Origin of the sequence: Phaeobacter sp. JH20_08, from assembly GCF_048056635.1 — a bacterium.
GTDB classification, from domain to species: domain Bacteria; phylum Pseudomonadota; class Alphaproteobacteria; order Rhodobacterales; family Rhodobacteraceae; genus Phaeobacter; species Phaeobacter bryozoorum.
This window is the reverse complement of the sequence record NZ_JAYMVV010000018.1, coordinates 55877-169494: the sequence shown is the minus strand read 5'-3', so window position 1 is coordinate 169494 and position 113618 is coordinate 55877. Positions and strand designations below refer to the sequence as shown.

Below are 113618 nucleotides of genomic sequence, written 5' to 3'. Positions count from 1 at the left end.
CCTCCGTTTGTCGCCATCCTGCAAACAATGGCAGATCATCAGAGCGCACAGCCGCCCTCTGTCAGATCCATCACGCGAACCGCTGGGCGCAGGGGTTGTCCCATGGCGCGCAACAATGGGGAGAATTTTAGACAACTTGTCGCCACCACGGGCTGATTTACGATTCGCCCGGCCCCGTGACGCCGCCTGAGGCGCCGACCAGCGCTCAGATCATGTCGCTGACCCGCTGGCGAAAGGTCGCATAGGCTGCGTCAAAACCATCGCGCAGGGCAGCATCGGGGGTGACCGTGCGCGCGATCTGCGGCGCGGTCAGAACCTCGGCGGGATCCTCACCTGTCACCGCCAGCCGGGCCAGTCGCGCTGCACCAAGCGCGGCGCCGAACTCGCCCCCCTGCGGGAGATGCAGCGGCAGGTCCAGCACCGTGGCCAGCAGCTTGACCCAATAGGGTGATCTGCTGCCGCCGCCGATGACCAGACAGCTGTCCAGCTCAGCGCCGGTGCTGCGCAGCGCCGCCAGACAGTCGCGCAGCCCGTAGCAGACACCCTCCATCACCGCGCGGGCCATATCCTCGGTCGTGGTCGCGACCGACAGCCCCTGAAACCCACCGCGCAGGCTTGCCGAGTTATGCGGCGTGCGCTCCCCGGAGAGATAGGGAAGGAATGTCACCTCGCCGGGGGGGCGCAGCTGATCGCCAAGACCTGCTGTCAGATCCGCAGGGCTGCGTCCGGTGATCCGGCCCAGCCAGTTCAGGCAATCGGTGGCAGAGAGCATCACCCCCATCTGATACCAGCGCTCCGGGATCGCGTGACAGAAGGTATGCACCGCCGTTGCCGGATCCGGGTGGAACCCGTCGCGCGCGGTCAGCACCACACCGGAGGTGCCAAGCGAGACAAACCCCTGCCCCGGTGCCATCACCCCGGTGCCACAGGCCGCAGCGGCATTGTCGCCTGCGCCACCGGCCACAGTCACGTCTTTGCCAAATCCCCAGCGCGCGGCCAGTTCGGGACGCAGGATACCACCAGGCTCGCAGCCCTCGACCAGATCCGGCATTTGATCACGCCGCATGTGACCCGCGCGCAGCAGGGGCTCCGACCAGTCCCGCGCCCCCACATCCAGCCAGGAGGTGCCTGCGCTGTCGGACATGTCGGCCACATGGCGCCCGGTCAGATGCAGGTTCAGATAGGCCGCAGGCAGCAGGACCTTGGCCGTATTGGCAAAAATCTCCGGCTCGTGGCGCTGCACCCACAAAAGTTTCGGCGCGGTGAACCCCGGAAAGACGATATTGCCGCTCAGATCGCGGACCTTCGCCGTCGCGTCCAGCTCAGCCGCCTCAGCGGCGGAACGGGTGTCGTTCCACAGGATGCAGGGCCGCAGCACCTGATCGGCGCCGTCCAGCAGCACCGCACCGTGCATATGCCCTGCCACGGCAATGCCGCATATCTGACCATAGCCGGGGGTATCCCGCAGCTGGTCCATCGCGCGATCCAGCGCTGTGATCCAGTCGCCGGGATCCTGTTCCGACCAGCCGGGATGGGGGGTCTGCACGCAATACTGCGCCTCAGCCGAGGCGACGGGCCTGCCCACCGCATCGGTCATCAGCGCGCGTAGCCCCGATGTGCCAAGATCAATGCCAAGATACATATCTGTGCCCTCTCCCCATTACGCCGTGGTTCCGCCGCCTCAGACGAAACGGTTGACCAGCGCCTCCAGCTGTTCCTGACGGCCAGAGACCGGCTGCGGATCAAGCGCCCTGGCCTCGGCCTGATCGGCGATGGCCTCCAGCGTTGCGCCCTCGGCCAGATAGGCCTGCGCCTCGGCAGTGGTCCAACCGGCGTAACGGTCGCGGCGCTTGGCCTCAAGGCTATCACTTTCCAGCAAGGCAGCGGCGGCGCGTAGCCCCCGCGCGCAGACGTCCATGGCCCCCACATGGGCCGCGATCAGATCCTCGGCATCCAGCGACTGACGGCGCAGCTTGGCATCGAAATTGGTGCCGCCGCTGGTAAAGCCACCGCCGCGCAGAATTTCATAATAGGCCAGCGCCACCTCCGGCACGTTGTTGGGGAACTGATCGGTGTCCCAGCCGGACTGGTAGTCGTTGCGGTTCATGTCGATGGAGCCAAAGATCCCCAGCGCGTTGGCCATGGCGATCTCATGTTCAAAGCTGTGACCGGCGAGGATGGCGTGACCCTGTTCAATGTTCACCTTCACCTCATCCTCAAGACCAAAGCGTTTGAGGAAGCCGTAAACGGTGGCAACGTCATAGTCATATTGATGTTTGGTCGGCTCCTGCGGCTTTGGCTCGATCAGGATCGCGCCTTTGAAGCCGATCTTGTGCTTGTAGTCGACCACCATCGACAGGAAGCGGCCCATCTGCTCCAGCTCGCGCGACAGATCGGTGTTGAGCAGGGTTTCATAGCCCTCGCGTCCGCCCCAAAGGACATAGTTCTCGCCGTTCAGACGATGGGTCAGATCCATGCAGGCGCGCACGGTGGAGGCGCAATAGGCAAAGACATCCGGGTCGGGGTTGGTGCTGGCGCCGGCCATATAGCGGCGGTTGGAGAACATATTGGCCGTCCCCCACAGGAGTTTCGGGCCACCATCTGCCATTTTCTGTTCCAGCACATCGCCCATCTGGTTCAGGCGTTTGTGGCTTTCGGCGAGGCTTGCGCCTTCTGGCCGGATATCGTGGTCGTGGAAACAGTAGTACGGCACGCCGAGGATGCGAAACATGTCAAAGGCGGCCTCCGCCTTCATGCGCGCCAGATCCATGGTATCGGCGGGGAACCACGGCCGATCAAAGGTCTGCCCGCCAAAGGGGTCGTTCCCCTCCCAAACAAAGTTGTGCCAGTAGCAGACGGCAAAGCGCAGGTGGTCTTCCATCCGTTTGCCCATGATCATTTCATCGGGGTTGTAGTGGCGATAGGCCAGCCCGTCGCCATCCGGATTGTAGGTGATTGCTGCGATGTCGTCGAAATAGCCAGCCATGGTCAGGCCCTCTCTTCTGGCCCGACCGCAGGCTGCGGGGGCATGTTGTGTTTGAAATGGACGGCGGGAATGATCTGCCCAGTCAGCGGGTCGAACGGCAGCCCGTCGCTGAGCGCGACAAGGGCCGCTAGGGCGGCGGTGATTTCCTGCGCCGGTTTCTGGTCGATCACCGCATCAATAAGGCCCTGCGCCACGGCATCGCGGGTCGCGGCGCAGATTTCGTGGCTGATCACCACCGGAGGGTGCTGCCGTGCCGTCGCCGACAGGGCCGCGACCAGCCCCGGAATGCCGGCACCCAGATTGTAGACCCCGGTAATGTCGGGGTTTGCATCAAGCGCGCGGCGCAGCGCCTGTTCCAGCACATCAGGGTCGTCGCCTGTCTCCAGCGGTGGCAGCACCGGCAGACCGGGCGAGACCACATCGCAGAACCCGGCGTAGCGGTCGGCATGATCGCGGGCGCTGAGACTGCCGGTGATGGGAAGGATCCGGCCCCGCCCTTCGGAGGCCGCTCCGCGATGGGCCAGCACCATCAGGTCGCCTGCGGTGCGACCTGCGGTCCGGTTGTCGATCCCCACATAGGCATCCCGCGTGGTTTCCGGGCTGTCGGCGACCAGTGTGACCACGGCAACACCCCTGGCCCGCAGGCTGGTCAGCGCGGCCTCAACCTGCGGATCCTCCACCGCCACAAGGCAGAGACCGTCGTAATCCTCGGCGGCGCAGTTTTCGATCGCCCGCACCAGCGCCGCCGCATCGAAGGCAGGCACATGGGTGATGGTGATCTGCTGGCGCGCCTGCGCGCGGCGGGTCTGTTCGCTTTGGACATGCTCATGCAGCCGGGCAAAGAAGCCCTCCCCCGCCATCGGCAGCAGAAAGGCAAACCGGTAGCGGCGACGGCGTGACAGATTGGCGGCGGTGATATCGCGCTGATAGCCCAGCTCGGCAATGGCGGCGCGCACCCGGTCCTGCGATTTTTTCGCAACCCCGCCGCGATTGTTCAGCACCCGGTCCGCCGTGGCGTAGCTGACCCCGGCCGCGGCAGCGACATCATGTAGGGTTGGTTTTCCCATCCTTGCAGCCCATCTGTTTCCGGCAGTTTTGACAGACGTATATCATTTTCTGATAGACGTCTATCATTTTGTCGATCAAGCCGCGGTCGCCACGACCTGACAGGTGGCTGATGGATCACGGGGGGCAAGGTCTGAAACGCAAAAAGCCACCACATGCTGTGGCGGCTGTCATAAAACCATCTTGGTCTAGATGTTATGGCGGAGAGACAGGGATTCGAACCCTGGAGACGGTTCCCCGCCTACACACTTTCCAGGCGTGCGCCTTCGACCACTCGGCCACCTCTCCGTTGGGCGGACTTTTGACGGATCACGGAAGCAATTGCAAGAGCGAAAACAGCAAAAAATTCACTCTTGCAGAAACTTATTTGCAGCCCGCGCTCAAGCCCCCAGATGCAGGTAGACACGGCGGTTCTGCTTGCCCTTTTTTTCAACCTTTCCAAGGCGGATAGGACCAATTTCAGCGGTGCTGCGCACATGGGTGCCGCCGCAGGGTTGCAGGTCGATCTGCTCCTGCGTCGTGCCGATCCGCACCAGCCGAATGCGGCCATTGCCACGGGGCGGCGCCACCGACATGGTTTTCACCAGATCGGGGTTTGCATCCAGCTCCTCCTCGGTGATCCAGCGTTCGCTGACCTCCAGATCGCGGCTGATGAGGGCGTTGAGCGCATCCTCCAGCGCCTGTTTGTCCTCCGGCGCCTCGGGCATGTTGAAGTCAAGCCGCCCCTTGTCGGCGCCGATGGAGCCGCCGGAGACCGGCAGGGGAATCACCACCGAGAGGAGGTGCAGCGCGGTATGGATGCGCATATGGCCAAGGCGGCGGTCCCAGTCGAGGGTCTGCGTCACCTCCTGCCCGACGCTGGGCAGCGGCTGGTCAGGTTCCGGCAGCAGGACAATGGCGCCCGCCTCCCCCTTTACCGTATTGGTGATGGTCAGGCGGTGCGCCCCTGCCCCATCGGACCAGCTGAGATGACCGGTATCGCCCGGTTGCCCGCCCCCGGTTGCGTAAAAGACGGACTGGTTCAGCACCAGCCCGCCTTCGGTTGTGTGGTCAATGATCTGCGCCGGGGCCTGTTGTGCATAGGCATCCGTCAGGAACAATTGGTCGGTCATCGATCGCCGTCTCCGTCTTCATCGCCGCTGTCGGCTGCATCGTCCCGGTTGGAGAGGTCCTCCAGATCCGGGGTTTCGGGGCGTTTGCTGGCGGGCGCCGCTGCCGCAGCCGGTGATGGCCGGGCCGCGCTGTCCTGAACAGATCCGGGGCCAGAGTCGGGGCCAGAGTCGGGCGCAGCTTCAGGCGCCGCGGCCGCCGCCGCCGCCCCGGCCAGCGCCTCGGGGTTGCGGATCCAGATATCGCGCTGGGCGAAGGGGATCTCGATCCCGGCCTCGTCGAAGCGGCGGGCGATGTCGTAGTTCATGTCGGATTTCACCGACAGGACCCAGTTCACATCGCGCAGGATCGCGCGGATCTCAAAGTTGAGACTGTCCGCCCCAAAGCCCTGAAACACCACCGATGGCGGTGGGTTCATCAACACCATCGGATGTGCCTTGGCGACCTCGATCAGGATGGCCTCGACCTTGCGCGGGTCGGTGCCGTAGCTGACCCCGACAGGCACGATCACCCGGCCCACGGTATTGCCGCGAGTGTAATTGGTGACGGTGCCGGTGATCAGATCCGAGTTCGGAACAATCACATCGGTGCGGTCGAAGGTCTCGATCCGGGTGGAGCGCACGGAGATATCGCGCACATAGCCCATCAGGCCGCCAACCTCGATCCAGTCGCCCTTGGACACCGGGCGCTCGACCAGAAGGATGATGCCGGAGACAAAGTTCGACACGATGGTTTGCAGACCAAAGCCGATGCCCACAGAGAGCGCACCGGCGACAATGGCGAGCGAGGACAGATCCAGACCAGCCATCGAAATCGCCACCAGAGCGGCCAGGAAAATCCCGACATAGCCCATGCCGGAGACGATGGCATTCTGGCCGCCGACATCAATGCGGGTCTTGGGCAGCAGCGCGTTGCGCAGGCTGCCCTGCACCAGCCGGGTCAGACCGTAGCCGACGGCAAAGATGGTCACAAAGGTCAGAAAGGCGGTGGGCGAAATACGGGTGTCGCCAATCTGGAAGCCCTCGAGGAAGTTCGACCACAGCTCCGTCAGATCCGCAACCCGCGCGCCCCAGATCAGCGCCAGCATCGGCAGCGCCACCAGCGCCAGTGCAAAGCCGATCAGCGCCGTGAAGAGCGAGTCGCGGGCGGCGCTACCCTTGCCGGTGACAAAGCCGTAGAGATCGGCAAAGAACCGTTGCAGGACAAACAAGCCCGCCAGCATCGCCAGCGTCAGCATGGCCGGGTAGATCACCGCCTCGGCCGCGTTGAGATAGCCCACCGCAGCCAGCAGCGGCCCGGCAAAGCCGAGAAGGTAGATCGCCCGGCGCACCACCGCGATGATGCGATTGGCCCCGGCGGCGATGGCGCCTTCCTCGGGCTCCTCCTCGCTCTGTGCCTGACGCTGCTTGGCCCCGATGCGGTGCAGACGCAGCAGGATCAGCGCAGCACAGCTGATCAGCGGAAAGGCATAGACCGCGGAACTGCTGTCCGGGATGTTCTGGATCCGCTCGATGGTGGCAAAAACATCCTGCAGCACCAGGATCACCGCCATCATGTCGATCAGAAAGCGGGTCTCGGCCTGATTGCCCTCCTGTACGGGCAGCAGATCATTCTCGATCTGATTGGTATAGAGCTGCTCGCCCAGCCAGTGGAACGACAGCATGATAAAGGCCCAGGCCGGCACGGATTCGAGGAAGATGCTGCCGCGCACCCCAAGAATGCCCGAAAGATCGACCGCTGCGACCAGAAAGATGACACCGATCAGCGGCAGCAGCACCTGTAGCAGCGAGACGACAAAGGTCCAGACGCCGGTGCCCCGCGCGCCGTAGCGCCGCAGGTAATCACCCGCCAGATGCGCCCATGGGCGCCCGCGCAGGATCAGCAGCATACCGATCAGCACCAGCACAAGAATGCCCACCAGATCGCCGCTGATGCGTTCGCTGGTGGTGTCATTGCGCAGCTGCGACAGGGTTTCATTGCCCACGGCGCGGCTGGCGTGGACCAGATCCCGCAGCGCGCCGGGCCAATGTTCGGGGTTGAGCGGCGAGGTGCCGCGTTCAAACAGTCGTTTGGTCAGCCGTTCGCGGACGATCTTGTCGATCTCGTTGATCAGGCCGTCGGCGCGGCTGTAGGCCTCTTCGGCGACGATACGCGGCACCCGCAGCTCATTGAGCTGCTGGGTCAGCGCGTCGCGCAGCTGGGCGATGTCTTCGGGCTCTTCCTCGCCCTCGCCCGGTGGGGCGCCAAGCGCGTCCAGCTGGCCCTGAAGGGTCTGGATACGCTCGCCGTTTTCCCCACGCTTGGTCTGGAAGGTCTGCCGGAATTCGGCCAGCTCGCTGCGCAGCTGTTCCAAGGCGATATTGGAGGCGCGGCTGGCATCAATGACGTTTTCGGCCCGGTTCGCGGTGCGCAGCCAATCCTCGTAATAGGATTTCGAACGCGCATCGAGCTGGGCCAGAGCGGGAAAGGCCAGGCTGATCAGAAGAACCAGCCCGGCCAGACATTTCACAAAACCACGCATGAGGGCGATCATACGTCCTCGAACACGCCGGGGATAGAGGCCGGGGTGTGAGTCATCCAATCCGGCACCGGCAGGTTCTTTTCACGCAGGAAGTCGGGGTTGAACAGTTTCGACTGGTAGCGCGTCCCATAGTCACAGAGCACGGTGACGATGGTCTTGCCCGGTCCCATGTCCTTGGCCATGCGCACGGCACCGGCGATATTGATCGCCGAGGAACCGCCCAGCACCAGACCCTCTTCGTGCAGGAGGTCGAAGACATAGGGCAGCGCGTCGCGATCCTCGATCTGGTAGCAGAAATCCGGTTTGAACCCTTCAAGATTCTTGGTGATGCGCACCTGGCCGATGCCTTCTGCGATGGAGCCGCCTTCGGTCACGATTTCACCGGTGGTGTAGTAGGAATAAAGCGCCGCGCCCATCGGATCGGCAAGGCCGATTTTCACGCCCTTGGGCTGGAGCACATCGGCCACACCTGCCAGCGTGCCGCCAGAACCGACCGCGCAGACAAAGCCGTCCACCTTGCCGTCGGTCTGCTCCCAGATCTCGGGTGCGGTGGTTTCGATATGGGCCTGCCGGTTGGCGACATTGTCGAACTGATTGGCCCAGATCGCGCCATTGGGTTCGGTCTTGGCCAGTTCCTTGGCCAGACGTTCCGAATAGCGGACAAAGTTGTTGGGATTGCGATAAGGCGCTGCGGGGACCTGCACCAGCTGGGCGCCGGCCAATCGCAACATGTCCTTTTTCTCTTCGGACTGGGTTTCGGGGATCACGATCACCGTTTTGAAGCCCATCGACGCGCCAACCAGCGCCAGGCCGATCCCGGTGTTACCGGCAGTGCCCTCGACGATGGTCCCGCCCGGCTTCAGATCACCGCGCGCGATGGCGTCCTTGATGATATAGAGTGCGGCGCGGTCCTTGACCGACTGGCCGGGGTTCATGAACTCGGCCTTTCCCAGAATCTCACATCCGGTTTCATCGCTGACGCGGTTCAGGCGGATCAGAGGCGTGTGGCCGATCGCGTCGGCCAGATCATGTGCAATGCGCATGGTATCCCTTTCGATCATTCCAGTTGAGGTGTAGCCAAGGCATTGGACAACCACAAGCCGAGATAGCGGCGCGCCGCGCGGTTGGCGGGGTCAGCCCTGCCGCAAGCGCTCACGATGGCGTGACAGCCAGAGGGCGGCGGTGACCAGTGGCATGTCCTGATAGGTCTGGTCATCTACGCCCTGTATCAGCGCCTCATAGGGCAGGATCTGGCTGCGGATATCTTCGCCCTCGCTCTCCAGTCCGCCGCCGCCGGCGATCTCGTCAAAGTCGCAGAGACCCACAAAAATATGCAGAAATTCGCCTGAGGCGCCGCTGGAGGGGTAGACCTGGGCGACGGTTTCCAGCTGGTCGATCTTCAGCCCCGCCTCCTCCATCGCCTCGCGGCGGGCGGCCTGTTCGGGGGTTTCGCCGGGGTCGATCAGCCCGGCCACCGGCTCCCACATCCAGGGGCGCTGGTTGCCAGCGATATAGGTGGCGGCGCGGAACTGTTCGATCAGCAAAACGGCGTCGCGGCGGCGATCATAGGGCAGCACCACCGCCGCCTGCCCCACCAGCGCGACGCCCCGGTTGATCACCGGGCTGAGGCTGCCGTCATAGCGGCGGAACTGCAGGTCCATCTCCTCCATCGCGAAGAAGTTGAGATAGGCGCGTTTGTGCTGGTGGACGACGACATCGCGGGTCAGATCGTGATCGGGATCGCCGGGGCGGTTCTGCGCCGCGAGCCAGGCGGCGGCGCGGATGCGGATCGGGCGGAACCGCTCGGCCACCTCGGCGGCGGTCAGGCGACCGCGATAGGCCATGACCTCCTCTGCCGCGCGCAGCGACAAGGCGCCCCATTTCTGCTGCCAGTCGCCCAGATCCCAGGCCGCCCCGGTCTGCCACAGGCCCGGCTCTGGGAAATAGACCTCCGCCGGGGCGCTGCCGCCTGCGTCCAGCGCGACCGTGACAGGGCGCAGCGTATAGTCGAACCCGCCTTCGTAGAAATTCAGCGCCGCCATATCGTCCGGGGTGAGACCGCGCAGCAGCAGCCCCGGTGCGCGGTGGCCGACGCGGGCCTCTATCGCCGGGAAAGGCTGATCCACCACCGCAAAGGCACCGTGATCGGGCAGATGTGCAGGGGTGACATCCAGCGCGGCACCGGACCGCCCCAACACCAGTTCAAGCAGCGGCATATGGCGCAGCGTGCCATAGATAAAAAGATCAACCACGGTCTGTATCCTGTTGGAATTTTGTTATCTCAGCGCCAGCGTCTTGCGGCATTCTCGGTCACCAGACCGCTGAAGATGCCGCCGATCACCAGCGCCAGCAACACATGTGGCACCGCCATCACGAAAAAGAAATCCAAACCGATGACAAAAATCGCCGAAAGCGCCTCAAACGGGCCGTCATAGCGGTTGCGCATGGCGAGGCGAAACATTTCCCAGGCGCCTTGCAGGAACAGCCCCCAGAGCACCAGCAGGGCCACACCGGTGACGCCGTTGTTGATCGCATTGACCACGCCGCGGCCGACATGGCGGCCGACCCAGACCCAGCCGATCAGCGCGCCAAGCGCGGCGTTGAGCGGCACGAAATAGCCGAAATCGGTGCCCTCGGGCATCAGTGGCATGATCAGGAAAGAGGCGGCAATCGCGACAAGCGCCATGCTGACGGCGGCGATAAGACGGGCGGCTGTGGGCATGATCCGGGCTTTCGTTCAGCGGTGGGCCAGCGTGATCTGGGTCACGTCGCAGGTTTCCGCCTTGAACGCGGCGGCGCAGGAGGTGAGGTAGAAATTCCACATCTTTTTGAACCGATCATCAAATCCCATGGCCGCAATCTCGTCCCAGCGACTGTTAAAGGTGGTGTGCCAACGCCGCAGCGTCTGATCGTAGCTATCACCGAATTCGAGCGATTTCATGACCTTTAGCCCGGCATTTTCAACCTGCTGGCGCAAGATCCCCGGCGCAGGGAGCATCCCGCCGGGAAAGATATGTTTCTGGATGAAATCAACGCCGCGTTTGTAGACCGTCCAGCGCCGGTCGGCGACGGTGATGATCTGCAAGGTGGCCTGACCGCCGGGGCGCAGCCGGTCGTGGATCATCCTGAAATAGGCGGGCCAGTATTTTTCGCCCACCGCCTCGAACATCTCGATAGAGGCAATGCCATCGAAGGTGCCTTCGCAGTCGCGGTAATCCTGCATCCTGAGTTCGACCCTGTCGGAAAGCCCCGCCTTTTCAATGCGCTCGCGGGCGTATTTCAACTGTTCTTCGCTGATGGTCAGGCCCGTGACCCGCAGGCCGCGTTCGCGGGCTGCATATTCGGCAAACCCGCCCCAGCCGCAGCCGACCTCCAGCACGTGATCGCCGGGCTGCACGCCCATCTGGTCGACCATGGAGGCATATTTGGCGGTCTGCGCCGCCTCCAGGCTTTCCTGCCCGGTTTTGAACAGGGCGCTGGAATAGGTCATCGTGTCATCAAGCCACAGCCCGTAGAAGGCGTTGCCGAGGTCATAGTGATAGGAGATATTCGCCTTGGCCTGCGCGCGGTGATTGCGTTGCAGCCAGAAGCGGAACTGTTCATAGGCGCGGATCAGCCCGCGTCCCGGAAAGCCATCATAGACGGTTTCAGACCCCAGATGCACCAGATCCATGAAGGCCTGAAGATCGGATGTGCTCCACCAGCCATCAAGATAGGCATCGGAGAACCCCAGATCCCCCTCGCGGATCAGCCGGGCGAAACAATCGGGGTTGTGAATGCGCAGATCGGCCACCGGACCGGGGCGGTCGCCAGTGACACGGAACACCCGACCGTCCGGCAGATGGATGTCCAGCTGCCCCACCTCCAGCGCCTGCAACTGGTCAAAGATCGCCGCGAAATAGCGCGGCAGATTGGCCTGTCCTTCGGTCTGTGTGAGCGCCATTCTCTCCTCCCCTAGACGGGTCCGGTGGGTTCACGGCCCCTGTCCAGAGAAAAGGCTAGGCCAAATCAGGCGCTTCTGGCAAGGGATCTGTCAGTCCTCGGGCAGCTCGCGCTGGCCATAGACCTCAAGCGCGCGGGCGCGACCCTCTTTCAGATCAACGAAGGGGCTGGCGCGTCTGTCCTGCGGCGACAGCTCCCAGGACAGGGGTGTCGCGCGGTAGAAATCCAGCGCCGTCTGCGGCGGGCTGTCCTGACCTTCGGCGATCCACGCGGATTGGTAGCTGCCCTTGGGGTCGAATTTCTCCAGCTGGCCGTCAGGGTTGAATATCCGAAAAAACGGCGAGGCATCGGGGCCGGAGCCGGCCACCCACTGCCAGCCCATGGCGTTGGAGGCCGGATCCCAGTCCACCAGACACTCCTCGAACCATTTCTGACCGATGCGCCAGTGGGTGAGCATATGTTTGGTCAGGAAACTGGCCACGATCATCCGGGCGCGATTGTGCATCTTGCCGGTCACATAGAGTTCGCGCATGGCGGCATCGACGAAATTGTAACCGGTCTGACCACGCCGCCAGGCCTCGACCCGGTCGTCGTCCTGCTCGGACCAGCGGAAGCTTTCCCATTCGGGGCGCCAGTTGCGGGTCAGGATATGCGGAGTGTGGAACATCAGGTGGTAGGCGAACTCGCGCCAGACGATTTCCTTGAGAAAATGCTCAGCGCCAGATTTGCCTGCGCGACGTGCCTCCAGCCCGTGATGCCACATGCGGCGTGGGCTGATTTCTCCCCAGGCGAGGTTTTCAGACAGGCCGGACGTGGCATCCAACGCGGGAAAGTCTCGGTCCTGTTTGTAGTCGGCCACGCGGGAGTCGAGGAATTCCGCCAGCCGCTCCTGCGCGGCATCTTCCCCGACCCGGCAATATTGCGCCACGATGTCAGCGCCGCGGCGCATATCAGCGGCGAGTTTCCAGCTGTCCAGATCATCAGAGGCGGGCCATTGCTCCGGCGCGGGTATTCGGGATGGGGCGGCGATCAGATCCGCGACATCGCGGTCGCGCACGGATTTCCAGTAGGGCGAATAGACCCGGTACATGCCGCCGGTCTTGGTCTCGACGGTCCAGGGTTCAAACAGCAGATGACCACCAAAAGACTGCGCCGCAACGCCCTGCCCATTCAGCTGTTCCTTGATGGTGGTGTCGCGGGCGATGGCGTCGGGATCATAGGCGCGGCTCCAATGCACCGCCCCTGCCCCGGTCTCCGCGATCACCTGCGCCAGCACCTCGGCTGCCGGACCACGCCGCAGGATCAGGCGGCTGCCGCGCTGCTCCAGCACCTTGGCCAGATGGGCAAGCCCCAGCCCCAGCCGGAACTTTGGCGCAGCGCCCAGGTGTTCATCCAGCGTGTCAAAGACAAAGAGCGGGATCACCGGGGTGCCCCGGGCGACGGCCGCCTCAAGGGCGGGGTTGTCGGCGAGCCGCAGGTCTCGGCGCAGCCACCAGATCACCGGCGCCTGTGGCGGGGTATGGTCAGTCATGAAAGATCAAGGTCCCTGTATCGCTGCGGTTTTCACAACACGCGATCTAGGGCCTCGATCAACTGTGTCATCTCTTTTTTCGAGGTGTAATGCGTAAAACTGAGCCGCAGCACGCCGTCACCGGTAGAGACACCCATCGCGTTCAGGGCACGCAGGGCGTAGAAATCACCGCCCCCCGCCATGATGCCATGTTCGGCCAGTTCACCGGCTACGGCTTCGGCGGGGCGATCCAGCGCCAGTGCCACGGTGGGCGCGCGTCTGCTGGCATCAGAGGGGCCGATCAGGCGCAGATCGTTGCGGTCCTTCACCATATCGAGCAGCGGTTGCAGCAGCTCCACCTCATGGGCGCGCATCAGATCGTGGACAAAGGCCCCCTGTGCCGCGCCTTCGGTCAGCGGGCCGCCGTGATGATGGGCCAGCGCGGCGATGTAGTCGGCCATGCCCGCGCAGGCGGCGACCTGAGCGTGATCCGGCCCCGCCGGAGTGAAGCGTTTGTAGAGCGTGTCACCGTTGAAGAAATGTCCCTGATTGGGCAGCAGCTCCCCCAGGGCGCGGCGGATCACCATCAGCCCCTGATGCGGCCCGTAGGTCTTATAGGCGGAGAACAGATAGATATCCGGCCCCAGCTCGCCGACATTGGGCAGGCCATGGGGCGCGTAAGAGACACCATCGACACAGACAAAGGCGCCGGCCGCATGGGCCAGAGCGGTGATTTCGGTGACCGGGTTCAGCTCCCCGACCACGTTGGAACAATGCGGAAAACAGACCAGCCGGACGTTTTCGTCCAGAAGATTTTCCAGATCTGCGGGGTTCAGATGGCCGGTTTGCGGGTCGATCTGCCATTCGCGCACCTCGATCCCGGCATCCGCAAGGCGCCGCCACGGGCCGCTGTTGGCCTCGTGATCCTGATTGGTGACGATGATCGCCTCCCCCGAAGACAGGAACTGGCGAAAGGCCTGCGCCAGCACATAGGTATTCTGGGTGGTCGAGGGGCCAAAGCTCAGCTCATCCCGTGCCACCCCGAGGATGCCGGAAAGCCGGTGCCGCGCCTCGTCCATCTCGTCGCCCGCCAGCGTCGAGGCCTCATAGGGGGCATAGGGCTGCACTTTGCGTTCGGTATAAAAACGGGTGAGCCGGTTGATCACCTGCTGACAGGTATAAGAGCCACCGGCGTTCTCGAAAAAGGCCTGACCTTGCAGGTTGGGCGCTGCAAAGGCCGGAAACTGGCTGCGGACAAAGTCGATATCAAGGGCCATGGTCTCTCCTCTTTCTGTCTCAGAAGAAGTGACGGCGATGATGCGCAAGGTCAAGCGCGGAGAGACTGCGGCCACCGCTGACCTGATGTCATTTTCTGTCAACAGTGGCGGGTAGCTAGGGGATACATCAACACGAAAGGATGCAGATGATGGCCTATACGCCCAAGGATTTTCTGGTCTGGGGAGAAATCCCCGTCACCGACATGGACGGCGCGCGCAAGTTCTACGAGCATGTGACCGGCGCCGCGCTGGAACTGGTCAGCGATGGCCCCAACCCGATGCTGCTGTTTCGCCCCAAGGACCCGGCAACCGGGGTCGCGCTGAGCATCTATCCCGGCACCCCGGCCCCGGATGGTGTTGGCCCGACCCTGCATCTGGCCGCCGAAGGTGCGCTGGCCGATGTGATGACGCGGGTGACCGACGCCGGTGGGCAGGTGGTGTCAGAGGCGGTGCCGCTGCCCGACGGGCAGTTCTTCTACGCCAAAGACCCCGACGGCAATTCGGTCGGCTTCTATGAGGCCAAGAGCTGAACGGCAAACGCCCCGGAGTTCTCCGGGGCGTTTCTGGGCGTTGCTGGTCCGGGATCAGCGCGCCTCGGTCTGCAATCCGCGCAGGATCGCCCAGCACATCAGCAGCAGCACGATGGTGAACGGCAAGCCGGTGGAGATCACCATCGCCTGCAAGGCCACAAGACCACCGCCGAGCAGCAGCACGATCGCAACCGCACCTTCGAACACGCACCAGAAGACCCGTTGCGGCAGCGGCGCGTCGACCTTGCCGCCTGCGGTGATGGTGTCGATCACCAGCGAGCCGGAATCCGAGGAGGTGACGAAGAACACGATCACCAGAAGGATGCCGACAAAGGAGGTGATCGAGGCCAGCGGCAGCTGATCCAGCATCTTGAACAGCTTCAGCTCAAGTGCGGCATCCTGCGCGCCGGTATAGCCATCAGCCACCACCTGATGAATGGCGGTGCCGCCAAAGACGCTCATCCACAGGACGCAGACCAGGCTGGGGATCAGCAAAACGCAGATGATGAACTCGCGCACGGTGCGGCCCCGGCTGACGCGGGCGATGAACATGCCGACAAACGGCGACCAGCTGATCCACCACGCCCAGTAAAAGGCGGTCCAGCCCTGGCTGTAGTTGGCATCCTCGCGGCCGAAGGGCATGGAGAGCGCCGGCAGATACTGCACATAGGCCACCAGACTGTCGAAGAAGCCGGTGATGATCAGCAGCGTTGGCCCGACCAGAAGCACGAAGATCAACAGCAGGAAGGCCAGCCCCATGTTGATTTCGCTCAGCACTTTCACACCGCCATCAAGACCGCGCACAACCGAGATCAGGGCAACCGCGGTGATGGCGGAGATCAGCAGCACCTCGGTGGTTGAGCCAACCGGCACACCGAACAGCTCGTTCAGGCCCGCATTGGCCTGTGTCGCGCCAAAGCCCAGCGAGGTTGCAAGGCCAAAGAGCGTGGCGAAAACCGCCAGAATGTCGATGATATGGCCGGTCCAGCCCCAGACCCGCTCGCCAAAGATCGGGTAGAAGGCCGAGCGGATGGTGAGTGGCAGCCCCTTGTTGAAGGAGAACAGCGCCAGCGACAGGGCAACAATCGCGTAGATCGCCCATGGGTGCAGGCCCCAGTGATAGATCGTCGCCGCCATGCCCAGACGCACGGCTTCGGTGCTGTCCCCGGCTGCGCCGCCCAGCGGCGCCCAATCGGTGCGGGCGCCATTTTCACCCATGCTCACGCCATCAAAGGCGGTGGAGTAATGGCTCATCGGTTCGCTGACGCCGTAGAACATCAGGCCGATGCCCATGCCGGCCGCAAACAGCATCGCAAACCAGCCGATGTAGGTATAATCGGGTGCCGCGTCGGCCCCGCCAAGGCGCACCTTGCCCCAGGGCGAGACGATCAGGAAGAAACAGAACAGCACGAAGATATTGCCCGCGCTGAGGAAGAACCAGTCGAACGAGCTGGTCACGGCGGGGCGCAGCCAGCCAAAGAAGGTTGCCGCCTGTTCCGGCAGAACCAGCGCGTAGAACACAAACAGCATGATGCTGATGCCGGAGACCATGAAAACCGGGTTATGGATGTCAAATCCAATCGGTCCCACGGATCCTTCCAGATTATCCTGTCCGATTTCATATTCAGTGTCGATGACGGCGGCCTCACCGTCGGGGGCGGGTATGCCCTGATTGGCCGTTTCGTCTGTCATGGGTGTCCCTGTTCTGTCTTATGTGAACGTCCAGTGTCTCAACCGTCGCGCGCTGCGCAGGTTCCCGCCGATCGCGAAAAAAATGCAGCCCCCCGCACGGGTGCCTCTCCATGACCGGCGCCCGTTGAGCAGGCGGTCGGGGGCGATCATCACAGCGCTCATGCCGACAACGATCGCCGATAGATCCGCGTTAGCCCAGTCACGCGCTGCGGTCAGGCAGCGGCTGGCGTGGCCATGGACAGATCACCAGCCTAGCAGAAAACCATGCAAATGTCGCGCCTTGTGGGGCGATCTGCGTGACAGTGGTGCAATCGCTGCGCGATATGCGCCCGGTTGCCGGGTCTATGACGCGGGGATTGACCAGCTGGCCCCGCGGACGCGCAAAGAACGCGCAGGCTGGCTGCGCGTTCTGACAGGTTTCCCTGTGATCATCGCCCGATCTATCTCTGATCTGTCGACCTTCAGGCGGGTTGCCCCATCAGCAGAGGCCGTGTCAGCCGTTCACATCAACGACAACGCGGCCCTTCACCTGCCCTTTCAGGATATCGGCGCCCAGCTGTGGCAGGTCGGACAGGGTGGCCGGCTGCACCATCGCCTCCAGCTTGTCCATCGGCAGATCGGTGGCGATGCGCTGCCAGGCCCGCAGGCGGTTGTCATAAGGCTGCATCACGCTGTCGATGCCCAGAAGGTTGACGCCGCGCAACAGAAACGGGATCACCGTGGCGGGCAGACCGGCCCCGCCTGCAAGGCCAACCGCCGCCACCGAGGCCCCATATTTCATCTGGCCCAGAACCCGCGCCAGCATCGCACCACCGACCGCATCAATGCAGCCCGCCCAGTTCTCGCTTTCGAGAGGGCGCTTTACCGTCTCGTTCAGCTCTTCGCGCGGCACGATCTGGGTGGCGCCAAGGGCGGTGAGATAGTCGGATGTCTCAGGGCGCCCGGTGACCGCCGCAACCTCATAGCCGAGGTTGGCGAGGATCGCGGTTGCCACCGACCCCACGCCACCCGCAGCGCCGGTCACCAGCACCGGGCCGTGGCCGGGTGTCAGCCCGTGATCCTCTAGCGCCATGACGGCCAGCATTGCGGTAAAACCCGCTGTGCCAACAGCCATGGCCTGGCGCGTGTCGATCCCATCCGGCAAGGGCACCAGCCAATCGGCGCGCACGCGGGCCTTTTGCGCATAACCGCCCCAATGGGCTTCGCCGACGCGCCAGCCGGTCAGCACAACCTTGTCGCCGGGTTTGTAACGCTCATCGCTGGAGGTCTCGACCGTGCCTGCAAAATCAATGCCCGGCACATGCGGATATTTGCGCACCAGTCCGCCGCCCGGACCAAGACAGAGGCCATCCTTGTAGTTCACGGTTGAGTAGTCCACTGCCACGGTCACCTCTGCATCCGGCAGCTGCTCGAGGCTGAGCGTTTGCACGGCGGCGGATGTCTCGCCGCTGTCTTCGTCCTTGGTCACAACCAATGCGTTGAACATGATGGGTCCTCCTCTGAATTCAACCTGACGCGCCAGGAGCGCGGACCCGCCGTGCAGCCGAAACGGCGATGGCGGGCGACTCAACTCTTGCCAATCAAATGTCAGACTTTTAAATGTCTGACAAATGATTTCTGCCGAGACGCGCGCCACGCCACAGGTCATCACAGAGATCATCACACAGGCCAAGACACTGGCCACCACACAGGGCACCACACAGGGCACCGACATGAAGCTGAACCCCCGTAGCGCCGCCGATCTGTCGGCGCAGATTGCCGAAGCCATCCGCGATGCGATCATCAGCGGCGCCCTGCCTGTGGACCAGCGCCTGCCCTCGGAGGCCGAACTGGCCGAGCAGTTTCAGGTGTCCCGGCCAACAGTCCGCGAAGCCCTGAAGCGGCTGGCCGCGCAGGCGCTGATCCGCACCCAGCGCGGCGCCACCGGCGGCGCCTTTGTCAACCGGCTGAGTTTTGAGGATGCCTACGCCCAGCAGGTGACCACATCGACGCTACTGCTGAGCATGAATGCTGTTAGTTTCGACACCGCCTGCGAGGCGCGCTATGCGCTGGAACGGGCCTGCGCGCCGCTGGCGGCGGCACGTCGGACGGCGGATCAGCTGGCGACCATGCGCGCCGAGATCTTTCGTCAGGGCCAGCCCGGGCTGACGGATGAGGCGTTCTGCGCCTCGGATGTGGCCTTTCACCGGGCGCTGGTCGATGCGGCGGGCAATCCGGTGTTGTCCTACCAGCTGGCCGGAGCGGTCGAGGCGATGCAGCCGCTGATGAACATGATCACCTTTACCGCGCGCGACCGCGCCCGGATGGTGGCGCTGCATGGCGCCATTGCCGATGCGCTGGAGGGGCGCGACGAGGCCGCCGCCACTGCCGGGCTGACCGCATTGGAGGACGAGACCCGCACGCTGGCCGCCGCGGTCTTTGCCCGGCGGGCTGGCGAAGCGACCAGGGGCGACCATCGCTAAACCACCGCCCCGGCGTCGTGGTGCAGCCGCTCCCGCCGGGACGTATTTTATGTGTCATTTCCCCTTTAACTCCGTATCGGCACGGCCTATACTCAGGGTGTTCCTTCGGGAACTATGGACATAAACGCGCTCGTAATAAGCGGATCGGACCCGGGGGCGGTACCCGGCGACTCCACCAAACATCCTTCATTTGGGGATCATGGGGTCGAAACAGGATCGACGAACGTCTAAAGGGGTTAGCTTTGTCTCGGCTGTCTGCCACCGTTATCGGCGAAACTTGTACAATTGCAAATGACAATCGTGCTCCGGCAATGGCAGTAGCAGCGTAAGCTGTTAATGTCGCCGAAACTAAGTCCTTGCGCCTAGCCGCGTAAGGCGGGGTTCGCAGGTACCTGGCAACAGAAACCTGCACTTCCTCCTCGCCTACTCCAGACTTCGATCTTGGCCTCGGCCCTACCGCAATATCTGTTTCTCACAATGCAGGCATCTCGGTACCACAGGCGCCCCCTGACGCCACATCCGGGGCCACGCCGAAGGTCGATACACCAGCGCAGATGCGGGAGGCACCAGAGGCGATCAAACTCGACTGCGGGCAGCGCCAACCGGAGCGAATGCCCATTGAATTGTTGTTAACACTTGTGCTTCAGTCTCATGTCTGACGACGGTCCAGTCCCGCGTCAGGCGTTGTTTCGACCAATGCTGCAACCCTGAATAAGGCTGCCTGCGCAACCCCGATGCTTCAACCGGTGTCAGTTTCTGACCCTTAGGGAATAAATGAAAAACAGTGAACGGCTCTTTCGATGGTTTCACGATGTCTGGGTCGGTCTGGACCTCGACCAGATTGAGCCGATGTTTCATCCTGAGCTTGAGGTAAACGGCCCTCTGCATGGCGCAATCGCAATTGCTGCGGACTACCGCGAAATTGTCGGCACGCTGCACAATCTCATGGAGGATCTTGACCTGACCCTGACCCATGCGCTGGATGACGGCGACTATTGCGCGATCCGGGTCCACGTGCGGTGCTATGGCCGCAGTTCGGATGACAAACTGGACTACTACGGCCAGCTGATTGTGCGGATGCAGGATGGTCAGATCCGGGAATTCCTGTCCAACTTCGACTATATGACCATGTTCGAGCAGCTCGGCCAGCTGCCACAGGACTGTCTGCCGATCTGCATGACCGGTGAGCGGCTGACCTGGATGGATGACACCTGACCAGGCAGCCGCAGGCGGCACTGTGAAGTTTCTGTAACCTCTTCGGTTTTCGGCCTCTCCACGGTCCGCGGCCACTGGCACTGGTCGCGCAGAATGCTACAAGGTCAGCGTCCAGCCAATGGTGCGCCTATGACCGACATGTCCGCAGACCCCGAGATCAGCCCAATCCCCCCCCAGATCGCGATGGCGGATCTGATCCGGGTGTTTGGCCGCATTGGGCTGCTGTCCTTTGGCGGGCCTGCGGCGCAGATTGCATTGATGCACAAGGAGCTGGTCGAGGATCGCCCCTGGCTGAGCGAGGCCGGATTTCTGCGTGCGCTGTCGTTCTGCATGATGTTGCCGGGACCGGAAGCGATGCAGCTGGCCACCTACGCCGGCTGGCGGCTGCGTGGTGGCATCGGCGGGCTGATTGCAGGGCTGTTGTTTGTCCTGCCGGGCGCGCTGGTGATCGCCGCCCTGGTCTTTCTATACGTGAACTTTGGCACCCAACCTGTTGTTCAGGCGGCTTTCCTCGGCATTAAGGCAGCGGTGGTCGCGATTGTCCTTCAGGCGCTGCAACGGCTGGGAAAGAAGGCGCTGCATGGTGTCACCGATTATGGGCTGGCGGCTTTTGGCTTTGTTGCGCTGTTCCTGTTCGGGCTGCCGTTTCCGCTGGTGGTTCTGGCGGCTGCGCTGATCGGCGCGCTGGGGGCCCGGTCGGCGCCCCCCTCTCCTGCCGGGCCGATCGGTCACGGGCCCGAGGCCGCAACGCCGTTCTGGTCGACACTGCTGATCTGGGGCGGGCTCTGGCTGCTGCCGCTGGCTGCTTTGAGCCTGTTCGGCCCGCAGCTGCTGGCGGATATCGGCTGGTTCTTTGCCAAGCTGGCGGTTGTCACCTTTGGCGGAGCCTATGCGGTTCTGGCCTATATGTCGCAGACGGTGGTCGGGCAGTACCAGTGGATCGATACCGGCCAGATGATTGATGCGCTGGGGCTGGCGGAAACCACACCGGGGCCGCTGATTCTGGTGACGCAATTTGTGGCGATGCTGGCCGGTGCGCTGGCCTCCGGGGCATGGATGGCGATTGCGGCCGGGCTGGTCGCGCTTTGGGCGACCTTTCTGCCCTGTTTCCTGTGGATCTTTCTCGCGGCTCCACATGTGGAGCGGATTGCCAGCCATCCCCGGCTGGGCGCTGCGCTGCGCGCAATCACCGCGGCCGTGGTCGGCGTCATCCTGAACCTGTCGGTCTGGTTTCTGCTGCATGTGCTGTTTCGCGAAATTGCGGTTCTGGAACTGCCCGCGCTCACCCTGATGATGCCAGTCATGGCCAGCCTGAATGTCAGCGCTGCGCTTTTGGTGCTGGCCGCACCGGTGGTGGCGCTGGCCTGCGGTGGACGACTGGCGCTGATACTGCCGGTGATGGGCGGACTTGGCATCCTTCTGGCGCAGGTCATCTGAGCAACGCAATCCCAGCGCAAATGTCGGGCATTCCCCTGCTAGTGTCAGAAATTATTTACGAATCCCTAACGAGCGGGCCTTTAGTTTCCGGTAGAAATCCGTATTCTGAAACCAATAGAGACTTAAGGGTATCGGAATGTCCCGCGAAATTGACTATGGAAATCTGATGCATTCGGCCATGCGTGGTCTGATCCGATCTGTACTGGATGGGGTGGCTGAACACGGGCTGCCCGGAAATCATCATTTTTTCATCACCTTCGACACCTCGCACCCCGATGCGGAGCTGGCAGATTGGCTGTCGGATCGCTACCCAGGCGAGATGACCGTGGTCATGCAGCACTGGTTCGACAATCTGGAGGTCGGCGAGGACGGCTTTGCCATCACGCTGAATTTCGGCGATGCGCCGGAGCCTCTCTATATCCCCTATGACGCCATCAAGACCTTTGTCGATCCCTCGGTTGAGTTCGGCCTGCGGTTTGAGACGCCAGAGGATGACGACGACGCCGAAGAGATGATTGCCGAACTGGACGACGGCATCGAGATCGAGGTCGACGAAGACCCGGACGCGAAGAAGGCCGCCGACGTGGTATCGTTGGACAGTTTCCGCAAGTAACACGCGGTTCCACGCGCCCATTCATTCACATCTGACCGCTAAGGTTCGTGAACCGGTGCTTGCATCGGTGCGCTCCTGTGGGGCCACTGAATGGGCCGCGATAGACTGCGTCCCGTGCGGTGCAGCCCTGACATGCCCGGTAGCCGCGCCTGTTTGACGCCGCCCGTGACGCCTTAGCTTTGCGCCGCAAGAGACTGTTAATAAAATATTTCCCCGGATCTGTCGCGGCGGTCAGTGACGTTCGAGGAAAGTTTTCAGCTCCTTGCGCGGCAACCCGTTGCGATGGGAGGAATAGACCAGATCCAGCCCGCCCTCTGCCAATGTCCGGTCATATTGCTGCATCTCGTAGTCGCCATTGGGGCCGATGAACATCGAGAAAACCGTCAGCGTATCGCCCACGATGCGGCCCCAGACATAGGGTTCGCCCTTCATCGGATCGAGCTGCACGGTATGGCCAAACACATTGCGTTTCATCGCGGCGGCAAAGATATCGTCCCGCTCAGTCGGCTGGAACTCGACACTATAGGACTTGGTCTTGCGTCGCCCATCCTTCTTCAGCGAGGTGGTTGTCCATTGCACATAGAAGCCTTCATCGCTTTTGGCGATCGGGCCGATCTGCACGGTGGCATCACGGTGTTCCTCGCTGCCGTCAGCGTTGGGCACCACCAGAGAGCCCTGATAGCGGCCAAAGAATGGCCGCACATCAGCGGCCAGCGCCTGCCCGGCAAAAATCACGATCAGCGCAAGTGTCAGAAACCCGGCCTGAAGACGCATCTGCAGCCGTGATACACACCGCGTCGCCGCCTCGGGCGTGCAGTGGCGCCTGCCCTGTGAGATGGCCAAAGATGGCTGCAATGGTCGGTGTCTAAGCACAGGCGGATCCTTCGGTTTGGGCTGACGTCGGATTGTCTGAGCCTAATCTAGCGGTCTTCTGCCCCGGTGCAATGGCTCATCCCGCATTGGCCTCTATACCTCGGGTGCGGAATGGCTATGCTGCGCGAAACTGCGCAATTGCCTCGTGGTCCGGCACGGGGTAGACGGCATACCAACGCATACATTTAGTCATCATCAGACGGAGAGAGACTTATGTCCGATACCCGCACCGAAACCGACAGCTTCGGTCCGCTTGAGGTCCCTGCAGACAAGTACTGGGGCGCTCAGACCCAGCGCTCGATCATGAACTTCCCTATTGGCTGGGAAAAACAGCCCGTCGCCATCGTGCGCGCGCTGGGGGTGATCAAACAGGCCTGCGCCATGGCCAACAAGGCATCGGGCGCGCTGGATGCGACGCTGGCGGATGCCATCATCCAGGCTGCGGGCGAAGTGATCGAGGGCAAGTTCGATGACAACTTCCCGCTGGTGGTCTGGCAGACCGGGTCCGGCACCCAGTCCAACATGAACTCCAACGAGGTGATCGCCAACCGCGCCATCGAGATCCTCGGCGGCACCATCGGCTCCAAGGATCCGGTGCATCCGAATGATCACTGCAACATGGGCCAGTCCTCAAACGACACCTTCCCCACCGCGATGCATATCGCCACCGCGATGATGGTGCGCGACGTGCTGGTGCCGGGGCTGACGAAACTGGCCGAAGGGCTGGAAGCCAAATCCGAGGCCTTCAAGGATATCATCAAGATTGGCCGCACCCATACGCAGGATGCCACCCCGCTGACGCTGGGCCAGGAATTCGGCGGCTACGCCCATCAGATCCGTCAGGGTCTGGCCCGGGTCGAGGCGGCGATGCCCGGCATCTACGAGCTGGCACAGGGCGGCACCGCCGTTGGCACCGGACTGAACACGCAAAAAGGCTGGGGCGAGACGGTCGCTGCCAACATGGCCGAGATCACCGGCCTGCCGTTTGTCACCGCGCCGAACAAGTTCGAGGCACTGGCCGCCCATGACGCCATGGTGTTCCTGTCCGGCGCGCTCGCGACCATTGCGGGCAGCTGCTACAAGATCGCCAATGACATCCGCTTCCTCGGCTCCGGCCCGCGCTCTGGTCTGGGCGAGCTGATCCTGCCGGAGAATGAGCCGGGATCGTCGATCATGCCGGGTAAGGTGAACCCGACCCAAGCAGAGGCGTTGACCCAGGTTGCCGCCCACGTGATGGGCAATGATGCCGCGATCAAATTCGCAGGCTCGCAGGGCCATTTCGAGCTGAACGTCTACAACCCGATGATGTCCTATAACCTCCTGCAGTCGATCCAGCTCCTGGGCGATGCGGCGGACAGCTTCACCGAGCGGATGCTGAACGGCATCGAGGCCAATGAGCCGCGCATCGACAAGCTGATGAAGGAATCGCTGATGCTGGTCACCGCGCTGGCGCCGACGATTGGCTATGACAATGCCACCAAGGTTGCCAAGACCGCCCACAAGAACGGCACCACGCTGAAGGAAGAGGCCATTGCGCTTGGCTTCGTGGATGAGGCGACATTTGACGCGGTGGTGCGGCCTGAGCAGATGATCGGTCCCAAGGGCTGATGGTGAAACCGGTCAATCTGAACCGGTATCGCAAAGACAAGGCGCGGGCCGAGAAAAAGGCCCGCGCTGACCGAAACGCCGTGACCTATGGCCGGACCAAAGCCGAGAAGGATCTCGACAAGGCGCGCAATGCGCAGGAGATCGACCGGCTGGATAAGCACCGGCGCGACGATGACTAACCGGCCCAGAAAACACTCTCTGACGCTGCGGGGCCACCGCACCTCGGTCTCGCTGGAAGATGAATTCTGGCAGGCCTTCCGCGAGATTGCAGCCGAAGACGGGCGCGCCATCAATGATCTGGCTGCCGAGATCGACGAAACGCGCGGCGTGGATTGCGGTCTGGCCTCGGCCATCCGCCTGCATGTCTTGCGACGCTTAAGGTCACGTTAATCAGGGCTTGGGATCGTATCGCCATACCGATGCCCGCCCCGCCTACCACCGACAGCCGCCAGAATCGCGACATCGAACGGCTGCTGGGTTGGGAGCGTTTTCGGCGCGAGCTGAAACGCAGGGGCTTTCACGCCGTTGGAAACGTAAGTCAGGTGATCCTCTTTTGCCATCAGGACGCATTGCGCATCACTCAGTGACGCAAATATCCTAGACGAAATGTGCCAATAAAATTCGAATTTTCTTGGCTAGCGCGGTGTCAGCTGCAGCCAGATCCCGTTCTTTGACCGAACCGTCAGATGGGCCACCGGGATCGGCTCTTTGCCTGATACCGGCGCCACGCGAAACCTTCGCAGGATCATCGACAGGATCAGCGGCCCCTCGACCATTGCAAACCCCGCGCCGGTACAGACGCGTGGTCCGGCCGAAAAGGGGATATAAGCCTCGCGCTGACAGGTCTTGCCATTCTCAGTCTGCCATCGCCCCGGATCAAACCCGTCCGGGTTCTCCCAGAGCCGCGTATGGCGGTGCAGGTGCCAGGGGCTGAGCACGACCTGAGCGCCCTTTGGCAGGGTGCGGCCACGAAATTGCTGCGGACAGGTCGTCTCGCGCACCATCATCGGCACCGGCGGGTAAAGCCGCAGCGCCTCGCGGAATACATCACGGCTGACCCTGAGCTTGCCCACTTCCGCGAAACTGTCGAGTGACAGATCCTGAGCCTCCGCCGCGATCCTGTCCTGCCAGTCGGGCGCAAGGGCCACCAGATAGAGTGCCCAGGCCAGGGCCGAGGCACTGGTTTCATGCCCGGCCAGAAAGAAAATCGCGACCTGATCGACCATCTCCTGGGTTGAGAACAGATCTCCGGTTTCGGGGTCCGCCGTGGTCATGATCTTGGTGGCCAGATCATCCGGGGCGCCGCCTGCCGCGATGGTCGCCATCCGCTGTTGGGTGAGATCGGTGATCAGAGCCCGGATCCGCGTGGCGTTGCGGCGTGTGGCAAGGCGGTGAAACCGCGGCATCCAGCGCGGCAGCGGCACCAAGGCGGCAATATTGAGGATCGGCTGCGCCTGCTGATAGGCCCGAAAGCGATGAAAGACCTCCTGCGCCATATGATGCTCTATCGGGATCGAAAACAGCGTGCGAAAGATCACATCGGCCGCCGCGTGAGAGGTCACGGATTCGATTTCGACCGGGTGGCCGGGGGTTTCGCGCTGTTGATCGGCGAGCCGCGCCACTGCGGCCTCGGCGGCGTCATGGATAGCCGGATAGATCTGGCGCAGGCGGCCACCTTCAAAGGCCGGGTCAATGATCCGGCGCTGGCGCTTCCAGACCTCGCCATTGGTCAGAAACACCGAATTCCCGAGCAGCGGGCGCAGCCCCTCGCTGATGCGGCTGGATTTCGGGAAGCTCTCCGGGCGCTGTTTCAGTACCGTATCAACCAGATCCGGCTGATTGACCAGATAAGAGCGAAAGAAAGGTGTGCGAAACTCTGCCATCCAGGCGCGGTAGAGTTTGGCGGGCTGTGCCGATAGAAGATCGGCGCGAAACAGCCGCAGATAGCGCCAGAGCGAGACCTTGTCGGCGCGCGCGGGCGGCTTGGGCGGGGTTACCGTTGATCCTGCGGAACCGGGCGCAGAGCCTGGTATGGCTGTGGTTGGATCTGACGTTTTGCCTTTGCCCGCCATCAGTCCCCCAACGAGGTATATTTGGACGCGGTGACATCAATCCGGGACCGCGAGGGGTTGCGGTTGCGATAGCGGCTTTCGAGCGTCCTTGGCCCTGCCGTGATCTGAAAATAATCGTAATCCCCCGGCTGGTCGAAGGCGCAGAGATATTGAAAATGCAGCCGGAAAAACCGCCACCGCAGCGCGGCCCATCGTTCCGGGCTGAGGGTCTGGGTAAAGGCCGCCGAGATCACCAGCGGCCAGCGTTTTGTCGCGGGAGCAACGCCGCTCACGGCAACGGGATCACAAAGCGCAAAGGCACAGCCATCTCCCGGCGCGGTGACATCCACCCAGCACAGATCCCCGCGCCCGGACAGGTCGTGCAGATCACGGCGCAGCCGATATGCCTCGGGCAGGAAGGAGACCATCGGGACCACCTGGCCGAGGCTCAGAAAGCCGAGGGTGGCATGACGTCCGGCCAGCCCGCTGCGCTGCACATCGGCCAGTACGCTGACCCCGATATAGGCGCCGGAGGAATGACCGACGACCAGCACCTCGTCATAGCTGGGGTCACTCAGGGCGACGGCAACCTCCCCGGCGAATTGTGCAATACGCTGTCCCAGTTCGGGCGCATAGGCGCCGCGCAGCGCGGCGGAATGGGCGTAATCATGCATCAGGTAATAGGCAAACAGCCGACCGTCCTGACGCCGGAACCAGCGCATCAGCGCCGCCGCCGCAATCAGCCCCAGCGCCCAGAACACCACCGCTGCCGCCGCCGCAGCCCAGCCCACGGAGAGACCAAGCCAGGCAACAGCGCCCTGCCCGAGCCGGGCGATGGTCACGGCAAGCAGACAGGCAAGCACCAGCTGGAGCAGCAGCATACCCACAGGATAAAGCGCCGCGATCACCGGACCTTTGCGCAGCCACATGAGCCGCCGCAGGGTGCCGGTGGAGATATAGATCCAGGCAGTGCGCAGCATCTGCCAATAGGTCTGCGTAATCGACGGCGCCATGCTGCCCTGAACAATGTCCGACCAGATCAGCACATCAACATCGGTGTGGACCTCGCAGCCCTCGATCTGTGCGGTGACCTGCCAGCCGAACCCGGGTGTTGCGGCAGCTGCCCGCGGTCTCTCGGATCGGGGCGAGAGCGACAACTGGTAGCCGGAAATCTCCGCCTGCCGGGCGCCCTCCGTCCGGTAGAGCTCGCGGTAGCGGCGCGGTGGCATCGGATCATAGCCCGGGATGTAGAACAGCTTGCGGCGGCGCACGGGCGGATCCTGCCCGTCGCACGGGGAGGCGCCACTCGTTTGCGCACCGGGCTTGCCAACGGCGGATGTCTTGGTTGTTTGCTCTTGCACGGACTGCGCGACCCGATTTGCCTGTTTGTCGTCGCGCCAGCTTAGCGGTGCCTTGCAAAAAGAGTAAGCCCCGCCGGACCTCTGTCAGACGGGGCGATCTCGGGCGGGGATATCGTGGCAACGGCGCAAAGCGACCGCCAGCCCGGACGGCAGGTCAGCCGAGGGTGGCCAGCGCCGGGAAGGTCTCAAGCAGCCAGAAAGAGAACTCAGAGAACAGGCCGGTGACCAGCATGAACCCGACAACAATCAGCAGCAGGCCCATGAACTTCTCGATCACCCCCATGTAGGGTTTGATCCGGTTCATCAGAACCATCGACCGGGTCAGGAAGATCGCCGCCAGCAGGAACGGCACGCCAAGACCAAGCGCGTAGATCCCGAGCAGCAGCGTACCGCGCGCCACCGATGCCTCGGTCGCCGCCAGCGAAAGAATGGCTCCGAGCTGCGGGCCGATACAGGGCGTCCAGCCAAAGGCAAAGGCGAGCCCGAGAATATAGGCCCCCACGGCCGAGCCGCCGGATTGATCGGTTTCCATCCGCGCCTCGCGGTCAAGGATCGGAATGCGGAAAACCGACAGGAAATGCAGGCCGAAAATGATTACGACAACGCCTGAGATCTGCGCAAAGAGTTCCTGATTCTGCAGCACAAAGGCACCAAAAGCCGAGGCCGTGAACCCAAGCAGCAGAAACACCGTCGACAGCCCCATGACAAAGAACAGCGCCGCGACGATGGCCTTGCGCCGGGCTTGGGTCGTGCCCTGAATCTCGCCAATGGAAACGCCGCTCATATAGGCCAGATAGGGCGGCACGATGGGCAGCACACAGGGCGACAGAAAGCTGATCAATCCAGCCGTCAGCGCCACCAGCATGGCAGGGATCAGCCCTGCGTCGATGATTTCAATACCAAACATGCCCAATCCTTAGACCAGCCTTTTGCAAAGGTCACGGGGGGCGCCGGTCACAACCTTGTGGACAGGATGAAACAACCGGATTATCTGCAAGGTATGACCGACACCAAAGAGACTCTGGACGCAATCGGGCTGCTGTGCCCCCTGCCCGTACTGAAGGCGCGCAAACGCCTGAAACCATTGGCCTCTGGCATGGTTCTGGAGGTTCATGCCGACGATCCGGCAGCGGTGGTGGATATCCCGCATTTCTGTCATGAGGCGGGCCATGAGCTGCTGGAAATCCGCGACAATCCGAAGCATCAGACCTATCTGATCCGCAAAGGCGGCTGAGCCTATCAGCCGGTGCAACCCTCTGTTCGGGGTACGGACATGGACAGGCTGCGCGCCTGGGCAGGCTGGTGATCGCCAGCGCCTAGGGGAGCGGGTTTTCCGCCCCCTCTGGCAGGGCCTCGGTGTCCTGGCTGAAGATATTGATCCAGACCGCATCGACGCGCTGCCAGATTGAACTGACATACATTGCGGCGGCCTCTGCATCCCCGCCGGTCTGGTCCGGGCGGGCATAGGTGGCACGATAGGCGAGCAACGCGCAATCGGGTGCCAACGACAGGACGCGCGCCTGCTCAAGTCTGAACCATGCCACTGTGGGTCCGTTGGCCAGCTGTTCGCAATGATCGTCGCGCCCGGCAAAGCCGCTGGGGTAGACGCCCAGAAACTGCGGATGCAGCGCGGCGCGGTCCGCGGCAACATCACCCCGCTGCAACGCCGTCCAAACGGCGGTTTCCGCCGCCAGCAGCTGCTCCAATAGCGGATCCATCACGGGGGGCTCGCTCTGCATGGAGGTGCTCCTGATGTCTTGATACCTGACATGAAAAAGGCGGGCTAAACGCCCGCCTTTCTTTGGTTTTGCTGATCAGCTACCAACCGACCACCAACCGCGCCGCTTGGGCTTGGGCGGGCTAACCGGCTCCGCCTCTGCGCCTGCCAGGGCAGGTTCGGCCTGGTCCTCAGGCGCCGCTTCGCTAGGCGCTTCGGCAGCGGTCTCCGTCGGCGCCTCGACGTGATCTGCCACCACATCCTGCGCGGTCGCTTCATCGGTCTCGATCGGGTCGGCCGTTGCCGGTTCGGCTGGAACCTCCTGCGCGGCGGTCGGCTCAACCTCCGCTGCGTCTGGCTGTTCGGGTGTGGAGACGGTGTCTGCCGCTTGGGTTTCTTCCACCGGAGCCGCCCCGTTGAGAGCTGCTGCTGGTGTGGGTGCCACCTCCTCCTCGGTCGGGGCCTCCACAGACGCCTCCTCTGCCGTCGCCTGCTCATCCGAAGGCTCCGGGGCGGGATCCGCCTCCTCTGCCCCGGCTTCGGCCGGTGTCTCACCATCGGCTGCCACGGTCTCATCGGTCTTCTTCTTGCGGCTGCGCGAACGGGTGCGAGTGCGGGTGCGTTTCTTCACCTCGCCCTCACCCTCCTCGGGTGCGGCGTCCTTGCCTTCGGCGGCATCAGCTTTGTCGTCGCTGTCGTCTGCGTCGCCATCTGCCGAGTCTGCGGACTTCTGGTCATCAGATTTCGCATCCGCCTGAGCGTCGCCGTTGGTCTCATCGCCCTCGCCGCCGGAGGACTTCCGCCGCCGCCGACGACGACGCTTGCGCTTGGGTTTGTTGTCCCCATCGCCCTCGTCGCCAGAGGCTTGGGTCTCTGCGACATCCGCGTCATTGGTATCGGTCTCGACCTCATCATCGGCCTCCTCGGCCGCCTCGTCGGCGTCGACCTGATCCATGATCGAGGTATCAACGGATACCACCGGCGTCGTAACAACAGGAACCACACGCGAGGCGGTCTTGAACTTCTCGAGCGAGAAATCCGGGCTTACCAGATGCGGGTCACCCTCGATCCGCACGGACAGGCCATAACGGGTTTCGATCTGGGCGATATGCTCGCGTTTCTGGTTCATCAGATAGTTGGCAATGCTGACCGGGCAGCGCACCAGCACCTCGCGGGAGCGACGGCGGGTGCCCTCTTCCTCGATCTGGCGCAGAATCGACAGCGCCAGCGAGTCATCCGACCGGATCAGACCGGTGCCGTGACAATGCGGGCACGGCGCGGTGGTCGCCTCGATCATGCCGGGACGCAGACGCTGACGCGACATTTCCATCAGGCCAAAGCCGGAGATCCGGCCCACCTGAATACGGGCGCGGTCGGTCTTCAGCTTGTCCTTCATGCGCTTTTCGACGGCGGCGTTGTTCTTGCGCTCGTCCATGTCGATGAAGTCGATGACGATCAGACCGGCAAGGTCACGCAGACGCAGCTGGCGCGCCACCTCTTCGGCGGCCTCCAGGTTGGTCTTGAGCGCGGTTTCCTCGATCGAGCCTTCCTTGGTGGCGCGACCGGAGTTCACGTCGATTGCCACCAGCGCCTCGGTCACGCCGATCACGATGTAACCGCCGGATTTCAGCTGAACCGTCGGATTGAACATCGCGCCGAGGTAGCTTTCGACCTGGAACCGGGCAAAGAGCGGCAGCTGATCCTGATAGTTTTTCACGTTCTTGGCGTGGGACGGCATGATCATTTTCATGAAGTCCTTGGCGATGCGGTAGCCGCGTTCGCCCTCAACCAGAACCTCGTCGATCTCGCGGCTGTAGAGGTCGCGGATCGAGCGTTTGATCAGATCGCCCTCTTCGTAGATCTTGGCCGGTGCGATGGATTTCAGCGTCAGTTCGCGGATCTGCTCCCACAGGCGCTGCAGGTATTCATAGTCACGCTTGATCTCGGATTTCGTGCGTTTGGCACCGGCGGTGCGCACGATCAGCCCCGCGCCGCTCGGCACGTCCAGTTCAACCGCGATATCTTTCAGCTTTTTGCGGTCGGCGGCATTGGTGATCTTGCGCGAGATACCACCACCGCGCGCGGTGTTGGGCATCAGCACGCAGTAGCGGCCAGCCAGCGACAGATAGGTGGTGAGTGCTGCGCCTTTGTTGCCGCGCTCTTCTTTCACGACCTGAACCAGCAGGACCTGACGGACCTTGATGACTTCCTGGATCTTGTAGCGACGCGGGCGCGGTTTGCGCACCGGACGAATGTCTTCGCTGTCGTCTTCCTCGGCAACGGATTCGATATTCTCATCCTTGGCCGTCGCATCGGCAGCGGTCTCGGCATCGTCGCCGTCGTCATCGGCAGCCGCATCAGAAGCGTCTTCTGCCTCTGCCGCGAGATCGTCAGCGGAGCTGTCGTCCTGTGCTTCCGGCTCTGGCGAAGCTTCCTTCACCGCTTCTTCGACAACCACCTCTGCGGCGGCGGTCTCATTGCCGTCTGTGGCCTCGGGCACATCCGCCAGCTTGGTGTCGGCGGCGGCCATGTCATCGGTCAGATCGATGGTTTCCATACCCGCGATGTCGGCGCCGCCTTCGCTGGCCTCCGGGCTGACATCCTTCGTCTCGACGACATCGGCGGATTTCACCTCGGCAGCCCGAGTGCGACCACGACGCGACCGCGACTGGCGCTTGGCAGGCCTTGCCTCTTCCTCGTCATCACGGGCGCGCTGTGCCTCGGCATAGGCGCGCTCTTCCTCCATCAGGGCCTCACGGTCGGCGACGGGGATCTGGTAATAGTCGGGATGAATTTCCGAAAAAGCGAGGAAGCCATGGCGGTTGCCGCCATAGTCCACAAAAGCTGCCTGCAACGAAGGTTCGACGCGGGTTACTTTTGCGAGGTAGATATTGCCAGCGAGCTGACGTTTGTTTTCGGATTCAAAGTCAAATTCCTCAACCTTGTTTCCATCGACCACCACAACGCGGGTCTCTTCCGCGTGGGTGGCATCAATAAGCATCTTCTTTGCCATGAGTCCTTGGTGCACCTGCCGCGCACGCGCGCATCTGGCCCGTTTCCGGGCGGACGTGAACGATTGGGGTGGTGTCTTGTCTGGGCGATGTCTTGAGGCGCGCGATTGGCCCATGCAGTACAGCGGTTAGCCCCGGAACATCTGTCCGGCCCTCCTGCCTGTCTGCTGTTCTCTCTCGCGCGCGTCATCGCGTTTCTTCTCCGACAGGTGGGAATATCCGCGCCCTGCCCTGATTATATCCCTGCTGGGAAACCCCAGTCAGGTGCTAAACTGCCCCGAAATACTGCGGGGCCAATCGGTCTGACTTTGCTTTCTCGGATCTTGCCGGACAAAAACAAAGGCAGCGAATCTCATCAAGAGGGGCAGGATCACTCTAGTCCCGTCCCCATTTAGGCAGCATAAGACCTGTGGATAGGTAATGACAATGGTCATTCGTCACACCTGCAATCTAAATGCTATCCTCTTGGTTCCTAGGCTGAAAATCATGAATATTCCGTTACCGGAACGACAAGGACCGCCCCCAGGAGGGAGGCGGCCCAATCTTGGTTAACGCGCGGTTTGGCGGTCAGGACAGATAGTCGGAGCGTTGCAGCCCGTATTTGGCCATCTTTTCGTTGAGCGTCCGGCGCGGCAGGCACAGCTCATCCATGACGCTGGCGATGGACCCTTTGTGGCGCCGCATGGTGTTGTCGATCAGCATCCGTTCGAAGGCTTCGACATATTCCTTCAGCGGCTTGCCTTCGGTGGTCATCACCGGTTGCATATCCTCGTGGTCCGACATCAACAGCGATGCAATGGTCCCCGAGCCACGGCGCGACTGAAGCACCGCGCGTTCGGCGATATTGATCAGCTGGCGCACATTGCCCGGCCAGGGCGCCTGCAACAGCTGCGCGGCCTCCTGGGCGCTCACCTGAGGTGCGTCACAGCCGTATTCTTCGGAAAACTGTTCGGACAGGCGGGTGAACAGCGTCAGGATATCCTCGCCGCGCTGGCGCAGTGGCGGCACGGTGATCCGAAGCGCGGCAAGCCGGTAGAACAGATCCGGGCGCAGCGCGTCTTCGCAGGTCTTGCCGGCTTCCTGCAGGTTGGAGATCGCCACGATGCGTGTCTCCCCCGGAATGCCCTGCTCATTGATGACGCTAAGCAGCTTGGCCTGGAGCGTTTCGCTCAGGGCTTCGACATCTTCCAGCACCAGGGTGCCGCCACGGGCCTCCTCAATGGCGGGGAGCGAGCTGTCTTCGGGCTGCATCGGACCGAACAGGCGTTTGGACAGCGCCTCCTCTTCCAGCGCGGCGCAGGAGACCAGCACGAATTTCTTGCCCGCCCGGCTGCCGACCGCGTGCAGCGCGTGGGCCACCAGCGTCTTGCCGGTGCCGGTTTCGCCGTCGATCAGCACATGGCCATCCGCCTGCCCCAGATCCAGGATATCCTCGCGCAGGCGCTCCATCACCGGGCTGGAGCCGATGAGTTTCTTCATGATGGTGCTGCCGTCGGAGAGCTCGCGCCGCAGCACCCGGTTGTCGAGCGTCAGGCGCCGGGCCCCGGTGGCGCGCTTGGCCAGTTCCGACATGCGATCCGGGTTAAAGGGTTTTTCGAGAAAGTCGAATGCGCCAACCCGCATCGCCTCAACCGCCATTGGCACATCACCGTGACCGGTGATCATGATGACCGGCAAGGCAGAGTCGCTGCCCATCAGTTTCTTCAGGAACTGCATCCCGTCCATGCCCGGCATCTTGATATCCGAGATGACAATCCCGGGATAATCCGGCCCCAGCACCTTTAGCGCGTCCTCGGCGCTGGCAAAGGTCTCGGTGTCATAGCCAGACAGCGCCAGCCATTGGCTGATCGACTGTCGCATATCCTGTTCATCATCGACGATCGCGATTTTCATGGCCTGTGCCATTCGCGTGCCCTCCATCCAGTGATACCGCGCTATTCCGCGGCCTCGATACCGTCCACAAGGATCGGCAGTTGCATTTCAAATACGGCGCCACCGCTCTGCCCGTTGCGGGCGGTCAGCCGACCGCCTAGGTCGTTCACGATACCCGAGGAGATGGCAAGCCCCAACCCAACCCCGTCCCCCGGCTGCTTGGTGGTGTAGAAGGGTTCAAACAGGCTGCCGAAATCCTTGATCCCCATCCCGTTGTCGCGCACCGACAGAGTGGCTGTCTCGCCCGCCGCCAGCAGGATTTCGACCTCCGGGTCTTCGACTGACTTTGTAGCATCTAGTGCGTTTCGCAACAGGTTCACCATCACCTGCTCAATCCGCATCCGATCGCCCATCACATAGACCGGTTCCTCGGGCAGGATACGGGCGATCTTGACGTGCCGCTGACGCAGCTGCGGCTCCATCATCGACAGCGAGGAGGCAAGCGCATCGCCCATATTTACGGGGCTGAACGTATCACCGCCCTTGCGCGCGTAGGACTTCAGCTGGCGGGTGATCGCGCCCATCCGTTCAATCAGATCGTCGATCCTGCCAAAGGAGGCCAGCGCCTCCTCGGGGCGGTTGCGATTGAGCAGCAGCCGCGCCCCCGCCAGATAGGTTTTCATCGCCGCCAGCGGCTGGTTCAGCTCGTGGCTGACGGCCGCCGACATCTCACCCAGAGCGGCCAGTTTCGAGCTCTGCGCGAGGCTCTGTTCGGCGACTGCGAGGGTCTCCTGCATGCGTTCGCGTTCGGCAATTTCCCGCTGTAGCCGTGCGTTCAATACGCGAAGCTCTGCCGACTCGCGCTGGAACAGCGCCATGCGCAGCGCGGTGCGACGGCTCAGCGCATAGAAAGCCAGCGCCAGCAGAATGGCGAATCCCATGATCTCAAGCGCCAAAACCGTGTTCACCCGCTCGCGGATCGACGCGTAGGTGGTGAAAGAGGTCAGCCGCCAGCCCTGAAACGGGATCCGGGATTCCAGCCGCATCACCGCTTCGCCCTGGAGATAGGCATCGGCGGGCAGCGCGGTCCAATCCGTTGTGGCCCGGATCGCGCGCTGAATGGCCCCCTCAGGGGTCTGCAATTGCAGCGCATCCGCCTCCGACAGGCCGCGCCAGCGCGACTCCGTTGCCAGAATGATGGTGCCGGTGCTGTCGGACACCATCACCGCATCCGAAATCCCTGCCCAAGCGCGCTCGAACTTCTGCAGATCGACCTCCACCACGATCACCCCGAGGATGCCGGAGGTGTCGACGATGCGGCGCGAATAGGTGAAACGATAGCTGCCGACCTCGCTGCGGATCGCCGAGAACACGGTGGTTTTGGAGCGCAGCGCGTCGACGAAATAACCCGCATTACGGTGAGTTTGGCCCAACCGGTTGCGATCGGTGGCGGCCACGGTGCGCCCGTCCTGCGCCATCAGCATGATGGAGGCGGCGCCGATTTCCTCGACAAAGGAGATCAGCCGCTGGGTCGAGAGCGAAAAATCATTCGATTGCAGCGCCGAGATCAGTGCCTGATCCCGCGCCAGCAGCTGCGGCACGATGGCGTGGCGCCCCAGCTCGCTCACCAGGTTGCCGGAGTAGAGCGCAAGACGCAGTTCAGCCCGGTTGCGGGTGCTTTCGGTGAAGCGATCGGTCAGCGCCCGATTGGTGACCCAGACGGTCACCGCAGCGACGGCCATAAGCAAGAGCAAAGCAAGACGCACCCGCCACGAGGTCGTGCGGGAGCGCGGTTTTCCAGAGGATAGGGTTGCGTCACGCGCGGCAGTCATAGGCAAAACCTAACGCAAGCCGCCGCGCATTCACAAGTCACGCCGCAGTGACTAGCCCAGCCAATGCGCGGAACACTGCCGCCCCGTCGGTGCCCCCATGGCCTGCATCCGCAGCCCGCTCCGGGTGAGGCATCATTCCCAGAACCCGGCGGTTTTCCGACAGGATACCGGCGATATCGGCAACCGAGCCATTGGGATTGTCGACGTAGCGGAAGGCGACGCGGTCCTGATCCTGAAGGGCGGCGATGGTGTCGGCATCGGCATAGTAGTTGCCGTCGTGATGCGCGATCGGCACGCCGATCACATCACCTGCCGCATAGCCTTCGGTAAAGACGCTGTCGGCTGTCGCCACCTGCAGATCGACGGTGCGGCAGATGTATTTCAGACCGGCATTGCGCAACAGCGCGCCCGGCAGCACGCCGGTTTCGGTCAGAATCTGGAAGCCGTTGCACACGCCGATGGCATAGCCACCGCGATTGGCATGATCGACAACCGCTTGGCAGATCGGTGACTGGGCGGCAATTGCGCCGCAGCGCAGATAGTCGCCATAGGAAAACCCGCCCGGCACGCCAACGATATCGACACCCTCGGGCAGCGCGCTGTCCTTGTGCCAGACCATGGAGACGTCACAGCCCGCCTGTTCAAACGCCACCGCCAGATCGCGGTCGCAGTTGGACCCGGGGAAGACAACAACAGCCGCCTTCATCCCTGCATCTCGATGCTGTAGGATTCGATCACGGTGTTGGCCAGCAGCTTTTCGCACATCGCGGTCACATCCGCCTCGGTGGCATCATCCGCCAGATCAAGGTCGATCACCTTGCCCTGACGCACGCCGCCCACCTTGTCAAAGCCCATGGCGCCAAGCGCGTGGCGCACGGCCTCGCCCTGCGGATCCAGAACCCCGTTTTTCAGCATTACATGCACGCGTGCCTTCATCGCATTTTCCCTCAGGTTTCGATGGCAAAGCCCGGATTAGGGGCCTCTAAGTTAGATAGTCAAAATCCCGCCCTTTGGTCAGGGCGGGATCCATGGATCAGGTCAGTTTACCAGCGTCGGCTTGCCGGTCGCCGGCGGGTTGTTCGGCATCACGCCCAGACGCCGGGCCACCTCGGTATAGGCGTCGGTCAGATTGCCAAGGTCGCGGCGGAACACATCCTTGTCCAGCTTCTGACCGGTTTTCATGTCCCACAGACGGCAGCTGTCGGGGCTGATTTCATCGGCGACGACCAGACGCTGGAAATCGCCGTCATAGATCCGGCCGATTTCGATCTTGAAATCCACCAGCTTGATCCCGACCGCCAGCATGACACCGGACAGGAAGTCGTTCACCCGAAGCGCGAGGCTGAGGATATCATCCATATCCTGCTGGCTGGCCCAGCCGAAGGCGGCGATATGCTCCTCGGTGACCAGAGGATCCCCCAGCGCGTCGTCCTTGTAGCAGTATTCCACAATCGGGCGCGGCAGCTGGGTGCCCTCGTCAATGCCGAGGCGTTTGGAGATCGACCCGGCCGCATAGTTGCGCACGATCACTTCCAGGGGAATGATCTCGCAGCTGCGCACCAGCTGTTCACGCATATTGAGCCGCTTCAGGAAATGGGTCGGCACGCCGATCTGCCCCAGACCTTGCATGAAGAACTCGCTCAACAGGTTGTTGAGCACGCCCTTGCCTTCGATGATATCCCGCTTTTCCGCGTTGAAAGCGGTGGCGTCGTCCTTGAAGTACTGAACGATGGTACCCGGTTCGGGACCTTCATAAAGTGTCTTCGCCTTGCCTTCGTAGATCTTCTTGCGACGTGCCATGCGGAGCCTTTCGGGAAAAAAGCGGGAATCTCATGCCCGGGAACTGTCGCCCTCATACGGCAAGGGGGGCCGTGCCGCAAGCTTGGTCCCTGCCCGCCCGCAATCACGATTGGGGAGACGGGCTTTTCGTCCCTGCGGGCCTGCTGTGCTATGATGGCCCGGCGTGGTCGGGGAGCCACGCGGATTCTGGGATCAATTGCCCCGCCCGCCTCTTGTTGGCGCCGCGCGCCATCCACATATCACAATGATCTACGACACTTATCGCCCTGAGGGAGGATCCATGACCACTTTCGACGACCGCGAACACGCCTTTGAAGCGAAATACGCCCATGACGAGGAAATGCAGTTCAAGGCGCAGGCCCGCTGCAACAAGATGCTCGGGCTGTGGGCCGCTGGGCTGCTGGGCAAAACCGGCGCTGATGCCGAGGCCTATGCGCATGAGGTGATCAAATCCGATTTCGAGGAACCGGGGTTTGAAGATGTGCTGCGCAAGGTCAGTGCTGACCTGGAAGGTCGGGCCACCGCGGATGAGGTACGCCAGAAGCGGGCCGCCCTGCTGCCGGAGGCCAAGGACCAGGTTCTGAACGACAGCGCATGATTTTACGCGCATTTCACGCAGGACCGGCAGCGATGGGACTGGCATTAACCGGGTGACAATCCATCAGGTGTAGCGTGTCGGATGGCGACCTGCCATTTGACACAAGGATGCTGATGCCCAGCCTACTGTCCCCTGCCGCCCGCATCTTTGCGCGGATTGCCGCACGCGGTCTGCGCCTGATGCTGCCTGTCGCCGTGATGATCGGCTGTCTGGCATTGCTGCAGGCCCATGTGGCGCTGCCCGATCTGGCGGAACTGCGCGGGATATTGCGCTCTCTTGCGCCGTGGCAATGGGGCGCTGCGCTGATGGCCACCGCGGTAAGCTTCTGGGCTCTGGGCCGCTATGACAGCGTTGCGCACAGGCACCTCGGGACCGGGCTGGATGGCCCGCAGGCGCGGCGCGCCGGTATGATAGCCATCGCGGTGTCGCAAACCCTTGGGTTTGGTCTGGTCACCGGCGCCTTTGCCCGCTGGCGCATGCTGACGGGGCTGCGCCCGATCCGTGCAGCCCAGCTGACCGGAATGGTCGCCATCACCTTCCTGATTGCACTGGCGGGTATCTGTGGCGGTGCCCTGATCCTGAGCCCGCCCCCGGTGTCCAGCCCATGGCTGGGATCGGCTATTCTCCTTGCAACTTTCGCCATGACCGCTGCCATGGTGGCGGTGCCGGTGGTGCGGATCGGCCGGATGACCCTGCGCTGGCCCTCGCTGATGGCGATTTCCGCGCTTGGGTTCTGGGCCATGATCGACGTGGTGGCAGCTGGCACAGCGCTGTGGCTGCTGCTGCCTGCCTCTGTCGAGCTGTCTCTTGCTGCAATGTTGCCCGCCTATTTTCTGGCGCTTGGCGTTGCGATCCTTTCCTCGGCGCCCGGCGGCGCCGGCGCATTCGAACTGGCGCTTTGCGCGATGTTGCCCGCAGATATCACCCCCGAAGTTATCGCGGCTATCCTCGGGTTTCGTCTGGTCTACTACCTGCTGCCGGCGATCATTGGCGGGATCTGCCTCGGGTGGCCTGCGCTGGCCGAACTGCCACGACGATTGGCAAGCAATACGCCCGACGCTGAGCTCTCTGGTCCCGAAGACATGCATGCCCTCAGCGGCAGTCGGATGCGCCCAGCCGCACAGCTGCCGCAGATCCGTCCTGTCGCCGAAACCGCCGTGATCCAGCAGAATGGCGGACATCTGCATGCTTTTGGCTTCAATCAGGTGGCGCTGCTGGACAGCCCGCAGGCCTCAATCGCGCTCTTTGGTGCGGTGAGCGGTCATCTAAGCGAACTTCTTCCCGGCCTTCACCACCATGCCAAACACCGCAATGCCGTTGCCTGCCTCTATAAGTGCACGGCACGCGAGGCGGTTGAGTGTCGCCGTGCCAGCTGGCGGGTGCTTCGGATCGCGCAGGAGGCGGTGCTTCACCCCGCGACCTTCAGAGAAACAGGCTCAAGTCGGCGGCAGCTGCGACGCAAACTCCGGCAGGCCGAAAAGGCGGGCGTCTGCGCCCTGCCCGCAGCCGCCGAGCTGCCGATTGAACAGATGAAAGCCATAGATGCCGCCTGGCAGTCCACCCATGGACAAGCCAAGGGCACGACGATGGGACGGTTTCAGGCAGAATATCTGGCACAGCAGCAGGTGTTTATCGCCTGGCATGACAAGCGCATGGTCGGCTTTGTCAGCTTTCACGCCATCGCACATGAATGGTGCCTCGATCTGGTGCGCCTGCTGCCCGATGCCCCCGATGGCACCGGCCACGCGCTGATCCGCGCGGCGCTTGCTGCGGCGGCGGAGAGCGGCGTTTCGCGCCTGTCACTCGCCGCGGTGCCCGATCATCGGTTTGCCAAGCGTCTGGATCCCGGCTTGCGCCGCTTCAAGACCAGCTTTGCCCCTACCTGGGAAGATCGCTATGTGGCCGCGCCCTCATTCCTGCACATGCTCATCGCCCTTGGCGAACTGCTGCGGCTGGTCCATCATCCTGCGCCGCTGCCCCATTGGCCCAGATCGACCGAAACCGATGGCAGCGACGACACAGCACCGCGCGATGGCGACCGTGGACCGGATGGCGAGCGGCTGAACGGCAGCGTTGCCGACACAAACGCCCGGACCGAAGAGAGCCTGTGGCGCAAATTCGAGCGCCGCGCAGCAGCTGCCCGCGCGGCCCGAAGGCAGGCCTCGGGCAGATGGTCCGACGCGGCAGATCGCGATGATCCGCCGCCCGATGGTGATCGCCTTCATAATGAAGATGAAGAAAATGAAATTGCCCTCACCCGCCGCGCATGACAGACCGGGCCATTGACACAAGCCGACCCCAGGTGCCGATAGCGGCGAGCCGCGGCCCAAACAACCGACATCACCCCACAGGAACATCCCATGACAAATACTTTCACAACCCTGCTGGAAACCAAGGACGCCCTGCTTGCCGATGGGGCCACTGGTACCAATCTGTTCAATATGGGACTGCAATCCGGTGACGCGCCTGAACTGTGGAATGTGGACGAACCCAAGAAGATCACCGCGCTTTATCAGGGATCGGTCGATGCAGGCAGCGACCTGTTTCTGACCAACACCTTTGGCGGCACCGCAGCCCGGCTGAAGCTGCACGACGCGCAGCGCCGTGTGCGGGAGCTGAACATTGCCGGCGCAGAGCTGGGTCGCAATGTCGCCGATCGCTCCGAGCGCAAGATCGCGGTGGCCGGATCCGTTGGCCCGACCGGCGAAATCATGCAGCCGGTGGGCGAATTGAGCCACGCGCTGGCCGTCGAGATGTTCCATGAACAGGCCGAGGCCCTGAAGGAAGGCGGCGTTGATGTTCTGTGGCTGGAGACGATCTCCGCGCCCGAGGAATTTCGCGCCGCGGCGGAGGCGTTCAAACTCGCCGATATGCCCTGGTGCGGCACCATGAGCTTTGACACCGCAGGGCGCACCATGATGGGCGTGACCTCATCCGACATGGCGGAGCTGGTCGAGGAGTTTGATCCGGCACCGCTGGCGTTTGGCGCCAACTGCGGCACCGGTGCCTCGGATATTCTGCGCACCGTGCTTGGCTTTGCTGCGCAGGGCACCAGCCGCCCGATCATTTCCAAGGGAAACGCGGGCATTCCCAAATATGTCGATGGTCACATCCATTATGACGGCACGCCAGCCCTGATGGGCGAATATGCCGCCATGGCGCGCGATTGCGGCGCCAAGATCATTGGCGGCTGCTGTGGCACCATGCCCGATCATCTGCGCGCCATGCGCGAGGCACTGGATACCCGCCCTCGCGGCGAGCAGCCGACGCTGGAGCAGATTGTCCAGATCCTCGGGCCGTTCAGCTCAGACAGCGATGGCACCGGCGAGGACAACGCGCCCGAACGGCGCAGCCGTCGCGGCCGCCGGCGCGGGTAACACCCGCCCGACCGGCATTGCGTTTTCAGCCCGAAGCGGTCTCAGGATGGCTTCGGGCGATCACCTTCGCAGCCCTGCGACGACTTTTAGAACAGCGCCAGCTGATCCCCGGCCTGTGCCGGTTTTGCAAAGAGATCGCAGCGCAGCTGAGGCGCGCGCTGCGCAAGGCCCAGCCGTTTGCACGCGGCATTGAACCGGTTGGCGATCACCGACGCATAAGGCCCATCGCCACGCATACGATGCCCCCAGCGCGGGTCATAGTCGCGCCCTCCGTGCATTTCGCGCAGCCGTGCCATGACTTTTTCGGCGCGCAGCGGCACATGCTCCGCCAGCCATTCCTGCCAGAGCTCCGACACGTCACGCGGCAGCCGCAGCATGATCCAGCTTGCCGCATCGGCGCCGGCATCGGCCCCGGCGGCCAGCAGCGCCTCCAGCTCATGGTCGGTCAGCCCCGGCACGATGGGCGAGGTCATGATCCGCACCGGGACACCCGCCTCAGACAGGCGCCGGATGGTCGCGAGGCGACGGGCGGGCGTCGGCGCGCGCGGCTCCATGCGGCGCGACAGCTCCGCATCCAATGTGGTGACGGAGATGCCAACCCGCACAAGGCCACGCCCGGCCATGGCCGACAGAATATCAAGATCCCGCTCAATCAGGGTCCCCTTGGTGACGATGGCGACCGGATGGGAGAACTGATCCAGCACCTCCAGACAGGCGCGGGTCAGCCCGAGATCACGCTCACACGGCTGGTAGGGATCGGTATTGGTCCCGATGGCAATCGGCGCCACCTTGTAGCGCGGCTGCGACAGTTCGCGGCGCAACACCTCGGCGGCATTGGGGCGCGCGATCAGCCGGGTTTCGAAATCCAATCCCGGCGACAGCCCCAGATAGGCATGGCTGGGACGGGCAAAGCAATAGATGCAGCCATGTTCACAGCCGCGGTAGGTGTTGATAGAGCGATCAAATGGCAGATCGGGCGATTTATTATAGGAAATCAACGAGCGCGCCACCTCATGCCGGATATCGGTTTCGATCCTCGGCGCGCCGCCATCATCGCCGTCATCACGCGAATCCTGCAGCCCTCCCCAACCGTCATCAATGACATCTCGTGCCAAATCAAACCGCCCTGCCGCATTGCTAAGGCTGGCGCGGGCTTTGCGACGTTGTGGCGGTGGTGGCAAGATCTCGGTCATTGGGGCATCTTGCCGCAAAGTTGAGAACAAATAAAGAACAAACGCAAGAAACCGAAGATTTCCATGCGAAATCTTCATTATTATTCCGCCATTTTTGCGCCTATACGTCGGTTCGGACCAAGGCAACGTCGCAAACAATGCAGTCTCTTGGGGTCAATCTGGACCAATACGAGTTAAACGAGGCCAAACCGGGGTCACCCCGCCCAGTCAAGGAATACACCCATGTCGGAAGACGCAGATGACATCATCCTGGCAGATCTCAATGACGAGGAACTCGTCCAGCAGATGTTCGATGACCTCTATGACGGCCTCAAGGAAGAGATCGAAGAGAGTGTCAATATTCTGCTCGAGCGCGGTTGGGCACCCTACCGGATCCTGACCGAGGCGCTGGTAGGTGGCATGACCATCGTGGGCGCCGACTTCCGCGACGGCATCCTGTTTGTGCCCGAGGTGCTGCTGGCGGCCAACGCGATGAAGGGCGGCATGGCCATCCTGAAGCCGCTGCTGGCGGAAACCGGCGCGCCGCGCATGGGCTCCATGGTGATCGGCACCGTGAAGGGCGACATTCACGACATCGGCAAGAACCTCGTCTCCATGATGATGGAAGGTGCCGGTTTCGAGGTGGTGGACATCGGCATCAACAACCCGGTCGAGAACTATCTGGAAGCTCTGGAAGAGCACAAGCCGGACATCCTCGGCATGTCGGCCCTGCTGACCACCACGATGCCCTATATGAAGGTCGTGATCGACACGATGATCGAACAAGGCAAACGCGACGATTACATCGTTCTGGTTGGCGGCGCGCCGCTGAACGAAGAATTCGGCAAGGCAATTGGCGCAGATGGCTATTGCCGTGACGCGGCTGTGGCCGTGGAAATGGCAAAGGACTTCGTTGCGCGCAAGCACAACCAGATGAGCGCCTGATTTGGCACGCAAAGGACGCGCCGCCCGCCTGACTGAGCGGGCGGCGTTCCAACCGCCCACCGGGCGGTCGCTTGAGGAAACCTCCCTCACCGAGCGGGGCCTGGCCGCACCTTCGAGAAAAACGGGCCGTATCCTGTTGATTGCCTGCGGTGCGCTGGCCCGGGAAATTCTGGCTATCAAAGATGCCAACGGGCTTGATCACATTGATCTCACCTGCCTGCCGGCCAAGCTGCACCTTTACCCCGAACAGATTGTTGATGCGGTGGACGGGGCCGTCGCCAAACATTCCCGCGTCTATGACAGCATCTATGTCGTCTATGCCGATTGCGGTACGGGCGGCGCGCTGGAGCGCAAATGCGCCGAGCTCGGTGTCGAGATGATTGCCGGCCCGCATTGCTATTCGTTCTTCGAAGGCAACGACCAATTTACCGCCCATGGCGAGGCCGGAGAGATCACCGCCTTTTACCTGACGGATTTTCTGGTGAAGCAATTCGACGCCTTTGTCTGGCGGCCGATGGGATTGGATAAGCACCCGGAACTGCGGGACATGGTGTTCGGCAACTACACCAAGCTGGTTTACCAGTCGCAGATCGATGATCCGGCACTGGTTGAGAAAGCCGAACTCTGCGCCAAGCGCATGGGGCTGGCGTTTGAACATCGCCACACCGGGTATGGGGATCTGAAAACCGCGGTGCTGGCCTGGAGCGATAAGATGGCGCGCGATTAGACCGCGCGCCGCAGATTTATCGGAATGGGTGGCTGCCCTGACCCGCTCAGGCGTCTTCCAGCGCGCTCAACTGCTCGGTTGTTTCGGCCTCGTAGGCCGCGATGGCCTGACCGTCCTGCGCGGCGCTGACCCGCTCCACCCAGGCCTTGATCACGGCACTGTCGGGCATCAGATGCGGCGCCCACTGAAATGGCGACGCCAACAGGATATCGGCGAGGCAGAGCGTATCGCCCAGCAGGAAGTCACCTTCGGCCAGCGCTGTTTCCAGCGCCGTGCAGACTTCAGCCAAACCGCGATACGCCCCATTGATGGCCGGATGATCCAAGCCTGAGAAGGCCGCCACCAGAACCGGATCCAGCACGCCGCCGGCGTAGGTCATCCAGCTGAGATAGCGGCCACGATCCGGCGCGCCGATCTTGGGGCTGAGCGGCTGACCGTACAGCTCATCCAGATACATCATGATGGCAGCGCTCTCACGAACACCCTGCCCCTCATCGGTGACCAGATAGGGGACTTTCCCCTCGGGATGAGGATTGCGTGGATCACGGCGACCGGTGCCATCAAAGCGCTCTACGCTGACGGGAACGACCTCGACCGCATCCAGTTTGCCGATGAGCATAAGCTGCGCAATGACACGAGAGGAGCGGCTGTTGGGGCAATGATAAAGCGTCGGCATTTCAATGACTTTCCATTTGTTATGTTGCTGATGGTAGTGATATGCGACTACCCTCCTGCCAAATTCTGTCAGGATGTTTGCGGATATATGGACCCATGCCTAAAACAGATCGCCTTTTTCGTCTGCTGCATCTGATCCGGGGGTTGCGCCCGCCGGTCACGGCGGCCCGGCTTGCCGCCGCGATGGAGGTGTCGGAGCGTACGATCTACCGTGACATCGACAGCCTGCGCGCGGCAGGGGCGCGGATCGAGGGAGAGGCGGGGCTGGGTTATACGATGACCGAAGATCCGGCGCTGCCGCCGCAGACCTTTTCCCAGATCGAGCTGGAAGCGCTGACCCTTGGGCTGTCGGATGTGAATCAGCGCGGCGACCCCGATCTGGCGAAGGCAGCGACAGATGCGCTGGTCAAGATCCTCGCCACATTGCCCGAACGCCAGCAGCGGCAGGCCATGCATGCGGTAAATCTGGTCCATCGCTATTATGCACCGGCCAAACCCACCATTGACATGACCCTCCTGCGCGAAGCGATGTGGGCGGAGGAGGCGCTGGATATAGGTTATCGCGACCTGAAAGACGCCCGGACCACGCGGCGGATCTATCCGCTGGCGCTATCCTATCACGACCGCAGCGTGATGCTGCTGGCCTGGTGCTGCAAACGCGAGGATTTCCGCAGTTTCCATGTGACCCGGATTGATGGTTACAGCAAGACCGGAGAAAGCTTTCGTCCCCGGCGTGTCACCCTGCTGCGTGCGTTCATTGACCACCTTCATTCGCGGGATCGCGGTGGCGAAGGCGCGGCCCGATGACGGGCGATAATCACCCGGGACCGGCCCGCTGGATCAGACGGCCGCCGCTGCCGTTTCGCGAATGCGCTGGACCATGGCAGTCAGCCCATTTGAACGCTGCGCCGACAGATGATCATTGAGACCCAGCCGCGCCAGTTCGGCCCGCGCGTCGACCGCCAGCACCTCCTCAAGGGAGAGGCCGTTATACAGCGCACGCAACACCGCGATCAGCCCGCGCACGATCATTGCGTCGCTTTCACCGTCGAAGTGGAACACACCGTTTTCGATGGTGGGATGCAGCCAGACCTGACTGGCGCAGCCGTCAACCTTGGTTGCGGGCACCTTCAGCGCGTCTTCCAGCGGATCCATCGCCTTGCCCTGTTCGATGACATGGCGGTAGCGATCTTCCCAATCGTCGAGAAACTCGAAATCTTCGACAATCTCTTCAAAGGCGGCACTGGCCATGGGGGTGTTCCTCGTCTGGTTTTGCGGCCCGGTGTCCTGCGCTGATCGACGCAACCACCGGCACCGCTCGACCTAAGGCGCAAACAATGGCTTTTCAACTGCTTTTCAAGTGGCTTGCAATCGGGTAACCACATGCGAGGACATATCGAACGGGTGAACCATCATGCAACGATCTCTCGCACTCCTCCTGATTGGAGCCGTGGCGCTATCTGGCTGTGGGTTTCGCGATTCGCGGGTGAACCCGTTGAACTGGTTTGGCGGCTCCGATGAGGTCGAGGTGCAGGAGACCAGCGGTGAGCCGGTCAATCCGCTGATCCCGGTGAAGACCCGCGTCAGCGTCTTTGCCCGCCCCGATGCGGTGGACAACAGCGTGCTGGTGCAAAGCGTCAGCGAGATGCGGGTGGAACGCACGCCAACCGGTGCAATCGTCTATGCTACCGGCATTGCCGCGCGGCAGGGCGCCTATGGGGTCGAGCTGCGCCTGGACGAGGCCGATCGCGACGTGCGCACCCGTGACGACACGCTGGATTTCACATTCCGCGCCACCTACCCCGAGTATCGGACGGCTGTCGGCAGCGACCGCACCCGGACCTTGCGCGCTGCTTTCAGCCTCAGCAAGCAGGAGCTTGCCAGCGTACGCAGCATCCGGGTTGTCGCCGCACAGAACGCACGCGAAAGCCGCCGCTGAGGTTCACGCCCAACATAGGCTGAATATGCAAAAGGCGCCTGCAACGGGCGCCTTTATTGTTTTATGTTCCGGTGCCCCGGCGACGTGATCGGGCAGCGATCAGAGGGTTACAACCTTCACGTATTGCCCCTTTGCAGCCAGCGCGATCTCGCCGTTGCAGAGACGCAGCGCATCGGCGCCAAACACCTCGTGACGCCAGCCATTAAGCGCGGGAACATCGCGCTGACCGGCCGCGATGGCGTCCAGATCGGAGCTGGGGGCAATCAACTTGGCCGCAACACCGGAGGCCTCGGTCTTGGCCTTCAGGAGCACCCGCAGCAGATCGGCGAGCGCCGGATTCACCTGCATTTTCTCACGGCTGCGATCCGGTTGCGGCTGTGATCCCGCCGGGCAGTTCACACCCTTGGCAACCGCCTGAAGGATGCCTTCGGCGATTGCGCCCTTGCGGGCCTCGCGCAGCAGCAACCGCGAATTGCCGAGGTCTGAGCTGTTCTTCGGCTTGGTCGAGGCCAGCTCCACCAAGGCGTCATCCTTGAACACACGGTTGCGCGGGACATTGTTGGTCTTGGCGTAGCTCTCGCGAAAAGCCGCCAGCTCGCGCACGATTGCAAGGAATTTGCCGGAGTTGGTGCGGGTTTTCACGCGCCGCCACGCCTCTTGCGGGTCGACATCATAGGTCGCCGGATCGGTGAGCACCTGCAGCTCTTCGGCCACCCAATGGGCCCGTTCGGTGCGCTGCAGCTCGGCCGCGAGATGTTCGTAGATCTGGCGCAGATGGGTCACATCCGCCAGCGCATAGGTTTTCTGCGCCTCGCTCAGCGGGCGACGCGACCAGTCGGTAAACCGCGAAGTCTTGTCGACCCCCTGTTTGGCGATCTTGCGCACCAGTGTCTCATAGCCCACCTGCTCGCCAAAGCCGCAGACCATCGCCGCGACCTGCGTGTCAAACAGCGGCTTGGGAAAGACCTGCGCGTCAACCCAGAAGATTTCCAGATCCTGCCGCGCGGCATGGAACACCTTGACCACATTCTCGTTGCGAAACAACGCATAGAGCGGTTCCAGAGAAATCCCATCAGCCAGCGGATCAACCAGAACGGCGTCAGTCTCTCCGTCACCGGAGAAGGCCAGCTGAATCAGGCAGAGCTTGGAATAATATGTCCGTTCACGCAGAAACTCGGTATCCACCGTGACATAGGCGTGCTGCGCTGCAGCTTCGCAGAAGGCCTGCAGTTCTTCGGTAGAGGTCAGAGTTTTCATCAATTACGGCTTTTTCTTTATCTGAATTATTGGGCCGTGATACGCGCTTGTCCCGGTCAATGCAAACATGTGCAGAGGGGGCCAGAGGATTTCAGCCCCGCCGTGATGTAGCAGGCGCACAGTCGCTGACAATGTTCAATTTACGTGATGACAGGGCAATCAAACATTCATTTTCGGAATACCTAACGGATGGCTAGGTTGGTCATATAGCCAAAAAGGAGCATAACCGATGACCGCCCTGACCCCCTGTGAAACCAGCCCCCTTGCCCTCGCCTGCCCCGGGTTGTCCGCCGCCAGCCTGGCAGCAGTGGCGCTTGTCCTGGTGCTTGGCCTGCCCGCCCTGATGGCCCGGTCACCACAGGGGGCGACGCCGGACTGGCATGGCAACAGCGCGACACTGCCTATGCCAGAACCGAGCAATTAGACCGGGAAGATAGTCGTCGGGGCAGATCGTCAGGGCAGATAGACTGGCGTGCGATCTCCGGCGGCATAGCGACGCAACACGGCCGGATAGAGCTGATGCTCCTGCACCAGAACTTTTGCGGCCAGGCTCTCCGGCGTGTCGTCAGCCGCGACATCGACCCGCGCCTGCCCCAGGATCGGCCCGTCGTCGAGCACGGCCGTCACCTCATGTACGGTGCAGCCATGCTGGCGGTCGCCCGCCGCGAGCGCCCGTGCATGGGTGTTGAGACCGGTGTATTTCGGCAGCAGCGAGGGGTGAATATTCAGCATCCGCCCCTGAAACTGCGATACAAAACCATCAGTCAGAACGCGCATGAACCCCGCGAGACAGACGATATCCGCGCCGGAGGCAAGGATCGGCTTGACGAGTTCCGCCTCAAATGCGGCGCGATCCTTGCCATAGGGTTTGTGGTCCACCACCGCAGTTGGAATGCCTGCGGCGGCAGCCTTCGTCAGGCCACCGGCACTGGCGATGTTGGACAAGACCAGACAGGGCCGCGCCGGATGATCGCCGGTCATGCTTTCGACCAGCGACACCATGTTGGAGCCGCCGCCCGAAATCAGGATCGCGACCTTCTTGTGGCTCACAGCAGCTTGCCCGAATAGCGCATACCGGCGCCTGCTGTGACGGTGCCCAGACGCGAGACGGTCTCGCCCTCGGTTTCCAGCACCTTCACCAGTTCATCCGCGCGGCCGGCAGAGACAGACAGGATCATGCCAATGCCGCAGTTGAAGGTCTTCAGCATCTCTGCCTCGGCAATACCGCCAGTCTCGGCCATCCATTTGAACACGGGCGGCAAGTCCCAGGCATTCAGGTCGATGTCAGCGCCCAGATCCTCGGGCAGGACACGCGGCAGGTTTTCGGTCAGACCACCGCCGGTGATATGAGCCAGCGCATGAACGCCGCCCGCCCGCACGGCAGCCAGGCATTGTTTTACATAGAGACGGGTCGGCGTCAGCAGCGCCGCACCCAGCGTGCCCTCGCCGAAGGGGCAGTCCGCGTCCCAGCCGAGGCCGGAGACGTCAACCAGCTTGCGCACCAGCGAGTAACCGTTGGAGTGCACGCCGTCAGAGGCCAGCCCCAGAAGCACGTCGCCTTCTTGCACGTCGGCAGGCAGCGCACTGCCGCGTTCCATTGCGCCCACCGCAAAGCCCGCCAGGTCGAAATCCCCTGCGGGGTACATGCCCGGCATTTCGGCCGTCTCACCGCCGATCAGCGCACAGCCAGAGCGCACGCAGCCCTCGGCGATGCCTTCGATGATGCGGGCCGCCACGTCGGTTTCCAGCTTGCCGGTTGCGAAATAGTCGAGGAAGAACAGCGGCTCAGCACCCTGGCAGACCAGATCGTTGACGCACATCGCCACCAGGTCGATGCCAACGCCATCCACCACACCGGTGTCGATGGCAATCCGCAGTTTGGTGCCGACACCATCGGTGGCGCCAACCAGAATGGGGTCGCTGTAGCCTGCGTCCTTCAGATCGAACAGCGCGCCAAAGCCCCCAAGGCCGCTCATCACGCCAGAACGGTTGGTCCGTTTCGCGGCGGGCTTGATGCGGTCCACCAAAGCGTTGCCTGCATCAATATCCACCCCCGCGTCCGCGTAGGTCAAACCGTTCTTGCCGCTGGTCATCTCAGTGCTCCTTGAAAGACGTTGGGCAGCCTTTAGCGCAAGGCGCATCAGAAGGGAACTAGGGAATCCGCTGCGCCATCCCGGACGGCGCAGCAGGCTGTTGTTCGAGACGGGACAGCTGCCTCAGATGCCAAACTGCCAAGGCGCTGCCTGATAGGCAAAGGCGTCCCCCTGCCGCAGCACCCGGCCCAGCGCCGGGAAGTCGAGATGCGCGCCAGTGACCAGCAGGTTGTCCGCCGCCGCCCGGTCCATCATCCGCCGCCGTGTCTGAGCGGTCTGGGCCGGATCGGTGTCAAAGGCGATGGTCCACTCCGGCAGCGCGAACTGCAGCGCGGCGCTGTGGATCAGGTCACCCCAGAACAGCAACCCCTCGCCGCCCGCATCCAGCATGAAGCCGGTATGGCCCGGCGTATGGCCCGGCAGTTCCAGCGCGGTGAAGCCAGGCGCGGCCTCGCCCTCGCCCTGTAGGAGGCGCAGGCGGTCCGCATAGGGGGCAACCGTGCGGCGCGCCATTTCAAAGAAACCGCGGTTGCTTTGCGGTACGCCCGCCATGATGGCATCGTCATGCCAGAAATCCCATTCCCGCTGCGCCACGACCAGCTCAGCACTGGCAAAGGCCGCAGCACCGTCGGGCGTGATCAGCCCGCCGGAATGATCCGGGTGGATATGGGTCAAGAGTACCGTATCAATACTCTCCGGCGCGACGCCCGCTGCGGCCAGTCCGGCACCCAGCGCCCCCAGCCCCGGCCCCATCAGCTGCGCGGTGCCGGTGTCGATCAACAGCTTCTTCCCGCCCCGCTCCACCAGGTAGCCGTTGACAGGGATCTGCAACGCATCGTTCTGAAGCCGGTGCAGGCCCTGTGCCAGGACGGTTTCGGCCTTGGCAGCATCGTAGTCGTTGAAGAGCTGCGTCCCCAGCGGCAAGTGGCCATCCAGCAATACCGTGATTCTGGCATCCCCAAGTGTGAATACGTGGATAACCGGGCTCGCCGTTACAGCCCCTTCTGCCGCCCAAGCCCAGCTGCCGCCCGCGAACCCGGTTGCCACTGCCGCGGGGGCCGCTACCAGCCCGCCCAGAAATGCCCTGCGATTGATTGTCATAAGAAACTCCAATATCTGTTTCAGGAAATATTCCCGTGCACCGGACTTAAGGCCGTAATTTCACGGCTTGCAGCCCGGCAGCACCGATAACTGTTATTAGCAACTCTTATAGGCCCCCGTGGACAAACTGACGCTGCTGGAAACCTTCACCATCGCCCTGGACGAAGGCAGCCTGAACCGCACTGCCCAGCGCCGCGGCATTACCCAGTCTGCAGTTAGTCAGCAGATCAAGCAACTAGAGGCGCTGATGGGCCAGCAATTGCTGCACCGCACCGCCAAGGGCATTCACGCCACCCGCGCAGGCGATCTGGTGTTCAGCCATGCGCAGGCCCTGCTGTCCGGCTACAACCGCATGACAGCCGAAGTGGACGCCCTGGAAGGCAGCGTCTCCGGCACCTTCCGCATCAGCGTGAACTCCTTTCTGGGGCGCAGTGTGATTGGGCCGATGCTTTTGGATCTGAACCGCGAACACCCGGACCTGAATATCGTGATGCGGCTGGAGGACCGGCTGGTCCATGTGGTGCGCGAAGGCTACGACCTTGCGATCCGCACCGGGAGACTCGGCGACACAGACGGTTTTGGACGCAAGATCTCCACTCTGGACACAGTGCTGTTTGCCACCCCGGACTATCTGGACCGCGAAGGTCGCCCGCAAACGCCGGAGGAGCTGAAACGACTCAAGTTCATTCAGCACCACGAGGATCAGACCCGTGGCTTCTTTCCGCTGCGCCGCGGCGGGCAGGAATACCCGGCACCGGTGCAGGTTGGTTTCACCGCCGACGACCCGGACCTGATCATGCGCGCCGTCAGCAGCGGCTCCGGCTATACCCGCGCGCCCCGTTTCATGGTGGAGGATCAGCTGGCCAGCGGGGAATACGAACAGGTTCTTCCCGGCTTTGAAGCCCCTTTGAAGGACGTGTTTGCCGTCTACCCGTCGCGCCGCACGCCAGACCGCCGCCGGGACCTGACCATCGAACACACCGTGGCACGGCTGGACGCCCTGCTGCGGCCCCAAGCTGCGGAAACACCGGCGCCCTCTGCAATCACCGCTTGACCTTGGCTGCCCCATTTCCTAACCAACCTGTGGCGGGCCTGTAGCTCAACGGTTAGAGCAGAGCGCTCATAACGCTTTGGTTGCAGGTTCGAATCCTGCCGGGCCTACCATTCCTCCGCTACAGACCAGGGTGATACCACTACCGGAGCACCCGCAAGGAATTTGACGCGCGTCAACTTGCGTGACACAGTCCACATCCTGCGCGGCGCACCGCGGCGACGGGCGCTGGCATTCAGACCGCAAGGATGCCCCCGGACGCCCCCTCTCCGTACGCCCAAGGACGACAACAAGGACCGCGACTGATGAGTGATCCCAAGATCAAGAACATGGATGAATTCGCGGCCGTTAGCGGCATCTCCCGCCCGACGCTGTCGAAGTTCTTCAACGATCCGGCCAGCGTTCGAACCTCGACGCGCAAGCGGATTGAAGATGCGCTGGAGAAATTCGACTACCGGCCCAATCTCTATGCGATGAACCAGAACCGGCGGCTGACCAAGACCATCGGCATCGTGGTTCCAAATCTCACCGATCCGTTCTTTGCCAAGATCGCCGGCCATATCGAAGATCATGTCATCGCCGCAGGCTATCGGCCGGTACTACTGGGATCAAACGGCACGCCGTCACAGGAATTGGAGAACCTGACCAATCTGCGTATGCTCAAACCCGCCGGTGCGCTGCTGGCGCCCCTTGGGCGCGGGTCCGAGGTCCCGCAGATCCGGCAGTTCTGCGAAGAGGTGCCGACCGTCCTGTTTGATGCCAATCTGGAAGAGACCGGTGCCGCCTTCATCGGCTCGAACAATCAACAGAGCATCGGCACGATCGTGGAGTATCTGTGCCGTACTGGCGATGCGCCGGCCTTTTTCGAGATGAAGACTCCGACGAACCCCAATGCGGTGAAACGGCGCAACGCCTATATTTCCGCGATGCAACAGCTGGGTCACGAACCCGAGCTGATCCAGGTCGAAGGTGACGGCTGGGACTTTGAAGAGATCGGCTTTCGCGAGGGCACCCGGGTGCTGTCTGGTCAGCGACCGCAAACCGATACCATCTTGTGCAGCAATGACCGGCTTGCCATAGGGCTGTTGTCCGCTGCCTATCAGCAGGGGTTGCGCGTCGGCCTTGGGGATGGCTGCGCCCTGCGGATCGCAGGGCATGATGACCACCCGTTTTCCCGCTACACCTGCCCGACGCTGACAACCGTTTCGCAGGATTACACCGCAATCGCCCGCACCAGTGCCGAAACACTGGTGGCCCGAATCGAAGGCAGCGCGGCGGCGGCGCCCCGCCGGGAAATTCTGTTTGACGGACAGCTGGTCATGCGCGGATCCGCATAGGCACTCCTATTCATCCAGCTCTTTCAAAATTTTACGCGCGTTAAATTTAAATTGACGCGCGATGACCTTCTCCGGTATCCTCACGTGGCAACATCCAATCATGGGAGGATAAGGATGTACCTTAAGAGCGCATTGCATGCGGCAACGGCCTTGACCGTTTTTGCCAGCACCGCCGCCTTTGCCGATACGATCACAATCGCCACCGTGAACAACGGCGACATGATCCGAATGCAGGGGCTGACAGAGGATTTTACCGCCAAGACCGGCCATGAGGTGGAATGGGTCACGCTTGAGGAAAACGTGCTGCGGCAGCGTGTCACCACCGACATCTCGGCCAAGGGCGGTCAGTTCGACATCATGACCATCGGCATGTACGAAACCCCGATCTGGGGCAAGAACGGCTGGCTGGTCCCTCTGGATGATCTGCCTGCCGAGTATGACGTGGACGATATCCTGCCCGCCATGCGGGGTGGCCTGTCCCATGACGGCACGCTTTATGCGGCGCCGTTCTACGGCGAAAGCTCCATGATCATGTATCGCACCGACCTGATGGAAAAGGCCGGTCTTGAAATGCCCAGTGCACCGACCTGGGACTTTGTCGCCGATGCGGCACGTCAGATGACCGACAGGGACAATGAAATCTATGGCATCTGTCTGCGCGGCAAAGCCGGCTGGGGTGAGAATGCGGCCTTCCTTACAGCGATGTCCAACTCCTTTGGTGCGCGCTGGTTCGATGAAAACTGGGTGCCTCAGTTCGACAGTGATGCCTGGTCGAACACGCTCAATTTCTACATCGACCTGATGAATGACGCAGGCCCTCCCGGGGCATCGGGCAACGGGTTCAACGAAAACCTTTCGCTGTTCCAGCAGGGCAAATGCGGCATGTGGATCGACGCCACAGTTGCGGCGTCTTTCGTGACCAATCCGAATGACTCCACGGTCGCGGACAAAGTCGGCTTTGCCCTCGCGCCGGATACCGGGCTCGGCAAACGCAGCAACTGGCTCTGGGCTTGGGCGCTGGCCATTCCGGCAGGAACACAGAAGGAGGCCGCCGCAAAGGAATTCATCCAATGGGCCACTTCGAAGGACTATATAGAGCTGGTCGCCGAGAAAGAAGGCTGGGCCAATGTCCCGCCGGGTGCGCGGACCTCGCTCTATGACAACCCGAACTACAAGGATATCCCCTTTGCCAAGATGACACTGGACAGCATCCTGTCGGCGGATCCGAACAATCCGACGGTTGATCCGGTGCCCTATGTTGGGATCCAGTTTGCGGCAATCCCCGAGTTCGCAGGCATTGCGACGCAGGTCGGCCAGGAGTTCTCGGCGGCCCTCGCCGGGCAACAGACCGCTGACGAGGCGCTGGCCAAGGCGCAGGCGCTGGCCGCAGACGAAATGGAAGCGGCAGGGTACTGACGCCTCCTCCCTCCCAGAGGGCGGCGCCACGATCTGGCCGCCCTCTGGCCCCCCGGAACTAACAAGCCAATATTGCTCACGACGGCCTCAGCCCCCGGCGAGAATGGAGATTTGCCATGGCGACCCAGCATTCCCGGTCGGCAGCACGCATCATGATGGCCCCCGCAGTGATCCTGCTTCTGGGCTGGATGCTGGTCCCGCTGACGATGACGCTCTACTTTTCCTTCAAGAAATATCTGCCCCTGCGTGGTGGCGATCTGGGCTGGGTGGGATTTGACAACTACGTCCGGTTCCTGTCCTCCAGCTCGTTCTGGCCAAGCGTTCAGGCGACGCTGATCATCGTTGGTGGAGTGCTCCTCATCACTGTGATCCTCGGCGTGTGCCTCGCGCTGCTGCTTAATCAGCCGATGTGGGGACAGGGCATCGTCCGCATTCTGGTGATCGCGCCGTTTTTCGTGATGCCCACGGTCTCTGCGCTGGTCTGGAAGAACATGTTCATGGATCCTGTGAACGGCCTCTTTGCTCACCTGTGGAAGGCCTTCGGAGCCGAGCCGGTGTCATGGCTGTCCGAGGCCTCGCTGCAATCCATCATCCTGATCGTCAGCTGGCAGTGGCTGCCCTTTGCCACGCTGATCCTGCTGACCGCGATCCAGTCGCTGGACAGCGAACAGCTGGAGGCTGCTGAAATGGATGGCGCCCCGCCGGTTGCACGCTTCGGTTATATCACCCTGCCCCATCTCAGCCGCGCGATTACCGTCGTGGTGCTGATCCAGACCATTTTCCTCCTGTCGATTTTCGCGGAGATCTTCGTCACCACCCAAGGCTCGTTCGGGACCAAGACGCTGACCTATCTGATCTATCAACGCGTGCTGGAAAGCCAGAACGTCGGATTGGGATCCGCCGGTGGTGTCTACGCCATCATCCTCGCCAATATCGTTGCCATCTTCCTGATGCGCATCGTTGGCAAGAACCTCGACGCATAGGAGGCCACCATGGCACGAGCCGTTACTTCTAGACGCAAAGCCATCAATACTGCGCTGGCCTGGGCAGTTGGGTTGCTGATCTTCTTTCCAATCCTCTGGACCATTCTGACCAGCTTCAAGACCGAGGCACAGGCCATCAGCGATCCACCCGTCTTCCTGTTCTTTGACTGGACGCTTGAGAACTACAGCATCGTCCAGGAGCGCTCCGACTATATGCGCTTTCTGTGGAACTCGGTGATCATTGCCGGCGGCTCCACCATATTGGGTATAGTCATCGCCGTTCCCGCCGCCTGGTCGATGGCCTTCGTACCCTCGAAACGGACCAAGGATATCCTGCTGTGGATGCTCTCGACCAAGATGCTGCCAGCGGTCGGCGTGCTGTACCCGATCTATATCCTGTTCATCAAAATGGGTCTTCTGGACAACCGCTTTGGCCTGGTTGTGGTGCTGATGCTGATCAACCTGCCGATCATCGTCTGGATGCTTTACACCTACTTCAAGGAAATCCCCGGCGAGATCCTTGAGGCGGCGCGCATGGATGGCGCCACCCTGAAGGAGGAGATCCTCTATGTGCTAACGCCCATGGCCATTCCCGGCATCGCGTCCACGCTGCTGCTGAATATTATCCTGGCCTGGAACGAAGCCTTCTGGACGCTGAACCTGACGGCGGCGCAGGCTGCCCCCCTGACCGCCTTTATCGCCAGCTATTCCAGCCCGGAAGGCCTGTTCTACGCGAAACTGTCAGCCGCCTCGACCATGGCCATCGCGCCGATCCTCATCCTTGGCTGGTTCAGCCAGAAACAACTTGTCAGCGGCCTGACCTTCGGCGCCGTGAAATAAGGAAGATACCCCATGGGACAGATCAAACTTGAACGCGTGACCAAGCGCTTTGGCTCCGTTGAGGTTATCCCGCCGCTGGACCTGACCATTGAAGATGGCGAATTCACCGTCTTTGTCGGCCCCTCCGGTTGCGGCAAGTCCACGCTGCTGCGGCTGATTGCAGGGCTTGAGGATATTACCACCGGCACCATCCGCATCGACGGGCAGGATGCCACCGACATTCCCCCGGCCAAACGCGGGCTGGCGATGGTATTTCAGTCCTATGCGCTCTACCCGCATATGACAGTGCGCAAGAACATCGCCTTTCCGATGAAGATGGCGGGCATCCCGGCGGATGAGCAGAAGCGACGCATTGAAAATGCCGCGGCGGCGCTGAACCTCACCAATTATCTGGATCGCCGTCCGGGGCAGCTGTCCGGCGGTCAGCGCCAGCGGGTCGCCATCGGTCGCGCCATCGTGCGTGAGCCCGCAGCCTTTCTGTTTGATGAACCGCTGTCCAATCTGGATGCCGCCCTGCGCGTCGGGATGCGTCTTGAAATCTCCGAACTGCATAAGCGCCTTGCCACAACCATGGTCTATGTGACCCATGATCAGGTTGAGGCGATGACCATGGCCGACAAGATCGTGGTCCTGAATGCCGGGGTCATCGAACAGGTTGGCAGCCCGCTGGAGCTCTATCGCGCACCGCGCAATGTATTTGTGGCAGGCTTCATCGGCTCGCCCAGAATGAACCTGCTGACCGGACCGGCGGCAGCGGCGCAGGATGCCGCAACGATCGGCATTCGACCCGAGCACATCGCGATTTCCGAGACCAAAGGATCGTGGGAGGGAACCATCGGCGTTTCCGAGCATCTGGGCTCCGATACGTTTTTTCATGTTCAATGTGAGGCCTTTGACGATCCGCTCACTGCTCGTGCCGGGGGCGAACTCGATCTTCGCTATGGAGCGCGCGTTTTTCTGACGCCCGATATGGCGCATCTGCATCGGTTCGGCTCTGACGGGCTGCGGATCGGATGATGCGGCTGCTTGGAAAACGCGCCCTGATCACCGGGGCCGCGCGTGGCATCGGCGCAGCCTTTGCCGAAGCATATCTGCGCGAAGGTGCACGGGTGGTCATCGCCGATATCGATCATGCGCGCGCCGAGGCTACCGCCGCGCGTCTCGGCGACGCCGCCATTGCCATCGACCTTGATGTCACCGATCAGACCAGCATTGACCATGCGCTTGCCCGCACGGTGGAGGCGCTGGGAGGCCTGGATATCCTGATCAACAATGCCGCCGTGTTCACCGCAGCGCCGCTGGTCGAGGTCACGCGGGAGGCCTATCAGCGCACCTTTGATATCAATGTCTCCGGCACGTTGTTCATGATGCAGGCCGCCGCGCGGCAGATGATCGCGCAGGGCAATGGCGGCAAGATCATCAACATGGCCAGCCAGGCCGGCCGCCGGGGAGAACCGCTGGTGTCGGTCTACTGCGCAACCAAGGCCGCAGTGATCAGCCTCACCCAATCTGCGGGACTGAACCTGATTTCGCATGGCATCAATGTGAACGCCATCGCACCCGGCGTGGTCGAGGGCGAGCATTGGGACGGTGTCGATGCTTTCTTCGCCAGATACGAAGACAAGGCACCCGGCCAGAAAAAGGCCGAAGTGGCGCAGTCCGTTCCCTATGGCCGCATGGGCACCGCAACGGATCTGACCGGAATGGCAGTCTTTCTTGCCAGCGACGAAGCCAATTATATCGTCGCCCAGACCTACAATGTCGACGGCGGTCAATGGATGAGCTGATGCGGGAACACAAGCGGGAGGCAGCGGCCATGAAACTATCGAATGACACCCTGACACAATTGCCGCAAACAATCGCGCGCCCCGGCTACGACCGGGCACAGATCACGCCCGGCATCGTCCATATCGGGCTTGGGAATTTTCACCGGGCACATCAGGCCTGGTATCTCCACGCGCTGATGCAGCGCGGTCTTGCGATGGACTGGGGCATTATCGGAGCAGGTGTGCGCGCCGCCGACGCCAGAATGCGCGACCGGCTGCTTGCGCAGGACTGCCTGACAACTTTGATCGAACTCGACCCCACCGGGCGCTCGGCCGAAGTGATCGGCCCGATGATCGACTTTCTCCCCGTGGAGGCGGGCAACACAAGCCTGATCACGACGATGGCGAGCCCCGCGATCAGGATCGTATCGCTTACGGTGACAGAAGGCGGCTATTATCTGGACCCGCAGCAGGGTGGGCTTGACCTCAAACACGAGGATATCCGTCACGACATCGCCCATCCGGGCCATCCTCGCAGCGTGTTCGGCGCCATCGTCGAAGCGCTGAGGCGGCGCAGAAGCCGCAGCCTGCCTGCCTTTACCGTGCAGAGCTGCGACAATCTGCAGGGCAATGGTCAGATCACCCGCACCGCCGTTGTCACCCTGGCACGACAAACCGATCCCGAGCTTGCGGCATGGATTGATCAGAACGCGGCCTTTCCGAACTCCATGGTCGATTGCATCGTTCCGGCCACCGGCCCGGCAGAGGTGGCACTGGCGCGCGGATACGGGCTTGAGGACAGCGCCCCGGTGACCCATGAGAATTATCGCCAATGGGTGATCGAGGATGATTTCTGCGCAGGCCGCCCCGATTGGGATCAAGTTGGTGCGATTATGACTGATGACGTGCACGGTTATGAAAGCATGAAGATCCGCGTGCTGAACGCAGGGCATCAGGTGCTGGCGAATGTCGGCGAGCTATTGTCGATCCCGACCATCGCCGATTGTATGGGTGACCCTTTGGTGGCGGCCTTCTTTCGCAAGGTCCAGCAGGAGGAAATCCTGCCCTATGTCGCGGCCGTCCCGGACATGGCGCCGAGCGATTACCTCAGCCTGATTGAGGCGCGGTTTTCCAACCCGGAGATCCGCGACACGACGCGGCGGGTGGCCTATGATGGCTCGTCTCGCCATCCCGGTTTTGTGCTGCCCATCCTGCGAGATGCGGTGCAGCAGGCCGGAGCGATTGATGGCTTGTGTCTTGTCGAGGCGCTATGGGCGCGGATGTGTACCGGCATTCGCGAAGATGGCAGTCTCATCCCGCCAAACGATCCGGACTGGGAGGTCCGTAATACCCACGCCGAACGGGCACAGCACGCCCCGGAAGCCTGGCTACAGCAGAGCGCCATCTACGCAGATCTGTCGGTTGAGGTGCCTTTCGTTCAGCGGTTTTCCCACTGGATGCAGGTCATAACGGCGCAGGGCTGTCGTTCGGCACTTCGCACCTATCTCGGCCCGGCATGAACATGTCCTATTGCGGAATGCTGGACCGGTCAGCGATTGGTCCCATCAACGGGCAGGCCGCTTGGAACGGATGCGGGTACTGATGACGTTTCGGCGCGGGCCTCTGCCCCGGTGAGTGCTGTGAGGAAAGCGATCAGCGCTGCGATGTCCTGATCGCTGAGGTCCCGGCGTAGATAGATATCCCGCGCGCGCGCCTGTCGCGCCATCTCGAACCGGTCCTGCTGTACCACAAAATCCGTGGCGGCCAGCCAGGGCACATCTGGCAATTGCAGATCGTCAGGCGTCCACGCCGTACGGCTTGCGACTGGATCGAGGTGATGCCGGATCATCCGGTCAAGCGTCGGAAAAGCGCCATTATGGCCATAAGGCGCGGTCAGCTCCACATTGCGCAGCATCGGCGTGCGAAAGCGGTAGGCATCTGACAGATCATCGCTTTCTCCCATTCGACCGACGTCCCGGGCGTAGGGGTCAAAGCGGCGCGCGCGACCGGGGCCAAAGGCCGGCAGACTAAGGGCGTAGAAGTTCTGATCCGACAACAGCGGCCCAGCATGGCAGCCGCTGCATCCGGCGCTGCCAAAAAACAGATCGGCACCGGCTTTTTGCTGCGCGGTCAGCGCCGTCGCATCCCCGGCCAGATAGGCATCAAACGGGCTGTCGAACGAGGTGAAATCCTGCACCATGAACTGGGCCAGAGCCTCCGCGATATCGGTTATCTGCACATCCTCAGGCGCCATGATGTGATCAAAGGCGGCGACAAACCCCGCCGCATATGTCGGCAGGCCGCGGACGCGTTTGGCAATGATCGGCCAGGCCAGATCAATCCGGTCGCGGCTGGCACCGATGATTTCATTCTCGCCGACATTCCCGGCCATTTCCACGCTGGACGTCATCGGAAACAGCGCCTGCGCCGCCAGCAGGGATTGCAGCCCGTCAGGCAGCCATTCCTCTGCTGGGGTGTTGACGCCATTGCCATAGACCGGATCCGCGCTGATCCGCCCGTCGTGCATCAGAACCCGGATGGATTTTGCCCCGAGGTTCCAGAGCGCGGGCGCATTGCGGGGGATGCGTTTTTGCACCCGGTTGCTGCTCCTGGTGGAAACCCGCGCCCGGCCCAGCCCCTCGCCGCCTTCTCCAAGGCCTAAGGATAGCCCGTCAGAGGTGCCATGGCGCGGATGATGGCAGGTTCCGCAGCTGATATTTCTGTTCCCGGACAGGATCTTGTCGTAAAATAGCAGCCGACCCAACTCGGCCTTTGCGGGGTCTACGGGTAGAAAATCGCTTGCCCCCAGCGGCGGCGGAAACCGCGGATCAGTCGCAGCCGCCGACCCCGCAAAAAGGCCAAACGCCAGCACAACACAGGAGAGCACATGCGCAAGAGATGGAAACCGGTTCTGGCCGCGATGGCGCTGTCCACGAGCAGCCTGACGCTGCTGGTCCCGCTGCCCGCCCGGGCCGAAATCGAGCAGGCGCGCGACCTGATGGAGGCCGGCGAATTTGCGGCTGCGCGCGAGGCGCTCTGGCCAGCGGCGCGCTCCGGCAACGCAGACGCTGAAGAGCTGATCGGGGTGATGTATGCCATGGGGCTGGGTGTTGACCGTGACGACCAGCGGGCCTTTGAATGGTATCTGCGCAGCGCCATGAAAGGGCACCCCGGCGCGCAATCGGGTATCGGTTGGTACTATGAAATCGGCCGTGGGCTGCCCGCCCCCGACTTGGTACGCGCCTATATGTGGTACACGCTGTCGGCCATTGGCGGTGATCCCGATGCGGCGATCAGCCTTGAAGAGGTGGTCAAGAAAATGACCCCTGCGGAGATCGAGAAAGCGCATGTTCTGGTCGCGGACTATAAGGTCTGGATGTATCCGTTTCGCTAGCCAACGGGGCAGCGGCGCGGCTAGATCCCGCACCGCCGGTTGGTGTTGCAGCCTACTGATCAGTTCAGATCGGCGGCACGGGCCGCGTTGACGTCGGCTTCGGCCTTGGCGACTGCATCGGTCAGCGCGGTAAAGATCTCATCGCCGCGCGTCACGTTGGATTTGAACCAGTCATAGACCGGCTCGGCTGCGGATTTGAACGCCGCCTTCTGTTCCGGCGTCGGAACATAGAGATCGCCGCCACCGGCAACAAAATCCTCATAGGCCTGGATCGACTTGCGCTTGGGCGAGGCAAATGTGGCCTGTTGCAGCGCGTAGAAGCCATCGACCACGACCTGCCGCATGTCTTCCGGCATACTGGTGAAGGTTTGGTTCGACATCCACCACAGCGCCCCCATATAGGCGTGTCCGTCCAGCGTCACATATTGCAGGCCAGCGTCGGGGAATTTCATGCCCATGATATCGGTGATGCCGTTCTTGGAGCCTTCGACCACGCCGGTCTGGAACGAGGTAAACAGCTCCGGCCAGGGAATCGGTGTCGGAGAGGCCCCGAGCGCCTTCACCAGCTCCTGCGGCAGGTCGGCGACGACCGTTCGGATTTTCAGACCTTCCATGTCGGCAGGTTCCGCGACCCGGCGTTTGGTATTGGCGAAGTTACGCCAGCCGCCGGTGTTGCCAATGGTCATCAGGCGGATCGCATCGCCGGAATCCTCCAGTGCCATCCGGCGCATGGTGCGGGTGAAATCGCCCGACAGCACATGTTCGGCAATCCGGTCATCCGCCATCAGATAGGGCAGATCCAGCACCTGGACGTAAGGGAACAACCCCGACGCGCCGCCGGAGGTGGAAATATAGATGTCGATTGAACCATCCGCGACGCCTTGCAGGCATTCTGCCCCGTTGGAGCAAAGCTGGGTGCCGATGAACAATTCAACCTCGATTGCGCCATTGGAGGCCGCTTCGACGTAGTTCTTGAACACGACCAGACCGTCGTAATCCTCGTCATTCTCGTTGGAATTGGCGGTCGCGCGGATCTTGTAGTCTGCGGCGTAGGCCGACAGCGCGGTGCCTGCCATCAGGGCCGACAGGGCCAGTGTCTTCACCATTTTGCTGAGCATTCGTGTCTCCTCCTGTTGCTCTCTTATTCTGGGTATCGGGTAGTCCTTAGTTCAGAAATCCGGTCAACCGCGGAATGGTCAGCGAAATGGCCGGCACAAAGGTGATCAGAAAGATCACCGCAATTTCAATCGCAAGAAAGGGCAGGATCGCCCGGGCAATTGTTGTCACCCGCTCTTGCGAAACGGCGGCTGCCACAAACAGCACCAGCCCCATCGGCGGTGTCGCCAGACCAACCGTCAGGTTCACACACATGATGATGGCAAAATGGACCGAGTCGACGCCAAGATCGGTGAACACCGGTCCGAGGATCGGGCCAAGGATGATGATCGCAGGGCCCGCATCCAGGAACATGCCCACGACAAACAGCAAGAGATTGATCAGGAACAGCAGGATCAGCGGATTTTCCGAGAGGGTGAGGATGAAATCCGCCAGCTGTTCCGGCGCGTGACTGAGGCTAACGACAGTCTTGAACGACATCGCGGCGCCCACCAGCAGCAGCACCACGGCGGAGGTGATCCCCGCCCTCGTGAACACCTGCGGCAGGTCCGCCAGCCGCATCGCCCCCAGCACCAGAAAGCTGATCAGCAGCGCATAGGCCACCGCCACGGCAGCTGCCTCGGTCGGGGTGAAGACGCCGGCAAGAATACCACCAAGGATCAGGACAGGCGTCTGCAACGGCACCACCGCTCGTTTGCAAATGGTGCGAAACGCCGGGCTGACCATCCGGCGCAGCCCTAGCATCAGCCCATGGGCAAACAGAACCGCGCCAAGGAACACCAGCCATTTGATCTGCGCTCCGGCCCCCTCGCCCAGCGGGACAAACTGTGCCAGCAACAGGCCAAGGTTGAGCCGCACCAGCCCAAAAGAGAACCAGCGCTCCATCGCGCCGATCTCAACGCTGTCGAACACCACCCGCCGTGCGGCCGGCAGCTCATACCGGTCGGCCATGGCGCGGACCATGATCATCAGGCCGACGCCGACCAGAACACCCGGAACGATGCCTGCGAGGAACAGCGCGGCAACGCTTTCGCCCATGACATAAGCATAGATGATCATGATGCCCGATGGCGGAATGATTGGCCCGATCACCGAACTGGCGGCAGTGACGGCCGCAGCGAATTTGCGACTGTAGCCTTCGCGCTCCATCGCCGGGATCAACATGGACCCAAGGGCAGAGGTATCGGCCACGGCAGAGCCCGAGAGGCCGGCAAACAGGATCGACGACAGGATGTTCACCTGCGCCAGACCGCCGCGCAGATGACCCATCAGCGCCTGCGAGAATTCGACCAGCCGCACGGTGATACCGCCTCGGTTCATCAACTCCCCTGCAAGCATGAAAAACGGGATCGCCATCAGCGGAAAGCTGTCCATCCCGTTATAGAGATTGCGATACAACAGGGTGAGATCGCGTTCTTGGCCATTCAGCCACAGCAGGGCACCCGGGGCTGCCAGAAGACAGAAAAAGACCGGCAGACCGATCAGCAGAAGAAACAGGAACAGCGGCAGGAACCAGATCAGCATCACTCGGCCCCTCCGATGGTCATGCCCGGACGGTCCGGCAGGCGATCACCCTGACCGAACAGTCGCACGATGCGTTCCAGGATCAGCTCGATATTGACCAGGATCAGCAGGCCCAGGCCCACCACAAGCGACAGCATCATCCAGCTGCGGGGCACCCGGTGCCAGCTGTCAAACCCGAGAGAGGTCGGAACATAGAGCGAGGCAGTGGCAAACCGCCCGCCAAGACCGGTGACCTCCCTATATCCGATCTGAATACCAACGATCAGCACGGTCAGGCCAATCGCCAATAGCAGCAGCTGCAGCAGGTGGAACAGCCGCCCATGCAGCAGGGAGTCGATAACATCAATGGCCACAAAACCACCGTTGCGCAGTGCGGTCGGCGCCATCAGGCCGGTCATCCACAACATGCAGAACCGCGCGGCCTCATCCGGCCAGGGCAAGGCACTGCCCAGCACATAGCGAAAGAAGACCTGAATCAGGATCGCCAGAACCATCAGGCCAATGGCAAAAACGCCCACCCATCGGCCGAGCGCAAGCAGGCCGGTGTTGAGCGGGCGCAGTATGTTCAGGACCGACAGAACTGCCGTCATCGCGTCTCTCTCCTCCCCCCAATGTGCCCGCACCAACCTCCCTTGGTGCAGGCAGCCGGTCGCTAGCGTGACACGGCGATCTGGCCCATCTGGCCCTTGTAGAATGTCAATGCGTCCCCTTCTTCGCGCATGGTGGCGCGGTCAACGTGACCCAGAACGATGGCGTGGTCTCCCCCGTCATGGATGGCTGAACGGGTGCATTCAAACCGCGCAAGACAGTTTTCCAAGAGCGGCACCCCGTTTTCGTTGCGCTCCAGCTGCAAATGGTTCAGCCCAAAAGCATCTTTTGCGACCTGCCAACACAGATCATCCTGATCCGCCGCCAGAACGTGGATGGCGTAGTGGCGGGCTCTCTCGAAATGTGGAAAGCGGCGCGAGTTGCGGTCGGGCGACCACAGCACCAGCGGCGGCGTCAGCGAGACCGAGGAAAAACTGTTGGCGGTGATCGCCACAACCCCCTGATCGGAGGCTGCGGTCACGATGGTGACCCCAGTTGCGAACCGGCCAAAGGCGTCACGCAGCAGCCGCGTGTTGTCCGGTGCCGGAACAAAGCTGTGTTTGCCCTGCCCTGCATGTGCCGACATCATGCGACCTCCCGGCCCAATGCCGCCTCGTACAGGGTGAACCAGGTCGGGCGGTCCAGCTCGACCTTCAGCGCGTCAGAGGCCTGTTTGATCCGCTCCAGATTATTGGTGCCCAGCACCGGCAGGATCTGAGCCGGGTGCCGCAGCAGGAAGGCTATGGCGACGGCGGCGCGGTCAACGCCTTGCGCGGCAGCGATCACATCCAGCCGATCGGCCAATTGGCCGCTCCCGGTCATCAGACCCCCACCGCCAAGCGGTGACCACGCCATCAGCGGATGCCCCTGCCGCTGATGAAAGGCCAGATCGCCGTTGGTGAAGGGGCTGATCTCGGACAAAGAGAGTTCGATCTGATTGGTGGCCAGCGGCGTCTTCATCGCCGATTGCAGCAGCTCCCAATCCCAGGGACGGAAGTTCGACACGCCGACGGCGCGCAATTTGCCTGCGGCGACCAGCGCGTCCAGCGCAGCCCCTGTCTCGACATGATCCATCAGTGGATCCGGCCGATGGATCAGCAAGAGGTCGATATGGTCGATGCCCATTTCCCTCAGCGACGTCTCAACCGAACGGGTGATATGGGCGGCGGAGGTATCGTAATGTTTGACCGTCGCGTCCGCATAGCGCCCGACCGGAGCCACGATATCGCATTTGGTGACGATCTCCATCTGCTCACGCAGGCCTGGATTCGCCTTCAGCGCCCGCCCCAGGATCCCTTCGGCTGTATAGCCGCCATAGATATCGGCCTGATCAAAGGTGGTGATCCCCTGCGCCAGACAGGCCTCGATCTTGGCCTCGACATGGGCGGTCGAGGTATCGCTGTCATCGCCAAGACGCCACATGCCATAGACCAGACGGCTGAACTCCAGCCCTTCTGCGATCTTGATCCGTTCCATCAACGACGTTCTCCGTTCCCTAGGGGTGTCGCCGGGGTCGATTGCGGCACCCGGCCATATTCATGCGGCAGTGAGCAGGTTTTCAGATGTGGCATCACCCGCGCCCCGAAATGCCGCGCTTCCTCCAGATGCGGGTAGCCCGACAGCACAAAGGCACGGATGCCCATCTTCTGGTAGGCTTCCAGCTTTGACATGACCTGATCGGTGGATCCGACCAGCGCCGCCCCGCAACCAGAGCGTGCCCGCCCTATCCCTGTCCAGAGGTTCGGTTCGATAAACCCAAATTCATCAGCAATATCGCGGTTCTTGGCCTGATGCGCTACGCCCAGCGAGGTGGCATCCAGCGCCCGCTCCCGAATGGCCTTGCCCTGCGCATCATCCAGTTTCGATACTAGGTGATCGGCGTATTCATAGGCTTCTGCCTTGGTGTCGCGGACAATCACATGCACCCGCAGACCATAATCAAGCGTACGCCCATAAGTTTCCGCGACGCTATGAACCGCCTGCATCCGACCGGCCAGATCTTCCATCTTTTCCGGCCACATCAGATAGACGTCGCAATGTTCACCGCAGAGCTCCAGCGCCGCCGGGGAATAGCCCCCAAAGTACAGCAGCGGCCCGCCGGTCTGATAGGGTTTCGCCGGATCGGTGGTCAGCCCTTCGAATTGGTAAACCTCGCCCTTGTGGTTGATCTCATCCCGGGTCCAGGCCTGTTTCAGGATCTCGACCACTTCGCGCGAGCGCTGATAGCGAAAGCCGCTGTCGGCGGTCTCCCCCGGAAAATCGGAGGAGATAATATTGACCGTCAGCCGCCCCTTCAGCATGTGATCCAAGGTGGCCAGGGTACGCGCCAGCATGATCGGCTGCATCTCGCCGCAGCGCACCGCTGCCAGCATGTTGATCCTGTCAGTGATCGGCGCACAGCCCGCCACAAAGCTGAGCGTATCCTGACCCACCTGATAGGACGACGGGCAGAGGATATTGCGAAACCCCTGCGCCTCTGCCTCTTTCACGATGTCAGAGCAATGCGCCCAAGAGGACCGTAGGTCACCATCCGGTACACCAAGAAACTGGTAATCGTCCGAGCAGAGCGCCGCAAACCAGGACACTTCGACCGCATCAAGATCCGCGGATGTTACCGGAACAACGCTCATCGGTCTCTCCCTCGCAGTTGGCAACTTAACTCTTGCATAGCCTGCGCCTTGATGTAGATCAATGGTGTATCAATTTTTCTCACATGGTGACGATTGGCCCCATGCCCACCGCCCGCTCCACTGCCAGCGCGCTGCCGCTTTACCTTCAGATCAGCGAGTCCCTGACCCGTGAGATCGCGGCTGGGAGGTTGGCCGACGGGGAGCGACTGCCGCCCGAGCGTCAGCTGGCGCAGCAGTATGGAACCACCGTAAGAACCCTGCGCAAATCCCTGTCGGAGCTAGAAAAACAGGGGATGCTCGAACGGATTCAGGGATCGGGAAACTACATCCGCACCACCCAGTCAGTGCAAAGCGTCTATTCGATGTTTCGGCTGGAGCTGCCCGGCGGTGGTGGCTTGCCCACGGCAGATGTTCTGTCGGTGACCGCGCTCGCCAAGCCCGAAACACTGCCCGAATTTGGCAGGTCAGGCAGTGGCACCCGGATCAGGCGGTTGCGGTATCTCGATGATGTGGTGATTGCCGTTGAAGAGATCTGGCTGGATGGTGGCGCGGGACAGGTCGATGCCGGACAGCTGTCCGATTCCCTCTATAGATATTATCGGCTGCATCTGGGCTTCTGGATCAGCCGAGCCGAGGATCGGGTATCGCTTGGTCGGGTGCCCGACTGGGCGCCGACACGGTTTGGCAAGCCCCCGGGCGCGACGGTTGGGTATATCGAACGGCTAAGCTGGGCACAGGATGAGGCCGCCGTGGAGTTCTCACGCACTTGGTTTGACCCGGACAGGGCGCTTTATGTGCAGCGCCTGACGTAGGAGGAAACATGTCACACCCCACCACCTATGGAATCATCGGCTGCGGCATGATGGGCCAGGAACATCTGCGCAATATCGCCCTGCTGGACAACACGCGGGTCGGTGCGATCTATGAACCCAATGCGGCCATGCGCGAGACTGCCGCCACACTCGCCCCTGATGCAGCGTTCGTGGACAGTATCGAGGCCCTGCTGGCTGTAGCTGAGCTTGACTGCCTGTTGATCGCCAGTCCCAATTTCCGCCATCTGGAGCAGCTGGAGACCCTGTCCCGCCTGCGCCCGTTACCGGTGCTGGTCGAAAAACCGCTGTTCACCAGTCTTGCCGATCTGGCACGACTGGACGGTTTTGCAGCAGATTATCCGGCCCCCGTTTGGGTGGCGATGGAATATCGCTATATGCCCCCCATTGCGGCTTTCCTGAAGCAGGCCCAGACAGCGACCGGCGGCATCAAGATGCTGAGCATCCGTGAGCATCGGTTTCCATTTCTTGCAAAAGTCGATGACTGGAACCGGTTTGACGCCAAATCCGGAGGCACCTTTGTTGAGAAATGCTGTCACTTCTTCGATCTGATGCGGCTGACGCTCGGTTCTGAACCGCTACGGGTTATGGCCAGCGGCGGTCAGGATGTGAACCATCTCGATGAACGCTACAGCGATGGTGTGCCTGACATCCTCGACAATGGCTACGTGATCGTCGACTTCCGCTGCGGCGCGCGCGCCATGCTGGACCTGTGCATGTTTGCCGAAGGCGCTGAATATCAGGAAGAGGTCGCCGCCGTCGGCCCCACAGGCAAGATCGAAGCCTTTGTGCCCGGACCGGGGCGGTTCTGGCCCACCCATCTGGGCGCGCCGCCGCTGCCGAAGCTGGTGACCTCGCCACGCTCCCCCAGAGGCCCTGTAACACAAGAGATTCCTGTTGATCCCGAACTTCTTGAGGCGGGTGATCACAACGGATCCACCTTTTATCAGCACCAGAAGTTCCTCGAACTGGTCCGCGGCGAACGCGCAACACCTGAGGTGACCCTTCATGATGGGCGGATGGCAGTGCTCATGGGGATGGCGGCGCAGATCTCCATTGCCGAGCGGCGCAGCGTAGAGATCTCAGAGCTGATCTGAGCGCGCCCCGGTGACGGGGATATTACAAGCCGATCACGATATCGGCCTGTAGCCCACCCAGCTCGGCGCTGATGCCCAGCCGGAGCGTCCCACCATGCGCGCGCGCAATATCGGTGACAATCGCCAGCCCCAGACCAACCCCGCTGCCAAGATCCTGATTGCGGGCAGGATCAAGCCGGGTAAAGGGCCGGGTCGCCTCGGTCCGGTCCGCCTCTGCAATGCCAGGACCGTCATCCTCGACCCTTATGCGCAGGAATTTCTCGGTCATGGCAACGGACACCCGTGCGCGGGTGCCATAACGCACTGCGTTTGAGATCAGATTCTGCACGGCCCGACGCATCGCTGCGCCGCGCAGCATCACCTTGCCTTCGCCGCTCATCTCGCCGAGCATCACATCCTTGCCCTGCCGCCGCCAGCCATCGACCAGCAGCGTGATCATCACATGCGGATCCACTTCTTCCGGCTCGCTGGTGGAAACACCGCGCGAGAAGTCGAGAAAGGCATCCAGAAGCGCCTGCATCTCGTCGACATCCTGACGCAGCGGCTCGGCCTCTTCGTCATCCAGCATCGACAGGCCCAGCTTCATGCGCGTCAGCGGCGTGCGCAGATCGTGGCTGACACCGGAGAGCATCAGCGTGCGCTGCTCCATCTGACGTTCGATCCGCGCTCGCATGTCCAGAAAGGCGCTGCCGGCGGCGCGCACCTCATTGGCCCCACGCGGCGAATAAGGCTCTGTTCGTCCCCGCCCAAAGGCCTGTGCCGCTTCCGCGAGCTGCTTGATCGGGCGCAGCTGGTTACGCATGTAGACGAATGCGATGACCGTCATCAGGAAACCAAAGACGATCATGGTGACAATCAGCTGATGCGGCGCCGCTGCCGTCAGTCGCCGCCTGTCAAACACCAGCGCCAGTGGCCCGTGTTCGCTATCCAGCACCAACTGCACCCGGCGCGTGTTGGGGAACTGGGCAGAGATGAACCGTGGCGCCGTCGCCTGCAAGGTGTCCCGCACCACCCGGCCCGAAAACTCCAGTAGCCCCATCTGATCCAGCGGTACCGGCTCCTCCGGCTCGAGAAAGCGCAGCTGCATCTGGAGCGGTCGCAGCAGCGGATCGGCCAGTTGCAGGGCCTCCTCGCGACTGCCAGCCGGTGCCATCACCTGCTCCAGCAGGCGCAGCTCGCGCAGCATTGTGAGCGTCATCTGGACCGTCAGATCCTCGAGGTCACGCTTGATGAACACAACCGAAATCACCAGTTGCAGCGTTACGATCGGCACCAGCAGGATAAGCGCCGCCCGCCCGTAAAGGCTGCGCGGCATATAGTGTTTGAGCCATTGAAAGAACATGCGCTACACCTACCGCGCGACCCCGCCGCTGAAAAGCAAAACGCGCATCTTCCGCGCCCCGTTTATCACCAAGGATCAGAGCAGATGCAGGCACCCGACGATTTCAATCCCCCCGCAGGCATCGCGGAGAATGTCGAACCGGGTCTGCGCCGTATCCTCGCACCGAACCCCTCTGCGATGACATATCGCGGCACCAATACCTATCTGCTGGGCCACAGCGATATTGCCATCATCGACCCCGGCCCAATGAGTGACGCCCATCTGCGGGCGATCCTTGACGCCGTGGAACCGGATCAGCGCATCAGCCACATTCTGGTCAGCCACAGCCATCTGGACCATTCCCCCCTCGCCCGGCCGCTTGCCAAGGCCACCGGCGCGCCGGTCTACGCCTTCGGCGATGCAACAACAGGGCGAAGCGCTGTGATGACGGAGCTGGCCGCCGCCGGCCTCGCCGGTGGGGGTGAGGGCATCGATGTGGATTTCACGCCAGACATCAGGCTGCGCGACGGTGATATCGTGGCCGGCCCGGACTGGCAGCTGGAAGTGATCCACACGCCCGGACATCTTGGCAATCATATCGCTTTTGCCTGGAAAGACACCTGTTTTACCGCCGATCACGTGATGGGCTGGGCCAGTTCGCTGGTGTCGCCTCCCGATGGCGATCTGACAGATTTCATGGCTTCCTGCCAGCGATTGGCCGCGCGCAACTGGCGCGTCTTCTACCCCGGGCACGGCGCACCGGTTTGCGACCCTGCGGCCCGGCTCGCCTGGCTGATCACCCACCGCAAAGGGCGTGAGGCTGCGATCATGGCGGAGCTTGCGAAAGGACCGGCCACCGTGGCAGAGCTAACCGCGCGCATCTACACCGAAACCCCGGCCGCGCTGCGCATCGCCGCCGAGCGCAATGTTTTTGCCCACCTCGTTGATCTTGCAGGGCAATCCCGCGTCACATGCGCAGACCCTCTGTCATTCGGCGCGCTGTTCGCTCAGCTCCCATAGACAACCGGATCACCGCAGATTTTTTCAAAAAATCGCAAAACGACTCTGGACCTCATCAGATCCGACCGCTATACGGCACAAACCGTTCCGGCGTAGCTCAGCGGTAGAGCAGTTGACTGTTAATCAATTGGTCGTAGGTTCGATCCCTACCGCCGGAGCCAAAGATTTCAAGGGCTTGGAGATTACATCTCCAAGCCCTTTTCTTTTGTGAAGGCCGTCAGCCGGTGTCATGAGCCCTGAGACGCAGTACCAGCGGCACCATCGCCACCACAAGGACAGCGGCGACCAGAAACGGGGCACCGGGCAGATACCAGCCGGTCTCGCCGACAAACCGTTCAAACACCCCGGTAAGCACCAGCGGAGCCGCGACAGCAGCAACCGACGACAGCGAAGCTATGACGCCCTGAACCACACCCTGCTGATCCTCGCCAACCCGGTTGGCGGCAAATGCGGTGATCAGCGGCGGAGCCATATCTGACAGAGCGGCGATCGGCAAAAACACAATGACGACCCAGATGGCACTGGCAACGCCAAACCCGATCATGGAAATCACCGCCGCCACCATCGCGATGATCAGTGTTCTGAAATCCCCAAGACGTTTGGTGAACTGCGGCAGGATGCCCGCCTGTACCACTGCGATCAGAACACCATAGGCTGAAAGGGTCAGCCCGATGGTGAACCCGTCCCAGCCAAACACCTCGCGGCCCCAGAAGGACCAGAGTGTCGGGTAGACCAGATTGGCAAACTCAAAGACAAAGATACAGATCAAGGGGATCGCCAGACCGGGGATGGCAAAGGCGCGGAGGAGGGTCGCGAAGGGGTTGATATCACGGCGGCCAAACGGGCGACGGTTCTCCGGCTTCAGGGATTCCGGCAGAATGATCAGCCCGAACAGCACGTTGACCGCCGAAAGGCCCGCAGCGATCCAGAAGGGCGCGCTGATGTGCAGCCCCGACGCCATGCCGCCAATTGCAGGCCCCAGTACAAAGCCGATACCAAAGGCGGCACCGATCATCCCAAAGGCAGCGCCGCGCTCTGCCGGTTTGGCGATATCCGATATATAGGCGGTCGCCGTGATATAAGTCGCCCCCGCCATCCCGGCGATGACCCGACCAACCAGCAGCATCCAATAGGTCTGGGCCAGCGCCATGATAACATAGTCGATCGTCAGGGTGACAAGCGCGAGGATCAGGATCGGCCGACGCCCATAGGCATCGGAGAGGCTGCCGACAATCGGGCCGAACAGAAACATGGCGGCGGCATAGGCCGACATCATGATGCCGCTCCACAACGCGCCTTCGGCGGTACTTTCGGCCCCCACTCTCAGCATCAGATCGGGCATGATCGGAAACACGATGCCAATGCCAATCGCATCAATCATCAATGTCGCAAGAATGAACAGAAAGGGGCCGGTCAACTTCATGGTGCTTGTCTTTTTTGATCTGAAACAGCGCCAACACGCGGCACAGCACTTAGTAGCTGAGGCGCGCGCGCAATGGGTAACCCTATTTCCGCAGCTTCGCGGCTTTTTGGCGCAGCGGTACAAAATGGCATCCTCGACGGCAGGCGGGCGACGTCAGCCTTCGGGAAATCTCACCTCGACCCGCAGTCCGCGCTGATCTGGTCCCGACATCAACGCCAGCTCCGCTTCGTGCAGGTCTGCAATCGCTTTTACCATGGCCAGCCCAAGCCCTGCCCCGGCGGTGTTGCGGCTGCGATCGAGCCGGTAGAGCGGATCCAGCACGCGGCTGCGTTCAGCCTCGGGTATTCCCGGGCCAGTGTCGGTGACTGACAGCCTGCGACCGCTCAAGTCGATTGCAATGCTGGCCCCCTCGCCGGCGTGGCGAATTGCGTTCTCGATCAGATTTGCCAGAAGCTGCATGATCAGGCTGCGGTCCGCATTGATAGTGACGGCATCGCTGACACGGCAGGACAGCTCTTGCCCGGCGTCCTGCGCCACCGCCTCGTATATTTCATGCACCTGCTCCACGACTGCCGCCAGTTCGACGGGTGCAAAACCGTCCCGCCGCCGCTGGCTCTGCATCCGCGCAATCCGCTGGATGGCGCCAAAGATGGCAATGATATCATCCATCTGCGCAATCGCGGCCTCTCTATGGGCGGCCTGATCCTCGGCGTCTTCCGCCTGATCGAGATGCAGCCGCAGACGTGTCAGTGGCGTGCGCAGATCATGCGCAATATTGGCGGAAAAATCAGACATCTGCCGCATCGAGGCCTGCAAACGTTCGGTGGCACCGTCAATCCGCGCGGCCAGTTCATCAATATCATCGCGGATCACCCGGGGCGCCAGCCGAAGATCAAGATTGCCATCGGCAATACGGTCAAACCCCGCGCCGATCCGGTTCAGACGTCGCTGTGCCCGGATCCCGAAGATCAATCCGATGACCAGCGCAGGCAGCGACAGGATGATGACGAAGATAAGGATGACGCCGGTAAGATCCGCGCCAAAGGCACTGACACCGGGCGCATAGACCAGAAGGCGGCCATCCAGCACCGCACCGCTATAGATGCGCCAGCCGAGATCGGCGTCGCTGTCAAACTCCACATCGAAGCCCAGCTGGCGAGCGGTACCAGGGTTCCGCCCCGGCTGGTCAGAGGATATATCGTCCTCTTCATCTTCATCCTCGATCAGCTCAAAGATCCGGTCCAGAGTTTCCAGTGCCTCAGGTTGAAACAGCTGTTCGCCCTCCAGGATATCAAACCCCGGCCTGTCAAAAGCTCCCCGCAGCACGGGGCCGAGAACCTTGCCATCTGCGCGCAGAACGGCATAGCCGACACCGCTGTCGGAAAACACTTCGGCAGTCACGATCTGATCGGGGAAGCGACCGGTGCGTGTGAGCCGATCGCTGATGCGCTGATATTCCTCCCGCAGCGCCGCTTCCGTCTCGGCGCGGAACTCTTCGGTGATGACATCGTCAAGCAGCAGCCCGCCAATGGTCAGCAGAACCAGAAACGCCAGCGACAGGGCAATCGCCTGACGCAGGGCGCTCATCCGCAACAGGCTCTTTATGAAGGATCTAATCAAGGAACATATACCCGGACCCGCGCACGGTTTTGATGAACTCCGTCCCGAAGGGTTTTTCAATCTTGTTCCTCAAGCGGCTCATATGGGTTTCGACAACGCTGGTGGCGGGATCGAAATTAATGTCCCAGACCCGTTCAAGCAGCATGGCGCGGGTCTGGATCCGCCCCTTGGAACGCATCAGAACCTCCAGCAGGCGAAACTCCTTGGGGTTCAGCAAGACGGTCTGGCCATTGCAGGTACAGGTCTGGCTCAAGAGATCCAGCTCAAGCCCGCGATGAGAGAGCCGGGTCGTCATTTCTGCGGCCTCAGCCCGTCCGCGACGGCCCAGGGCGGTGATACGGGCCAGCAGCTCAGACATGGCGAAGGGTTTGCTGAGATAGTCGTCGGCACCGGCTTCCAGCCCCTCGACACGGTCCTCAACCGCGCCGAGCGCGGTGAGCAGGATCAAGGGGGTGGCAATCCGTGCAGAGCGCAGGGTTTTCAGCGCCGAAAGCCCGTCAAGATCCGGCGTCATCCTGTCAAAGATCAGGACATCATAATCGCGGGTTGTTGCAGCCAGCAGCGCCTCGCGACCATTCTCGATCCAGTCGACCACATGGCCCGCTGCCATGAGGCCCTTGACCGTCCAGGTGCCAATTTCAGGATCATCTTCGAGCAGGAGAATTCGCATCAGGACTCCGCCGGTTTCAGCATCGCGCCCAAGTGACCAAGCCGGCCCCCTGGCGCTGCAATTGGGTGCAAGCTCGTTTCGGATGACCGGAGTTCAACGGATCACAATTAAGCTCCCCAAGGTTGAACCCGGCGCACCGGACGATCGACCGTATCTGTCGACCGGCAAGTCGGCGACGGGAGCTGGACAGGGCATCACGCCAGCACACGATGCCCGCGCCCCTGCATGCAGCGGATAAGAATGGTGCGGCGCTGTTTGTCGCGTTCATTCTGCCCGTCAAGCGCCCCGATACCACCGCCGAGTGCAGCTCCGATCCATGCGTCATCGGCGCGGTCTCCATCCTCACTGTCTACCGCTCCGATGATGCCACCGATCACCGCACCTTGAACAGCGCTGGATTTCAACGTTTTGTCTACGTGTTGTTCGGCCAACGCACGGCAGGCGCCCAAATCGGAGTGAAACCCGACTTGCTGCGGCCCATCTAACAGGAGCGGTTCTTCATAGCTGTCGCCACAGGCTCCAAGGGCGACTGCCGCGAGGCAGCCAACATATAGCTTTTTCATGAATGGTCTCCGGCCAGCCGCCTGATCTGTCTTTCTCGCGGCGGCAAGGATGGTCTAGGGAATACTTCGATAAGGCCGGAGCCCACGCTCCGGCCCGTCATCAGATCCGGACGAGGTAATCAGCCTTTGTGATCGTCATCCTCATCGTCGTCATCGTCGCAATCGCACTCATCATCTTCGAGTTCATCAATCAGGCTTGCGAAGTCCAGCCCGTCCTCGAACTCATCGTCCAACAGCTGCTGCATCATTTCGGGTGAGGCCGCGGTTTGGGTCGCGGTGTTCAGGATCGAGCCATCGGTGGCTGACACCACGATCTCTGTCAGGCTGGTCGGACTGGCGACAACCGCAACAAACACAGGCGTGTCGTGAAGGTCATCAAGGCTGATTTCCACCAGTCGGCCTTCGGCGTTTTCCAATGCTGTGCGCATGACCTGATCAAAGGTGACAGGCACGGCGAGCATATCCGCATAGGTCAGCTCGGCCTCTGCCACCTCGACCGGGGCCACCTCTGGCGCCTGCTGCGCGCGCAGACTCTGTGCGGCAAAGCCACCTGCAATCAGGGTTGCGGTCATCACGATACGTGTCGTTGTCTTGGTGATCATCTTCCATTCCTCTCATCTATTGCGCCAGGGCGGTGGACGCCGTGTCTGGCTGATGAGACGAATATGCAGGTCCAGTCTTACAGGGTCTCTGCGCGGAGCTTACAATTCTGTAAGCTTGGGATTTTTTGGGCCACGGCAGAGGATCTGTCGTGGCCCGAAGCTGTATTCTTTATATCTGGCAGAACCTTAGGCGAGGCTTGGCAGCCAGAGCACGATAGAGGGGAAAGCAACCAGCAAAGCGATGGTAATACCATCGGCAATGAAGAACGGCGTCACGCCCTTGAACACATCCTGCACCGTCAGATCGTCCCGCACACCCGCAACGACAAAGCAGTTGAGACCGATCGGGGGTGTGATCAGGCAGAACTCGGCCATTTTCACCACCAGAATACCAAACCAGATTGCACACATCGGCCCGGACATGCCAAATGTGCTTTCCGCCGCTGAAACGTATTCACCACCGTTGAGCGCCATCACCGCCGGATAGACCACCGGAAGCGTGAGCAGCAGCATACCGATGGCGTCCATGAACATGCCGAGCACCGCATAGGCCAGCAGGATGCAGATCAGGATCAGCATCGGCGACAGGGTGAGCGAGGTGATCCAGTCGGAAAACGCCGCCGGCAGTTCGGCAAAGCCAAGGAAGCGGACGTAGATCAGGACGCCCCAGATGATGGTAAAGATCATCACCGACAGTTTTGCGGTTTCCAGCAGCGCGTCCTTGAACTCCGCCCATCGCATCCCGCGATACAGCGCCATCAAAAACACCACGAAGGCCCCGATTGCGCCACCCTCTGTCGGGGTCCCCCAGGCATCGCCCCCAAAGGGGTTGTAAACAAACAAAATGATCGTCGCGACTACAAACAGGATCGGCAGCGCAGGCGGCAGCGAGACAAAGCGCTCGCGCCAGGTAAAGCCGGTGACAGCAGGGCCAAAACCCTTGATCGTCATCGCCATGCCGATGATCAGCAAACCGTAAATCAGTGCCGAGAAGGCACCGGGGATAAAGCCTGCCAGCAGGAGCTTGCCCACGTCCTGTTCGACGATAATCGCGTAGATTACAAGGATCGCAGAGGGCGGGATCAGCGAGGCCAGCGTGCCGCCGGCCGCCACCACACCTGCGGCAAAGCGTTTGTCGTAACCGATTGCCAGCATCTCGGGGATGGCGATCCGGGCAAAGACGGCGGATGTCGCAACAGAGGCGCCAGAGACGGCGGCAAAGCCCGCCGTGGCAAAGACGGTCGACACCGCCAGCCCGCCTGGCACCCAGGCCAACCAGCGTTTTGCGGCCTCAAACAGCGCTTTGGTGAGGCCTGCGTAATAAGCGAGATAGCCGATCAGGATGAAGGTCGGAATGAGGCTCAGCGCCTGGCTTGAGACCTTGGAATGGGGCACCTGCCCTGCGGTCTTCACGGCGATGGTCAGCGCCTTCGTGAACCGCGCCGGATCATAGCCAAACTTGGCCCAGAAGATCCAGACAAGGCCGACCAGCCCAGCGAGACCGGCGGCAAAGGCCACCCGCATCCCCAAGAACACAGTTACCAGAAGAAAGCCGCTGACCCAGAGGCCAATTTCGATAGGTTCCATAGTCTGCCCCTTTAGTCGCGGTCACTGGCGGTGGTCGACACCCCGCCCAGATGTTCAGCCTCGGCCGCTGCCTGCTCTGCGGCGCTCTGCACCAGCGGAACCGCAGCCGGGCTGTCCAGCCCCAGAACCAGCGCGCGGCCATAGCCCCAGACCTGCAGCAACAGGCGCAGGCACAGCACGCCAAATGCGACCGGCGCCAGCAGCTTGGCCGGCCAGATCGGCAGACCGATATCGATGGAGCTGTCGCGGCTCCACAGGGGGGCGGCAAAATCGAAGGAGCGCTGGAAATGCGACCAGCTGCCCCAGAGCAGCGCCAACATCAGGGCCAGGATCAATAACACCGAGAACAGCTCAAACAGCCAGAGTGCACGCCCCCGCAGCGACGAGATCACCAGATCCATGCGAATATGGCTGCCGTCGCGCTGAACAAAGGAAATGCCCATAAAGGCGATCAGCGGCATCACCTGTTCGATCCAGTCCACATAGCCAGGTAGCGGCGCGTTGAAACCATTGCGCCCGCCAACCGAGACCACCGCAAGTACCATCAGCGAAAACACCGCAAGACCACTGACCAGGGCCAATCCGCGTTCCAGCCGCAGCAGACGCCTGTCCAAACTGCTGATCAGGCTGTCATCTACCAGCACCGCCGCACTGCCTGCCATCGTCTGCCCCCGTCATATCTACTTTGCAATCACGTAAGAAAGGGCCGGCGCAGCTTTGCCCGGCCCTTTCATCATTTGGATGAAAATCAGCTTCCCGAACGCAGGTCGCTCAGGGTTTTCTGCACCAGGTCATAAAGCTCCTGCGCTGGCAGCCCCTGCGCGCTCATGTCGGCGATCCACTGCTCGCGGATCGGATCGGCGGCAACCTTGCGGAATTCAGCCAGCTGATCTTCGGAGATGGTGACCTTCTCGACGCCTTTTTCGGCCAGAACACTGTCCCATTTCTCAAGCAGCACGCCATAGTTCGCAAGGTAATGGGCAATTGCCTCATCCACCGAGCTGTCCAGGGCTTCACGCTCGGCATCGCTCAGCGCGTCATAGGCATCGGTGTTCACGACCACCGGGCAGTTCACGGTGCCGGGGTTGAGGTTTTCGGTCCACCAGTCGGCCTTGTTGATGGTGCCAAAGCTGAGATGCGCGTGCTGGGCAAATGCAACGGTATCGACAACGCCGGATTCCATCGCGTTATAGGCTTCTGTTGCAGTCACGGATGTCGGCACCGCGCCCACGGCAGAAAATGCCTGACCGATGCCGCCGGTGGCCCGCACCCGCATATCCTTGAACTCACCCAGCTCATCGCGCGCTTCGCCGGTGCCGACGATATTGTACTGCGGCATGGGTGAAGTCATCAGCAGCTTGGCATTCCAGCGCGCCAGATCCTTTTGTACGGCCGGATGTGCATAGACCGCATGGCTGACAGCGACTTCCTCTTCCAGCGTATTCACGCCAAGGAACGGCAGTTCCAGCACGGTGATCGACGGGTTCTTGTCGCGGTGGTAGCCCGCGCAGAACTGCGCCATCTCGAAGGCACCGATGGAAATCCCGTCAAGGTTTTCCTTGTTCTTCGACAGGCCACCATAGCTGATGTTCATTGTGAATTCGCCGCCGGTTTTCTCGGACACCAGCTCAGCCAGCTTTTCGACATGTTCGGTAAAGGCGCGGCGTTTGCCCCAGACAGAAACGTTCCATTCGGTGGCCGCAGCGCTGCCTGCAATGGACAGGCCGACAAGCGCCGCAGTTGCGGCGGTCAAATTGGTCTTCATGAGTACCTCCCAGTTTGTGCCCTTGTCCCTCTTGCGCCCCCCCTGCACCTTGGCGTCGCCGGGTGCCGGGCTTGCTGTGATCCTGCGATCACAGCCCTCAGGTCCGCAGAGTTGCGAGCATCTGGCACCACGCTAGCGCTAAGCCAGGGCGCTGCCAACCCCACAAGGCGCTGGTGCGCCATGGGCACAAAACCTGCCTGACAACCTGGCAGCGGTCCGCAGACGCGCCCGGCCCCATGGACCGACAGGCACCCGAGGGCGTCGCACCCTGGCACAGTTTGCCGCAGGCGATGGTGCCAGTCGGCGCCCGATGATAGCGCCAGCATCGCGCAGGCCGCTGATTTGCCAGCACGGGCGCTCCGGTCGATATTTACACCTAACATCATGATAAACAAAAGATTGATGTGCCAACGCCAGAATAAGTTTACTACCTCAGACCAACCTCGGAAATAGATTTACAGGTAAATCCTTATTCCTCTGACACTTATTTCCTTATTTTCAAGCTTGGGTATTATCGCTGTGGAGGACGGAAAAGGTTTGACACATCTCGCTGTGCGCTGTGGTGTGCCATTCCGAGAACAGACTGGAGGGAGGGACACAAGATGACCCAGGAGAGCGACAGCAAAGCCTATGCGCCGTCGGAGGAGACGGTTGCACGCGCCCATGTCAACGCTGCACAATACGACGAGATTTACGCCGCTTCGATGCGGGATCCCGAGGGGTTCTGGGGCGAACAGGGCAAGCGGATCGACTGGATCAAGCCCTTCAGCCAGGTGAAGGATGTGGATTTCACACTCGGCAATGTCTCGATCAACTGGTACGCGGATGGCACATTGAACGTCTCCGCCAACTGTATTGATCGCCACCTGGACACCCGAGGCGATCAGACCGCGATCATCTGGGAACCGGATGATCCGGAAGAGCCTGCCCAGCATATCTCTTACAAACAGCTGCATACCCGTACCTGCCGGATGGCAAACATCCTGGAGACCATGGGCGTGCGCAAGGGCGACCGCGTGGTGATCTACCTGCCGATGATCCCCGAAGCGGCCTATGCCATGCTGGCCTGCGCCCGCATTGGCGCCATTCATTCCATCGTCTTTGCAGGCTTCTCCCCCGATGCGCTGGCGGCCCGGATCAACGGCTGCGACGCCAAGGTGATCATCACCGCCGACGAGGCGCCGCGCGGCGGCCGCAAGACCCCGCTGAAATCAAACGCCGACGCAGCCCTCTTGCACACAAAAGACACAGTGAAATGTCTCGTGGTGAAGCGCACCGGCGGTCAGACCACCTGGGTCGACGGGCGCGACTACGACTACAACGAAATGGCGCTGGAAGCGGATGATTACTGCAAACCGGCCGAGATGAATGCCGAGGATCCGCTGTTCATCCTCTACACATCCGGCTCAACCGGCCAGCCCAAGGGCGTGGTGCATACCACCGGCGGCTATCTGACCTATGCCGCGATGACCCACGAAATCACCTTCGATTACCACGACGGCGACATCTACTGGTGTACGGCGGATGTGGGCTGGGTCACCGGCCACAGCTATATCGTCTATGGCCCGTTGGCCAATGGCGCCACCACGCTGATGTTTGAGGGCGTGCCGACCTACCCGGATGCCTCGCGCTTCTGGCAGGTCTGCGACAAGCACAAGGTGACGCAGTTCTACACCGCACCCACCGCCCTGCGCGCCTTGATGGGTCAGGGCAATGAATGGGTCCAGAAATGCGATCTTTCCTCGCTGCGCACCCTCGGCACCGTCGGCGAGCCGATCAATCCGGAAGCCTGGACCTGGTACAATGATGTGGTCGGCAAGGGGAAATGCCCCATTGTCGACACTTGGTGGCAGACTGAAACCGGCGGCCATCTGATGACCCCCCTGCCCGGCGCCCATGCGACCAAACCGGGTGCTGCGATGAAACCCTTCTTTGGTGTGGCCCCCGTTGTTCTGGACCCGCAGTCCGGCGAGGAAATCGACGGCAATGGCGTCGAGGGCGTGCTCTGCATCAAGGACAGCTGGCCCGGCCAGATGCGCACCGTCTGGGGCGACCACAAGCGGTTCGAGAAAACCTATTTCTCCGACTACAAGGGCTACTACTTCACCGGCGACGGCTGCCGCCGCGACGGGGACGGCGATTACTGGATCACCGGCCGCGTCGACGACGTGATCAACGTCTCCGGCCACCGCATGGGCACCGCTGAGGTCGAAAGCGCTCTGGTGGCCCACGCCGCCGTCGCTGAGGCCGCCGTGGTCGGCTACCCGCATGAGATCAAGGGCCAGGGCATTTACTGCTACGTGACCCTGATGAACGACTGCGAGCCGTCCGAAGAGCTGCGCAAGGAGCTGCGCCAGTGGGTCCGCACCGAGATTGGCCCGATTGCCAGCCCGGATGTGATCCAATGGGCGCCGGGTCTGCCAAAGACACGGTCGGGCAAGATCATGCGGCGTATCCTGCGCAAGATCGCCGAGAACGATTTCGGCTCGCTTGGTGACACTTCGACCCTCGCCGACCCCTCCGTGGTCGACGACCTCATTGCAAACCGGGCCGACAAAGGATGATTGCTGACATGGAGACTGATGTTCTCACCCGCCCTGCGGTTCTGATCCTGCTCGGACCGCCCGGCGCCGGCAAAGGCACCCAGGCGCGTAAACTGGAACAGAGTTTTGGCCTTGTCCAGCTATCCACCGGCGATCTGCTGCGGGCTGCCGTCGCTGCGGGCACTCCGGCGGGCCTCGCGGCAAAAGCCGTAATGGAGGCAGGCGAGCTGGTCAGCGACGAGATCGTGATCAACATCCTGCGTGACCGGCTGGCGGAACCGGATTGTGCAAAGGGCGTCATCCTGGATGGCTTCCCCCGCACGACGGTCCAGGCGGAGGCACTGGACAAGCTGCTGGCGGAAACCGGTCAGCGGATCAACGCCGCTGTCAGCCTGGAGGTGGACGATGCCGCAATGGTGGCGCGGGTTGCCGGACGGTATACCTGCGCAGGCTGTGGCGAAGGTTATCACGACCAGTATAAACAGCCACGCGTCGAGGGCACCTGTGACGCCTGTGGTGGCACAGAGATGACGCGTCGGGCGGACGACAATGCCGAAACCGTGGGCAGCCGTCTGGCCGCCTATCATGCTCAGACCGCGCCGCTCATCAGCTATTACGACGACAAAGATGTGTTGAACCGAATCGATGCCATGGGCGAGATCAACCAGATCGCGAACTCGCTGAGCAAAGTTGTACGTGCTGCAACCGCTTGACGAAGGTCAGCACGACGACGTTCAATCAAAGCGTGTTGTCGAAAAACATTAATTACCAGACAGGTCCGCAGAAATGTGGGCCTGTTTTCAATCCTCTCTGGCTTTTGAGGGGATGCGTGCCACATTGGTAGCTGGTGGACATGGGCTTGTTCCCATGGCACCCAGCACAAAACTGAACCAAAGGCGCGCGAGATGTCCGAAACCAGCTTTATCCCCGGTCCCGACAGCCTGCGGGCCTACCGAGACGCCCTAGGGTGTTTCGGCACTGGCGTGACCGTGGTGACCACACGCACGGACCGTGGGCCGCTGGCAATCACAGCCAACAGCTTCGCCTCGGTCTCGATGGATCCGCCACTGCTGCTCTGGTGTCCCGCCCGCGCGTCCAAACGCCACGATCCCTTTGTTGCTGCCACCCATTTTTCGATTCATGTCATGGCCGAGGATCAATTGGACATGGCGATGCATTTTGCCCGCAACGGCGAAGATTTTTCCTGTATTCCAGCGCGAGACAATGACGAGGGAATACCCGTTCTGCCTGATGTCATTGCCCGATTTGATTGCCGCACCCATGCCTGCCACGACGGCGGCGATCATAGTATTCTTGTCGGCGCGGTGCTGCGAACCACCAGCCGCCCGGGCAAGGGTCTGATTTTCAAACGCGGCCAATACGGCGGGTTTATGGAGCAGAGCTAGATTCGGATCTCCAGATCTATCGCCCCTCTGCACAGCCACGCCAAGGTCCTAGGACAGCGGATCTTCGCGCCGTTTTGCCATAAGTCCCGTCAAACGCGCCCAGTCAGGCCAATGCGCGCCCAGATCATTCAGCCGCAGCAGCGACGAACCCGTGCCGGCCCCCCGGTCTGTCCTCTCCCGGACAGTATGCCCGGACCAGTCAGCGCCGCCACCGCCCATCCAATCATCGGGATCGTCATGATCATCATCGTTCTCGGTCTTGCCCGATGCCGCTGCCTCAGTCGCCCGAGCAGCGCCCGGCGTATCGATGGTCGGCCCGGAACCGCAACTGGCCGTCTGCGGCGCTGTCTCCCCCGTTGCGGTTTCGGCCCCGCCAGACAGCCCATCCGACCAGAAGAAATCCGGCTGGGTCAGCGATACCGGCAGCCGGTCCCGCTTCAGCTCCAGCCGTGGCACCAATCTGATCGCATTCTGGCGGCACACCGATACGCATAGCCCGCATTGCATGCAGTCCGCCTCTATGAAGTCCAGCCCGCCTCCGTTCTCCGCTCCGATCAGCGCATTGGTGGGGCACATCCAGGTGCAGGCCTGACAGAGGGTGCAATCCCCAGTCAGCTCGATCCCGCCATATGGGGCGTCCTGCGGCAACGCGATGACATCAGTGTCTTGTGACAGGGTCACACTGGCAAAGAGCTGCAGCGCCTCGCGCCGACGGCGCGGCTTGGCGTTGCTCTCGGTGTCGACACGCCGGTGCTCAATAACCGGCAGCTGCGCAATACCCTCCGCCAGCAGCTGCTCCAGATGCGCCGCCGAATGGAACAGGACCACCCGCCCCTCAAGCCCCAGACAAGCGGCCAGCTCCATCTCCCGCAGTTGCGCCAGACGCGCGTTCTCTTCAATTGCGGATTCCAGCAGCACCCAGTCAAACCCGTCGGAAATCGCGTGTAAGAGATCCGCGTGACCAGCGCGTTCCAGACCGCTGGTGGCCGCAGCTGTGACATCCATACCCGCAACCGGGGGATGGTTCTTCAACCAGGATAGCTGCTCCACTGCGCGGGCATCATACATCACCAGCACCTGATCGGAGCGCGGCGCCGACGCTCCCAACCGCGAATGCTGCTGACGCCGCCGCACCGCCGCCTCACAGAGATCTGCCAGCGGCCAGCGCACCTGGCTTTCGGGGTTATACCGTCGATAGGAGGCACCGGGATGCGACACCCGGACCGCAGTCCGCAGATCAGCCATTTCGCGCACATTGGGTTGAGAGCGCAGGCAGAGTTGCACATTTTCCCAGACAGTCATGGCCTCTCCCTTCAGATTGAGAACCAAACCACAGCCGAAAATCCCCATCGTTTGATGAGATGAGGCTAACATGGAATTTCGACCTGTAACGTGTAATCGAAAATAAGACTCAACTTTTAACTGTCATTTATTCTGAAAGATCCGCCCTATCCGATCGGCGGTCACGCCGTTTCTGTCGGCGTCAACAGCTGCTGAAGGGACAGGGAAATGGGCCACCTGCCCACAGACCGGGCGCAACTGGTGCAGAACCAGCCGCCGCACCGGTTGCGGCGCAACAACGACGGCAGGGTCACAGACCTGTCTCCACCATCTGGCGAATCTTTACTGCCTTTTCAAAATGGTCCAGCTGATGATGCTTGATCCACCATTCTGCCGCCTCCATCAGCGCCTCGGGATCGTCATTCCGATTGGCAAAAAACGCATAGAAGGAAAGGCCAACGCCATCCCCCTTTTTCGCGATCTTGTCGTTGCAGACGGCGATGATCTTTGCCCTCAAACTGTCTCTCATAAGATGCTTCCGCCCCCACCGCTGGCCTGCCGAGACAGGCGAGGATCACAGCGCCCCATAGCGCGCCTGTGCGCAATACAATAGAAAAGCCCCCGCCCGCAGAACAGCGGACAGGGGCCAGATCACTGCACTGAAACTCAGTTCAGCGCGGCATCGGTGATGACATGGGTCCAGGCGTCTTCCGGCTCCTTGGTGATCACCGGGCTTGAGCCGCCATCAAGCAGCGTCTTCACCGTGCGCTGGTAATCAGCCTCGCTCAATGCGCCGTTGCTGCCAGCTGTCAGCTTGGCGACTTCCGACATCATCCGCTTCTGATGCTCTTCGGTCTGCGCGCCCGAGGCATCATTGTCCAGGACGATCTCTGCTGCGGCGTCCGGGTTCTCCTCAGCCCATTTCCAGCCCTTCATGGAGGCCCGGACAAAACGCTGCATCTTGTCGACAAAAGCCGGATCAGAAAGCTTGTCTTCGAGAACGTAAAGACCATCCTCAAGCGTTGCTACGCCCTGATCCTCATATTTGAAGGTAATCAACTCATCCGGCGACACGCCGGCATCAATCACCTGCCAATACTCATTGTAGGTCATGGTCGAAATGCAGTCGGCCTGACGCTGCAGCAGCGGATCGACATTGAAGCCCTGTTTCAGAACCTCGACGCCCTTCTCACCCTTGCCCTCGGTGGAAATCCCGAGCTGGCTCATCCAGCTCATGAAGGGGAATTCATTGCCAAAGAACCATACCCCCAGCGTACGATTTGCCAGATCTTCAGGCGCTGCGATGCCAGTGTCCTTCCAACATGTCAGCATCATGCCCGAGCTTTTGTAGGGTTGCGCGATATTGACCAGTGGCAAGCCCTTTTCACGCGCCGCAAGCGCGGCCGGCATCCACTCGACCGTGACATCCGCACCGCCGCCTGCAATCACCTGCGTCGGCGCAATATCGGGACCGCCGGGCAGAATGGTCACATCGAGATTCTCGGCCTCGTAGAACCCCTGATCCAGCGCGACATAATAGCCCGCGAACTGGGCCTGCGTGACCCATTTCAGTTGCAGCTTCACCTCATCGGCAGCCTGCGCAACCGATGCCGTTCCCAGCGCCAATGCGGCGGCGGTCAGCAGTGTTTTCATCTGTCTTCTCCCTGTTGTTATGTCTGTTGTTCTTTGCGAATTCTGCGCGAATTTCCCTGTGTCTCCAAAGGTTTTTTCCAGTTTTTACGGGGCCGGGCAACGACGGCCCGCCCCCGCCTATCCCCGTTGCGACGGGTGCCAGAAAGTAAGCGTTTTCTCAACCAAAGCCATCATGCCGTAGAATGCCGACCCCGCCAATGCAGCCACCAGGATTTCAGCCCAGACCATGTCCAGCGCCAGCTGTCCGACCGAGGTCGAGATCCGGAATCCCATCCCCACCGTCGGTGAACCAAAGAACTCCGCCACAATGGCCCCCACCAGGGCCAGCGTTGTCGAAATCTTCAGACCATTGAAGATGAAGGGCAGCGCCGCAGGCAGGCGCAGTTTGAAGAACCCCTGCCAGTAGCTCGCCGCATAAGTCTGCATGAGATCGCGTTGCATGGCCGAGGTTTCCCGCAGCCCGGCCACGGTGTTCACCAGAACCGGGAAAAACACCATCACCACCACAACGGCCGCTTTTGACTGCCAGTCAAAGCCGAACCACATCACCAGAATCGGTGCGGTGCCGACAATCGGCAGCGCGGCCACAAAATTGCCAACCGGGAGCAATCCCCGCCGGAGGAAGTCACTGCGGTCCACCGCAATGGCCATCAAAAGCGCCGCAACGCAGCCGATGATATACCCAGACAGCGCCCCTTTGAGAATGGTCTGCTGAAAATCCTGCCAGAGAATGGGCAGGCTGGTCGCAAACCGCTCCGCAATGACCGAAGGCGCAGGCAGGATCACCAGCGAAACCGCAAGCCCCCGCACCAGAAGCTCCCAAACGACAAGAAGCGTCACGCCAAAAATTGCCGGGACAAGCAGCTTCACACCACGGGTATGGGCGCGTGGACCATTGGCCAGACGGCTGTTCAGCCACCAGCCTCCACACCAGACCAGCAGCGCAATCGCAACCATCGTCATGATCTGATCCCCTTGTTCTTCTGGCCGAAAATATCCCGGGTGAGCCGCGCAGCGGCGAGGGCAGAGCCCTTGGCCCAAACATCAATCATACAGTCACCCCCATCCGTTTCAGCACCAGCCGTTCGATCAGTCCCAAGAATGCAACCAACGCGGCGGCCAAGATCGCAGCCGCAAAGAGCGCCGACCAGATCTGTACGGTCTGCCCATAGTAGCTCCCCGCCAGAAGCCGCGCGCCTAGGCCCGCAACGGCGCCCGTTGGCAACTCCCCGACGATGGCCCCGACCAGCGATGCGGCAATGCCGATCTTGAGGGAGGCAAAAAGATAGGGAATCGAGGCAGGCAACCGCAGCTTCCAGAACCCCTGCCCGACACTCGCATTGTAGGTCTTCAGCAGGTCAAGCTGCATCTGGTCCGGGCTACGCAAGCCTTTCACCATACCCACAACAACCGGGAAAAAACTCAGATAGGCCGAGATCACCGCCTTTGGCAGGATTCCCTGTACCCCGATGGAATAAAGAACCACGATGATCATCGGTGCCAGTGCAATAATCGGGATAGTTTGGCTGACGATGGCCCATGGCATCACCGACATATCCATCACCCGGCTGTGTACGATTCCAACCGCCAGAAGAATGCCCAGCCCGGTGCCGATCACAAAGCCGAGAAGCGTCGCCGACAGCGTCACCTGACCGTGATAGATCAGACTGCGCTTTGAGGTGATCCTCTTCTCAACCGTGGTCTCCCAAAGCTCCACCGCCACCTGATGAGGAGCCGGCAGTCGGGGCCGGTCCTGCGACCAAACCTGTGTCACCACAGCGGGGTTGCCAAAAACCAGCCCAAACGCCGCCATATCTCGCCGCTCACGCGCGGTGGCCGGTGTCACCTCGGCACCCGCGCGTTCCGCAGCGTCCAGAACTCCCTTGATGTTCATTGGCACACAGGCCGCGTACCAGATCGCGGTTATCGCGGCGAGAACACTTAATATAGCAAGTGCGGTTTTCATGATCCTGCCCCTCCGGACCCAGCGCTCCGCGACCCCCTGTTTCTTCCACGAAAATGTCCCGGAAAATTGGAATCTTCCGGTGCCCCGCCCCGCAAACAGACCACATCAGTCATCGGCATGCCCCGCTCGCAGACCGTCACGAACACGATGCGCAATCTCGATGAACTCCGGGCTGTCGCGAATATCCAGCGGTCGGTCCTTTGGCAGCGGGCTGTCAATCACGTCATGGATCCGCCCGGGTCGCGGCGACATGACCACAATCTTGGTCGACAGATAGACCGCCTCCGGGATCGAGTGGGTGACAAAGCCGATGGTCTTGTTGGTCCGCGCCCAAAGCTTCAAGAGCTGCTCATTCAGATGGTCGCGCACAATCTCGTCCAGCGCCCCAAAGGGTTCATCCATCAGGAGGATATCCGCATCAAAGGCGAGCGCCCGCGCGATCGAGGCCCGCTGCTGCATACCGCCGGACAGCTGCCAGGGGTATTTGCCGCCAAACCCGGTGAGTTCCACCAGGTCCAGAACCCGTTCGACCCGCTTGTCCTGCTCCGCCCTTGAGTAGCCCATGATCTCCAGCGGCAGCTTGATGTTCTTGGCGATGGTTCGCCACGGATAGAGCCCGGCCGCCTGGAACACATAGCCATAGGCCCGCTTGCGCCGCGCTTCATCGGGGGTCATGCCATTGACACTGAGACTGCCACCGGTGGGCTGTTCCAGCGCCGCGATGCAGCGCAGGAAAGTTGTCTTGCCGCAGCCGGACGGCCCGATAAAAGAGACAAAGTCGCCGCGATTGATCTCCAGGCTGACATTCTTCAGCGCGTGCACCGGCCCGTCATTGGTCTGAAACGTCAGATCGAGCGCCTTCGCCTCTATGACAGGGCCAAGCGGGTTGATGTCGGAAGCGGCGGCCTGGGAATTGAGCGCCTGGGTGGTCGTTTCCATGTTCATTTCTTCGCCTTGATTACACACAGGAAAACGGGCCGCCATAGCTGGCAGCCCGTCCCTGGATTACACACCTGTTGCCGGAATTCCCGACCGCTCCACCGGGCGCGGCGCCGTCAGCTCCTTCCAGGTCGACAGCGCCTTGTTCACAGTGGCATTGGCCTCGCGGGCGACGAACTTGCCATGGCCCTCCTGACAGCGGATCTCTCCGTCATGCACTGCCACATGGCCGCGGGTCAGGGTAAAGCGCGGCAATCCCTTCACCTCATGCCCCTCGAACACGTTATAGTCGATCGCCGACTGCTGGCTGGCCGCGGAAATCGTCTTGCGCTTCTCCGGATCCCAAACCACCAGATCGGCATCGGCGCCAACCAGAACAGCACCCTTTTTCGGATAGCAATTCAGGATCTTGGCAATGTTCGTGGAAGTCACGGCGACAAACTCATTCGGGGTCAAACGTCCGGTTTCCACGCCATGGGTCCACAGCATCGGCATCCGGTCTTCCAGACCGCCGGTGCCGTTCGGAATCTTGGTGAAATCGCCAACGCCATAGCGTTTCTGCTCGGTGGTAAAGGCACAGTGGTCCGTCGCCACCACCGACAAGGAGCCCGACTGCAAGCCGTTCCAGAGCGAGTCCTGATGCTGCTTATTGCGGAACGGCGGCGACATCACCCGGCGCGCGGCGTGGTCCCAGTCCGTGTTGAAATACTCGCTCTCATCGAGCGTCAGATGCTGGATCAGCGGCTCGCCCCAGACGCGCTTGCCCTGCATGCGGGCCCGGCGAATGGCCTCGTGGCTGTCCTCGCAGGAGGTATGCACCACATAGAGCGGCACGCCAGCCATGTCGGCAATCATGATGGCGCGGTTGGTGGCCTCGCCCTCCACCTGCGGCGGGCGGGAATAGGCGTGTGCTTCGGGGCCGGTGTTGCCTTCTGCCAACAGCTTGGCCGACAGCTCCGCCACCACATCGCCGTTTTCAGCATGCACCATGGCTATGCCGCCAAGCTCAGCCAGCCGCTGGAAGGAGGCATAGAGCTCGTCATCATTCACCATCAGCGCGCCCTTATAGGCCATGAAGTGCTTGAACGTGTTGATGCCGCGCTCCTGGATCACGGTTTTGATGTCGTCAAAAACCTGCTCGCCCCACCAGGTCACCGCCATGTGGAAAGAGTAGTCGCAGTTGGCGCGGGTCGATTTATTGTCCCAGCGTTTCAGCGCGTCCAGCAGGCTCTCGCCTGGATTCGGCAGCGCAAAATCCACCACCATGGTAGTGCCCCCCGCCAGCCCGGCCCGGGTACCGCTTTCAAAATCATCCGAGGAATATGTCCCCATGAAGGGCATTTCGAGATGCGTATGCGGGTCAATCCCCCCCGGCATCACATAACAGCCGGAGGCGTCCAGCTCCTCGTCGCCTTTCAGGTTCGGGCCAATCTCGGTAATTACCCCGTTCTCGATCAGCACATCCGCTTTATAGGTCAGATCGGCCGTCACGACGGTGCCGTTCTTGATGACTCTACTCATGGTAACAACTCCCTGGATTGGGGCGTGTTTCTACGCCTCCGCGTGTTCTTTCAGAACAGGTGCCCTGTTCCTCTGATTGTTCTTCTGGCCGGAAACATCCCGGGGGAGCGGCCCGGCGGGCCGCGGGGGCAGCGCCCCCTTCACTGCACGCCGCAGATTGCCGCAACCCACACCCCAAACCTTTCCGGGGCGCATCTCACACGACGATCTCTGCAGTTTCCAGCACCGCATGTAGCATGACATCGGTTCCGGCGGCCGCCCAGTCCTTGGAAATATCCTCGGCTTCATTGTGGCTCAGACCGTCCACACAGGGGCACATGATCATCGCCGTCGGCGCCAGATCATTGATCCAACAGGCATCATGTCCTGCACCTGACACGATATCCATATGGCTATAACCGAGCCGCTCGGCCGCCGAGCGCACCGCGCTGACGCAGCCCTCATCAAAGGTGACAGGATCAAAATGGCCGACCGGTTCAATCTCCAGCCCAAGGCCCAGCTCGTCGGCGATCTCCTTCGCCTTCACCTCGTATTTCGACCGCATCGACGTCAGCTTTTCAAGATCGGGCGACCGGAAATCGACGGTGAAGACCACCTTTCCGGGGATCACATTGCGCGAGTTCGGGTAGACGTCACAATGTCCGACTGCCCCGACCGCATGGGGCTGATGCGCCATGGCAATCTGATGCGCCGCCTCCGTCATGCGCGCCATGCCAAGGCCTGCATTGACACGCATGTTCATCGGGGTCGATCCGGTATGGGCGTCCTTGCCCGTGACCGTACATTGCAGCCACCACAGGCCCTGGCCATGGGTCACCACGCCGATATCCTTGTTTTCCGCCTCAAGGATCGGCCCCTGTTCGATGTGCAATTCGAACATCGCGTGCATCTTGCGCGCGCCAACCTCTTCATCGCCCACCCAGCCAATACGTTTCAGCTCGTCACCAAAGGTCTTTCCCTCGGAATCTTCCCGCGCATAGGCCCAGTCCTGCGTATGCTTGCCTGCAAAAACACCGGAGGCCAGCATCGCCGGAGCGAACCTCGTGCCTTCCTCATTGGTCCAATTGGTAACCACGATCGGATGTTTGGTCTTGATGCCTAGATCATTGAGTGTGCGGATGACTTCCAGCCCGCCCAGCACCCCAAGGACGCCGTCATATTTACCGCCAGTGGGCTGCGTATCCAGATGTGATCCCATATAGACCGGCAGCGCATCGGGGTCTGTTCCTTCGCGACGGGCGAACATATTGCCCATCGTGTCCAGCCCCATAGTGCAACCTGCCGCTTCGCACCATGTCTGAAACAGCGCGCGCCCCTCGGCATCTTCATCGGTGAGCGTCTGGCGGTTGTTGCCGCCCGCGACGCCGGGTCCGATTTTTGCCATCTCCATCAGACTGTCCCACAGCCTGTCACCATTGATCTTCAGATTCTGTCCAAGCGACGTCATCTCAGCTTCCTTCCCTGTTGCCCTGCTTTTTTGCAGGGTCCCGCGGCTTTGCGCCTTGTCGGTGGCTTTGAAACGCTGGTCATGATTTGACCAACTGGTCAAACTCAGGCTATCACGGGTGGACATTCAGTCAAGAAATTGCGTCTAACAAGACAAGAAAACTCCGGCGCGCAGAGCCGGTTGAGCGAAATTCAGGCGCGCAGCGGTGTTGCGGCCACCAGCGAGAGCCCAAACAGCCCCATGCCCAAGGATCGCAACCCCACCCGCATTCAGAAAAAGAATCGCGCCACCATTCTGGAGGCCGCATTGGAAGTATTCTCCAACAGCGGATTCCGCGGCGCCACTGTCGACCAGATTGCCCGTGCCGCCGGGTTAAGCAAGCCCAATCTTCTCTACTATTTCCCCTCGAAGGAGGCGATTTTCACGGAACTGCTGTCGGGGCTGCTTGACACCTGGCTGGATCCGCTGCGCGCCATCGACGCCGAGGGTGACCCGCTGGAGGAACTGCTGTCCTATGTACAGCGCAAGTTGCAGATGAGTCGGGATTACCCGCGCGAAAGCCGCCTGTTTGCAAATGAAATTGTCCAGGGCGCCCCACGAATGCTGGAAACCCTGTCCAAGGATCTAAAACCGCTGCTGGAAGAAAAAGCGGTTCTGATCGAAGGCTGGATGACAAACGGCAAGCTGAACCCGACCCATCCGAAGCATCTTCTGTTTTCGATCTGGTCGCTGACCCAGCATTATGCGGATTTCGATGTGCAGGTCCGCACATTGATGGGGGATGAGGATCCGTTTGATGCGGCACCAGAGCATCTCGACCGGATGTTCCGCCGGATGCTGACACCTCCCGGTTCCGGCAGGTCCTGATCCTAGCCGCCCCCCCCCGTTCAACAGTGTGATGCGATCAATAGCAAACGGCGCGCCGATCAGGACGCGCCGTTTCCAATTATGTCAGTCGGGCAGCGTGTTAGGCCGCCAGCCCCACCCTATTCGGCCGCCGTCGCCGACGGGTTGTTGGGATGGGTGGTCCAATTTGCATATTCATCGGACACCACTTTGCCCGTGCGTTCGTCGATCTGACCGGCGGGCACCTCCTCCATGGTGATGCAGCCTTCGACCGGGCAGACATTCACGCAAAGATTACAGGCGACGCATTCGTCATCCTTGACGGTAAAGACGCGGTCCTCGCTCATCGCGATGGCCTGATGCGAGGTGTCTTCGCAGGCGGCAAAGCAGCGACCACATTTGATGCAATCATCCTGATTGATCTTGGCCTTGGCGACGTAGTTCAGATCCAGATACTGCCAGTCGGTGACATTGGGCACGGCTTTACCAACAAAATCATCTAGACGGTTGTAGCCTTTGTCATCCATCCACTGGTTCAGGCCCGAGATCATCTCCTTCACCACGTTGAAACCATAGGTCATGGCAGCGGTGCAGACCTGCACGTTGCCTGCACCCATGGTCATGAACTCAGCCGCATCGCGCCAGGTGGTGACGCCGCCAATGGCCGAGATCGGCAGGCCATGAGTCTGCGGGCATCGGGCGATTTCGGCCACCATATTCAGCGCAATCGGCTTCACTGCCGGGCCGCAATAGCCGCCATGTGTGCCCTTGTCGCCGATGGTTGGCTCAGGCGCCATGGCATCAAGATCCACCGATACGATCGAATTGATCGTATTGATCAGGCTGACCGCGTCGGCACCGCCCGCTTTGGCCGCCCGCGCTGGGTGGCGAATGTCGGTGATATTCGGCGTCAGCTTCACAATCACCGGCTTGGAGTAGTATTTCTTACACCACTCCGTGACCATCTGGATGTATTCCGGCACCTGCCCCACGGCAGAGCCCATACCACGTTCGGCCATCCCATGCGGGCAGCCAAAGTTCAGCTCGATCCCATCAGCACCGGTAGCTTCGACACGCGGCAGGATATCCTTCCAGGCCTGCTCCTCGCAGGGCACCATCAACGAAACGATGATGGCGCGATCTGGATAGTCCTTTTTCACGCGGGTGATTTCTTCCAGATTCACCTCAAGCGGGCGGTCGGTGATCAGCTCGATATTGTTGAGCCCCAGAAGGCGGCGGTCCGCCCCCCAGATCGCGCCATAGCGCGGACCGTTCACATTGACCACCGGCGGGCCTTCGGAGCCGAGGGTCTTCCAGACCACCCCACCCCAGCCGGCCTCAAAGGCGCGGCGGACATTGTATTCTTTATCCGTCGGCGGCGCAGAGGCGAGCCAGAACGGGTTCGGAGATTTTATCCCCAGAAAATCTGCTGTCAGATCAGCCATTTGTCTGTTCCTTACACTGGCAACACAGGGCCGGGTCCGGCCCTGCTGCTGGCTTAGCCCATCAGGCTGGCGTGAATATCCATGGCCGCATCGCGACCTTCGGCGACGGCCGTCACTGTCAGATCCTCGCCGCCAGAGGCACAATCACCCCCGGCCCAGACCCCCGCGACCGATGTCCGGCCCTGCGCGTCCACCTTGATCTTGCGCCCATCAAGCGCCAGCGCGTCCGGCTGGCCCTCAAGCGTCTGCCCGATCGCCTTGTAGATCTGGTCGGCTGCGATCCGCACCGTCTCGCCGGTGCCGGTCAGCTGACCGCCTTCGCTGTTGGTATACTCCAGCTCGATTTCCGCACAGGCGCCATTCCCGTGCACAGCCACCGGCTGAACGTTGAACATCAGCTTTACACCCTTGGTGGCCGCAAGGTCCTGCTCGAACCGGCTCGCCCCCATGGCGTCACGGCCGCGGCGGTAGGCGATGGTGACATTCTCGGAACCAAGAAGCTTCGACTGCACAGCCGCGTCAACCGCAGTCATGCCGCCGCCGATCACCACGACATTGCGACCGACCGGCAGGTTTGCCAGATCATCGGCCTGACGCAGCTCGGCGATGAAATCGACTGCATCACGCACACCGTCCTTGTCCTCGCCCGCCGCCCGCAGGGCGTTCACACCGGCAAGACCGATGGACAGAAACACTGCGTCATATTCGGCCTTCAGGGCATCGAGGCTCAGATCGCCACCAAGCTTCTTGCCGTATTCCATGGCAATTCCACCGATCTGCAGAAGCCAATCGACTTCTTTCGCCGCAAAATCATTGGTGGATTTATACGCGGCGATCCCGAATTCATTCAGGCCGCCCGCCTTGGACCTGGCGTCATAAACGACAACGTCATGGCCCAACATCGCAAGACGGTGCGCCGCAGAGAGACCCGCCGGACCGGCACCAACCACGGCCACTTTCTTGCCGGTTGTTTCGGCGCGGCTGAAAGGGTGCACGCCCTTTTCCATCAGCGTGTCGGTTGCATAGCGTTGCAGACGGCCAATCTCGACCGGCTTGCCTTCGGCCGCTTCACGAACGCAGGCCTGCTCGCAGAGGGTTTCGGTCGGGCAGACCCGCGCGCACATCCCGCCAAGGATGTTCTGTTCGAGAATAGTCTTCGCCGCCGTTTCCGGGTGGCCTGTCTGGATCTCGCGGATGAACTGCGGAATGTCGATGGAGGTTGGGCAAGCCGTAATACAGGGCGCATCATAGCAGAAATAGCAGCGATCCGCTGCCACCGCCGCCTCATGCGCCTCATATTGCGGATGCAGATCTCCAAAGTTGTCGGCAATTTCTGAGGCGGACAAACGCCCTGCCTGAACGCCGGATGCCTGATGGCTGGTCGCCATTGGGTGTCTCCCTGGATTTGTTTATTATGCAAACCAGAGTGCCACAGTTTGATTTTTTATCAACTGGTAAAATTTTTGAAATGACGTTTTTCTTAGCCTGCCCTGCCGATCCTCTACTCAAGGTGTTAAAAACAAAAACGAAAACCGCGCCGCCCAGAATATGGGCAGGCGCGGCATCCCTCAATCCACCCGCGCGCTCGGGGCAGTATCGGTGTCAAAAAAGGTCAGGACAACTGATCTAAAACAGCGCCCGCAGCGCTGCCGACAGGACCATTCGCATGGAGAGATTCAGCGCGCGGCTAAGCGCCAGCCACCTCAGGCAAGCATGGCCGTCGCTTCGATCTCGATTTTGGCACGGTCTTCCACCAGGTCTGCAACAACGACCATTGTCATGGCTGGAAAATGATAACCCATCACCGCACGATAGGCGGCGCCAACCTCCGCCTGATGGGCCAGATACTCCGCCTTGTCGGTGACATACCAGGTCAGCCGGGTGATATCGCTGGCCTGCCCGCCTGCCTGCTGCACCACGGTCAGGATATTCTGAAGCGCCTGGCTCATCTGGCCGATGAAGTCATCGGTTTCAAACACCTGATCCGCAGTCCAGCCAATCTGGCCACCGACAAACAACATCCGCCCCTCGCCGATCATGCCATTCGCATAGCCTTTTGCAGGTTTCCAGCCATCGGGGTGCACGTTGATTGTGGGCATTGGGGACTCCTGCATCGGCGGACGGGGGACAATTATCCGCCAATATCGGTCACCTGAGAAAATACTTCAAGCTTAAAATTTACAGACCTAAAGCATAACCGGGATCAAAGGCCCAGAAACAACAAAGCCCCCCGCATTGGCGGAGGGCCGATGTCGTCACCTTGCAGTCACGCGCGGTCTGAGGCCGCCGTTACATGCCAAGCGCTTCTTTATACATTTCAAGAACCGCTTCTTCCTCGGCGATATCGTCCTTGTCCCGCTTGCGCAGGGCGATCACCTTGCGGATCACCTTGGTGTCATAGCCGCGCGCTTTGGCTTCGGCCATGATCTCTTTCTGCTGCTCTGCGAGATCTTTTTTCTCGGCATCCAGACGCTCGAACCGTTCGATAAACTGGCGCAATTCACCAGCGGTCACACGGTAGCTGTCGCTTTTTTCGTCTTCGGTCATATCCATCGTGGGCTCCGTCGGCAAAGGGTAGACATTCGGATCAGCCCTCCAGATACAAGTGCGCACCTCAGTCCGCAAGCAGTGATAGGACAATCCCGCGCAGCGCCCGCCCCAATAGGCAAAATCTGCCACACACCATAACCCACCAGGCCCGCGCGGGTTGCCCCGGGCGCAGCAATCCGATAGGCGCTGCCCCTGAAAACGACCGGCGCATTGGCGCGCCGCCATCGGAGAGTGCGATGTACGAGATTCTGGTTTGGGCTGGTGCGGCTGTATCTGTGGCCGGTCTTTTGGGGCTGATGTGGAGCGTTCTGCGCGTGATGCAGGCCAAACGTCAGAAGCTGGACGACGACGCCCTGCGGGCCGTCATCCAAAAGGTCCTGCCCTATAATCTGGGCGCGCTATTCCTGTCGGTTATCGGCCTGATGCTGGTCATGCTGGGGCTCAGCCTGGGCTAAGCCCCGCCTTGCGGTGGCGCCGTTTTTTTTTCCACCGTGTCGGTGACGCACTGCCCCCCGGGCAGGCCGACCGTGACCATGACAGGCCAGCGGCTGACCGCCGGACACAGCGCCATCTTTCAAACCGGCATATTGTCGAACATATCCTCGGCGGATTCCTCGCTAAGGATCTGCTCCAGTCGCACCATGCGGGTCGGCACACGCCCACCCGCCACACGCAGACGTGCCAATGTCCGGTTAAAATCAGGATGCAGCGCAAGCCGATCCTGGCGATGTGCGGCCAATATCTTGCGTTCGAGCCCTTCGGCCCGCTGTATCAGACTGTCGATCCTGCTATTGTCGTTGGTCATTCCACACTCCTCCCTAGAGCCTGCGCGGCGGGCATCACCCGCGCCGCAACACGGGGGTATGAACCGGGACGGAGAGGGCTGAACAACGCCCTTCTGCCCGCTCCCGACACCCCTTGTGTTCTGCACAAGGCATCGCGGTTCACCTCACCACAATCGCCACAGTAGCATAGTATCCGCAGCATGACTTTGAGCGAGATCAACCATAACGAGAAAATGAGCAGGTACAAGCCAGGGCACCGACCCGGCGCCCTGATTTACGGTCGATTTTTCGCAGCCCCGGGTGAATGCCCACTTGAACATATTCATTATTTAATATATGTAAAAGACACAGCAGGAGGGTCCCCATGAAGCCGATCGTCAAAGCCTTTTTTGATGAACAGACAAATACCGTATCCTATGTGGTGCGGGAGCCGGACGGCAGCGCCTGCGCGCTGATCGATTCCGTGCTGGATTTTGATCATGCCGCAGGGCGCACCGATACCCGGTCCGCTGATGAGATGATTGCCTGGGTCAAGGCCGAAGGGCTGCGGGTGGAATGGATCCTCGAAAGCCACGTTCATGCCGACCACCTGTCGGCAGCGCCCTATCTTCAGGAACAGCTGGGCGGGAAGATTGGCATTGGTGCCAATATCACGCTGGTTCAGGACACTTTCGGCAAGGTGTTCAACGAAGGCACCGAGTTTCAGCGCGACGGCAGCCAATTCGACGCATTGTTCAAACATGGCGATAGTTTTCACATCGGCCAGATGCGCGGCGACGTGCTGCACACACCGGGCCATACCCCGGCCTGCCTCACCTATGTGATTGGCGACGCAGCCTTTGTCGGTGATACGCTGTTCATGCCGGACTTCGGCACCGCCCGCTGCGATTTTCCGGGTGGATCCTCTGAGGCGCTGTTTCAATCCATCCAGAAAATTCTCGCCCTGCCCGATGAGACCCGAATCTTTGTCGGTCACGATTACAAGGCGCCCGGCCGCGACGACTATGCCTGGGAAACCACCGTTGGAGAGCAGAAGGCGCTCAACATCCATATCGGTCAGGGCCGTCCCATCGAGGAATTCGTGGCCATGCGGGATGCCCGCGACGCCACTCTGGCCATGCCCCGGCTGATCCTGCCATCACTGCAGGTCAATATGCGGGCCGGCCGGATGCCAGAACCGGAGGACGACGGCCATGTCTACCTCAAGGTGCCGATCGACAAGCTTTGATCGGGCCTGACACACACTGCGCCGAACTGGGCACAAGCGGCCATAAACAAGGGATATCACGATGAATGCAGATTGGATCTGGGGACTGATTGGCGGTGCGCTGATCGGCACAGGCGGGGCAGTTTATCTGCTTGGCAACGGCCGTATCATGGGCGCCAGCGGCATCCTTGGCGGGCTGATCGACGGCAGCGGGCGCAATACGTCGGGCGAGCGCATCGCGTTCATCGCCGGTGTCATTCTGGTGCCGCTGGTGATCTGGCTGACCGTGGCCGACGCCCCTGACACCCACCTGACCGGCAACACCGTGGTGATCATCGCAGCGGGCCTGCTGGTTGGTCTTGGCACCCGTATCGCCAATGGCTGCACATCCGGCCATGGCGTCTGCGGCATATCGCGGCTGTCGCTGCGCGGGCTGGTGGCAACTCTCATCTACATTCTTGCAGGCGCCGTGACATTGGCCCTGTTTCGTCATCTCTGGGGGCTGATCTAATGCGGGTACTGCTGTCCTTCGTCGCCGGCGGGCTTTTTGGTCTGGGACTGTTTCTGTCAGGGATGACCGACACGCAAAAGGTCCAGGGCTGGCTTGATATCTTTGGCAACTGGGACCCCACGCTGGCCTTCGTAATGGGCGGCGCGATCCTGCCAATGGCAGTGGCCTGGCAACTGACAGACGGACGCCGCCCACTGGTCGGTGGCTCCTTTCCCAGCCTGCCGCGCCAAGAACTGGACAGGCGCCTGGTGATCGGTTCGGTCCTCTTCGGGATGGGCTGGGGGCTTGCCGGTCTCTGCCCCGGACCAGCAATGGCCTCGCTCAGCTATGGTGGGTTTGGAGGCGTCATTTTCCTGGTCTCGATGGGCGTCGGCATGATTGCGGCACCGCCCGTCGTCCAGCGACTGGACCGAACCGCAGCAAGCACGTAAAAGACAGATCCATGGATGCACGCACATTGACCCCCCGCTATTCCGTCTCGCCGCAGATTTCGGTTGAGGACCTGCCACAGCTGGCCGAGGCCGGTTTCACCACGGTGATCTGCAATCGGCCCGATGCCGAGGTACCGCCAAGCCATCAGGCCGAGGCTATCCGCGCCGCCGCTGAGGCGCAGGGGCTTCGGTTTGAGGTGCTTCCCCTGACCCACCAGACCATGACGCCTGAGAATGTTGCGCAGCAACAGGCCTTTATTGAGGCTTCCGAAGGTCCGGTTCTGGCCTATTGTGCCTCGGGCACGCGCTGCTCGGTCATCTGGGCCCTTGGGCAAGCGCCGGTGATGCCGGTGGATGAAATCCTCGCCGCAACCGCGCAGGCGGGCTATCAGCTGGACGGGCTCCGGCCGACTCTGATCGCCGTCGCAACCCAATCCGCCCTTGCCGAAGGCGACAGCTGACGTCGTGGCCAAAGCCCGCAACGCCAGATAAGCTTCGCCATATAAACATATGAAAAATGAAGACAGTGCCGATCGTGCACTGTCTTTTTTGTTTCTGCCGATAGCGGGTGTTCAGCTGAGCTTTCGAAAGGGTCGCATTGCCGCGCACCGTGCGGAGACTGGCAGGACAGCATCAGGCGCGATGGGATTGCGTTGTCGCGGTCAGCCGGTACCGCTGTTCAGCCCGGCCAGATCGGAGATTTCCATCGCGGCGGCGTCGGCGTTGAACTCGCCCAGCCCATCTCCCAGCCCATCTCCCAGCCCATCTCCGAATCCATCACCCAGACCGTCCCCCATGGGCATCGCGCCAAGGTCCGGCAATTCGCCAAGATCCGGCAGATCACCAGACATCGCATCACCAAGACCGTCGCCAAGCCCATCACCGAGGCCATCGCCCATTGGCATTCCGCCGAAATCGCCGCCAAGGTCGCCTCCCAGATCGCCGCCAAGGTCGGCTCCAAGATCACCGCCAAAATCCCCAAGATCGCCGCCCATATCGCCAAGCCCACCCATGCCGCCCATCGGGTCTTGCAACCCGTCGGCCGCGATGGAGAGATCCAGCGTCGGAGGTTCATGGTCGAGCGCAGCGGCATCGCCGCCCATATGAGTTGAGAACGAGCCCTGATCGGCCGCACTATCATTCACAAGTTTGGTCCGGGGATCTGTCAGCCGCACGGCGCGGGCGCCATTCATCTGCCCCAGACGTCCCTGCGCAACGGCTTGGCCGCTGATCGAGATCATTTCCGTCTCATAGAGATAGGCCTGATCCAGCGGCAGAAGATCCCCCTCCTCGAGCGAGGAGAATTCATTTGCGGGGATCTTCATCTTGCAGAGGATCGCGCGCAGCTCTGCACGCATTGACCCCATGTTGCTGCCCAGTGACGGTCCCGCAGCATGGGCTGATTGCCCGGCCTGCCCCAGATCCTCCGGCGTGGGTTCCGGCAGGATCAATGTCAGCCCGCCCTGCATGGCACCGCAGGCCAGATCCAGCGTCAGCTCAATCACCCGGTAATCTTCAGCCTCAAGACCCAGAACGAGGCTGCGCACATCCTCTACCTGCGCGCCGAAACGGTAGCCGGAGAAGATCGCCTCATCCTTTTGCTGGGCCAGCATGGAGACCACCTTGGAAAAGGTGCGCTCAAGAAAATCGGCAACCATGGCCGCGTCTGTCGGGGTGTAATTACGTTCGCTCGGCGCCTTGCCCAGAACCTGCCCCATGGTCTGCTGCTGAATGAGGGCGGTCACGGTTGGCGCGTCCAGTGTCGCGGCACCGATACGCCCGTTCGGCCCGTCCAATACCACCAGCAGATGCTTGTCCGACAGATGCGGTGGCAGATCTTCCGGAACACGGTTGGACTGGCGCGCGGCCAGCACAGCGACCGGCAGATCACACAGATCCGCCGCCGCCCGCGCAATCGAGCGGCGCAACGCCTTCAGGGTCAGGTAGCTGGTAAGCCCGCCTTTGCCTTCTTTGGTGGCGGCCAATTTGCGGGCCAATACGCCGCTGCCACCAGTCGCTGCCGATTCCGATTTCGTTTCAGACATAGGTTGTAAACCTGCCCCTCTCGCACCGCTTTGCCATAGGTCTACCCCAAGAGTGGTTACCAATAACTTTACGATAAACAGTTAAACCGGGTTTTCCCGACGAAGAGGTAAGGAAACCTGAAACGCGCCGCCGACCTCATCCGATAGGTAGGCCACATCACCGCCGAGTCGCTGCATGATCTCGCGACAGATCGCCAAACCAAGACCGGCACCGCCTGCACGTTCTGGGCTAACTCGCGAGAATTTCTCGAAAATCATGGTCCGAAACTCCGCCGGGATTCCCTGCCCATTGTCGATGAAGTCAATGAACAACCAGTCACCGCTCTGCCGCGCCATGATACGCAGCTGCGGCTCTGCCGCGGTGCAGTATTTGTCGGCATTGGCGATCAGATTGATAAACACCTGTGCCAGCCGGTCCAGATCCGATGACAGCCGCATCTCATCCGTCGCCGTATCACGCTGAACTTTCAGCCGCGCGGAACCATCCGCCAGCGCGGTCGCCTCCGCATGATCCAGCACATCGCCGAGCCGCCCGGCGCTGATGTTGAGGCTGACCTGACCGTTTTCCAACACGCTCAGATCCAGCAGATCGTTCAGCAGACGGGTCAGCCGCTGCGCCTCGTCATGGATGATACCAGCATAGCGGCTGTGATCACGGGGTTCGAGGTTCTCAGTGTCGCGCAGGATTTCGGAGAAGGCGCGAATAGAAGTCATCGGCGTACGCAATTCATGGCTCACCTGGCTAAGAAACGCATCCTTCTGCTGCGATAACTGGGTCAGCTTTTCGTTTGTTTCCTGAAGCTTGCGCGCGGTTCTTGACAGCTCTTCAGATTGCGCCTCAAGCCGGTTGGAATACTCGAGGATCTGCGCGGTCTCATCCGCCACAGCCAGCAGATCCTGCACCGACACCGACGATCCCCCCACAATCTGCCCCACCATGGCATGGGCCGCCGCCGCCCCGATCGAGGCGCTGAGTTCGCGTTCCAGCCGCTCCAGAAACGCAGGCGTCGGCTCCGGCAACGGACCACGCCCTCCCTGCCGCGCCAATTCGCTCTGAAAGAACTGCTGGGCCTCGCCCGCGCCCAGAATACGCTGCGACATGATCATCAGATCCTCGCTTTGCGCAACCGAGCCGGTCCAGCCGCGCGGCCCCGACGAATGATCAAACACATGAACAAACTGCGCGCCCTGTAACCGCTCCAAAGGGCTCGGAAAGGTCAGCAATGATCCGATAAGAAACGCCGCCGTGTTCAAGGCCATCGACCAGAGCACCGCATGGACCGTCGGATCAAGGCCCTCGATCCCAAAGAGCGCATGTGGCCGCAGCCAGGATAGGCCCAGCAGCCCCTCGGCCAGCACCCGCGCGGGCAACAGCCCACCGCCAAGCTCCGGCAGCAGCATTGTATAAAGCCAGATCGCAAAGCCGACCGACAGGCCGGCCAGCGCACCGCTGCGCGTGGCGCCGCGCCAGAACAGGCCCCCGACAAGGCTCGGCAGCATCTGGGAGATACCTGTAAAGGAGATCAGTCCGATGGCGGCCAGCGCCGCACCGCCGCCCGATAGCGTGTAATAGAAATACCCCAGCGCCATGATGCCTGCGATGGACAGACGTCGCGACAGCAGCACCACATGCCGCACATCCCCCGAGACCGAGGCGCCCACCTCCTGCCAGCGCAGCCAGATCGGCATCACGATATGGTTCGACACCATCGTCGACAGCGCCATTGCAGCCACAATGGCCATGGATGTTGCCGAGGAAAACCCGCCAAGGAAAGACAGCATCGCCAACCCTTGCTGTCCCTGCGCCAGCGGCAGGGTCAGCACGAACAGATCCGGATTCGACCCGGCCGGCAGCAACTCCAGCCCGATGGCCGCAATCGGCACCACGAAGATCGAGATCAACAGCAGATAAAGTGGAAACGCCCAGGCCGCGACCCGCAGGTGGCGTTCATCCTCATTCTCGACCACCATGACCTGAAACATACGCGGCAGGCAGACAAAGGCGGCGGCAGACAGGAATGTAATGGTGGCCCAGCGACCGCCATCAACCTGCCACTGACCTATGCTGGAGGCGTCAATCCGCACCATCGTCTCACCCACACCACCCGCCACTCCCCAGACCACAAAAATGCCCACCGCCAGCAGGGAGATCAGTTTTACCACGGCCTCAAGCGCGACGGCGGTGACAACACCATGATGGCGTTCGTTGGCGTTGAGATTGCGCGTACCAAACAGAATGGCAAAGGCCGCAAGCCCCGCCGCCACCCAGAACACCGTCTGCGTTTCATTGACACTGCGCAGCGGATCAGCCTCGGCAAAGATCGAGAAAGACAGTGTAATGGACTGCAATTGCAGCGAAATATAGGGGGTCGTACCAATCACCGCCAGAATCGTGACGCCAATCGCCAGAAGGTTCGACTTGCCATAGCGCGCAGACAAGAGGTCAGCGATAGAGGTGATCCGCTGGCTGCGGCCGACCCGTACCAGCTTGCGCAGCCCCCACCACCAGCCGACCATTACCAGCGTCGGGCCGAGGTATATGGTGATAAACTCCAGTCCCGAACGTGCCGCGTAGCCCACGGCGCCATAGAAGGTCCAGGCCGTGCAGTAGATCGACAGCGACAGCGTATAGATCAGCGGAGATCGCATCCAGCGGGCAGCGCGACCGTGGCTGGCATGGCGGTCCGCCGCAAAGGCGACGATGAACAGAAGGGCGACATATCCCAGACAGACCAGCGCCAGAACATTGAGTGACGCCATCAGTCTGCGTCCCCGCCCCGGCGCGGCTCGCCACCCTCTGTCCAATGTTCCGCCCAGCGGCGCACCGCCAGTGCAAAGCCGAAGCTGGCCAGGATCAGCCCCGCCCAAACGACCAGGATATAGATCATTGCCCGCGACAGGGGCATACCCGACACCGTGTCGGGGGCCGGATAGGGATCAGGGTCAGGCCACATCAGCGGAACCGCAAACAGCAGCGCACCGAGCACCGGCAAGAATCGTGCGACATCCATCAGGCGACGGCGGCGGTAGGTCTTGCGCTCGACAAACGGCGCCGCGGTTTCACCCTCGCCTTCGGCCCCGTCGCCACGGATCATCCCTGGCGGGCCTGTTCGGCCAGATCGGCAGCGGCGGCAGCCGCCGCATCAGACAGTTTGGCCCGGTTCTGGGCAGCCTGCGCGTGCAGATCCCGCACAGCGGTCAGCACCTCATTGTTGGAAAACGGTTTGGTCATGAACCGCGTAACTCCGGCCTGTTCGGCCATCTCCCGGTCGCGCAGCTGCCCCCTTGCGGTCAGCATCAGCACCGGCAACCCCGGCAATCGCGCGCTCTCGCGCAGCTCGCGGATGATCTCCAGGCCGCTTTTGCCCGGCAACATCAGATCCAGGATCACCAGATCCGGCTTGGCTGCACAGATCACCTCTACCGCATCACTGCCATCGGCATGGCTGTCCACCTGCCAGCCGTCGCGGGTCAGCAGAAACCGGATTGCTTCGGTGATATTCGGCTCGTCTTCGACCAGAACAACATGCCTGCCCATTGTGTGGATAGTCCTCCCCTACGCCCGAACCTTCGCGGGGTCATTGCCCCCAGGCGCCTCCGTCCCTGGCGCAACAGTAGCGCTGCGCTTGCGCCGCTGTCAAAACTCTTCCTTCAGGATCGACGGCTCGCGCCGCGCCACACAGTCGCGGCGCGAACAGATCCGGCAGCTCGCGCCGACCGGCTGAGCGGTCTCGGCCACGTCACGCTTGGGCAGGATCAGCATCACAGCATGATACAACGGATCGCTGTCGAAATCCGGTCGCTGATGCGGCCAGGAAACCGCCAGACAATCAAACCCGACTGCATTGCGCCCCTGTTGCACCACATCGCGGCGCACGGGTTCCTGCGGCCGCGACAGCGCCGTGTAAAGCGGCCAGAGCGGACAGGAGGCTCCAAAACGCGGCAGGGCGAACCCGGTCACAGGCTTGCGGAACAGGATCGACCCCGAGGCATCGCAGATCACCAGCCCTGCCTCCTGCCCCAGAACTTCAGGAGGCAAGGCCCCAAGCCGCCGCAGCACCGTCGGCAGGTCACAGTCGAACGCACGCGCCAGGGCGACGGGGGCCACGCCATCGCGGGCAAGCCGCTCGGCCAAATCTGTCAGCGGCATCGCCTCGGCATCGGCGCAATATTGCAGCAGCCCGGCGCGGGCAATGGCGGTTCCGGCGGCGCTGACCAGCTCATCGGCCTGCGACAGCAGCGCCTCGATCAGCCCGGGGCGGGCGGCCACATCCGCAACTTCCAGGTCCACGAAGTGGTGCTCATGAGCGGCAAAGAACTGCTCCGCCTCTTCCTGGGGCATCCCCCGCCGTTCGACCGATGTGTTGCTCTCATCAAGAAAATTCACCAGCGCACGGCTGCTCTCGGCCAGACGCCGGGAATCCTCGTTGAGGTTCTTGTGGAACCGATCCCGCCATTCGGCCTCCAGCTCGCCGGTTTCGGCGAGGATCGAGGCCGTCGACCGGATGGCGGCAGCGGTAGACAGCACCTCATGTAGCGAAGCCGCCAGCTGAGGATCATGTGTCAGCCGGTCCGACAACGTCTGGACCGTCCGTTCCAAGCTGGCAATCCGCAGTCGGCCCTGGGCCAGAACCTCGGCCCAGCCGGGAAAGCGGCCCGCAAATTCGTCTACCCGGTCCAGTTCGGCCACAGGTCGGGTGAGATCAGCCGCCGCCTCCCGCAGGGTCGCCAGCAACGCCACCTCTGCCCCTTCGGTCAGCATGGAGGGTTCAACCGCCAGCACCCGTGCAAGATCCACCAGCAGCTTACCGCCGATTCTGCGGCGATTGTGTTCAATCAGGTTCAAATAGGAGGCCGAGATATCGACCAGCCGGGCCAGCTCCGCCTGACGCAGTCCCAACATCAAGCGCCTCTCCCGGATACGGCTTCCTGTCAACGTGTCACGGCCCATGGCAATGCCCCCTCTCAAAAACACGGTGGATCAAGGGTTTTCTGCAACGCAACATAAGTTTCTTTACAAAGAATCCTTAACACCTGTTCATTTCTTTACAGAATAAACCTGCATTTCAAGGGTTTTATTGCGCAATTTTACAAGCCGCGCCCATACTGATTTTGCACGAAAACGTGCGGGCGCCAGCGGAAGTGAGGAGCTGTTGTCGTCATTACACAAATGGGAGGATTACATGTCCAAGACTGACGTATCACGTCGCGGAGTCCTGAAGACCGGCGCCCTGGCAGGTGCCGGCGTTGCGCTTCCGACAATCTTTACCGCATCGTCTGCTGCGGCGTTTACCAACGAACCGACCGGCAGCAGCGTGACGCTGGGCTTCAACGTTCCGCAAACAGGCCCCTATGCCGACGAAGGCGCGGACGAGCTGCGCGCCTACAAGCTGGCGGTCGAACATCTGAATGGCGGCGGCGACGGCGGCATGATGAACACCTTCTCGTCCAAGTCGCTACAGGGCAACGGTATCCTGGGCAAAGAAGTCAAATACGTCACCGGCGACACTCAGACGAAATCTGACGCCGCCCGTGCCTCCGCCAAGTCGATGATCGAAAAGGACGGTGCCGTAATGATCACCGGTGGCTCGTCCTCCGGTGTTGCGATTGCCGTGCAGGGTCTCTGCCAGGAGGCCGGCGTGATCTTCATGGCGGGTCTCACCCACTCCAACGACACCACTGGTAAAGACAAGAAAGCCAACGGCTTCCGTCACTTCTTCAACGGTTACATGTCCGGCGCTGCCCTGGCGCCGGTGCTGAAGAACCTCTACGGCACTGACCGGAACGCCTATCACCTGACGGCGGATTACACCTGGGGCTGGACCCAGGAAGAATCCATCGCCGCCGCCACCGAGGCCCTGGGCTGGAACACCGTGAACAAGGTGCGCACGCCGCTGGCTGCAACCGACTTCTCGTCCTACATCGCCCCGGTTCTGAACTCCGGCGCGGATGTGCTGGTGCTGAACCACTATGGCGGCAACATGGTGAACTCGCTGACCAACGCGGTTCAGTTCGGCCTGCGTGAAAAGGTTGTAAACGGCAAGAACTTCGAGATTGTCGTACCGCTCTATTCGCGTCTGATGGCGAAAGGTGCGGGCGAGAACGTGAAGGGCATCCACGGCTCCACCAACTGGCATTGGTCGCTGCAGGACGAAGGCTCGCAGGCATTCGTACGTTCCTTCGGGTCCAAGTATGGCTTCCCGCCCAGCCAGGCCGCGCATACCGTCTACTGTCAGACCCTGCTGTATGCAGATGCGGTGGAACGCGCGGGTTCGTTCAACCCCTGTGCGGTTGTCGAAGCCCTCGAAGGGTTCGAATTCGACGGTCTGGGCAACGGCAAGACGCTCTATCGCGCCGAAGACCACCAGTGCTTCAAGGACGTTCTGGTTGTGCGCGGCAAGGAAAACCCGACCTCGGAGTTCGACCTGCTTGAAGTGGTCGAAGTGACCCCGGCAGCGCAGGTAACTTACCCGCCGGATCACCCGATGTTTGCAGGCGGTGCCCTGGGCACCTGCAACAGCGGCGCCTGATCGCGATAACCGGGGCGGGCACTCTCAACGGTGCCCGTCCCGTCACTCTCCCGGCTTGACCCTGCCCGACATGTCTAGACGACAGGACCAGCGCCAGCGGCGCTGAACAGCCGACTTATGCCAATTCCAGACGGACCAACCGAAGGTGGGGACAATGGACGCAATCCTATTGCAAATCTTGAACGGGCTCGACAAGGGCTCGGCCTATGCGCTGATCGCGCTGGGTCTGACACTCATCTTTGGCACGCTCGGCGTGGTGAACTTTGCCCATGGGGCGCTGTTCATGATCGGCGCGTTCTGTGCGGTCACCGTGCAACGCGTCCTGAGCCTCAGCTTTGAAACCGTGGATGAAACCCAGAAGGATTTTCTGGGCAATCCGCTCAAGGTGAAAACCCCTTATGTGGAGAGTTGGTTCGGCCCCGAGGTGGGCGGTGCCATCGTCGACTGGGCCGTGCCGTTGGCGATCCTATTTGCCATCCCGATCATGATTACGGTTGGCTATGTGATGGAACGCGGGCTGATCAAGCATTTCTACAAGCGCCCCCATGCGGATCAGATTCTGGTGACCTTTGGCCTCGCCATCGTGTTGCAGGAGGTGGTGAAATATTTCTACGGCGCCAACCCGATCCAGACGCCTGCGCCCGATGCGCTGAACGGCGTGATCAATCTGGGTGCGATCATCGGCCTCGACATCATCTATCCGGTCTGGCGCGTGGTCTATTTCGGCTTTGCCCTTGTGATCATCGGCGGCATCTTCTCCTTCCTGCAGTTTACCACATTCGGCATGGTGGTGCGCGCCGGTATGGCCGACCGTGAAACCGTCGGGCTGCTGGGGATCAATATCGACCGCCGCTTTACCATCATGTTCGGCATCGCTGCCGCCGTCGCGGGACTGGCCGGCGTTATGTACACACCGATCAACTCCCCCAACTACCACATGGGTATGGATTTCCTGGTGCTGAGCTTTGTGGTGGTGGTTGTCGGAGGTATGGGATCGCTGCCCGGCGCCGTGCTTGCAGGGTTCCTTCTTGGCGTGCTCGAAAGCTTCGCCTCGATGAATGAAATCAAATCCCTGATCCCCGGTATCGACCAGATCATCATCTATGTGGTCGCAATCATCATTCTGCTCACCCGCCCTCGAGGCCTGATGGGCCGCAAAGGTGTGATGGAGGACTAAGCACATGTTCGCACTCAACAAAAAAGACAAGACGCTGCTGCTGGTCGTTGCCATCCTGACCCTGTTTGCACCGTTCATCCTGAACCCCTTCCCGACGGGCAGCGCCCTGGCGCAGTTCAACGCGGGCTACCCGGACCTGATGCAGCGGTTTGTAATCTTCGGGATCTTTGCCATCGGCTTCAACATTCTCTTTGGCCTCACCGGCTACCTGTCCTTTGGTCATGCCGCCTTCCTTGGTGTGGGATCCTATTCAGCGGTCTGGATGTTCAAGCTGCTCAGCATGAACGTGGTTCCGGCCATCGTGCTGTCGGTGATCGTCGCGGGTCTGTTTGCACTGGTGATCGGCTATGTCAGCCTGCGCCGCTCCGGCATCTACTTCTCGATCCTGACGCTGGCATTCGCGCAGATGTCCTTCAATCTGGCCTATTCGGTGCTGACCCCAATCACCAATGGCGAGACCGGCCTGCAGCTGACGCTGGATGACCCGCGCATTCTGGGCGTGTCGGCGACCGCTGATGGCTCGATCCCGGTGACCAGCCTCTTTGGCCTGGAGATGCGCTCGACCTTCGAGATGGTCGTGGGTCCGTGGGCCTTCCAGTTCAACGCGGGCTACTACCTCTGCGCACTGATCCTGCTGGCCGCATTCTACCTGTCGATCCGTATCTTCCGCTCGCCCTTTGGTCTGATGCTGAAGGCGGTGAAATCGAACCAGCAGCGGATGAACTACACCGGCCTGAACACGCGGCCCTACACGCTGGCTGCCTTTGTGATCTCGGGCATGTATGCCGGTCTGGCTGGCGGCCTGATGGCCTCAATGGACCCGCTGGCAGGCGCCGAACGGATGCAGTGGACCGCCTCTGGTGAAGTGGTTCTGATGACAATCCTCGGCGGAGCAGGCACCCTGATCGGGCCGGTTCTGGGCGCAGGGTTCATCAAATACTTCGAGAACATCTTCTCCAAGATCAACGACAACGTCCTGCACAGCTGGTTCAGCTTCATGCCCGACGGGATCGAGGATGCGATGGTCTTCATCGTCCACCCCTTCATCGGCAAGGGCTGGCACCTGACGCTGGGCATCCTGTTCATGCTGGTTGTGATCTTCCTGCCCGGTGGCCTGGTCGAAGGCGGACAGAAGCTGCGCGGCTGGATCCAGGGGCGCAAACACGAAAAAGACAGCCCCTCGGGCAAAACTGAACCTGCGGAATAAGGAGCAAGACCAATGGGTATCCTTGAAGTCAAAAACGTAGGCAAACGGTTCGGCGGCCTTCAGGCGCTGTCAGAGGTGAACCTCAGCGTGCGCGAAAACACGGTCCATGCCATCATCGGCCCCAATGGTGCAGGCAAATCGACCCTTCTGAACTGCCTGGTGGGCAAACTGATCCCGGATACAGGGTCGGTGATGTTTGACGGCAAATCCGTTCTGGGCCGCGCGCCTTATGAGATCAACCAGATGGGCATTTCCCGCGTTTTCCAGACGCCAGAGATCTTTGGCGACCTCTCGGTGCTGGAGAACATGATGATCCCCTGCTTTGCCAAACGCGACGGCGCCTTTGAGATGAATGCGATCAGCGCCGTCTCCAGCCAGCGCGACATTCTGGAAAAGGCAGAGCATATGCTGGAGGAGATGAACATGGCCGACAAACGGCACATGAACGCGGCCTCCATGTCACGCGGGGATAAGCGACGGCTTGAGATTGGCATGTGTCTGTCACAAGAACCGCGCCTCCTGTTGCTGGACGAACCCACAGCGGGCATGGCGCGGGCCGATACCAACAACACCATTGATCTGCTGAAACAGATCAAGTCCGAGCGCGACATCACCA

General features: G+C 61.6%; 107 protein-coding genes, 3 tRNA genes and 1 other RNA gene (1 of these 111 cut by a window edge). 45 read left to right on the top strand and 66 right to left on the bottom strand.

Annotation, left to right across the window (positions count from 1 at the left end):
* Nucleotides 1-205 precede the first annotated feature (205 nt).
* The 12 genes from xylB to VWY75_RS16320 form a co-directional block, all read right to left on the bottom strand.
* Complete coding sequence (gene xylB, locus VWY75_RS16375; protein WP_416538685.1) at nucleotides 206-1642, bottom strand: xylulokinase; 1437 nt, start codon at nucleotides 1640-1642, stop codon at nucleotides 206-208.
* Nucleotides 1643-1681: 39 nt separating this feature from the next.
* Nucleotides 1682-2986 carry a xylose isomerase gene (xylA, locus tag VWY75_RS16370; protein ID WP_416538684.1) on the bottom strand — a complete coding sequence of 435 codons (1305 nt, stop codon included), beginning with the start codon at nucleotides 2984-2986 and terminating at the stop codon, nucleotides 1682-1684.
* 2 nt (nucleotides 2987-2988) lie between these two features.
* Nucleotides 2989-4053 carry a LacI family DNA-binding transcriptional regulator gene (locus tag VWY75_RS16365; protein WP_416538683.1) on the bottom strand — a complete coding sequence of 355 codons (1065 nt, stop codon included), beginning with the start codon at nucleotides 4051-4053 and terminating at the stop codon, nucleotides 2989-2991.
* 196 nt (nucleotides 4054-4249) lie between these two features.
* Nucleotides 4250-4339 (bottom strand) — tRNA-Ser (locus VWY75_RS16360).
* Between the two features lie 92 nt (nucleotides 4340-4431).
* Nucleotides 4432-5163: an alanyl-tRNA editing protein gene (locus VWY75_RS16355; RefSeq protein WP_260080930.1), complete on the bottom strand. Its 732-nt coding sequence runs from the start codon at nucleotides 5161-5163 to the stop codon at nucleotides 4432-4434.
* Nucleotides 5160-7694 carry a DUF3772 domain-containing protein gene (locus VWY75_RS16350; protein WP_416538682.1) on the bottom strand — a complete coding sequence of 845 codons (2535 nt, stop codon included), beginning with the start codon at nucleotides 7692-7694 and terminating at the stop codon, nucleotides 5160-5162. Before VWY75_RS16350 ends, VWY75_RS16355 begins: the two co-directional genes overlap by 4 nt.
* A complete protein-coding gene (locus VWY75_RS16345; protein WP_340545416.1) occupies nucleotides 7691-8725 on the bottom strand; it encodes a cysteine synthase A in 1035 nt (344 codons plus the stop codon). The genes VWY75_RS16350 and VWY75_RS16345 overlap by 4 nt, the downstream gene beginning before the upstream one ends.
* Nucleotides 8726-8815: 90 nt before the next feature.
* The gene (locus VWY75_RS16340; protein WP_416538681.1) at nucleotides 8816-9934 is read right to left on the bottom strand and encodes an NUDIX domain-containing protein; all 1119 of its coding nucleotides are present in this window, start codon (nucleotides 9932-9934) and stop codon (nucleotides 8816-8818) included.
* A 29-nt stretch (nucleotides 9935-9963) separates the two neighbouring features.
* Complete coding sequence (locus tag VWY75_RS16335) at nucleotides 9964-10404, bottom strand: TrgA family protein (protein ID WP_340545414.1); 441 nt, start codon at nucleotides 10402-10404, stop codon at nucleotides 9964-9966.
* 15 nt (nucleotides 10405-10419) lie between these two features.
* Nucleotides 10420-11625 (bottom strand): class I SAM-dependent methyltransferase, encoded by a 1206-nt coding sequence (locus VWY75_RS16330; protein WP_416538680.1) that lies wholly within the window; start codon nucleotides 11623-11625, stop codon nucleotides 10420-10422.
* A gap of 90 nt (nucleotides 11626-11715) precedes the next feature.
* Nucleotides 11716-13155 (bottom strand): cryptochrome/photolyase family protein, encoded by a 1440-nt coding sequence (locus tag VWY75_RS16325; RefSeq protein WP_416538679.1) that lies wholly within the window; start codon nucleotides 13153-13155, stop codon nucleotides 11716-11718.
* A gap of 32 nt (nucleotides 13156-13187) precedes the next feature.
* Nucleotides 13188-14411, bottom strand: coding sequence for an aminotransferase class V-fold PLP-dependent enzyme (locus tag VWY75_RS16320; RefSeq protein ID WP_416538678.1), 1224 nt, complete (start codon nucleotides 14409-14411; stop codon nucleotides 13188-13190).
* 146 nt (nucleotides 14412-14557) lie between these two features.
* Here VWY75_RS16320 and VWY75_RS16315 point away from each other — a divergent pair, with 146 nt between their 5' ends.
* Nucleotides 14558-14941, top strand: coding sequence for a VOC family protein (locus tag VWY75_RS16315; protein ID WP_416538677.1), 384 nt, complete (start codon nucleotides 14558-14560; stop codon nucleotides 14939-14941).
* Nucleotides 14942-14995: 54 nt separating this feature from the next.
* Here the strand turns inward: VWY75_RS16315 and VWY75_RS16310 are convergent, their stop codons facing one another.
* Nucleotides 14996-16633: a BCCT family transporter gene (locus VWY75_RS16310; protein WP_416538676.1), complete on the bottom strand. Its 1638-nt coding sequence runs from the start codon at nucleotides 16631-16633 to the stop codon at nucleotides 14996-14998.
* A gap of 493 nt (nucleotides 16634-17126) precedes the next feature.
* Complete coding sequence (gene acuI / locus VWY75_RS16305; RefSeq protein ID WP_416538675.1) at nucleotides 17127-18119, bottom strand: acryloyl-CoA reductase; 993 nt, start codon at nucleotides 18117-18119, stop codon at nucleotides 17127-17129.
* A gap of 226 nt (nucleotides 18120-18345) precedes the next feature.
* Between acuI and VWY75_RS16300 the strand changes: the two genes are divergently transcribed.
* From VWY75_RS16300 to VWY75_RS16280, 5 genes are all read left to right on the top strand, one after another.
* Nucleotides 18346-19095 (top strand): FadR/GntR family transcriptional regulator, encoded by a 750-nt coding sequence (locus tag VWY75_RS16300; RefSeq protein WP_416539158.1) that lies wholly within the window; start codon nucleotides 18346-18348, stop codon nucleotides 19093-19095.
* 60 nt (nucleotides 19096-19155) lie between these two features.
* Nucleotides 19156-19508: a transfer-messenger RNA gene (gene ssrA, locus VWY75_RS16295) on the top strand.
* A 361-nt stretch (nucleotides 19509-19869) separates the two neighbouring features.
* Nucleotides 19870-20310 (top strand): nuclear transport factor 2 family protein, encoded by a 441-nt coding sequence (locus VWY75_RS16290; protein WP_416536086.1) that lies wholly within the window; start codon nucleotides 19870-19872, stop codon nucleotides 20308-20310.
* 129 nt (nucleotides 20311-20439) lie between these two features.
* Entirely contained in the window at nucleotides 20440-21747 is a 1308-nt protein-coding gene (gene chrA / locus VWY75_RS16285) for a chromate efflux transporter (protein WP_416538674.1), read from the top strand.
* Nucleotides 21748-21883: 136 nt separating this feature from the next.
* A complete protein-coding gene (locus VWY75_RS16280; protein ID WP_416538673.1) occupies nucleotides 21884-22360 on the top strand; it encodes an SspB family protein in 477 nt (158 codons plus the stop codon).
* 231 nt (nucleotides 22361-22591) lie between these two features.
* On the opposite strand, the gene VWY75_RS16275 is transcribed toward VWY75_RS16280, so the two are convergent.
* Nucleotides 22592-23134, bottom strand: coding sequence for a hypothetical protein (locus tag VWY75_RS16275; RefSeq protein WP_340545404.1), 543 nt, complete (start codon nucleotides 23132-23134; stop codon nucleotides 22592-22594).
* A gap of 312 nt (nucleotides 23135-23446) precedes the next feature.
* On the opposite strand from VWY75_RS16275, the gene fumC reads away from it, so the two are divergent.
* From fumC to VWY75_RS16260, 3 genes are read left to right on the top strand one after another with little or no spacing between them, the layout of a single operon-like run.
* Nucleotides 23447-24841: a class II fumarate hydratase gene (gene fumC / locus VWY75_RS16270; protein WP_340545403.1), complete on the top strand. Its 1395-nt coding sequence runs from the start codon at nucleotides 23447-23449 to the stop codon at nucleotides 24839-24841.
* The gene (locus tag VWY75_RS16265; RefSeq protein ID WP_340545402.1) at nucleotides 24841-25020 is read left to right on the top strand and encodes a DUF4169 family protein; all 180 of its coding nucleotides are present in this window, start codon (nucleotides 24841-24843) and stop codon (nucleotides 25018-25020) included. The genes fumC and VWY75_RS16265 overlap by 1 nt, the downstream gene beginning before the upstream one ends.
* Nucleotides 25013-25231, top strand: coding sequence for a ribbon-helix-helix domain-containing protein (locus VWY75_RS16260; RefSeq protein WP_029601902.1), 219 nt, complete (start codon nucleotides 25013-25015; stop codon nucleotides 25229-25231). Before VWY75_RS16265 ends, VWY75_RS16260 begins: the two co-directional genes overlap by 8 nt.
* A gap of 245 nt (nucleotides 25232-25476) precedes the next feature.
* Here VWY75_RS16260 and VWY75_RS16255 read toward each other — a convergent pair whose 3' ends face one another.
* The 3 genes from VWY75_RS16255 to VWY75_RS16245 form a co-directional block, all read right to left on the bottom strand.
* Complete coding sequence (locus tag VWY75_RS16255; protein ID WP_416538671.1) at nucleotides 25477-26913, bottom strand: cytochrome P450; 1437 nt, start codon at nucleotides 26911-26913, stop codon at nucleotides 25477-25479.
* Complete coding sequence (locus tag VWY75_RS16250) at nucleotides 26913-28163, bottom strand: hypothetical protein (RefSeq protein ID WP_416538670.1); 1251 nt, start codon at nucleotides 28161-28163, stop codon at nucleotides 26913-26915. Before VWY75_RS16250 ends, VWY75_RS16255 begins: the two co-directional genes overlap by 1 nt.
* 244 nt (nucleotides 28164-28407) lie before the next feature.
* Nucleotides 28408-29160: a cytochrome c biogenesis CcdA family protein gene (locus VWY75_RS16245; protein ID WP_340545399.1), complete on the bottom strand. Its 753-nt coding sequence runs from the start codon at nucleotides 29158-29160 to the stop codon at nucleotides 28408-28410.
* A gap of 93 nt (nucleotides 29161-29253) precedes the next feature.
* Between VWY75_RS16245 and VWY75_RS16240 the strand changes: the two genes are divergently transcribed.
* The gene (locus tag VWY75_RS16240) at nucleotides 29254-29487 is read left to right on the top strand and encodes a sulfurtransferase TusA family protein (RefSeq protein WP_340545398.1); all 234 of its coding nucleotides are present in this window, start codon (nucleotides 29254-29256) and stop codon (nucleotides 29485-29487) included.
* Nucleotides 29488-29569: 82 nt separating this feature from the next.
* Here the strand turns inward: VWY75_RS16240 and VWY75_RS16235 are convergent, their stop codons facing one another.
* The 7 genes from VWY75_RS16235 to purC form a co-directional block, all read right to left on the bottom strand.
* Complete coding sequence (locus VWY75_RS16235) at nucleotides 29570-29992, bottom strand: DUF4440 domain-containing protein (protein WP_416538669.1); 423 nt, start codon at nucleotides 29990-29992, stop codon at nucleotides 29570-29572.
* A gap of 75 nt (nucleotides 29993-30067) precedes the next feature.
* Nucleotides 30068-32983, bottom strand: a complete 2916-nt coding sequence (locus VWY75_RS16230; RefSeq protein ID WP_416538668.1) for an Rne/Rng family ribonuclease — start codon at nucleotides 32981-32983, stop codon at nucleotides 30068-30070.
* 565 nt (nucleotides 32984-33548) lie between these two features.
* Nucleotides 33549-34886, bottom strand: coding sequence for a sigma-54 dependent transcriptional regulator (locus VWY75_RS16225; protein ID WP_340545395.1), 1338 nt, complete (start codon nucleotides 34884-34886; stop codon nucleotides 33549-33551).
* Nucleotides 34887-34915: 29 nt separating this feature from the next.
* Nucleotides 34916-36685: an ATP-binding protein gene (locus tag VWY75_RS16220; protein ID WP_340545394.1), complete on the bottom strand. Its 1770-nt coding sequence runs from the start codon at nucleotides 36683-36685 to the stop codon at nucleotides 34916-34918.
* A gap of 37 nt (nucleotides 36686-36722) precedes the next feature.
* Complete coding sequence (gene purQ / locus VWY75_RS16215; protein ID WP_340545393.1) at nucleotides 36723-37391, bottom strand: phosphoribosylformylglycinamidine synthase subunit PurQ; 669 nt, start codon at nucleotides 37389-37391, stop codon at nucleotides 36723-36725.
* Nucleotides 37388-37621, bottom strand: a complete 234-nt coding sequence (gene purS, locus VWY75_RS16210) for a phosphoribosylformylglycinamidine synthase subunit PurS (protein WP_416536096.1) — start codon at nucleotides 37619-37621, stop codon at nucleotides 37388-37390. Before purS ends, purQ begins: the two co-directional genes overlap by 4 nt.
* 102 nt (nucleotides 37622-37723) lie before the next feature.
* Nucleotides 37724-38485 (bottom strand): phosphoribosylaminoimidazolesuccinocarboxamide synthase, encoded by a 762-nt coding sequence (purC, locus tag VWY75_RS16205; RefSeq protein ID WP_416538667.1) that lies wholly within the window; start codon nucleotides 38483-38485, stop codon nucleotides 37724-37726.
* 280 nt (nucleotides 38486-38765) lie between these two features.
* Between purC and VWY75_RS16200 the strand changes: the two genes are divergently transcribed.
* The 3 genes from VWY75_RS16200 to bmt all read left to right on the top strand — a co-directional run bounded on the left by VWY75_RS16200 (nucleotide 38766) and on the right by bmt (nucleotide 42460).
* The gene (locus VWY75_RS16200; protein ID WP_340545390.1) at nucleotides 38766-39083 is read left to right on the top strand and encodes a DUF1476 domain-containing protein; all 318 of its coding nucleotides are present in this window, start codon (nucleotides 38766-38768) and stop codon (nucleotides 39081-39083) included.
* A gap of 113 nt (nucleotides 39084-39196) precedes the next feature.
* Nucleotides 39197-41353, top strand: coding sequence for a phosphatidylglycerol lysyltransferase domain-containing protein (locus VWY75_RS16195; RefSeq protein WP_416538666.1), 2157 nt, complete (start codon nucleotides 39197-39199; stop codon nucleotides 41351-41353).
* 90 nt (nucleotides 41354-41443) lie between these two features.
* Nucleotides 41444-42460 (top strand): betaine--homocysteine S-methyltransferase, encoded by a 1017-nt coding sequence (bmt, locus tag VWY75_RS16190; protein WP_416536100.1) that lies wholly within the window; start codon nucleotides 41444-41446, stop codon nucleotides 42458-42460.
* A gap of 86 nt (nucleotides 42461-42546) precedes the next feature.
* Here bmt and VWY75_RS16185 read toward each other — a convergent pair whose 3' ends face one another.
* Nucleotides 42547-43653: a PA0069 family radical SAM protein gene (locus VWY75_RS16185; RefSeq protein WP_416538665.1), complete on the bottom strand. Its 1107-nt coding sequence runs from the start codon at nucleotides 43651-43653 to the stop codon at nucleotides 42547-42549.
* Nucleotides 43654-43875: 222 nt separating this feature from the next.
* Here VWY75_RS16185 and VWY75_RS16180 point away from each other — a divergent pair, with 222 nt between their 5' ends.
* Both VWY75_RS16180 and VWY75_RS16175 read left to right on the top strand, forming a co-directional pair.
* Nucleotides 43876-44577, top strand: coding sequence for a corrinoid protein (locus tag VWY75_RS16180; protein WP_340545386.1), 702 nt, complete (start codon nucleotides 43876-43878; stop codon nucleotides 44575-44577).
* Nucleotide 44578: 1 nt separating this feature from the next.
* Nucleotides 44579-45304 (top strand): DUF1638 domain-containing protein, encoded by a 726-nt coding sequence (locus VWY75_RS16175; RefSeq protein ID WP_416538664.1) that lies wholly within the window; start codon nucleotides 44579-44581, stop codon nucleotides 45302-45304.
* 46 nt (nucleotides 45305-45350) lie between these two features.
* On the opposite strand, the gene VWY75_RS16170 is transcribed toward VWY75_RS16175, so the two are convergent.
* A complete protein-coding gene (locus VWY75_RS16170; RefSeq protein WP_416538663.1) occupies nucleotides 45351-45980 on the bottom strand; it encodes a glutathione S-transferase family protein in 630 nt (209 codons plus the stop codon).
* A 95-nt stretch (nucleotides 45981-46075) separates the two neighbouring features.
* On the opposite strand from VWY75_RS16170, the gene VWY75_RS16165 reads away from it, so the two are divergent.
* Complete coding sequence (locus VWY75_RS16165) at nucleotides 46076-46786, top strand: helix-turn-helix transcriptional regulator (protein WP_416536944.1); 711 nt, start codon at nucleotides 46076-46078, stop codon at nucleotides 46784-46786.
* Nucleotides 46787-46819: 33 nt separating this feature from the next.
* Here the strand turns inward: VWY75_RS16165 and VWY75_RS16160 are convergent, their stop codons facing one another.
* On the bottom strand, nucleotides 46820-47230 hold the full coding sequence (locus VWY75_RS16160) for a SufE family protein (RefSeq protein ID WP_340545382.1): 411 nt from the start codon (nucleotides 47228-47230) through the stop codon (nucleotides 46820-46822).
* A 163-nt stretch (nucleotides 47231-47393) separates the two neighbouring features.
* Between VWY75_RS16160 and VWY75_RS16155 the strand changes: the two genes are divergently transcribed.
* Nucleotides 47394-47918, top strand: a complete 525-nt coding sequence (locus VWY75_RS16155) for a hypothetical protein (protein ID WP_340545381.1) — start codon at nucleotides 47394-47396, stop codon at nucleotides 47916-47918.
* 99 nt (nucleotides 47919-48017) lie between these two features.
* On the opposite strand, the gene rnd is transcribed toward VWY75_RS16155, so the two are convergent.
* Nucleotides 48018-49175 (bottom strand): ribonuclease D, encoded by a 1158-nt coding sequence (gene rnd / locus VWY75_RS16150; protein ID WP_416536108.1) that lies wholly within the window; start codon nucleotides 49173-49175, stop codon nucleotides 48018-48020.
* Between the two features lie 229 nt (nucleotides 49176-49404).
* Here rnd and VWY75_RS16145 point away from each other — a divergent pair, with 229 nt between their 5' ends.
* Nucleotides 49405-49599, top strand: a complete 195-nt coding sequence (locus VWY75_RS16145; protein ID WP_340545379.1) for a hypothetical protein — start codon at nucleotides 49405-49407, stop codon at nucleotides 49597-49599.
* 29 nt (nucleotides 49600-49628) lie between these two features.
* Here VWY75_RS16145 and purN read toward each other — a convergent pair whose 3' ends face one another.
* The 3 genes from purN to VWY75_RS16130 all read right to left on the bottom strand — a co-directional run bounded on the left by purN (nucleotide 49629) and on the right by VWY75_RS16130 (nucleotide 52369).
* Nucleotides 49629-50225: a phosphoribosylglycinamide formyltransferase gene (gene purN, locus VWY75_RS16140; protein WP_340545378.1), complete on the bottom strand. Its 597-nt coding sequence runs from the start codon at nucleotides 50223-50225 to the stop codon at nucleotides 49629-49631.
* Nucleotides 50222-51268, bottom strand: coding sequence for a phosphoribosylformylglycinamidine cyclo-ligase (gene purM, locus VWY75_RS16135; protein WP_416536112.1), 1047 nt, complete (start codon nucleotides 51266-51268; stop codon nucleotides 50222-50224). Before purM ends, purN begins: the two co-directional genes overlap by 4 nt.
* A gap of 123 nt (nucleotides 51269-51391) precedes the next feature.
* A complete protein-coding gene (locus VWY75_RS16130; RefSeq protein ID WP_416538662.1) occupies nucleotides 51392-52369 on the bottom strand; it encodes an MBL fold metallo-hydrolase in 978 nt (325 codons plus the stop codon).
* Between the two features lie 118 nt (nucleotides 52370-52487).
* Between VWY75_RS16130 and VWY75_RS16125 the strand changes: the two genes are divergently transcribed.
* The 9 genes from VWY75_RS16125 to VWY75_RS16085 all read left to right on the top strand — a co-directional run bounded on the left by VWY75_RS16125 (nucleotide 52488) and on the right by VWY75_RS16085 (nucleotide 61282).
* Nucleotides 52488-53423 (top strand): LysR family transcriptional regulator, encoded by a 936-nt coding sequence (locus VWY75_RS16125; RefSeq protein ID WP_416538661.1) that lies wholly within the window; start codon nucleotides 52488-52490, stop codon nucleotides 53421-53423.
* Nucleotides 53424-53457: 34 nt separating this feature from the next.
* A tRNA-Ile gene (locus tag VWY75_RS16120) sits at nucleotides 53458-53533 on the top strand.
* Between the two features lie 192 nt (nucleotides 53534-53725).
* The gene (locus tag VWY75_RS16115; protein ID WP_340545374.1) at nucleotides 53726-54757 is read left to right on the top strand and encodes a LacI family DNA-binding transcriptional regulator; all 1032 of its coding nucleotides are present in this window, start codon (nucleotides 53726-53728) and stop codon (nucleotides 54755-54757) included.
* 114 nt (nucleotides 54758-54871) lie between these two features.
* Nucleotides 54872-56173, top strand: coding sequence for an ABC transporter substrate-binding protein (locus VWY75_RS16110; RefSeq protein ID WP_416538660.1), 1302 nt, complete (start codon nucleotides 54872-54874; stop codon nucleotides 56171-56173).
* A gap of 116 nt (nucleotides 56174-56289) precedes the next feature.
* A complete protein-coding gene (locus VWY75_RS16105; protein WP_340545372.1) occupies nucleotides 56290-57156 on the top strand; it encodes a carbohydrate ABC transporter permease in 867 nt (288 codons plus the stop codon).
* A 9-nt stretch (nucleotides 57157-57165) separates the two neighbouring features.
* Complete coding sequence (locus VWY75_RS16100) at nucleotides 57166-57996, top strand: carbohydrate ABC transporter permease (RefSeq protein WP_416538659.1); 831 nt, start codon at nucleotides 57166-57168, stop codon at nucleotides 57994-57996.
* Nucleotides 57997-58008: 12 nt separating this feature from the next.
* Nucleotides 58009-59013, top strand: a complete 1005-nt coding sequence (locus VWY75_RS16095; protein ID WP_416538658.1) for an ABC transporter ATP-binding protein — start codon at nucleotides 58009-58011, stop codon at nucleotides 59011-59013.
* Nucleotides 59010-59783 carry an L-iditol 2-dehydrogenase gene (locus VWY75_RS16090; protein WP_416538657.1) on the top strand — a complete coding sequence of 258 codons (774 nt, stop codon included), beginning with the start codon at nucleotides 59010-59012 and terminating at the stop codon, nucleotides 59781-59783. The genes VWY75_RS16095 and VWY75_RS16090 overlap by 4 nt, the downstream gene beginning before the upstream one ends.
* A gap of 29 nt (nucleotides 59784-59812) precedes the next feature.
* Nucleotides 59813-61282, top strand: a complete 1470-nt coding sequence (locus VWY75_RS16085) for a mannitol dehydrogenase family protein (protein WP_416536120.1) — start codon at nucleotides 59813-59815, stop codon at nucleotides 61280-61282.
* 29 nt (nucleotides 61283-61311) lie between these two features.
* Here the strand turns inward: VWY75_RS16085 and VWY75_RS16080 are convergent, their stop codons facing one another.
* Nucleotides 61312-62634, bottom strand: coding sequence for a cytochrome-c peroxidase (locus VWY75_RS16080; protein ID WP_416541684.1), 1323 nt, complete (start codon nucleotides 62632-62634; stop codon nucleotides 61312-61314).
* Nucleotides 62635-62682: 48 nt separating this feature from the next.
* On the opposite strand from VWY75_RS16080, the gene VWY75_RS16075 reads away from it, so the two are divergent.
* On the top strand, nucleotides 62683-63156 hold the full coding sequence (locus tag VWY75_RS16075; RefSeq protein WP_340546311.1) for a tetratricopeptide repeat protein: 474 nt from the start codon (nucleotides 62683-62685) through the stop codon (nucleotides 63154-63156).
* Between the two features lie 59 nt (nucleotides 63157-63215).
* Here VWY75_RS16075 and dctP read toward each other — a convergent pair whose 3' ends face one another.
* The 6 genes from dctP to VWY75_RS16045 form a co-directional block, all read right to left on the bottom strand.
* Nucleotides 63216-64274 (bottom strand): TRAP transporter substrate-binding protein DctP, encoded by a 1059-nt coding sequence (gene dctP, locus VWY75_RS16070; protein ID WP_340545367.1) that lies wholly within the window; start codon nucleotides 64272-64274, stop codon nucleotides 63216-63218.
* Between the two features lie 46 nt (nucleotides 64275-64320).
* Nucleotides 64321-65796 carry a TRAP transporter large permease gene (locus VWY75_RS16065; protein ID WP_416538655.1) on the bottom strand — a complete coding sequence of 492 codons (1476 nt, stop codon included), beginning with the start codon at nucleotides 65794-65796 and terminating at the stop codon, nucleotides 64321-64323.
* Nucleotides 65796-66386 carry a TRAP transporter small permease gene (locus VWY75_RS16060; RefSeq protein WP_416538654.1) on the bottom strand — a complete coding sequence of 197 codons (591 nt, stop codon included), beginning with the start codon at nucleotides 66384-66386 and terminating at the stop codon, nucleotides 65796-65798. Before VWY75_RS16060 ends, VWY75_RS16065 begins: the two co-directional genes overlap by 1 nt.
* A gap of 62 nt (nucleotides 66387-66448) precedes the next feature.
* Entirely contained in the window at nucleotides 66449-66970 is a 522-nt protein-coding gene (locus tag VWY75_RS16055; protein WP_416539157.1) for a flavin reductase family protein, read from the bottom strand.
* Entirely contained in the window at nucleotides 66970-67860 is an 891-nt protein-coding gene (locus VWY75_RS16050; protein ID WP_416538653.1) for an aldo/keto reductase, read from the bottom strand. Before VWY75_RS16050 ends, VWY75_RS16055 begins: the two co-directional genes overlap by 1 nt.
* Nucleotides 67860-69014 (bottom strand): LLM class flavin-dependent oxidoreductase, encoded by a 1155-nt coding sequence (locus tag VWY75_RS16045; protein ID WP_416538652.1) that lies wholly within the window; start codon nucleotides 69012-69014, stop codon nucleotides 67860-67862. Before VWY75_RS16045 ends, VWY75_RS16050 begins: the two co-directional genes overlap by 1 nt.
* 101 nt (nucleotides 69015-69115) lie before the next feature.
* Here VWY75_RS16045 and VWY75_RS16040 point away from each other — a divergent pair, with 101 nt between their 5' ends.
* Nucleotides 69116-69826, top strand: a complete 711-nt coding sequence (locus VWY75_RS16040; RefSeq protein ID WP_340545362.1) for a GntR family transcriptional regulator — start codon at nucleotides 69116-69118, stop codon at nucleotides 69824-69826.
* 8 nt (nucleotides 69827-69834) lie between these two features.
* Nucleotides 69835-70941, top strand: a complete 1107-nt coding sequence (locus VWY75_RS16035; RefSeq protein ID WP_340545361.1) for a Gfo/Idh/MocA family protein — start codon at nucleotides 69835-69837, stop codon at nucleotides 70939-70941.
* 22 nt (nucleotides 70942-70963) lie between these two features.
* Here the strand turns inward: VWY75_RS16035 and VWY75_RS16030 are convergent, their stop codons facing one another.
* Nucleotides 70964-72283, bottom strand: a complete 1320-nt coding sequence (locus VWY75_RS16030) for an ATP-binding protein (protein ID WP_340545360.1) — start codon at nucleotides 72281-72283, stop codon at nucleotides 70964-70966.
* An 84-nt stretch (nucleotides 72284-72367) separates the two neighbouring features.
* On the opposite strand from VWY75_RS16030, the gene VWY75_RS16025 reads away from it, so the two are divergent.
* Complete coding sequence (locus tag VWY75_RS16025; RefSeq protein ID WP_416538651.1) at nucleotides 72368-73282, top strand: MBL fold metallo-hydrolase; 915 nt, start codon at nucleotides 72368-72370, stop codon at nucleotides 73280-73282.
* Between the two features lie 86 nt (nucleotides 73283-73368).
* Nucleotides 73369-73443: transfer RNA gene (locus VWY75_RS16020), tRNA-Asn, on the top strand.
* Between the two features lie 56 nt (nucleotides 73444-73499).
* On the opposite strand, the gene VWY75_RS16015 is transcribed toward VWY75_RS16020, so the two are convergent.
* From VWY75_RS16015 to VWY75_RS15980, 8 genes are all read right to left on the bottom strand, one after another.
* Complete coding sequence (locus tag VWY75_RS16015; RefSeq protein WP_416538650.1) at nucleotides 73500-74705, bottom strand: MFS transporter; 1206 nt, start codon at nucleotides 74703-74705, stop codon at nucleotides 73500-73502.
* Between the two features lie 153 nt (nucleotides 74706-74858).
* Nucleotides 74859-76292: a sensor histidine kinase gene (locus VWY75_RS16010; protein WP_416538649.1), complete on the bottom strand. Its 1434-nt coding sequence runs from the start codon at nucleotides 76290-76292 to the stop codon at nucleotides 74859-74861.
* Nucleotides 76293-76317: 25 nt separating this feature from the next.
* Nucleotides 76318-76995, bottom strand: a complete 678-nt coding sequence (locus VWY75_RS16005; RefSeq protein WP_416536140.1) for a response regulator transcription factor — start codon at nucleotides 76993-76995, stop codon at nucleotides 76318-76320.
* A gap of 194 nt (nucleotides 76996-77189) precedes the next feature.
* Nucleotides 77190-77558 carry a glycine zipper family protein gene (locus VWY75_RS16000; protein ID WP_416538648.1) on the bottom strand — a complete coding sequence of 123 codons (369 nt, stop codon included), beginning with the start codon at nucleotides 77556-77558 and terminating at the stop codon, nucleotides 77190-77192.
* 119 nt (nucleotides 77559-77677) lie between these two features.
* Nucleotides 77678-78160: a hypothetical protein gene (locus tag VWY75_RS15995; RefSeq protein WP_340545354.1), complete on the bottom strand. Its 483-nt coding sequence runs from the start codon at nucleotides 78158-78160 to the stop codon at nucleotides 77678-77680.
* A 186-nt stretch (nucleotides 78161-78346) separates the two neighbouring features.
* Nucleotides 78347-79747: a TRAP transporter large permease gene (locus tag VWY75_RS15990; protein ID WP_340545353.1), complete on the bottom strand. Its 1401-nt coding sequence runs from the start codon at nucleotides 79745-79747 to the stop codon at nucleotides 78347-78349.
* Between the two features lie 11 nt (nucleotides 79748-79758).
* Nucleotides 79759-80409 carry a TRAP transporter small permease subunit gene (locus tag VWY75_RS15985; protein ID WP_340545352.1) on the bottom strand — a complete coding sequence of 217 codons (651 nt, stop codon included), beginning with the start codon at nucleotides 80407-80409 and terminating at the stop codon, nucleotides 79759-79761.
* Between the two features lie 86 nt (nucleotides 80410-80495).
* Entirely contained in the window at nucleotides 80496-81512 is a 1017-nt protein-coding gene (locus tag VWY75_RS15980) for a C4-dicarboxylate TRAP transporter substrate-binding protein (protein WP_340545351.1), read from the bottom strand.
* Between the two features lie 602 nt (nucleotides 81513-82114).
* On the opposite strand from VWY75_RS15980, the gene acs reads away from it, so the two are divergent.
* The 3 genes from acs to VWY75_RS15965 all read left to right on the top strand — a co-directional run bounded on the left by acs (nucleotide 82115) and on the right by VWY75_RS15965 (nucleotide 85461).
* Nucleotides 82115-84076 carry an acetate--CoA ligase gene (acs, locus tag VWY75_RS15975; RefSeq protein WP_416538647.1) on the top strand — a complete coding sequence of 654 codons (1962 nt, stop codon included), beginning with the start codon at nucleotides 82115-82117 and terminating at the stop codon, nucleotides 84074-84076.
* A gap of 8 nt (nucleotides 84077-84084) precedes the next feature.
* On the top strand, nucleotides 84085-84768 hold the full coding sequence (locus VWY75_RS15970; RefSeq protein WP_416536148.1) for an adenylate kinase: 684 nt from the start codon (nucleotides 84085-84087) through the stop codon (nucleotides 84766-84768).
* A 192-nt stretch (nucleotides 84769-84960) separates the two neighbouring features.
* On the top strand, nucleotides 84961-85461 hold the full coding sequence (locus VWY75_RS15965) for a flavin reductase family protein (protein WP_416538646.1): 501 nt from the start codon (nucleotides 84961-84963) through the stop codon (nucleotides 85459-85461).
* 48 nt (nucleotides 85462-85509) lie between these two features.
* Here the strand turns inward: VWY75_RS15965 and VWY75_RS15960 are convergent, their stop codons facing one another.
* From VWY75_RS15960 to VWY75_RS15925, 8 genes are all read right to left on the bottom strand, one after another.
* Nucleotides 85510-86763 (bottom strand): 4Fe-4S dicluster domain-containing protein, encoded by a 1254-nt coding sequence (locus tag VWY75_RS15960; RefSeq protein WP_416538645.1) that lies wholly within the window; start codon nucleotides 86761-86763, stop codon nucleotides 85510-85512.
* A 289-nt stretch (nucleotides 86764-87052) separates the two neighbouring features.
* Complete coding sequence (locus tag VWY75_RS15955; protein ID WP_340545346.1) at nucleotides 87053-87271, bottom strand: DUF6500 family protein; 219 nt, start codon at nucleotides 87269-87271, stop codon at nucleotides 87053-87055.
* 137 nt (nucleotides 87272-87408) lie between these two features.
* Complete coding sequence (locus VWY75_RS15950) at nucleotides 87409-88395, bottom strand: ABC transporter substrate-binding protein (protein ID WP_416538644.1); 987 nt, start codon at nucleotides 88393-88395, stop codon at nucleotides 87409-87411.
* A gap of 117 nt (nucleotides 88396-88512) precedes the next feature.
* Entirely contained in the window at nucleotides 88513-89358 is an 846-nt protein-coding gene (locus tag VWY75_RS15945; RefSeq protein WP_340545344.1) for an ABC transporter permease, read from the bottom strand.
* Between the two features lie 85 nt (nucleotides 89359-89443).
* On the bottom strand, nucleotides 89444-90361 hold the full coding sequence (locus VWY75_RS15940; RefSeq protein ID WP_340545343.1) for an ABC transporter permease: 918 nt from the start codon (nucleotides 90359-90361) through the stop codon (nucleotides 89444-89446).
* Between the two features lie 105 nt (nucleotides 90362-90466).
* Nucleotides 90467-91306, bottom strand: a complete 840-nt coding sequence (locus tag VWY75_RS15935) for an ABC transporter ATP-binding protein (RefSeq protein ID WP_340545342.1) — start codon at nucleotides 91304-91306, stop codon at nucleotides 90467-90469.
* Between the two features lie 60 nt (nucleotides 91307-91366).
* Nucleotides 91367-92821: a dihydropyrimidinase gene (gene hydA / locus VWY75_RS15930; protein ID WP_340545341.1), complete on the bottom strand. Its 1455-nt coding sequence runs from the start codon at nucleotides 92819-92821 to the stop codon at nucleotides 91367-91369.
* Nucleotides 92822-93017: 196 nt separating this feature from the next.
* Nucleotides 93018-94268 (bottom strand): Zn-dependent hydrolase, encoded by a 1251-nt coding sequence (locus VWY75_RS15925; RefSeq protein WP_416538643.1) that lies wholly within the window; start codon nucleotides 94266-94268, stop codon nucleotides 93018-93020.
* A gap of 240 nt (nucleotides 94269-94508) precedes the next feature.
* Between VWY75_RS15925 and VWY75_RS15920 the strand changes: the two genes are divergently transcribed.
* Nucleotides 94509-95135: a TetR family transcriptional regulator C-terminal domain-containing protein gene (locus VWY75_RS15920; protein ID WP_416539156.1), complete on the top strand. Its 627-nt coding sequence runs from the start codon at nucleotides 94509-94511 to the stop codon at nucleotides 95133-95135.
* 119 nt (nucleotides 95136-95254) lie between these two features.
* Here VWY75_RS15920 and preA read toward each other — a convergent pair whose 3' ends face one another.
* The 4 genes from preA to VWY75_RS15900 form a co-directional block, all read right to left on the bottom strand.
* Nucleotides 95255-96559: an NAD-dependent dihydropyrimidine dehydrogenase subunit PreA gene (preA, locus tag VWY75_RS15915; RefSeq protein ID WP_416538642.1), complete on the bottom strand. Its 1305-nt coding sequence runs from the start codon at nucleotides 96557-96559 to the stop codon at nucleotides 95255-95257.
* 53 nt (nucleotides 96560-96612) lie between these two features.
* Entirely contained in the window at nucleotides 96613-97947 is a 1335-nt protein-coding gene (locus VWY75_RS15910; protein WP_340545338.1) for an NAD(P)-dependent oxidoreductase, read from the bottom strand.
* A gap of 315 nt (nucleotides 97948-98262) precedes the next feature.
* Nucleotides 98263-98658: a RidA family protein gene (locus VWY75_RS15905; protein WP_340545337.1), complete on the bottom strand. Its 396-nt coding sequence runs from the start codon at nucleotides 98656-98658 to the stop codon at nucleotides 98263-98265.
* A 190-nt stretch (nucleotides 98659-98848) separates the two neighbouring features.
* Nucleotides 98849-99112, bottom strand: a complete 264-nt coding sequence (locus VWY75_RS15900; RefSeq protein ID WP_014874404.1) for a DUF2312 domain-containing protein — start codon at nucleotides 99110-99112, stop codon at nucleotides 98849-98851.
* 233 nt (nucleotides 99113-99345) lie between these two features.
* On the opposite strand from VWY75_RS15900, the gene VWY75_RS15895 reads away from it, so the two are divergent.
* The gene (locus VWY75_RS15895) at nucleotides 99346-99564 is read left to right on the top strand and encodes a hypothetical protein (protein WP_340545336.1); all 219 of its coding nucleotides are present in this window, start codon (nucleotides 99346-99348) and stop codon (nucleotides 99562-99564) included.
* A 119-nt stretch (nucleotides 99565-99683) separates the two neighbouring features.
* Here the strand turns inward: VWY75_RS15895 and VWY75_RS15890 are convergent, their stop codons facing one another.
* Nucleotides 99684-99914 (bottom strand): hypothetical protein, encoded by a 231-nt coding sequence (locus VWY75_RS15890; RefSeq protein ID WP_340545335.1) that lies wholly within the window; start codon nucleotides 99912-99914, stop codon nucleotides 99684-99686.
* 344 nt (nucleotides 99915-100258) lie between these two features.
* Between VWY75_RS15890 and VWY75_RS15885 the strand changes: the two genes are divergently transcribed.
* The 4 genes from VWY75_RS15885 (at nucleotide 100259) to VWY75_RS15870 (ending at nucleotide 102504) form a co-directional block, all read left to right on the top strand.
* Nucleotides 100259-101122, top strand: a complete 864-nt coding sequence (locus VWY75_RS15885) for an MBL fold metallo-hydrolase (RefSeq protein WP_416536162.1) — start codon at nucleotides 100259-100261, stop codon at nucleotides 101120-101122.
* A 61-nt stretch (nucleotides 101123-101183) separates the two neighbouring features.
* A complete protein-coding gene (locus VWY75_RS15880; protein WP_416538640.1) occupies nucleotides 101184-101612 on the top strand; it encodes a YeeE/YedE family protein in 429 nt (142 codons plus the stop codon).
* Entirely contained in the window at nucleotides 101612-102043 is a 432-nt protein-coding gene (locus VWY75_RS15875; protein ID WP_416538639.1) for a DUF6691 family protein, read from the top strand. The genes VWY75_RS15880 and VWY75_RS15875 overlap by 1 nt, the downstream gene beginning before the upstream one ends.
* A gap of 11 nt (nucleotides 102044-102054) precedes the next feature.
* A complete protein-coding gene (locus tag VWY75_RS15870; RefSeq protein ID WP_416536168.1) occupies nucleotides 102055-102504 on the top strand; it encodes a TIGR01244 family sulfur transferase in 450 nt (149 codons plus the stop codon).
* A 201-nt stretch (nucleotides 102505-102705) separates the two neighbouring features.
* On the opposite strand, the gene VWY75_RS15865 is transcribed toward VWY75_RS15870, so the two are convergent.
* From VWY75_RS15865 to VWY75_RS15845, 5 genes are all read right to left on the bottom strand, one after another.
* Nucleotides 102706-104088 carry a FliM/FliN family flagellar motor C-terminal domain-containing protein gene (locus VWY75_RS15865; RefSeq protein WP_416538638.1) on the bottom strand — a complete coding sequence of 461 codons (1383 nt, stop codon included), beginning with the start codon at nucleotides 104086-104088 and terminating at the stop codon, nucleotides 102706-102708.
* Nucleotides 104089-104169: 81 nt separating this feature from the next.
* Nucleotides 104170-106848 (bottom strand): ATP-binding protein, encoded by a 2679-nt coding sequence (locus tag VWY75_RS15860; protein ID WP_416538637.1) that lies wholly within the window; start codon nucleotides 106846-106848, stop codon nucleotides 104170-104172.
* On the bottom strand, nucleotides 106848-107183 hold the full coding sequence (locus VWY75_RS15855) for a hypothetical protein (protein ID WP_416536172.1): 336 nt from the start codon (nucleotides 107181-107183) through the stop codon (nucleotides 106848-106850). Before VWY75_RS15855 ends, VWY75_RS15860 begins: the two co-directional genes overlap by 1 nt.
* Nucleotides 107180-107626, bottom strand: a complete 447-nt coding sequence (locus tag VWY75_RS15850) for a response regulator transcription factor (RefSeq protein WP_340545327.1) — start codon at nucleotides 107624-107626, stop codon at nucleotides 107180-107182. Before VWY75_RS15850 ends, VWY75_RS15855 begins: the two co-directional genes overlap by 4 nt.
* Nucleotides 107627-107725: 99 nt before the next feature.
* The gene (locus VWY75_RS15845; protein WP_416538636.1) at nucleotides 107726-109039 is read right to left on the bottom strand and encodes a short-chain fatty acyl-CoA regulator family protein; all 1314 of its coding nucleotides are present in this window, start codon (nucleotides 109037-109039) and stop codon (nucleotides 107726-107728) included.
* A 232-nt stretch (nucleotides 109040-109271) separates the two neighbouring features.
* Here VWY75_RS15845 and VWY75_RS15840 point away from each other — a divergent pair, with 232 nt between their 5' ends.
* The 4 genes from VWY75_RS15840 to VWY75_RS15825 form a co-directional block, all read left to right on the top strand.
* On the top strand, nucleotides 109272-110618 hold the full coding sequence (locus VWY75_RS15840; RefSeq protein ID WP_340545325.1) for a substrate-binding protein: 1347 nt from the start codon (nucleotides 109272-109274) through the stop codon (nucleotides 110616-110618).
* A 154-nt stretch (nucleotides 110619-110772) separates the two neighbouring features.
* On the top strand, nucleotides 110773-111795 hold the full coding sequence (locus VWY75_RS15835) for a branched-chain amino acid ABC transporter permease (RefSeq protein ID WP_340545324.1): 1023 nt from the start codon (nucleotides 110773-110775) through the stop codon (nucleotides 111793-111795).
* 4 nt (nucleotides 111796-111799) lie between these two features.
* On the top strand, nucleotides 111800-113002 hold the full coding sequence (locus VWY75_RS15830) for a branched-chain amino acid ABC transporter permease (RefSeq protein ID WP_416536174.1): 1203 nt from the start codon (nucleotides 111800-111802) through the stop codon (nucleotides 113000-113002).
* 12 nt (nucleotides 113003-113014) lie between these two features.
* Nucleotides 113015-113618 carry the 5' portion of an ABC transporter ATP-binding protein gene (locus tag VWY75_RS15825; RefSeq protein ID WP_340545322.1) on the top strand. Its footprint extends 152 nt past the window's final position, so the window shows 604 of its 756 coding nt (coding positions 1-604); the start codon lies at nucleotides 113015-113017; its stop codon lies off the right edge, out of view.

Coding starts and splice junctions, on each gene's coding strand:
- VWY75_RS16165 (WP_416536944.1), top strand. CDS start 46,076: ATGCCTAAAACAGATCGCCTTTTTCGTCTGCTGCATCTGATCCGGGGG.
- VWY75_RS15900 (WP_014874404.1), bottom strand. CDS start 99,112: ATGGATATGACCGAAGACGAAAAAAGCGACAGCTACCGTGTGACCGCT.
- VWY75_RS16050 (WP_416538653.1), bottom strand. CDS start 67,860: ATGGAACGGATCAAGATCGCAGAAGGGCTGGAGTTCAGCCGTCTGGTC.
- chrA (WP_416538674.1), top strand. CDS start 20,440: ATGACCGACATGTCCGCAGACCCCGAGATCAGCCCAATCCCCCCCCAG.
- VWY75_RS16345 (WP_340545416.1), bottom strand. CDS start 8,725: ATGCGCATTGCACATGATCTGGCCGACGCGATCGGCCACACGCCTCTG.
- VWY75_RS16095 (WP_416538658.1), top strand. CDS start 58,009: ATGGGACAGATCAAACTTGAACGCGTGACCAAGCGCTTTGGCTCCGTT.
- VWY75_RS15845 (WP_416538636.1), bottom strand. CDS start 109,039: ATGGGCCGTGACACGTTGACAGGAAGCCGTATCCGGGAGAGGCGCTTG.
- VWY75_RS16085 (WP_416536120.1), top strand. CDS start 59,813: ATGAAACTATCGAATGACACCCTGACACAATTGCCGCAAACAATCGCG.
- VWY75_RS15860 (WP_416538637.1), bottom strand. CDS start 106,848: ATGGCGTCACTCAATGTTCTGGCGCTGGTCTGTCTGGGATATGTCGCC.
- VWY75_RS15945 (WP_340545344.1), bottom strand. CDS start 89,358: ATGACGATGGTTGCGATTGCGCTGCTGGTCTGGTGTGGAGGCTGGTGG.
- VWY75_RS15830 (WP_416536174.1), top strand. CDS start 111,800: ATGTTCGCACTCAACAAAAAAGACAAGACGCTGCTGCTGGTCGTTGCC.
- VWY75_RS15970 (WP_416536148.1), top strand. CDS start 84,085: ATGGAGACTGATGTTCTCACCCGCCCTGCGGTTCTGATCCTGCTCGGA.
- VWY75_RS16275 (WP_340545404.1), bottom strand. CDS start 23,134: ATGCGTCTTCAGGCCGGGTTTCTGACACTTGCGCTGATCGTGATTTTT.
- VWY75_RS15995 (WP_340545354.1), bottom strand. CDS start 78,160: ATGATCACCAAGACAACGACACGTATCGTGATGACCGCAACCCTGATT.
- VWY75_RS16115 (WP_340545374.1), top strand. CDS start 53,726: ATGAGTGATCCCAAGATCAAGAACATGGATGAATTCGCGGCCGTTAGC.
- VWY75_RS16035 (WP_340545361.1), top strand. CDS start 69,835: ATGTCACACCCCACCACCTATGGAATCATCGGCTGCGGCATGATGGGC.
- VWY75_RS15935 (WP_340545342.1), bottom strand. CDS start 91,306: ATGAACATGGAAACGACCACCCAGGCGCTCAATTCCCAGGCCGCCGCT.
- VWY75_RS16055 (WP_416539157.1), bottom strand. CDS start 66,970: ATGTCGGCACATGCAGGGCAGGGCAAACACAGCTTTGTTCCGGCACCG.
- VWY75_RS15955 (WP_340545346.1), bottom strand. CDS start 87,271: ATGAGAGACAGTTTGAGGGCAAAGATCATCGCCGTCTGCAACGACAAG.
- VWY75_RS16260 (WP_029601902.1), top strand. CDS start 25,013: ATGACTAACCGGCCCAGAAAACACTCTCTGACGCTGCGGGGCCACCGC.
- VWY75_RS15855 (WP_416536172.1), bottom strand. CDS start 107,183: ATGATCCGTGGCGACGGGGCCGAAGGCGAGGGTGAAACCGCGGCGCCG.
- VWY75_RS16040 (WP_340545362.1), top strand. CDS start 69,116: ATGCCCACCGCCCGCTCCACTGCCAGCGCGCTGCCGCTTTACCTTCAG.
- VWY75_RS16005 (WP_416536140.1), bottom strand. CDS start 76,995: ATGCGAATTCTCCTGCTCGAAGATGATCCTGAAATTGGCACCTGGACG.
- VWY75_RS16220 (WP_340545394.1), bottom strand. CDS start 36,685: ATGACTGCCGCGCGTGACGCAACCCTATCCTCTGGAAAACCGCGCTCC.
- purC (WP_416538667.1), bottom strand. CDS start 38,485: ATGGCACGTCGCAAGAAGATCTACGAAGGCAAGGCGAAGACACTTTAT.
- VWY75_RS15920 (WP_416539156.1), top strand. CDS start 94,509: ATGCCCAAGGATCGCAACCCCACCCGCATTCAGAAAAAGAATCGCGCC.
- VWY75_RS15840 (WP_340545325.1), top strand. CDS start 109,272: ATGTCCAAGACTGACGTATCACGTCGCGGAGTCCTGAAGACCGGCGCC.
- VWY75_RS16325 (WP_416538679.1), bottom strand. CDS start 13,155: ATGACTGACCATACCCCGCCACAGGCGCCGGTGATCTGGTGGCTGCGC.
- VWY75_RS16000 (WP_416538648.1), bottom strand. CDS start 77,558: ATGAAAAAGCTATATGTTGGCTGCCTCGCGGCAGTCGCCCTTGGAGCC.
- VWY75_RS16160 (WP_340545382.1), bottom strand. CDS start 47,230: ATGGCCAGTGCCGCCTTTGAAGAGATTGTCGAAGATTTCGAGTTTCTC.
- VWY75_RS15880 (WP_416538640.1), top strand. CDS start 101,184: ATGAATGCAGATTGGATCTGGGGACTGATTGGCGGTGCGCTGATCGGC.
- VWY75_RS15985 (WP_340545352.1), bottom strand. CDS start 80,409: ATGGCAGGCAGTGCGGCGGTGCTGGTAGATGACAGCCTGATCAGCAGT.
- VWY75_RS16025 (WP_416538651.1), top strand. CDS start 72,368: ATGCAGGCACCCGACGATTTCAATCCCCCCGCAGGCATCGCGGAGAAT.
- VWY75_RS16355 (WP_260080930.1), bottom strand. CDS start 5,163: ATGACCGACCAATTGTTCCTGACGGATGCCTATGCACAACAGGCCCCG.
- VWY75_RS16185 (WP_416538665.1), bottom strand. CDS start 43,653: ATGACCGAGATCTTGCCACCACCGCCACAACGTCGCAAAGCCCGCGCC.
- VWY75_RS15875 (WP_416538639.1), top strand. CDS start 101,612: ATGCGGGTACTGCTGTCCTTCGTCGCCGGCGGGCTTTTTGGTCTGGGA.
- VWY75_RS16335 (WP_340545414.1), bottom strand. CDS start 10,404: ATGCCCACAGCCGCCCGTCTTATCGCCGCCGTCAGCATGGCGCTTGTC.
- VWY75_RS16300 (WP_416539158.1), top strand. CDS start 18,346: ATGAAGCTGAACCCCCGTAGCGCCGCCGATCTGTCGGCGCAGATTGCC.
- VWY75_RS16195 (WP_416538666.1), top strand. CDS start 39,197: ATGCCCAGCCTACTGTCCCCTGCCGCCCGCATCTTTGCGCGGATTGCC.
- VWY75_RS15965 (WP_416538646.1), top strand. CDS start 84,961: ATGTCCGAAACCAGCTTTATCCCCGGTCCCGACAGCCTGCGGGCCTAC.
- VWY75_RS16090 (WP_416538657.1), top strand. CDS start 59,010: ATGATGCGGCTGCTTGGAAAACGCGCCCTGATCACCGGGGCCGCGCGT.
- VWY75_RS15925 (WP_416538643.1), bottom strand. CDS start 94,268: ATGACGTCGCTTGGACAGAATCTGAAGATCAATGGTGACAGGCTGTGG.
- VWY75_RS16145 (WP_340545379.1), top strand. CDS start 49,405: ATGACCGCCCTGACCCCCTGTGAAACCAGCCCCCTTGCCCTCGCCTGC.
- VWY75_RS16320 (WP_416538678.1), bottom strand. CDS start 14,411: ATGGCCCTTGATATCGACTTTGTCCGCAGCCAGTTTCCGGCCTTTGCA.
- xylA (WP_416538684.1), bottom strand. CDS start 2,986: ATGGCTGGCTATTTCGACGACATCGCAGCAATCACCTACAATCCGGAT.
- VWY75_RS16310 (WP_416538676.1), bottom strand. CDS start 16,633: ATGACAGACGAAACGGCCAATCAGGGCATACCCGCCCCCGACGGTGAG.
- VWY75_RS16110 (WP_416538660.1), top strand. CDS start 54,872: ATGTACCTTAAGAGCGCATTGCATGCGGCAACGGCCTTGACCGTTTTT.
- VWY75_RS16105 (WP_340545372.1), top strand. CDS start 56,290: ATGGCGACCCAGCATTCCCGGTCGGCAGCACGCATCATGATGGCCCCC.
- VWY75_RS15950 (WP_416538644.1), bottom strand. CDS start 88,395: ATGAAAACACTGCTGACCGCCGCCGCATTGGCGCTGGGAACGGCATCG.
- VWY75_RS15835 (WP_340545324.1), top strand. CDS start 110,773: ATGGACGCAATCCTATTGCAAATCTTGAACGGGCTCGACAAGGGCTCG.
- VWY75_RS16060 (WP_416538654.1), bottom strand. CDS start 66,386: ATGACGGCAGTTCTGTCGGTCCTGAACATACTGCGCCCGCTCAACACC.
- VWY75_RS15890 (WP_340545335.1), bottom strand. CDS start 99,914: ATGACCAACGACAATAGCAGGATCGACAGTCTGATACAGCGGGCCGAA.
- preA (WP_416538642.1), bottom strand. CDS start 96,559: ATGGCTGATCTGACAGCAGATTTTCTGGGGATAAAATCTCCGAACCCG.
- purS (WP_416536096.1), bottom strand. CDS start 37,621: ATGAAGGCACGCGTGCATGTAATGCTGAAAAACGGGGTTCTGGATCCG.
- VWY75_RS16065 (WP_416538655.1), bottom strand. CDS start 65,796: ATGCTGATCTGGTTCCTGCCGCTGTTCCTGTTTCTTCTGCTGATCGGT.
- VWY75_RS16010 (WP_416538649.1), bottom strand. CDS start 76,292: ATGAGCGCCCTGCGTCAGGCGATTGCCCTGTCGCTGGCGTTTCTGGTT.
- VWY75_RS15905 (WP_340545337.1), bottom strand. CDS start 98,658: ATGCCCACAATCAACGTGCACCCCGATGGCTGGAAACCTGCAAAAGGC.
- VWY75_RS16240 (WP_340545398.1), top strand. CDS start 29,254: ATGACCGACACCAAAGAGACTCTGGACGCAATCGGGCTGCTGTGCCCC.
- rnd (WP_416536108.1), bottom strand. CDS start 49,175: ATGAAAACTCTGACCTCTACCGAAGAACTGCAGGCCTTCTGCGAAGCT.
- VWY75_RS16245 (WP_340545399.1), bottom strand. CDS start 29,160: ATGTTTGGTATTGAAATCATCGACGCAGGGCTGATCCCTGCCATGCTG.
- VWY75_RS16365 (WP_416538683.1), bottom strand. CDS start 4,053: ATGGGAAAACCAACCCTACATGATGTCGCTGCCGCGGCCGGGGTCAGC.
- VWY75_RS16330 (WP_416538680.1), bottom strand. CDS start 11,625: ATGGCGCTCACACAGACCGAAGGACAGGCCAATCTGCCGCGCTATTTC.
- VWY75_RS15910 (WP_340545338.1), bottom strand. CDS start 97,947: ATGGCGACCAGCCATCAGGCATCCGGCGTTCAGGCAGGGCGTTTGTCC.
- fumC (WP_340545403.1), top strand. CDS start 23,447: ATGTCCGATACCCGCACCGAAACCGACAGCTTCGGTCCGCTTGAGGTC.
- VWY75_RS16155 (WP_340545381.1), top strand. CDS start 47,394: ATGCAACGATCTCTCGCACTCCTCCTGATTGGAGCCGTGGCGCTATCT.
- purQ (WP_340545393.1), bottom strand. CDS start 37,391: ATGAAGGCGGCTGTTGTTGTCTTCCCCGGGTCCAACTGCGACCGCGAT.
- VWY75_RS15895 (WP_340545336.1), top strand. CDS start 99,346: ATGTACGAGATTCTGGTTTGGGCTGGTGCGGCTGTATCTGTGGCCGGT.
- VWY75_RS16180 (WP_340545386.1), top strand. CDS start 43,876: ATGTCGGAAGACGCAGATGACATCATCCTGGCAGATCTCAATGACGAG.
- VWY75_RS16225 (WP_340545395.1), bottom strand. CDS start 34,886: ATGGCACAGGCCATGAAAATCGCGATCGTCGATGATGAACAGGATATG.
- VWY75_RS16280 (WP_416538673.1), top strand. CDS start 21,884: ATGTCCCGCGAAATTGACTATGGAAATCTGATGCATTCGGCCATGCGT.
- acuI (WP_416538675.1), bottom strand. CDS start 18,119: ATGTTCAACGCATTGGTTGTGACCAAGGACGAAGACAGCGGCGAGACA.
- VWY75_RS16265 (WP_340545402.1), top strand. CDS start 24,841: ATGGTGAAACCGGTCAATCTGAACCGGTATCGCAAAGACAAGGCGCGG.
- VWY75_RS15885 (WP_416536162.1), top strand. CDS start 100,259: ATGAAGCCGATCGTCAAAGCCTTTTTTGATGAACAGACAAATACCGTA.
- purM (WP_416536112.1), bottom strand. CDS start 51,268: ATGACCAGCGGCAAGAACGGTTTGACCTACGCGGACGCGGGGGTGGAT.
- xylB (WP_416538685.1), bottom strand. CDS start 1,642: ATGTATCTTGGCATTGATCTTGGCACATCGGGGCTACGCGCGCTGATG.
- VWY75_RS15980 (WP_340545351.1), bottom strand. CDS start 81,512: ATGAAGACCAATTTGACCGCCGCAACTGCGGCGCTTGTCGGCCTGTCC.
- hydA (WP_340545341.1), bottom strand. CDS start 92,821: ATGAGTAGAGTCATCAAGAACGGCACCGTCGTGACGGCCGATCTGACC.
- VWY75_RS16200 (WP_340545390.1), top strand. CDS start 38,766: ATGACCACTTTCGACGACCGCGAACACGCCTTTGAAGCGAAATACGCC.
- VWY75_RS16350 (WP_416538682.1), bottom strand. CDS start 7,694: ATGATCGCCCTCATGCGTGGTTTTGTGAAATGTCTGGCCGGGCTGGTT.
- VWY75_RS16235 (WP_416538669.1), bottom strand. CDS start 29,992: ATGCAGAGCGAGCCCCCCGTGATGGATCCGCTATTGGAGCAGCTGCTG.
- VWY75_RS15960 (WP_416538645.1), bottom strand. CDS start 86,763: ATGACTGTCTGGGAAAATGTGCAACTCTGCCTGCGCTCTCAACCCAAT.
- VWY75_RS16230 (WP_416538668.1), bottom strand. CDS start 32,983: ATGGCAAAGAAGATGCTTATTGATGCCACCCACGCGGAAGAGACCCGC.
- bmt (WP_416536100.1), top strand. CDS start 41,444: ATGACAAATACTTTCACAACCCTGCTGGAAACCAAGGACGCCCTGCTT.
- VWY75_RS15870 (WP_416536168.1), top strand. CDS start 102,055: ATGGATGCACGCACATTGACCCCCCGCTATTCCGTCTCGCCGCAGATT.
- VWY75_RS16030 (WP_340545360.1), bottom strand. CDS start 72,283: ATGTTCTTTCAATGGCTCAAACACTATATGCCGCGCAGCCTTTACGGG.
- VWY75_RS15865 (WP_416538638.1), bottom strand. CDS start 104,088: ATGTCTGAAACGAAATCGGAATCGGCAGCGACTGGTGGCAGCGGCGTA.
- VWY75_RS16290 (WP_416536086.1), top strand. CDS start 19,870: ATGAAAAACAGTGAACGGCTCTTTCGATGGTTTCACGATGTCTGGGTC.
- VWY75_RS15940 (WP_340545343.1), bottom strand. CDS start 90,361: ATGAAAACCGCACTTGCTATATTAAGTGTTCTCGCCGCGATAACCGCG.
- VWY75_RS16315 (WP_416538677.1), top strand. CDS start 14,558: ATGATGGCCTATACGCCCAAGGATTTTCTGGTCTGGGGAGAAATCCCC.
- VWY75_RS16255 (WP_416538671.1), bottom strand. CDS start 26,913: ATGGCGGGCAAAGGCAAAACGTCAGATCCAACCACAGCCATACCAGGC.
- dctP (WP_340545367.1), bottom strand. CDS start 64,274: ATGCTCAGCAAAATGGTGAAGACACTGGCCCTGTCGGCCCTGATGGCA.
- VWY75_RS16100 (WP_416538659.1), top strand. CDS start 57,166: ATGGCACGAGCCGTTACTTCTAGACGCAAAGCCATCAATACTGCGCTG.
- VWY75_RS15990 (WP_340545353.1), bottom strand. CDS start 79,747: ATGGAACCTATCGAAATTGGCCTCTGGGTCAGCGGCTTTCTTCTGGTA.
- VWY75_RS16045 (WP_416538652.1), bottom strand. CDS start 69,014: ATGAGCGTTGTTCCGGTAACATCCGCGGATCTTGATGCGGTCGAAGTG.
- VWY75_RS16015 (WP_416538650.1), bottom strand. CDS start 74,705: ATGAAGTTGACCGGCCCCTTTCTGTTCATTCTTGCGACATTGATGATT.
- VWY75_RS15850 (WP_340545327.1), bottom strand. CDS start 107,626: ATGGGCAGGCATGTTGTTCTGGTCGAAGACGAGCCGAATATCACCGAA.
- VWY75_RS16075 (WP_340546311.1), top strand. CDS start 62,683: ATGGCGCTGTCCACGAGCAGCCTGACGCTGCTGGTCCCGCTGCCCGCC.
- VWY75_RS16170 (WP_416538663.1), bottom strand. CDS start 45,980: ATGCCGACGCTTTATCATTGCCCCAACAGCCGCTCCTCTCGTGTCATT.
- VWY75_RS16130 (WP_416538662.1), bottom strand. CDS start 52,369: ATGACAATCAATCGCAGGGCATTTCTGGGCGGGCTGGTAGCGGCCCCC.
- acs (WP_416538647.1), top strand. CDS start 82,115: ATGACCCAGGAGAGCGACAGCAAAGCCTATGCGCCGTCGGAGGAGACG.